The sequence below is a fragment of the Achromobacter animicus genome (genome assembly GCF_040775605.1).
GTDB lineage: Bacteria > Pseudomonadota > Gammaproteobacteria > Burkholderiales > Burkholderiaceae_B > Achromobacter > Achromobacter animicus.
Genome location: NZ_JAYGJK010000001.1, coordinates 2,437,759 through 2,553,101 on the forward strand (window position 1 = coordinate 2,437,759; position 115,343 = coordinate 2,553,101).

Genomic DNA, 115,343 nt, shown 5'->3' on the forward strand with positions numbered 1-115,343 from the left:
ACCGCCAGGAACGTGCGCAGAAATCGGATCGTACTCATAAAAAATTCTTTTATGACGGAACAAAAAATCAAATTGATTTAATTAAAGCACGAGAGTAACTTCGCCCGCTTAACCGTTAAGAGACCCGCCACATGAAAACCTTCGACTGGGCCAACCCGTATCCTTCCGTTCGCATCCCGCTGTTCGCCCGCAACGTGGTCTCCACGTCGCACCCGCTGGCGGCCCAGGCGGGGCTGCGCATGCTGCTCAAGGGCGGCAACGCCGTGGACGCCGCCATCGCGGCCGCAGCCACGATCGTCCTGGTCGAACCGGTCTCGTGCGGCCTGGGCGGCGACTGCTTTGCCATCGTGTGGGACGGCAAGGAGCTGCACGGCCTGAACTCGTCGGGCGTCGCGCCCGCCGCCTGGAACACTGAATACTTCAAGCGCAAATACGGCACCGGCGACAACGGCCTGGCCATCCAGCCCAGGCGGGGCTGGGACTCGGTCACGGTCCCCGGCGTGGTGGCCGGCTGGGCCGCGCTGCATGAAAAGCTGGGCAAGCTGCCGTTCGAACAGCTGTTTGAACCCGCCATCGAGATCGCCGAGCGCGGCTACGCCGTGCCGCCCGTGGTGGCGCACAAGTGGGCTGCCGCCGCCGAAGAACTGAAGTCGCAGCCCGGCTACGCCCAGGCCTTCCTGCCCGAAGGCCGCGCGCCCAAGGTCGGCGAGCACTTCCGTTTCCCCGACGCCGCCAACACGCTGCGCCGCATCGCCGAATCCAAGGGCCGCGACTTCTACGAAGGCGAGCTGGCCGAGCGCATCGCCGCCTTCAGCAAGGAATGCGGCGGCGCAATGACGCTGGAAGACCTGCGCGGCTACCGCCCGGAATGGGTCAAGCCCATCTCCAAGTCGTATCGCGGCTACGAGCTGCACGAAATCCCGCCGAACGGGCAGGGCATCGCCGCGCTGATCGCGCTGGGCATCGTCGAACGCTTTGACATGGCCGATATCCCCGTGGATTCGGTGCAATCGCAGCACATCCAGATCGAAGCCATGAAGCTGGCCTTCGCCGACCTGTACAAGTACGTGGCCGACCCGCGCGCCATGCAGGTCACGCCCGAACAGATGCTGTCGGACGCCTACCTGGACAGCCGCGCCAAGCTGATCCGTCTGGACCAGGCCACCCATTTCGAAGCCGGCCGTCCGCACGCGGGCGGCACCATCTACCTGACCGCCGCCGACGAAAACGGCATGATGATTTCGTTCATCCAGTCCAACTACATGGGCTTCGGATCGGGCGTGGTCGTGCCGGGCACCGGCATCAGCATGCAGAACCGCGGCGTGGGTTTCTCGATGGATCCCAAGTCGGCCAACGTGGTCGAAGGCGGCAAGCGCCCGTTCCACACCATCATCCCGGGCTTCCTCACGCGCGGCGGCAAGCCGGTCATGAGCTTTGGCGTCATGGGCGGCGACATGCAGCCCCAGGGCCACATGCAGACGGTCGTCCGCATGATCGACTACCACCAGAACCCGCAGGCCGCGTGCTGCGCCCCGCGCTGGAAGGTCAACCGCGACTTCACGCTGGATATCGAGACCAATATGAAGGCGTCTACGATTGCAGGTCTGAAGGATCTGGGCCATGCTCTGAAATCCGTTGACGATCCCTACATGGACTTCGGCGCTGGCCAGTTCATCTGGCGCATGGCCGAAAGCGACAACGAACTGGGCTACGTCGCCGCCAGTGACAGCCGTCGCGACGGCCAGGCGGTGGGTTTCTAAAGCGGTTCCTGATACCGGCAAATGCAGCAACAAGGGGAATAAACACAATGAAACGCTTGACCATGACCTTCGGCGCCAGCCTGCTGGCGCTGGCCGCCGGCGCCGCCAGCGCCCAGAACATCCGGATCGGCCTGCAGGAAGATCCCGATGTCCTGGACCCGCACCGCGCCCGCACCTACGTGGGCCGCATCGTGTTCACGTCGCTGTGCGACAAGCTGGTGGACATCGATCCCAAACTGCACTTCGTGCCGCAACTGGCCACCTCGTGGTCGTTCAGCGACGACAACAAGGTGCTGACCTTCAAGCTGCGCGACGACGCGCTGTTCCACGACGGCACCAAGTTCGACGCGGCCGCGGCCAAGGCCAACCTGGACCGCGCCATGAGCCTGCCGGACAGCCTGCGCAAGGGCGAACTGCGCTCGGTGGCCAAGGTCGACGCGCCCGACGCCACCACGCTGGTGCTGACCCTGAAGGAACCGGACGCCACGCTGCTCGCGCAACTGTCCGACCGCGCCGGCATGATGCTGTCGCCCAAGACCTTCTCGGACGACGTCGCCGCCGTGGGCCGCAAGCCCATCTGCTCGGGCCCGTACAAATTCGTCGAACGCATCCAGAACGACCGCATCGTCCTGGAAAAATTCGACCAGTACTACGGCGCCAAGGACTACGCGTTCAAGCGCGTGACCTTCCTGCCCATCCCGGACACCACCGTGCGCCTGTCCAACCTGCGCGCCGGCGACCTGGACATGCTCGAACGCCTGAATCCGTCCGACGCGCCGCAGGTCAAGAACGACGCCAGCCTGACGTTCGCGCCGGTCGCGGGCCTGGGCTTCCAGCAGTTCATGTTCAACGTGGGCAACGGCAAGCGCGCCGAAGACAACCCGTTCAAGAACAAGCTGGTGCGCCAGGCGTTCCAGTACGCCATCGATCGCAACGCCATCAACGAAGTGGCCGGCGGCGGCATCTTCGAACCCGCGCAGCAGCCGTTCCCGCCCGCCAGCCCCTATCACAGCGACAAGTTCCCGGTCACCCAGCGCGACGTGGCCAAGGCCAAGAGCCTGCTCAAGCAGGCGGGCGTGGACCGCGTGAAGGCCGAGCTGGTGTTTGGCAACAACACCACCACCTCGTCCATCGCCGAAATCGTCCAGGCCATGGCTGCCGAGGCGGGCTTTGACCTGTCGCTGCGCCCGACCGAATACGCGGCGCTCCAAAAGGAAGCTTCGGGCGGCAACTTCCAGATCGTGATGCTGGGGTGGTCCGGCCGGGTCGATCCCGACGGCAACATCCACGCTTTCGTTACCTGCAAGGGTGCACTGAACGACGGTCACTACTGCAATCCGGAAGTCGACAAGCTGCTGAACCAGGCTCGCACAGTCCCGGACGAAGCCAAGCGCAAGGCCATTTACGACCAGGCGCAGGCCATCATCCAGGACGAACTGCCCGGCGTGTACAACTACTACCAGCCGTGGCCCTTCGTGATGGGCAAGAAGGTCCAGGGCTTCACGCCCTATCCGGACGGTATGATCCGGCTCAAGGGCGTGACGTTCGCGCAGAAGTAATGTTGGGGCGGCGAATGCCCGCCGCGCCCGCCGGACGCGCCTTGCGCGTCCGGTTGTCGTTTGCGGCGGACGCGCATCGGGCCCTGTCCGGCCGGCGCCGTCCGTCGTTCCTGTCTTACGGTTTCCCACATGCTTAAACTCATCTTGCGCCGCGTGATCGTCGCGATCCCGACACTGATACTGGTGTCGATGATCGTGTTCATGCTGCAGAAAATCCTGCCCGGCGATCCGGTGCTGACCCTGGCCGGCGAAGAGCGCGACCCGGCCGTCCTGGACTACCTGCGCGACAAATACCGCCTGAACGACCCCTTGCCGCTGCAGTACGCGGCCTGGGCCGGGCAGGTGCTGCAAGGCGATCTGGGCAAGTCCCTGCGCACCGACGTGCCCGTCACGACGCTGATCGCGCAAAAGCTGCCCGTCACGCTGCAACTGGCGGCCATGGCGATGTTCTTCGCGCTGCTGGTGGGCATCCCCATGGGCATCATCGCCGCGGTGCGTAAAGGCAAGCCCGTCGAAATGGGCGCCAACATCGCGGCGTTATCCGGCATGTCCATTCCCAACTTCTGGCTGGGCATCATCCTCATCATGGTGGTGTCGGTGCAATGGAAGCTGCTGCCGGCCTCGGGCTATGTGTCGCCGTCTGAAGACTTCTGGCTGTCGATCAAGACGATGCTGATGCCGTCGCTGGTGCTATCCACGGCGATCGCGGCGTATCTGATGCGGCATACGCGGTCTTCCATGCTGGAAGCGCTGTCGGCGGATTACGTGCGCACCGCCCGCGCCAAGGGCGTGTCGCCGCGCAGCGTGGTGCTGCGCCATGCGCTGCGCAATGCGCTGATGCCGATCGTCACGCTGGTGACGCTGCTGTTCGGCGAACTGCTTGCGGGCGCCGTGCTGACCGAGCAGGTCTTCACGATTCCGGGCTTCGGCAAGCTGGTGGTCGATGCGGTGTTCACCCGCGACTACGCGGTGGTGCAGGGCGTGGTGCTCTGCGTGGCGGTGGGCTTCATCCTGATGAACCTGCTGGCCGACATCCTGTACATCCTGGTCAATCCCCGCCTGAGGCACTCATGAGCGCAATTCCTGCAACGGCCGCAGCCGTCACGCCGCCCCGCAGCCGCAATCGCGCGTGGGCCAAGTTCAAACGCAACCGCATCGCGATGCTCGGCCTGGGCATCGTGCTGTTCTTCGTAGTGGTGGCCATCCTGGCCCCGTTCATCGTCAGTCAGGATCCCCTGCAGACCAGCTTCACCACCATCCGCAAGGCGCCGTCCGCGGCGCATTGGCTGGGTACGGACGAGCTGGGCCGCGACATCTACAGCCGCATGGTGTACGGCGCACGCGCCTCGCTGATGGCGGGCCTGGTGTCGGTGCTGATCGCGCTGATCGTGGGCGTGCCGTTCGGCCTGGCCGCGGGCTACTTCGGCGGCTGGACGGACAGCTTCATCTCGCGCGCCACCGAGGCGCTCCTGGCCATTCCCTTCCTGATCCTGGCGATTGCGCTGGCCGCCTTTTTGGGACCCAGCCTGACCAACGCGATGATCGCCATCGGGGTGTCCGCCGCGCCCAAGTTCATCCGGCTGACACGGGGGCAGGTGCTGGCGGTCAAGAACGAGGATTACGTGCAGAGCGCCCGCGCGCTGGGCGCGTCCGACCTGCGCATCATCGGCCGGCACGTGTTCCCCAACGTGATGCCGCCGCTGATCGTGCAGGCCACCATCACGATCGCCACGGCCATCATCGCCGAGGCCAGCCTGTCCTTCCTGGGTCTGGGCCTGCAGCCGCCGACGCCGTCGTGGGGCTCGATGCTGAACACGGCCAAGAACTTCATGACCCAGGCGCCCTGGATGTCGATCTTCCCCGGATCGGCCATTTTCCTGGTGGTGCTGGGCTTCAATCTGCTGGGTGACGGGCTGCGTGACGCGCTCGATCCGCGTCAGGAAAAGTAATCTATATGGCAACCATGGATTCCAACCGTGTCGTACAGGTCAATGACCTGACGGTTCGGTTCAAAACGCCCGAACGCACCGTGGAAGCGGTGCGCAATGTTTCCTTTCACGTGAACCGCGGCGAGACGCTGGCCATCGTGGGCGAGTCGGGCTCCGGCAAGTCGGTGACGTCGCTGGCGCTGATGCGGCTGGTCGAGTATGGCGGCGGGCACATCGCCAATGGCGGAATGCTGCTGCGCCGGCGTAGCGGCGAGGTGCTGGATCTGGTCAGCGCGCCCGATTCGACGCTGCAGCGCGTGCGCGGCGCGGACGTGGCGATGATCTTCCAGGAGCCGATGACGTCGCTGAACCCCAGCTTTACGGCGGGCAATCAGATCGCCGAGGCCCTGCAGCTGCACCAGGGGCTGGACGCGGCGGCGGCGCGGGCGGAAACGCTGCGCATGCTGGAGCGGGTGCGCATCCCGGAGGCGCGCGCCATTCTCGATCGCTATCCGCACCAGTTGTCGGGCGGGATGCGCCAGCGCGTGATGATCGCGATGGCGCTGTCGTGCAAGCCGCAATTGCTGATCGCCGATGAACCGACGACCGCGCTGGATGTCACCATTCAGGCGCAGATCCTGCAACTGATCCGCCAGCTCCAGGAAGAAATGGACATGGGCGTGATCTTCATCACGCACGACATGGGCGTGGTGGCAGAAGTGGCGGACCGGGTGCTGGTGATGTACCGGGGCGACAAGGTGGAAGAGGGCGGTTCGGACGAGATCTTTGCGCGTCCGCAGCATGCCTACACGCGGGCGCTGCTGTCGGCGGTGCCGCGGCTGGGGGCGATGCAGGGCACGGACGAGCCGGCGCCGTTTCCGCTGTTGAAAGTGGACGAGGCGGTGCGGGTGCCGGATCCGGCCAGGCTGGTGGACACGCCGGTGGCGGCGCCGTCTACGGTGCGGCGCGAGAATGGTCCTGTGCTGAAGGTTCGGGATCTGACGACCAGCTTTGACATTACCGGCGGTATTCTGGGCCGGGTGCAGAAGCGGGTGCATGCGGTCGAGAAGGTCAGCTTCGACCTGTATCCGGGCGAGACGCTGTCGCTGGTGGGCGAGTCTGGGTGCGGGAAGACGACGACTGGCCGTTCTTTGCTGCAGCTGGTCAAGAGCAAGAGCGGGTCCATTGAATTCGACGGCAAGAATATCGGGGCGTTGCGGGGCAGTGCGATGCAGACGCTGCGCCAGCATATCCAGTTCATCTTCCAGGATCCGTTTGCGTCGCTGGATCCGCGGATGACGGTGGGCTATTCGATCATGGAGCCGTTGCTGATCCACAAGGTGGCGCGCGGTAAAGAGGCGCAGGACCGGGTGCGCTGGCTGATGGATAAATGCGGATTGCTGCCTGAGATGATCGATCGCTATCCGCATGAGTTCTCGGGCGGGCAGCGGCAGCGGATCTGCATCGCGCGGGCGTTGGCGTTGAATCCGAAGGTGGTGATTGCGGATGAGTCGGTGTCGGCGCTGGATGTGTCGATTCAGGCGCAGATCGTGAATCTGCTGCTGGATTTGCAGCGTGAGTTGGGTGTTTCGTTTTTGTTCATCTCGCATGACATGGCGGTGGTGGAGCGGGTCAGCCATCGGGTCGCGGTGATGTATCTGGGGCAAATCGTGGAGATCGGGCCTCGGCGGGCTATCTTTGAAAATCCGCAGCATCCTTATACGAAGAAGCTGATGGCGGCGGTGCCGATCGCGGATCCGCAGCGGCGGCATCGGGAGCGGTCGCTGCTGGTGGATGAGATTCCCAGTCCGATGCGCAAGATTGGGGATGAGCCGTTGGTGGAGCCGTTGGTTGCCGTGGGGGATGGGCATTTTGTGGCTCGGCATGCGATTGGGGTTTATTGAGGCGGCGGTTTTTGTTGCTGCTGCTGCTGCTGCTGCTGCTGCTGCTGCTGCTGCTGTTATTGCTGTTGCTGCTGCTGCTGTTATTGCTGTTGCTGCTTGCGGCGGTCGGGGTTCTTAGGCCGCGGCCGGCGCCGGGCCGGGTGCGAGCGAGGGGCCACGATTGCGGTCCGGAGCCTTCGCTCCGGACGGCCCCTGCGTCATCCTCGTTGGCGCCCTTCGGCGCCTGCCTTCGGATTCCCTTGGGCGCATCGACGCCCCTCGCTCGCACCCGTCCCGTCACCAGCCGCTCCGTTAGTTGCCGGCGTTGGGTGGCGGGGCGGGTGGAGTTCTTGCGTTTTTGCCTCGGGCGGGGTGGGGCGAAGGTCTTGCGGGGTCGCCAAAATCGGCCGCGCGGGCGGCCTTCTTTGGCGTTTGGGTGTCTTGCGTCGTGGTGATGACGCTGCGCGCTGGTGGTGGGGTGTTTGTCGTTAGACGCCTGTGCGCGCCCGCGCCGCTCTCAGGTGTCTGACACCCCTACGAGATGCGCCGCTCTCAGGTGTCTGACACCCCTACGAGATGGGTGTGGTATTGCAGCTGGCCTTCCCGGGTGTCTGACACCCATCGAAGGGCCAGCGTCGCTTCAAGCCTTTAAATCAGCGCTTTTCCAGCGCCAACCTCAACCCAAACGCAATGAACACCGCCCCGGTCACACGGTCCAGGCCGCGGGTGACTGCGGGGCGGGAAAGCCAGCGCGCCAGAGGCCGGGTGGCGGCTACCAGAAGGACGAACCACAGCATTCCGACGATCGCGTGGACCGTGGCGAGCAGCAGGCTGAAGCGAAGGACGTCGGCGCCGGCGGGGATGAATTGCGGCAGGAACGTGATGTAGAAGACGCCGACCTTGGGGTTCAGCGCGTTGGTAAGGCAGCCGCGCACGAACCAGCCGGTGGCGGATGTGCTGGGGCGGGCGGGGGTGGCCAGGATGCCGGAGGGCGACGCCGTCGCGGCTTTGCGGCGGGAACGCGTGCTCCACAGCAGCTTGACGCCCAGATAGAACAGGTAGATCGCGGCGCAGATGCGCAAGGTGTCGTAAGCCAACGTGGACACGGCCAGCAGCGAGCCGAGGCCGAATGCCGCGATGGCGCCCCATAGCAGGCAGCCGGCGCTGATGCCCAATCCGGCCATGAGCGCGCGGCGGCTGCCTTCGACGGCGGCGGTGCGTAGCACGAGGGCGTTGTCCAGGCCTGGGGTGATGGTCAGGATGGCGGCGGCCAGGGTGAAGGCTAGGAGGGCGGCGGTGGCGGTCATGGCGGGCGGGTCTTGAGGGCGTTGCCGGCTGGGGTTGCGGGCGCCCGGCAAGTGTAACGCCGGTCGCGGCGCCTGACTGCGATGAGGTCGGGGGCATGCGGACTCGGCACAGCCGCCTTGACGCCCGCACCGCCCGGTTATCATGGCGGCCTTCCTGCAATTCGCTTTTGAACGGACTTACGCCATGGCCCTGCGCGCCACCATCTACAAGGCCGACCTGAACGTCGCCGATACTGATCGCCACTATTACGGCAGCCACGGGCTTACCGTGGCGCGTCATCCGTCCGAGACGGACGAGCGCATGATGGTGCGGCTCTTGGCGTTTGCGATGCACGCGCAGGAGGAACTGGCGTTCACGAAGGGGCTGAGCGAGACGGATGAGCCGGATCTTTGGGTGAAGGATCTGACCGGGGAGATCAAGCTGTGGATCGAAGTGGGCCAGCCTGAAGAGCGCCGGATTCTGCGTGCCTGTGGCCGCGCCGATGAGGTGATCGTGTATTGCTATGGCGGGTCGGCCAGCAAGATCTGGTGGGATGGGGTACGCAATAAGCTGGAGCGCACGCGCAATCTGAAGGTGGTGAATCTGCCTTCGGAACAGTCGAAGGCGTTGGGCAAGCTGGCCGAGCGCACGATGCAGCTGAACGCCAATATCTCGGACGGCGTGGTGTATTTCTCGGCGGAAAAGGGCGAAGTGACCATCGAGCCGGAAGCTTGGCGCTGAAAACGCAAAGTGACTGTCGAGCCGTAGACCGGCCGCTGAAACCGCGAAGTGACCATTGGCCCGTAGACGGGGCGCTAAAACGCGACGTGACCATTTCGCCGCAGGGCTGGCGCTAAAAATGGGGTCGGGGCTTGCAAGCTGGAATATTGCGAGCGTAATATGACGATCATCATATTTCGGTGTTGCGATCATGTCCGCCTCCCGCAAGGAACAATCCCACGAACGCATTGTTGATGCAGCTGCCCGCGCGATCCGGCGCGCGGGGTATTCGGGGGTGGGCGTCGCGGACGTCATGAAAGAAGCCGGGCTGACGCACGGTGGCTTCTATGCGCATTTCCCGTCGCGGGATGCGCTGCTGGCGGCGGCGATGGAGCGTGCGGGGCAGGATGGCGCGGCGCGGTTGTCTCAGAGCATGGCGCGGCGCCGCGCCGAGGGCGCCAGTCCGTTGCGCGCCTGGGTGGAAGCCTATCTCAGCGATGCGCATCTGACCGGCTGCGAACGGGGGTGCCCGGTGGCGGCGTTGGCGTCAGAGATTCCCCGCCAGTCGGACGACGTGCGCGAGGCGGCCGCCGGCCGGGTGCAGCGGTTGCTGGAAGCGGTGCAACAGGTGCTGCCGGCTCAGGTGGATGAACACGCGGCGGCGGCGGTGCTCAGTACGCTCGTGGGCGCGTTGCAGCTGGCCCGGGCGTTGGGCGATAACCCGAGCGGTCGCGCAGTCCTGGCGTCTGCCCGTCACGCCGTTCTGGCGCAGTACGACCACGAGGGCGCCGCAGTCTCCCACTGAATGATTTTTCTGGCCGCGTTGCGCGGCCATTTTGCTGTCCTTAAATATGATGGTCATCATATTTAGTCGTGCCGACGCTGGCTCATACCCACACATCACTTTTAGGAATACCGATCATGGAACTCAAGAACGCCGTTGTTTTCATCACCGGGGCCAATCGCGGCCTGGGTCTGACTTTTGCCCGCGAGGCGCTGGCCCGCGGGGCCCGCAAGGTGTACGCCGCCGCGCGTGATCCGTCTTCGATCACGCTGGAAGGCGTGGTGCCGGTCAAGCTGGACGTGACGCGCGCGCAAGACGTGGCGGCTGCGGCGGAGTTGGCGAAGGACGTGACGCTGGTGATCAACAATGCGGGTATCGCGGACTTCGGCGGGTTTCTGGCGCCGGGCAGCGTGGAGTCGGCGCGCCGGCATCTGGACGTGAATCTGTTTGGGCCGCTGCTGGTGTCGCAGGCGTTTGCACCGGCGCTGGCCGCGAATGGCGGCGGGGCGATCCTGAATGTCCTGTCGATCGCGAGCTGGGTGAACAACCCGGTGCTGGGGGTGTACGGGATGAGCAAGTCCGCGGCCTGGGCGCTGACGAACGGGCTGCGCCAGGAGCTGCGGGGTCAGAACACGCAGGTGCTCGGACTGCACATGGGGTTCGTGGACACCGACCTGACCAAGGGCATCGATGCGCCCAAGTCCACGCCGCAGGCCATTCTGAGCCAGGCGTTTGATGCGCTGGAAGCCGGCGAGCAGGAAGTGCTGGCCGACGAGCGGACCCGCCAGGTCAAGCAGGGGCTGACCGCCACCCCGGCGGTCTATCTGTAAGCGCGAGGGCCAGGCCGACATGCGTAACAACTCCACATCAGCCGGCGCTTCCGAAGCAGGCTTGGGCGCTGCATTTAGCGGTCCAACCTCGCGAGCTGACGCCGTTAACGCGGGGGGCGCCGCCGCTACCGGCCCCGCCTCAGGGACCGCGCCCGTGCACGCTCCAGGGACCGCGCCCGGGCACGCCGCCAGCGCCCCGCACGCATCCCCCTGGCCCATTTTCTGGATCGCCAGCATCGCCGTCTTCCTGGTGTCGCTGGACAGCACGATGCTGTTCGCGGCGTTCGGCGCGCTGCGCGAAGGATTCCCGGCGGCCTCGGCCGCGGACATGTCCTGGGTGCTCAATGCCTACACGGTGGTCTTTGCCGCCATGCTGATCCCGTCGGGCGGACTGGCCGACACGCATGGCCGCAAGCGCATGTTCATGGGCGGGGTGTTGCTGTTTCTGGCGGCGTCGGCGGCCTGCGGGCTGGCGGCCACGGAACAGTGGCTGATCGCCGCGCGGGTGCTGCAGGCGGTGGGCGCGGCGCTCTTGACGCCGGCGTCGCTGTCGATCGTGTTGGCAGCCTTTCCGGCGTCGAAGCGGTCGGTCGCGGTCAGCCTGTGGGGCGCGGTGGGCGGATTGGCGGCGGCGGTGGGTCCCAGCCTGGGCGCGTTCGTGGTGGACGTGGCGGGTTGGCCGTGGGCGTTCTACATCAACCTGCCGCTGGGCGCGGTGTCGCTGTGGTTCGGCGCGGGGATGCTGAAGGAGTCGGTGAAACCGGACGCGCGCCGCCGGGTGGACGGCGTGGGCATGGCGCTGCTGATGGTGGGCGTCGGGGCAGTGGCTTTGGCCATCGTGCAATCGGAATCGCCGACGTGGCAGCGCAGCGAACTGGCGATCGCGGCGGCGGTGGGTGTGATGGCGCTGATCGCCTTCGTGGCCTGGGCGCGCGTGACGCCGCATCCGCTTGTGGATCTGGCGCTGTTCAAGCACCGGACCTATCGCTACGTGAACCTGGCGACGCTCAGTTTCGGCATTGCTTTTGCCATGATGTTCTTCGCGTTCTTCTTCTACATGACGGGCGTGTGGCATTACAGCCTGCCGCGCGCCGGGCTGGCGGTAACGCCGGGTCCGCTGCTCGTGATGCCGACGGCGATCATCACCGGTCGGCTGGCGGCGCGGATGGGGCATCGGCCTTTTCTGGTGGGCGGCGCGCTGGTGTACGCGGCAAGCGGGTTGTGGTTTCTGCTGGTGCCGGGCGCGGAGCCCGCCTATCTGACCGAATGGCTGCCGGGTCTGCTGCTGAGCGGCATCGGCGTGGGCATGGTGCTGCCGTCGCTGTCGGGGGCGGCGGTGAACCGGCTGCCGGCGCAGCATTACGCGGTGGGCAGCGCGGTGAACCAGGCGACGCGCCAGGTGGGCGGCGTGCTGGGCGTGGCGATCACGGTGCTGCTGCTGGGGCACGGCGTCGCCAGTCACGCGGATTTCTCGCCGATCTACACCGCGCACGTGGGGCTGGCGCTGTTGACGGCGCTGCTGTGCCTGCCGGTGGATACCCGGCCCAGGCCCGCGTAACGCGCGATGGCGCCAGGCAGGCGCGGCCAGCGTTCCGTGACGGACGCTCCGCGCCTGCGGTTTACAGGCAGGCGTTCCGCGACACGTTCGCGGGGTCCGTGCATGCCCGCCACGTCGCGGCCGACATGGCCGGCACCAGCACCAACCGGCTCATCGGGTCGGTGTACCAGAGAATCCGCCCGGGCTCGTCCTGCATGGCCTTCCAGACCTTCTGCTGCGCGGCGGAATCAAGCGCGCATTGACCCTGGTCGCCGGTCACACCCTCGGCCAGCACCGTCTGGCTGCCCGGATCCCAAGACACCATGTCATCGTCGTCCAAAGCGATGTCTTCCTGAAGGCGCACGATGCGCCATGCGTTGCCGGCCACGTTGGTCGACAGCCGCGACAGCGCGTCGCGCTCGATCACGTGCAGACGGTCCCGCAGGGCCACGGGCTCCGCATACGCCCCGGGGTCGTCGTGGCCATCCGGCGACGTGAATGGAGACTGCCGCCGCACATAGCGCGCGGCGGGCCGGCCTTGTTCATCGTAGGTCTGCACCGCGACGGACTCGCTGGCGGCGGCGTCGATGACACGCAGCAGCCTGCCGGATGCATCGCGTACGTAGCGCCGCCCGGGAGCCGCGTCCATCGCCTCGCCGCAAGACCCGGCGATAAATGCCTGCAGCGCGCCGTGCGCATCGCGCTGCAGGCAGACCTGGCCGACGAGCGTGTAGGCCGCGCCCTGCGTGCGCGTGTACTCGGCCACGCGCAACAGGGACCCGTCAGCGCCGTACTCGAACGCATGGCCGCCGGATACCGTGGGCGTTCCCAAAGCCCGCGGGTCCAGGTGCTGGACCCGGCAAAGCCGGCCGTCGGCGTCGAAAAGCAGTTGCGCGTGGGCCGCACCCTCGCCCTCGCCCACGCGATAGGCGGTCCAGTCCACCTTGTCCATCCAGGTGCGCGGGTGCGGATCGCCGGACGCGGTCAGCCAGACCGGTTGCGGCTGCGTGGCGACGCGTTCGCCCTGGCGGCCCAGCAGGACGCGCGATTGCGTCACATCGACGGAAACGCGAACCGCCGTCAAAGCGCCGGATTCGGAAAACCCCGCGTCCGCAGGACCGCAGGCGGCCAGGGCCGGGTCGGCGAGCATGACCGAGGCCGAGGCCAACGCAGCGCCAAATGCGATGCGGCCAAGACGATCACGCATATTGCAGCGCGTCCATGAATGTCACGAGATCCCAGAATTCCTTGGATACGCCGCCCAGGCGCAGTTTTCCATCGCGTTCCTCGAACAGCAGGAACGGATACGCGTTGCGGGCGAAAACGCCCGGTGCCGGCAGCCGGTAGGGCTTGAAGACCTCGGGGTCGTTGAAGTAGCGTTCCAGACGCCCGCCACCGTCCACATGTACGTACCGTACGCGTAGCGCAGGGTGCTGAAACGCCGGTTGTGTTTCGGGATAGATCCCGCCGTCGCCCGCCACGACGGCGTCGGACAGCGCGGCCAGGAAGACGCGCCGGATGCCCACGAAATGGATTTCGCCGGATGTGCCGCCCGGCTGGGCTGCCGCCAGTTTTTCCAGCAACGCCGCGGCGCGCGAGCCGGGTACGACCGTTCCGGCAAACAGGGCGTCGATTTCCCCCGGCTGCCCGCCTGCGGATGGCCGAAGCCGGCGCAGATCTTCCCGGAAATCGCTCAGCCATTGCTGGTAGCGCACGTTTTCCGCGTGGCGATCTAAGGGCTGCGCAGCCGCGATGACGGACTGGAAAGCCATCAGCGCCGCTGCGGCGGCAAGCCATAGCGGATACGTCAGCGCGGCCTTCCAGCGAGGCCGCCAGCACGGCAACGTTACGGAAATAAGGGGTCTCATAGGCCCGCGATCATATCTGCCGAAATGATGCATTTTTGGTGCGAACCGTGACAGAATGTCAGCCACGTTGCGCCAGGCTGTACCGATGAATGTCGTATTGATCAGGTTCTGACATGCCCGCTACCGGTGATGTGTCCCCAATCCCATCGCCGGTCGATGCCGCCGGCGTCGCGCAGCGCGATCCGGACGGCCCGCTGGACAAGCTGGCGCGCCTGGCCTGCCGGATGTTTGACGTGGATCTGGCCGCCATTGTTTGCACCGATGCGGATGGCGTGTGGCAGGCGGCAGCCGGCCCGGCCTGCGCCGGTGCCCGATGTCCCTGGTCCTTCGAGCTTCCGGTGCGCGCCGCGGATGGCCGCCTCCTCGGCGTCTTTCGTCTCGGGCACGGGCAGGCGCGCGAATTCTCAGATGAAGACCGCAAGTCTTTGCAGGACCTCGCCAGCCTGGCGGCCACGGCCGTCGAAAAGCGCCACGCGCTGGCGTGCGAACGCGCCGACGAAGACACCTGGCGCGATGAGGCCCGCAAGCTGTCGCTGGCTATCGCGGGCAGCGGTACGGGGGTGTGGGACCGCAATGTGGTGACCGGGGAGATCACTTATTCGCCCGGCTGGAAGGCTTTGCTGGGCTATGGCGAATCCGAACTCACCACACGCATCGAGGACGCCTACACCCGCTTGCACCCGGACGACCTGGTCTATGTGCGGGCCGCGATGCAGGATCACTTCGACGGCAAGACCGACAGCTACGAAGTCGAACACCGCATCCGGTGCAAGGATGGCAGCTACAAATGGATCTGCAGCCGCGGCAAGGTGGTCAGCCGCGACGAATCGGGCAGGGCGCTGCGCATGATGGGCACCACGACCGACATCAGCGCCGTGCGCGCCATGTCCGAAAGGCTCCAGCGCACGGCGGACCTTGTCGTCAACCTGACTGACGCGGTGCCCGGTCTGGTCTTCCAATGCCGGCCGTTGCCCGAGGGCGGATCGCGTTTCTCGTACGTTAGCGCGGGCATCTGGGACATGTTCGAACTCACCGCAGACGACGTGCGGGCCAGCACGACCGCCGTCGAACAGCGGATCCATCCGGAAGACTTGCCTGTCTACCGCGCATCCCTGCAGGCCGCGGCGGCGGCGCGAACCCCCTGGCATGTGGAGTTCCGCGTGTGCCTGCCGCTGCAGGGCGTGCGCTGGCGGCAGGGCGACGCGAGCCCAAGGCGGGATGCCGACAGCGGCGTGGTCTGGCACGGCTTCGTCACCGACATCACCGACCGCAAGCGGGCCGAACTCGAACTGCGCGAGTTGGCCGCGACCGACGCGCTGACAACCCTGCCCAACCGCCGCCATTTCATGGCGCGCATCGCCGCGGAGCTGGCGCGGATCAAGGGTCACGGCGGGCTAGGATCGGCCGTACTGATGTGCGACCTGGATCATTTCAAGCACATCAACGACACCTGGGGCCACGCCATCGGCGATGGTGTGCTGCAGCATTTTGCGAGCATGCTGCGCACGCAGTTGCGCGAGATCGACCTGGTGGGGCGCATCGGCGGAGAAGAATTCGCCGTTGTGCTGCCCGATACCGACATCGAACGCGCCCGCGTCTTTGCCCGCAACGTGCAGCGCCGCATCGCCGATACGCCCTATCTGTCGGAAGGGCGGCACATTCCGCTGACCGTCAGCATCGGGATTTCCGCCCTCCACACCAAGGACGACGACGCCGAGCTGGCGCTCAGCCGCAGCGACCGCGCGCTGTATTACGCCAAGCAGCGGGGACGCAATCGGATCGAGTCGGTGTTTTCCCGATAGAACAACCCGTCCAGCCATTTGTTCCATTGACCGTACATTAGGACACCCCTAGAGTTCCCGTCATGGGAACCTCATTACCACTTCCGAAGTACCACCAGATCTATCTCGTCCTGCGGGAGCAATTGCAGGAGGGGCGGTTCGATCAGGACGGCGTGCCCGGAGAGCATGCGCTGGCGGACCAGTTCGACGTGGCGCGCATCACCATTCGCAAGGCGATGGAGATGCTGGTCGCAGACGGGCTGGTGACGCGCCGGCCCGGCCTGGGCACCTGGCCCCTGCGCGGCGCACCCAGCGCCCACGCCGCGGCGGCCCCCAGCGCGCAACAGAAGGCGCACCTGACCGGTCTTCTGGAAAACATCGTCAACATGGGCCTGCGCACGTCCGTGCAAGTGCTGGACAGCACGCTGGTGTTTGCGCCGCCCACGGTGGCCGAGGCGCTGCACATTCCGTCCGGCACGCCCGTGCACAAGAGCTTGCGGGTGCGCAGCACCGACGCGGGGCCGCTGTCCCACATCACCACCTACGTGCCGCAGTCCGTGGCCGATTTCACGCGTGAAGACCTCGAGCGCGAGCCGCTGCTGATGCTGCTGGAAGCGGCCGGCGTGGAGTTCGGCGGCGCCACGCAGACCATTTCTGCTCGCCTGGCAGATGCGCAGGTCGCGCGCCATCTGGACGTGTCGGTGGGCTCTGCCTTGCTGGCGGTGACGCGCCTGGTGCGCGATGTCGGCGACCGGCCCGTGCAATTGCTGCAGGGCCTGTACCGGCCCGACCGCTACCAATATCAGTTGCAGCTATCGCGCGTCGGCAGCATCGACGCCAAGGTCTGGGTCAGCGAAGAGCTGTCGGCCCAATTCCATTGAACCCTTCGGAGATTCGCCCATGAATTCGCGCCGCACTTTCCTCTACCAATCCGCCGCCGCCGCGGCCCTCGTGTCCGCCCCGTGGGTGGCCCGGTCGCAGGGCGCCACGCCCATCAAGGTCGGCGTGCTGCATCCGGTGACCGGTGCGCTGGCGTATTCGGGCCAGCAATGCCGCCTGGGCGCGCTGCTGGCCATCGAGGACATCAACAAGGCGGGCGGCATCAAGTCGCTGGGCGGCGCGCCGCTGCAGGCAGTGCTGGGCGATGCGCAATCGCGTCCCGAGGCAGGTTCGGCCGAAGTGGAAAAGATGAACGAGGCAGGCGTGTCGGCCATCGTGGGCGCGTATGCCTCGGCGATCTGCCTGGCCACGACGCAGACCGCGGCCAAGTACAACCTGCCGCACGTGGTGGACGTTGGCGTGGCCGACCAGATCGTCGAGCGTGGCCTGAAGAACACGTTCCGCTTTGGCCCGGGGTATCGCGCCTGTAGCGAACGCGCCATCCTGGACCTGGCCGCGCTGAACGACGCCGCCGGCAAGCCGGCCAAAACCGTGATGATCGTGCACGAGGACTCGCTGTTCGGCACGGGCACGGCGGCGCTGCTGGCCAAGTCGCTGCCGCAGCACGGTTTCGAGGTCAAGGAGATCGTCAAGCACCCGAACCCCACGCGCGACTTCAACAACATCGTGCTGCGCATGCGGTCGGTGAACCCGGACATCGTGATTCCGGCCAACTACTACAACGAATACGCCTTGCTGCTGCGCGCGATGAAGCAGCAGAAGGTGCAGCCCAAGGCCATCTACTCCGTGCTGGGCGGGGCGGCATCCAGCTACAAGTTCCTGAAGGAATTCCCGGACATTGCCAACGGCATCATCGACTGCAACCACTGGTTCAACCCCAAGGACGCGCGCGTTGCGCCGCTGAAGGCCCGCGTGGAAGAGAAGGGCGCGTACTTCAGCTACGAGGTCTTCATGACCTACACCGCGATGCTGCTGCTGGCCGACGCGCTGGAGCGTGCCAAGTCCGCCGACCGCGCCGCGATCATCGACGCGCTGGCGGCCAGCACCTTCCAGGACAACCTGATGCCCTACGGCCCGACCAAGTTCGTCAACGGCCAGAATACCGGCGCGCAGCCGCTGCTGACGCAGGTGATCGGGGGCGACATCAAGGTGATCTTCCCGGCCGAATACCGCCAGGCCGACGCCGTGTTTCCGCTGAAGGCCTGACCAGACCCATGCTCGATCCCGCCATCCTCTTTTCCTCGGTGCTGAACGGCCTGACGATGGGCGCGGTCTACGCGCTCATCGCGCTGGGCCTGACCCTGATCTACGGGGTGCTGCACATCATCAACTTCGCCCACGGCGCGGCGCTCATGGTGGCGCTGTACGCCGTCTACCTGCTCAAGGACCGGCTGGGCATCGACCCCTACGCCGCCTTGCCGCTGGTGGTGGCCGGCATGTTCGTGCTGGGCTACGCCTTGCAGCGCCTCGTCATCAATCGCGCCAGCCACGGCAAGGACGAGAACATCCTGCTGGTCACGCTGGGCCTGGCGATCGTGCTGGAGAACCTGGCGCTGGTCTGGTTCAAGTCCGACACGCGCAGCATCGACACGGCGTACACGCTGTCCACGGTAGAGATTGGCCCGGCCATGATCGCGCTGCCCAAGGTCATCGCCTTCTGCGGCGCGCTGGCGGTGGCGGCGGTGCTGTTCTGGATCATCCGCAGCACCGACCTGGGCCGCGCGATCCGCGCCGTCGCCCGGGAAAAGCAGGGCGCCAAGCTCATGGGCATCGACGTCGAAAAGGTCTACGCCCTGTCGTTCGGCATCGGCATGGCGTGCCTGGGCGCGGCGGCGTGTTTCCTCTTGCCCGCTTACTACGTCAATCCGCAGGTGGGCAGCGGCTTCGTGCTGGTCGCCTTCACCATCGTGGTGCTGGGCGGCATGGGCAGTTTCGTGGGGGCGCTGGTGGGCGGACTGCTGATCGGCGTGGTGGAGTCCATCGGAGGCCTGTTCCTAGGCGACTCGCTGGGCCAGATGGGCATCTTCGCGATCTTCATCGCGGTGCTGCTGTTTCGCCCGCAGGGGCTGTTCGGGGCGAGGGGCTGACGATGAAACGGGATCTTTGCGCAATCGCGCTGTTCGGGGTGGTGCTGGTGGCCGTGGCCGCGCTGTCCCAATCGGGCGTGCTGCTGACGTTCGTGATGATGTCGCTGTACGCGGCCCTGCTGTCGCAGGCCTGGAACATTCTGGGCGGGTATGGCGGTCAGTTGTCGTTCGGCCATGCGCTGTTCTTCGGTGTCGGTGCGTATGCGCAGGCGCTGGGCCAGCTCAACCTGGGCCTGAATCCGTGGCTGGTGCTGCCCGGGGCCATCGCGCTGGGTGCGCTGGTCGGCGTGGCGGTGGGCGGGCTGACGTTCCGTTACGGGCTGAAGGGCTCGTACTTCGCGCTGGTCACGCTGGCATTCGCTGAAGTCTTCCGCATTCTGGCGCTGTCGGCGTCGTTCACGGGCGGCGGCGTGGGACTGATGGTGCCGCTGCAGGAAGGCGTGGCCAACATGCAGTTCGGTTCGCGCCGCGGCTACATCTATTTGCTGCTCGCCTTCGTGCTGCTGGCGCTGCTGGTGACCGCGTGGCTGCGCCATTCGCGCTTCGGCGCCTACTTGCAGGCCGTGCGCGACAACGAGGACGCGGCGCGCGCCATCGGCGTGAATCCGCTGCGTGTGAAGCTGGGCGGCATCGCGCTGTCGGCCGCTTTCATGAGTGTCGCGGGCGCCTTCTATGTGCAAGTTTTCCAATACATCGATCCGGGCATTGCTTTCGGCTCGGCCGTGTCGGTGGAGGCGCTGGTCGGCGCCATCGTCGGGGGCATGGGCACGCTGTGGGGCCCGTTGCTGGGCGCGGTGACGCTGCATGCGCTGGCCGACCTGACCCGCAACCTGTTCGGCGAGCTGCCGGGCATCAGCATGGTCATCTACGGCGTGGTGCTGATCCTCATCGTGATGTTCATGCCGCGCGGCATCACCGGCGGCGGTCAGTCGCTGGGCCGCCTGTTCAAAACGAAGGAGCGCGCCCGTGTCTGAGATCCTGCTGCAAGCGCGCAACCTCTCCATCACCTTCGGCGGCCTGAAGGCCGTGCAGGACGTCAGTCTGGACGTGCCGCAAGGTTCGCTCACCGCGCTGGTCGGGCCCAACGGCGCGGGCAAGACCACGCTGTTCGGCCTGCTGTCGGGCTTTCTGAAACCCGGTTCCGGTTCCGTGCACTTTGCCGGGCAGGACATCACGGGCCAGGCGCCGCACGAATCCGCGCGGCTTGGTCTGACCCGCACCTTCCAGATCGTGCAGCCGTTCGGCGCGCAGACGGTGCGCCAGAACATTGCCGTGGGCGCGCACCTGCGTCTGGCGGATCGCGACGAGGCGCTGGCCGCGGCCGAGGCCGTGGCCGCGCGCGTCAACCTGCAGGCTTCGCTGGACAAGCCGGCGGCCGACCTGACGGTGGCCGGACGCAAGCGCCTGGAACTGGCGCGCGCGCTGGCCACCCGGCCGCGCCTCTTGCTGCTGGACGAGGTGCTGGCGGGCCTGAATCCCAGTGAGATCGACGAGATGATTCCGGTGGTGAAGAAACTGGTGGACGATGGCGTCACCGTATTGATGATCGAACACGTGATGCGCGCCGTGATGAGCCTGGCCGAGCACGTGTGGGTGCTGGCGCAGGGCCGGTTGATCGCGGCGGGCACACCCGGCGAGGTCACGCGCGATCCCAAGGTGGTCGAGGCCTATCTGGGCCACGGCGCGGCGGCCCGGTTGGCCGCGCAGGGAGCCCCGGCATGAGCGCGCTGCTGGAGGTCAAGGGCCTGCGGGCGGGCTACGGTCGCATGGAGGTGCTGCGCGGCGTGGACCTGGACGTGCAGGCCGGCGAGATCGTGGTGCTGCTGGGCAGCAACGGCGCGGGCAAATCCACGCTGAACAACACGGTATGCGGCCTGTGCAGACCGTGGGGCGGTACGGTGCGCTTCGAAGGCCAGGACCTGACCGGCCGCCACTACCGGCAAGTGGTGCAGGCCGGCCTGATCCAGGTGCCCGAGGGCCGCCGCGTTTTTCCGAACCTGAGCGTGCGCGAAAACCTGGAGCTGGGCTCCTTCACCCGGGCGCGCGAACGCCGCGCGCAGAATCTGGACAAGGTGCTCGACATTTTCCCGCGCCTGCGGGAGCGCCTGGACCAGTTGGCCGGCACGATGTCGGGCGGGGAACAGCAAATGCTGGCAATTGGCCGCGGCCTCATGGCCGAGCCGCGCCTGTTGATCCTCGACGAACCCTCGCTTGGCCTGTCGCCGCTGATGGTCGAGGAATTGTTCGGCCTCATCAAGCGGTTGCACGGCGACGGACTGGCGATCCTGCTGGTCGAGCAGAACGTGGGTCAGTCCCTGGAAACGGGACAGCGGGCCTATGTGCTGGAAAACGGCGCCGTGCGGTACAGCGGCAACTGTCCCGACCTGCTGGCCAGCGACGACGTGCGCCGCGCCTATCTGGGGATGTAATCATGGCCCAGCCTCAAACCCTGGCCCAGAAGCTGATCGCCGCCGCCTGCGGGCGTGAGACGGTGGCCGAGGGCGAAATCGTGACCTGTGCGGTTGATCTGGCGATGTTCCACGATTCCAGCGGTCCGCGGCGCTTAAAGCCCATGCTGGAAGAGCTGGGCGCCACGCTGTGGGACCCGTCGCGGATCGTGCTGGTCATCGACCACTACGTGCCGGAATCCGATGACGAATCGCGCCGTATCGTGCGCATTGCACGCGACTGGGCCGCGGAGCAGCAACTGCCCAACGTGTATGACTCCGTCGGCATCTGCCACGTGGTGGTGCCGCAGCACGGACACATCCGGCCCGGCATGTTCTGCGTGGGCGGCGATTCGCATTCGCCCACCGGCGGCGCGTTCGGGGCCTACATGTTCGGCATCGGCAGCACCGAGATGTTGGGCGTGGCGGTCACCGGCCAGATCTGGGTCAAGGTGCCCAGGACGCTGATGATGCATTGGCGCGGCCAGCTGGCCGCCGGCGTCACGGCCAAGGACATGATGCTGCACATGATCGGCCGCTACGGCATGAACGGCGGGCGCTATCAGGCGGTGGAGTTCTGCGGCGAGGCCGTTCGCGCGCTGTCCATGCAGGAGCGCATGACGCTGTCGAACATGAGCGCGGAACTGGGTTCGCAAGTGGGGCTTATCGCGCCGGACGAGACCACCGCAGCCTGGCTGCGGGAGGCGGGCGTGACCGAGGAACTGGATCTGGCCCGCTGGCAGAGCGATCGCGACGCCGATGCCGAGTGGCATGAGTTCGATGCCGCCGCGCTGGCCCCGCAGGTTGCCGCGCCGCACAGCCCGGCCAACGCGCGCGGCGTGGACACCTATAGCGACGTGCCGGTGCAGGTGGCCTACATCGGCGCATGCACCGGCGCCAAGCTGGAAGACCTGCGCGCCGCAGCCACCGTCCTGCGCGGCCGCCGGCTGGCGGACGGCATGCAACTCATGGTCGCGCCGGCCAGCCGGCAGGATCAGGATCAGGCCGACCGCGAAGGCGTCATGCAGGTGCTGCGCGACGCCGGCGCCCAGGTGCTGGCCACGTCGTGCGGCGCCTGTGCGGGCTATGGCGGGTCCATTCCGGACGGCGCCAGCGTCATCGCCACCACCGCGCGCAATTTCAAGGGCCGCATGGGGTCGGAGACCGCGCAGGTCTACCTGGCCTCGCCGTATACGGTGGCGGCCTCGGCCGTGGCGGGGCGCGTTGCCGACCCCCGGGAGTTCCTGGCATGAATGCAGACACCACGACGCACCGCGTCTGGCGCGTGGGCGCGGACATCGACACCGATGCGCTGGCGCCGGGCGCTTACATGAAATTCGGCATCGACGAAATCGCGCGCCACTGCCTGCAACGCGTCCGTCCGGACTTCGCCGGGCAGGTGCAGCCGGGCGACGTGCTGGTGGCGGGCCCCAACTTCGGCATCGGCTCGTCGCGCGAGCAGGCCGCGGCCGCCCTGGTGCGCCTGGGCGTGGCCGCCGTGATCGCGCCGTCCTTCAACGGGCTGTATTTCCGCAACGCCTTTAACGTGGGCCTCCTGCTGCTGACCTGTAGCCAGGCCGAGACCCTGGTCGAGGGCGAAGGCATCACGTTCGACCCCGTCGCCGGCCGCATCCAACGTCCCGGGGGCACGCCCGCCGAATTGCACTGCGAGACCGTGCCCGGCTTTCTGCTTGACATGGTGCAGGCCGGCGGACTGCTGAATCTGCTGAAACAGCGTCAAACCTCTTAGGAACAACATCATGCTTGACCCCGTTACCCTGGCGGTCCTGAAGGGCCGCCTGGAACAGATCGCCGACGAAATGGACGCGACGCTGTACCGCAGCGCGTTCAACCCCATCATTGCCGAGGCCCATGACGCCTGCCACGGCATGTACGATGCCGCCACCGGCGCCACGCTGATCCAGGGCAAGTCGGGGCTGCCCGTCTTCGTGGGCGCGATGGCGTTCGCGGTGAAGGCGGCGGCCAAGACCGCGGCCGAGCGCGGCGGCATGACGGACGGCGACGTGTGGCTGTTCAACGATCCGTACGAGGGCGGTACGCATGCCAACGACTTCAAGCTGGTCAAGCCGGTGTTTCGCGGCGGCAAGCTGTTCTGCTTTCTGGCGTCCGCGGCCCACTGGCACGACGTGGGCGGCGCGGTGCCCGGCAACTACAACCCGGCCGCCACCGAGTGCTGGCAGGAAGCCGTGCAGATCCCGCCCGTGCGCATCGTGCGCGCCGGCGTGCTGGACCAGGACGTGCTGGCCATCCTGAAGGCGAACACGCGTCTGCCCGACAGCCTGTGGGGCGACCTGAACGGCCAGCTGGCCGCGCTGGAACTGGGCGCGCGCCGTCTGGACGGCCTGCTCGACGAATACGGCGACGCCACGGTGCTGGAGTCCCTGGACACGCTGCGCGAACGCGCGCGCCGCCTGATGCGCGACCACATCGCCCGCCTGCCGGATGGCGAATACGCTTTTGAGGACATGCTGGACAACGACGGCGTGCGCGACGCGCCGCTGCGCATTGCGCTCAAGCTGACCATCGCCGGCGACCGGCTGGGGCTGGACTTCACCGGCACGTCGCCGGCCTGCGCGGGTCCGGTCAATATCTCGCGCGCCACGGCCATCGCGGCCTGCTACGTGGCGCTCAAGCACCTGTTCCCGGACGTGCCGGCCAACGCCGGCGTGCTGGATGCGGTGGACGTAACGCTGCCCGATGGCCTGGTGATCTCGGCCGACCGCCCGCGTCCCGTGGGCGGCTACACCGAAACCATCCTGCGCATGATCGACGTGATCTTCTGCGCCATGGCTCAGGCCGCGCCGGAGCGCGCCATGGCGCAGGCCTACGGCACGATCAATGCGCTGTCGATCGCCGGCTACCGCAGCGACGCCGCCCGCAAGGGCCAGCGCTGGGTGATGTTCAGCTTTTTCGGCGGCGGCCACGGCGGGCATTCGGACGGCGACGGCCTGAGCCACGGCAATGCGCCGATCTCCACCGCCACCATTCCGCCGCTGGAAATTTTGGAAGCTGCGTACCCCGTGCGCTTCACGCAGTGGGCGCTGCGGCCGGACTCGGCGGGCGACGGCGCGCACCGGGGCGGCCTGGGCGCCATCTATGAAATCGAATTGCTGGAAGACAGCGCCGAAGCCTTCATCTTCGGCGAACGCGGCCGCAGCGCGCCCAAGGGCATCGCGGGCGGCGGCCCAGCCGCGCTCAACGTCTTCCGCTATCAGCAGGACGGCCAGTGGCAGTCCCCGCCCATGAGCTCGAAGATGCTGGGCATCCGGTTGCAACGCGGCGACCGCGTGCGCCTGGAAACCCCGGGCGGCGGCGGCTACGGCGAGCCCGCGCGGCGCGATGCCGCGGCGCGCGAGCACGACCGCAAGATGGGCTATGTGAGCGACATTCAGAAGGAGCAGTCGGCATGAGCGCGGCGCAAGGTTTGGTGGTGGGCGTGGACGTGGGCGGCACGTTCACGGATCTGTTCGTGCTGGACGAGGCGGGCGGCAGCGCCCGCGTGGTCAAGGTGCCGTCCACGCGCGGCGAGGAAGCACGCGGCTTCATGAACGGCATTGCGCGGGTGGCGGACGGCGCGGGCGACATCGCGACCATCGTGCACGGCACCACCGTGGGCACCAACGCGCTGCTCGAGCGCAAGGTGGCGCGCACCGGCATCATCACGACCGAAGGTTTTCGCGACGTCCTGGAAATGCGCCGGCGCGACCGGCCGCAAACGTGGGGCCTGCGCGGCAACTATGAACCCGTGGTGCCGCGCGACCTGCGGCTGGAAGTGCGCGAGCGCGTGCTGGCCGACGGCGCGCTGCACACGCCCGTCGATCTGGACCAGGTCGAGGCCGCGGCGCGCGCGCTGCTGGAAGCGGGCTGCGACGCGGTCTGCGTCTTCTTCGTCAATGCCTACGCCAATCCGGTGAATGAGGCCCAGGCCGCCGCTCGCGTGCGGTCCATCTGGCCCAACGGCAACGTCACCGCCGCCACCGAGGTGCTGCCCGAGATCCGCGAATTCGAGCGCTGCTCGACGGCCGTGCTGAACGCGGCGCTGCAGCCCGTGGTGGGCAGCTACCTGACGCGATTGGAATCGGACCTGCAGCAGCACGGCTTCGATGGCGAACTGCTGGTGGTGCAGAGCAATGGCGGCGTCATGTCGCGTCAGACCGCGTGCGACGTGCCCGTGCGCACCGCACTGTCGGGTCCTGCGGCCGGCGTCATCGCCTGCGCGGCCATTGCGCGCGCCGCGGGCTTTCCCAACGTGGTTACGGGCGACATGGGCGGCACCTCGTTCGACGTGTCGCTGGTGGCCGAGGGCGAGGCCTCGCTGTCGGCGCAGACCGCCATCGACTTCGGCATGGTCGTGCGCGCCCCGATGATCCAGATCGAAACCATCGGCGCGGGCGGCGGCTCGATCGCAAGCGTGGACGCCGGCGGCCTGCTGCAGGTCGGCCCGGAATCCGCGGGCAGCATTCCCGGCCCGGCCTGCTACGGCCGCGGCAACACCCGTCCCACCGTCACCGACGCCAACGTACTGCTGGGCCGCATCGCCGCTGAACGCCCGCTGGGCGGCGGCCTTCTGGCCAAGATGGACGTCGAACTGGCGCGCGCCGCCATTGACGAGCACGTCGCGCGCCCGCTGGGCTTGGACGTCCACGCCGCGGCGGAGGCCATCCTGACCGTGGCCAACGCCAAGATGGCGGGCGCGATCCGCGTCGTCTCCATCGAACGCGGCCACGATCCGCGCAAGTTCGCCTACATGCCGTTCGGCGGCGGCGGCGCGCTGCATGTGTGCGCCATGATGAACGAGGTGGACGCCGCCCACGGCATCGTCCCGCGCTATCCGGGCGTGACCTCGGCGCTGGGCTGCGTCATGGCCGACATGCGCCACGACGGCGTCCAGACCCTGAACGTGGCGCTGAACGCGCTGGATGCGGCCGACCTGCTGGCCCGCATCGACGGGCTGGCGCACGCGTGCCAGGCGCGTCTGGATTCGGCGGGCGTGTCCTTCGAGGGCATCCGCGAAAGCATTGAACTGGACATGCTGTACGTAGGCCAGAGCCACACCGTGCGCGTGGAAGTGGGCCGGGCGGACCTCTCCCGCGACGGCATCGCCGCCGCGTTCGACCGCGCCTACCAGGCCGCCTTCGGCCGCAGCCTGACCGGCATTCCGGTCCGCATCCTGAATCTGCGCTATGCCCGCATCGGCCAGCGCCCCAAGTTCGATCTGGCCTTGCTGGCGCCGACCAGCACGGCCATGCCCGATGCGCTGGGCACTCAGCGGGTCTTTCACGCCGGGCAATGGCACGACGCCGTGCGCTACGCGCGCCTGGATCTGCCGGTGGGCGCCGAGGTGGCGGGACCCGCCATCCTCGAGCAGCCGGACACCACCATCTGGATCGAGCCCGGCTTCGCGGGCCGCGTCGATTCCCTGGGCAACATGCTCATCGCCCGCACCGCATCGTAGGAGCCCGCCATGCACGCCTTCGATCCCCGCACGACCGCGCTGGTCATCATCGACCTGCAGAACGACTTCCTGGCGCCGGGCGGCGCCTATGACCGCGGCGGCGCGGTCAGCCCGCAGGCCAGAGCCTTGCCGGCGCGCGTGGCGCCCGTGGCCCGCGCGTTGAAGGGGCAGGGCGGCTTCGTGGCCGCCAGCCAGTTCACGCTGTGGCCCGACGCGCACGGCGAGCCCATGATCTCGCCGCACCTCAAGCAATTGCGCCCGTTCCTGCGCCGCGGCGACTTCGTGGCCGGCTCAACAGGGCAGGCCAACGTGGCCGAGCTGGACGGGCTGGTCGACGTGTCGGTCTGGAAGGTCGCGTATTCGGCGTTCTTCAACACGCAGCTGGACTGGGTGCTGCGGCGCGCGGGCATCTCCAGCGTGGTGGTGGCGGGCATCGTCACCAACGGCGGCGTTGCCAGCACGGTGCGCGACGCCCACATGCGCGACTATCACGTGACAGTGCTGGCCGATGGCTGCGCCGCGCCCACGCCTGCGATGCACGAAGCTGCGCTGGCGGATCTGCGCACGGTGGCCGACGTGGTGACGTGCCAGGACTTGCTGGACAGGCTGAAGTCGTGAGTGCGCCAATCGTCAGCCGGGGCGTCGCGCCCGGCGCAGACGCCATGCACGTGCCGGTCGCCATCATCGGCGCGGGCGCCTGCGGCCTGACCGCCGCGCTGCGCCTGGCCAGCGCCGGCATCGAGACGGTGCTGATCGAACGCGATGCCGTGCCCAGCGGATCCACTGCACTGTCGTCGGGCTTCATTCCCGCGGCCGGTTCTGCCGTGCAACGGGCAGCGGGCATCGAGGATGACGCGGCGCGCTTTGCCGCCGACATCCAGGCCAAGGCGCACGGCACGGCCTCACCTGAATTGGTGGCTGCCTACACCGGTGCGGCTGCCGCGGCCCTGGACGGGCTTGCCGCGCACGGCCTGCGCTTCGAAGTCCTGGACGGGTTCCTGTACCCCGGCCACACCGCGCGTCGCATGCACACGCTGCCCGAGCGCACCGGCGCGGCGCTGATCGCGGCCCTGGAACGCGCCGCCACCGAGGCCGGCGCCTATCTGCTGACCCGCGCGCTGGCGCGCGAGATCTGGACGGACGACGACGGCCGCGTGACAGCCGTCGGCTGCGAACGCCCGGACGGCTCGGTCGACGTGATCGGCTGCGATGTCCTGCTGCTGGCGTGCAACGGCTTTGGCGGCAACGCCGCGATGGTCGGCGAGTACTTGCCCGCCATGCGCGAGGCCGTCTATGGCGGCCACGTCGGCAACGACGGCAGCGCCATCCAGTGGGGCACGCAGCTGGGCGCGCGCCTCGCGGACCTGGGCGGCTACCAGGGCCACGGCTCCTGGGCCACGCCGCAGGGCGCGCTGATTTCCTGGGCGGTGATGATGGACGGCGGCGTGCAGATCAACCGCGAGGGCCGCCGCTTTCACGACGAGACGCACGGTTATTCCGAGGCCGCGGTCCATGTACTGGCGCAGCCGGATTCGGTGGCCTGGAATGTCTTTGACCACCGCACGCTCGCGCTGGCGCGCGGCTTTCCCGACTTCGTGCAGGCCGAGCAAGGCCAGGCATTGAAGACGTGCGGCGACGTGGCGGCGCTGGCCGCGCTGATCGGTTGCGATCCGGACGTGCTGGGCCAGACGCTGGACGCGGTCCGTCCCGGCGCGCCGGACCCGCTGGGACGCCGCTTCGAGCGCACGCTGCAGGCGCCGTACCACGCGATCAAGGTGACGGGCGCGCTCTTTCACACACAAGGCGGATTGGACATCGACGCGCAATGCCGCGTCCTGGACCACGCAGGCCGGGCGCTGCCCAACCTGCTGGCTGCGGGCGGGGCCGCCCGCGGCGTATCGGGCAACGACGTGTCGGGCTATCTGTCCGGCAACGGCTTGCTCAGCGCGGTGGCCGGCGGCCATATCGCCGCGGACACCGCGGCGGCGCTGCTCGGGCGCCGCCTGGATTAGGAAACCCAAGATGCAAACACAGAACCTGAAAGCGCAATTGGCGGCCGGCACGGTGCTGGCCCCCGGCGTCTACGACGCTTTGTCGGCGCTGGTGGCCGAGCAGGCGGGCTTTACCGCGCTGTACCTGTCGGGCGCGTCCATCGCCTACACGCGGCTCGGCCGCTCGGACATCGGTCTGACCACGTACACCGAAGTCGAAGACACGCTGGCCCGCATCGCCGAACGCGTGTCGGCCGCGGTGATCGTGGACGCGGACACGGGCTTCGGCAACGCGCTGAACACCCAGCGCACTGTGCGTGGCTTCGAGCGCGCGGGCGCCGCGATGATCCAGCTTGAGGACCAGACCTTCCCCAAGCGCTGTGGCCACCTGGACGGCAAGAGTGTGATTCCCGCCGCTGAGATGTGCGGCAAGCTGCGCGCCGCCGTCGACGCGCGGGTCAACGCCTCTACGCTGATCCTGGCGCGCACGGACGCGCTGGCCTCCGAAGGCCTGGACGCGGCGCTGGACCGCGCCGAGGCCTATCTTGAAGCCGGCGCGGACGCGCTCTTCATCGAGGCGCTGCGCACGCCGGAACAGATGCGCGCGGCGTGCGACCGCTTCGCAGCGCGTGTGCCGCTGCTGGCGAACATGGTGGAGGGCGGCAAGACCCCGGTGCAGGACGCGGGTGCGCTTGCCGCAGCGGGATTTCGCATCGTCATCTTCCCGGGCGGCACGGCGCGCGCGGTCGCGCACACGCTGCAGGGCTACTACGGCAGCCTGCGCCAGCACGGCACGACGGGGCCGTGGAAGGACAGGATGCTGGATTTCGATGGATTGAATGACGTGATCGGCACGCCGGAACTGCTGGAGCAGGGGCGGCGGTACGAAGGCTGAACCCGCTGGCTGCGGGCAAGGTTCCGGTATCGGATTGGTGCGAGCGGGTGCGGCAGTAGCGGGTCGCCGCGTGGACTGAACGTCTACGCAACGGCCCGAATTCAGCAAGCCCGCCTTAACGCGGCGTGCGCTGGTGCGGCACGAGCGGCGGCACGGGCTGACCGGCGATCAAATCCCAGAAGTCCGGCAGGAAGCACTCGGCCACGAGCAGCGGCTGGCCCTGGCGCCAGAACACCGAGCGCCGCGCCCAGATCCGGCCGGCCTGCAGAGCGCGCGCCTCCGGCGGAAGAACGTCCGAGGCGGTGGCATGGAACGGCACGGGCGAGGCCAGGCGGCGGCACGCGAACGGCGACCGGATGACCGTGCTGTCGTGATACAGCATGTCGGCCAGCGGCCGGGTCAACAGGCGCCGCATCCCTTGCCAGGCGCCGTGCGACGCGGTCAGCGGCGTCAGGCTGCGTGCCGGCACGCTGTCCACGCCGTTCACGGACATCAACACCTCGCGGATCCACACCGGAGAGCCCGGCGCAATGCGCATCGCACGCGCCTCGTCAGCCGGCGCGCCGTCGGCGTACTCGGCCAACACCCGCAGACGCACCTGGCCGACCTGGCGGAGACCAGCGGTAAGCGCGCCCGGCCGGAACAGCCAGTGGCGTTGGGCGGGGGACAGAATGGCCGGGGCTTGCGCCAGCCAGCCAGCGGCGAGAGGGGGGCGATGGGCTGCGGGTTGCTTCGTCATGGCTGCGTATTATGCCAAGCCCTGCCCGAAGGCCGTCTGCGTCGCAATGCCGCAGGGCAGGGGACGCTGGCCGTTCCGCGCTGGACGGCCGCACCGGCCGACTGCACTGGTCCTCTGCACTGGAGATCCGCACCGGCCGACCCGCATACAATACCGCCCATGGAAAAAGTACGTATCTCCAAGCTCATGTCCGAGCGCGGACTCTGTTCCCGCCGCGAGGCGGACAGCTATATCGAGCGCGGCTGGGTCCGCGTCGACGGCGTCGTCGTGTCCGAATTGGGCGCGCGGGCCTATCCCGACCAGGAAATCACGCTGGAGCGCGCCGCGCATGCGCGCCAGACTTCCCGCGTCACCATCCTCATCAACAAGCCCGTGGGCTATGTCTCCGGCCAGGCCGAAAAAGGCTACACGCCGGCCGTCGCCCTGATCGATTCCCGCTCCCGCTTCGCCAACGACCGCGCCCCGCAGCGCTTCGAACGCGCGCACCTCGAAGGCCTGGCCGTCGCTGGCCGCCTGGACATCGATTCGCAAGGACTCCTCGTCCTCACGCAGGACGGCCGCGTCGCCAAGCAGCTGATCGGTGAAGACTCCACGGTCGACAAGGAATATCTGGTCCGCGTTCAGGGCGAGCTGTCCGACAACGGGCTGGCCCTGCTGAACCACGGACTATCGCTGGACGGCAAACCGCTCAAGCGCGCGCAGGTGCGCTGGCAGAACCACGATCAACTGCGTTTCGTGCTGCGCGAAGGCAAAAAACGCCAGATCCGCCGGATGTGCGAACTGGTGGGCCTGAAGGTAATCGGCCTGAAACGCGTACGCATCGGCCGTGTGGCGCTGGGCGATCTGCCGCTGGGCCAATGGCGTTACTTGCGCGACGACGAATCGTTCTGAGCCGGTGTCTGACACCCGCCGTCCACACCATCGTGAGACGGCCTCCAGCGCAGGTGTCTGGCACCCTGGTGAGCGCCCCTTCATCCTGAGTTGCCCTCCAGAGGGTGTCTGACACCGACAGCGAGACACCACTCGCAGCATTGGTCACCTGACTCGACAACACTTGTCGGCTGCCGAAGGATTTTTCAGTCTGTTTCGATCTCAGCGGGATTTCATGAAACCGGGCGTATCCTTCGCTTGCCAGTGGCTGCCCAGGCGCTCCATCAGGAATTCGATGAAGATCCGCGTTTTGGCGGGCAGCAGCCGCGTCTCCGTGACCGCATGCACCGGAAACGGTCCCAACTGCCAATCCGGCAGCACGCGCTGCAACTGGCCTGACTGCTGTTCCGACATCTGACCGCCCACCAGCACCGCAATGCCCGCGCCCAGCATGGCCAGGCGCCGGGCCATGGCGACGCCGTTGACGGAAAACCGGTTGCCCGGCGTGAACTCGATGTGCTGCTCGCCGTTCGTAAGCGGCCAGCGCGTCACGCGGCCGGCGCCTTCCGCGCGGAACTCGATGCACTCGTGCCGGGTCAGGTCGCTGGGATGCTTCGGTTCACCATGCTTTTCCAGGTAATCGCGCGAGGCATACAGGTAGGCAGGCAGCATGCCCAGCAGTCTTGCAATCTGGGTCGAATCAGGCAGGTCGCCGATTTCGATCGACACGTCGCAGGTCTGGAACACGCGAGACGCGTGGTCCGGGTTCGCGAGGTCCAGGAAAAACGTCACATCGGGATAGCGCCGGGAGAACTCCATGAACGACTCAGCCAGGAAATCCGTGCCGAAATCCGCGGGCATGTTGACCCGCAGCGGCCCGGTGGGCGTGTCGACCAGCTTCTGCAATTCTTCATGGGCGATCTGCGCTTCGGCCACGATGCGCTGGCAGCGTTCGAAATACAGTCGCCCGGCATCGGTCAGTTCCACCTTGCGCGTGGTGCGGCTGAGCAGCCGCAGCCCCACGGACCGCTCCAATTCGGCCACCTGGCGAGACAAGGTCGACTTGGGGACGCCCAGCGTTGCCGCAGCGCGGCTAAAACTGTGCGTTTTGGCGACCTCGACGAAGAGTTCCATTCCCTGTAGGCGTTTCATGGCGCGATTTTGTCACAGTGCGGATCGCACGATTGTCCCATAAATGGAATGATGTTTTCTCAACATGCCCCTTTGTTTCTAAAGCGGGATAACTCAGAATGCGAGTTCTGCAATGCAGCAATGCGATAAACGTCCAGCCTTGCGTGTTCTACGCGAATCCACCCAGGTCGAACGCCACGGACCGCGCCAAGACGGTCTGACGGGCTGATGTTCTTCGCAGAATCGCCCCAGGCAAAACGGCCTTTCACGGCTATCAGGCACGCGGCGCATGCGCGGCGTGGGGCTACCTTTATTGAAATCGGGAATGCAATCTATGAATAAGAAAAGCGCTATGTGGCGCGGTGCGGCCGTTGTCGCGCTGACGGCATCGGCCCTCACACTGGCCGCCTGCGGCAAGAAGCAAGAGGCGCCTCAGGGCGGCAAGCCGCAAGTGACGGTCGTCACATTGGCGACGCAGCCCGTTTCCCTGACTACCGAACTGCCCGGCCGCACCTCTGCGTTCCGCGTCGCCGAGGTCCGCCCGCAGGTCAACGGCATCGTCCAGAAGCGCCTCTTTACCGAGGGCGGCGAGGTCAAGGCGGGCGAACAGCTCTATCAGATCGATCCTGCCCTTTACCAAGCCAACGTCGACAGCCAGAAGGCCGCGCTGGCTCGCGCCCAGGCGCAGCAAAAGACCGCCGCCCTGCTGGCCGAGCGCTACAAGCCGCTGGTCGCCACCCGCGCGGTCAGCCAGCAGACCTACGACAACGCCGTCGCCTCGCGCGATCAGGCCGCCGCCGACGTGCTGTCGGCCAAGGCGGCGCTGGACACGGCCCGCATCAATCTCGTCTACACAAAGGTCTTGTCGCCGATCGACGGCATCATCGGCCGCTCGGCCGTGACCGAAGGCGCGCTCGTGACCGCCAACCAGACCAGCGCGCTTGCCGCGGTGCAGCAGATCGACCCCATCTACGTCGACGTCACGCAGTCCAGCGTGCAGCTCCTGCGCCTGCAGGACGCGCTGGCCACCGGCCAGCTCAAGAAGCTGGACGGCGAGCAGGCCGCGCAGGTCACGCTGACGCTGGAAGACGGCTCGCAATACAAAGAGTCCGGCAAGCTGCAGTTCTCCGAAGTGACCGTGGACCCGGGCACCGGCTCGATCACGCTGCGCGCCGTGTTCCCCAACCCCGACCGGCGCCTGTTGCCCGGCATGTTCGTGCGTGCGCGTCTGGCTGACGGCGTTGCCGCCGACGGCCTGCTGGTGCCGCAACGCGGCGTGACGCGCAATCAGCGCGGCCAGCCGACGGCGCTTGTCGTCAACGCCAAGAACCAGGTCGAACTGCGCGACCTGAAGACCGACCGCGCCATCGGCGACAAGTGGCTCGTCACCGACGGCCTGGCCGCCGGCGACCGCGTGATCGTGGAAGGCCTGCAGATGGTCCGCCCCGGCGTTGAAGTGGTTGCCACCGAAGCCGGCGCCAAGGCCCAGCCGCAAGCGGCCAATGCGCAGGGGGCCGCTGCCCCCGCCGCGCCGGCCAAGCAGTAATCAGGAGCCACGCATGGCAAAGTTTTTTATCGACAGGCCGGTTTTTGCCTGGGTGATCGCGATCGTGCTGATGCTGGCCGGCGCGCTGTCCATCCTGCAACTTCCGGTCGCCCAGTACCCCAACATCGCGCCGCCCGCCATTGGCATCGCGGTGACCTACCCGGGCGCGTCCGCGCAGACCGTGCAGGACACCGTGGTGCAGGTGATCGAGCAGCAGATGAACGGTCTTGATGGCCTGCAGTACATCTCGTCGGAAAGCAACTCCGACGGCAGCATGTCCATCACGCTGACCTTCAAGCAGGGCACCAACCCCGACACCGCGCAGGTGCAGGTCCAGAACAAGCTGGCGCTGGCGCAGCCGCTGTTGCCGCAGGAAGTGCAGCAGCAGGGCATCCGCGTCACCAAGGCCACGAAGAACTTCCTGATCGTGGCCGGCTTCGTGTCCACCGACGGCACGATGACCAAGGACGACCTGGCCGATTACGTCGCGTCGTACGTCCAGGATCCCATCAGCCGTACGCAGGGCGTGGGCGACTTCCAGCTCTTCGGCTCGCAGTACGCGATGCGGATCTGGCTGGACCCAGCCAAGCTCGTCAACTACGGGCTGACCACGGTCGACGTCACCACCGCCATCAAGGAACAGAACGTCCAGGTCTCGTCCGGGCAATTGGGCGGCCTGCCGTCCGTGCGCGGCCAGCAGCTCAACGCCACCATCATCGGACCGTCGCGCCTGCAGACGGCCGAGGACTTCGGCCAGATCCTGCTGAAGGTCAACTCCGACGGTTCGCAGGTGCGCCTGCGTGATGTCTCGCGCATCGAACTGGGCGGCCAGACCTACGCCATCGACAGCTTCTACAACGGCAACCCTGCCTCGGGCCTGGCCATCAAGCTGGCGCCGGGCGCCAACGCGCTGGACACGGCGCAGGCGGTGCGCGACACCATCAACAACCTCAAGCCGTATTTCCCGCCGGGCATGGACGTCGTCTATCCGTACGACACGACGCCGTTCGTCAGCCTGTCGATCCATGAAGTGTTCAAGACGCTGGTTGAAGCCATCATCCTGGTGTTCCTGGTGATGTATCTCTTCCTGCAGAACTTCCGCGCCACCATCATTCCCACGCTGGCCGTGCCGGTGGTGCTGTTGGGCACGTTCGGCGTGCTGGCGGCGTTCGGCTATTCCATCAACACCTTGACGATGTTCGGCATGGTGCTGGCCATCGGCCTGCTCGTCGACGACGCCATCGTGGTGGTCGAAAACGTCGAGCGGGTGATGGCCGAAGAGGGGCTCACGCCCAAGCAGGCGACACGCAAATCCATGAGCCAGATCACCGGCGCCCTGATCGGCATCGCGATGGTGCTGGCGGCCGTGTTCGTGCCGATGGCGTTCTTCGGCGGCTCCACGGGCGTGATCTACCGTCAGTTCTCGATCACGATCGTGTCCTCGATGGTGCTGTCCGTGATCGTCGCCATCGTGTTCACGCCGGCGCTTTGCGCGACGCTGCTCAAGCCCATTCCGAAGGGCCATCACGGCGCCAAGAAGGGCTTTTTCGGCTGGTTCAACCGCACGTTCGAGCGCAGCAGCAACGGTTACGCCAATACCGTCGCCCGCGGCCTGAACCGCACTAAGCGCCTGATGGTCGTCTACCTGGCGCTGGTCATCGCGATGGGCTGGATGTTCACCCGCATCCCGACCGCGTTCCTGCCGGCCGAAGACCAGGGCATCCTGTTCGCCCAGATCCAGACGCCGGCCGGCGCCACCGCTGAAGCCACCAAGGCCGTCATCGACGACGCCACCAAGTACCTGCTGACCGAAGAAAAGGACGCCGTCACCTCGGTGTTCGCGGTCAACGGCTTCAACTTCGGCGGCCGCGGCCAGAACGCGTCCATCCTGTTCATCAAGCTGCGGGACTGGGAAGAACGCGGCGATGCCAGCCTGAAGGCGGCCGCCGTGGCGGGACGCGCCAACGCGCACTTCGCCAAGACGGAACGCCGCGCGCAACTGTTCGTCGTGCCGCCGCCTTCCGTCATGGAACTGGGCAACGTCACCGGCTTTGACTTCCAGCTGATGGACCGCGCTGGCGTGGGCCACGAGAAGCTGCTTGCCGCGCGCAACCAGTTGCTGGGCGAGGCCGCTCAAAGCCCGGTGCTGGCGGGCGTGCGTCCCAACGGCATCGAAGACGCGCCGCAGTACCAGCTGGACATCGACCGCGAAAAGGCCCGCGCCCTGGGCGTGGCCGTGTCGGACATCAACAGCACGCTCGCCACCGCATGGGGTTCGTCGTACGTCAACGACTTCATCGACCGCGGCCGCGTGAAGAAGGTGTTTGCGCAGGGCGAGGCATCCTCGCGCATGCTGCCGGAAGACCTGAACAAATGGTACGTGCGCAACAAGGATGGCGACATGGTCCCGTTCTCGGCGTTCTCCAGCGCAACGTGGAGCTTCGGCCCGCAGAAGCTGAACCGCTACAACGGTGTGCCGTCGTACAACATCCAGGGCCAGGCGGCGCCGGGCTACAGCTCGGGCGCAGCCATGGAAGAAATGGAACGCCTGGCGGCCAAGTTGCCGGTCGGCGTCGGTTTCGAATGGACCGGCCTGTCGTTCGAAGAACGCCTGTCCGGCGCCCAGGCGCCCGCGCTGTACGCGATCTCGCTCATCGTGGTGTTCCTGTGCCTGGCGGCGCTCTATGAAAGCTGGACCATTCCGTCCGCGGTCATGCTGGTGGTGCCGCTGGGGATCATCGGCGCGCTGCTGGCGACGCTGCTGCGTGGTCTGTCCAACGACGTGTTCTTCCAGGTGGGTCTCTTGACGACAATCGGGCTGGCGGCCAAAAACGCCATCCTGATCGTGGAGTTCGCCAAGGAGCACTATGAAGCGGGCGCCAGCCTGACCGAGTCGGCCATTCACGCCGCCCGTCAGCGTCTGCGTCCCATCCTGATGACGTCCCTGGCGTTCATCCTGGGCGTGACCCCGCTGGCGATTTCCAGCGGCGCGGGCTCGGGCAGCCAGAACGCCATCGGCACGGGCGTGATCGGCGGCATGCTGACCGGCACGTTCCTGGCCATCTTCTTCGTCCCGGCCTTCTTCGTCATCATGCTGCGCGTGTTCAAGGTCAAGCGCATGAGCGAAAACGTCGACAAGCACGACACCAGCGCCAAGGGGCCGCACGACGTGCCGGCGGAGGGTCAACCGTAATGAAACTCCAGATGAGAACCTTGCTGTCTGTATCTCTGGCGGCGGCCCTGGCGGGCTGCTCGCTGGCCCCCACGTACGAGCGTCCTGACGCGCCCATCGAGGCCGCGTATCCCACGGGCGCCGCCTACAACGCGGCCCAGGCGGCCGCGCCGGGCGGCATGGCCGTGGCCGACATCGGCTGGCGCGACTTCTTCGGCGATCCGCTGCTGCAACAGCTGATCGAGCAGTCGCTCGTCAACAACCGCGACCTGCGGGTGGCGGCGCTGAACGTCGAGGCCGCGCGCGCGCAGTACCGCATCCAGCGCGCCGACCTGGCGCCCAGCATCGGCGTGGCGGGGCAGGGCTCTGCCCAGCGCACGCCGGCCGACCTGTCGCCCAGCGGCCAGGCCACCACCAGCCACAGCTATCAGGTGGGCGCTGCCATGTCCGCCTGGGAACTGGACCTCTTTGGCCGCATCCGCAGCCTGAGCGATCAGGCGCTGGAATCCTACCTGGCGCTGGACGAAACGCGCACGGCGACGCAGCTCACGCTGATCGCCGAGGTGGCGAATGCTTACCTGACGCTGCGCGCGGACCAGGAGCTGCTCAGCCTGACGCGCGACACGCTCAAGAGCCAGGAAGATTCCTACAACCTGACCAAGCAGAGCTACGACCAGGGCCTGTCCACGGCGCTGGACCTGAGCCAGGCCGAAGTCTCGCTGCGCACCGCCCAACGCAACCTGTCGCAATACACGCGCCAGGCCGCGCAGGACCGCAATGCGCTCGTGCTGCTGGTCGGTCAGCCGCTGTCGCCGCAGATGGCTACGGCGCTGGACAACGCAGTCAAACTGGACGACAGCATGCTGCCGACCACGCTGCCCGCCGGCCTGCCGTCCGACCTGCTGACCCGCCGCCCGGACATCCGCGCGGCAGAGCATCAGCTCAAGGGCGCCAACGCCAACATCGGCGCGGCGCGTGCGGCATTCTTCCCGACCATCAGCCTTACGGGTTCGGCCGGCACCGCCAGCGCCAGCCTGGGCGGCCTGTTCGACGGTGGTTCGGGGGCGTGGAGCTTCGTGCCCCAGATCACCGTGCCGATCTTCGCGGGCGGCTCGCTGCTGGCGGGGCTGGACCTGGCCAAGGTGCAGAAGAACATCCAGGTGGCCCAGTACGAGAAGTCGATCCAGACGGGTTTCCGCGAAGTCGCGGATGCGCTGGCCGGCCGCGGCACGCTGGACGAGCAGATCCAGGCCCAACGCCTGCTGGTGGACGCCAATCAGCGCGCGTATGACGCGTCGGAGCAACGTTTCCGGCAGGGCATCGACGACTACCTGAGCGTGCTGGATTCGCAGCGCTCGCTCTATACCTCGCAGCAGGCGCTGGTCGACACGCGCCTGGCGCGTCTGACCAATCTGGTCACGCTGTACAAGGTGCTGGGCGGCGGGTGGACGGAACGCACGGCGGCGGCGCCTGCCGCGCCGGTCACGCCGGCGGGCTGACGCTACCAGGGGCGGCGCGCTGGGCGCCGCTTATGGGCTGCTTAAGGGCCATTCCGGGCGCCTGCAATGCAAAACGGGCCGATCTCGCGATCGGCCCGTTTTTCTTTGCGTGCAGGACGCAGACGTCAGGTGCGCTTCTTGGCGATCAGGCCCACCACGAACAGCACGATGATCGCGCCGACGACGGATCCGATCCAGCCAGCGGGTTCGCCGGGCTGGTACCACCCCAGCGACTGGCCCAGGAAGCCGGCCACGACGGCGCCGATGATGCCCAGAATGGTGGTCATGATGATCCCCATGTTCTGGTCCCCGGGCATGATGGCGCGGGCGATCAGACCCACGATGAACCCGACGATGATCATGATGATGATGCTCATGCGCGTACTCCTTACTAGGGAAAAGGGGGCGAAGTGGATTGATGATACCCACGGATACCCGCACCCCGTACGCCACCGTTGTAACAACTGGTGTGCGGACCGGCGCGCCGCGTCAGGAGGTCAGGTCGATGAGCTGGCGCACGTCCTTGGTCAGCGTCTCGATGCTGTCGGTGTCTGAGGCCAGCAGGCGCGCCTTGCCGTCTCTGTCGAAGATGTACACGCCGCGGCTGTGCGTCACCTCGTACATGTCGGCGTCGTCTCCGGGCCGTGGCTTTTCGATCTGGTAGGCCACGCGATAGCGGCGCGCCAGGTCAGCCACTTGCCGTTCGTTGCCCGTTACGCCAATGGCGTTGTTGTTGAAGGCGTTGACGTAGGCCTGCAGGATGTCCGGCGTGTCGCGGTGCGGGTCCACGCTGACGAACAGGATGCGCACGTCCTTGGCCTTGTCACCCAGGTTCTGCAGCACCGCGGTCAGCTGCGCCATGGTCGTCGGGCAGATGTCCGGGCAACTGGCGTAGCCAAAAAACAGCAGCACCGTCTTGCCCTTCAGGTCGTCGCTGCTGACCGTCTTGCCGCCCGCGCCGGGCAGCGAGAACTTCAGGTCGGGCAGGTGGCCCTTGACGTTGTAAAGCGTCCAGTCCACGTTCCTGTCGCCGCAGGCGGCAAGAAACACACACAAGCTCAACAGCAGTCCGCGAAAGAAGCGGCCGGTAATCAGGTGTCGCATGGGTCCAGTAGCCGGAAGGGGGTAAACCTTTCGGATTCTACCTGCAGGATCTGAGGAGAGTGGCATACGGCCGCCATGCCTTGTGCGCGCGCAAGCCCGGAGCAAAAAAAACGGCCCGCGCGATGGCGGGCCGTTTTGGCAGGTGCGGCGTGCGACAGGCGTCAGGTGTCTGACACCGCCATCAGCTCGCCGTCATCCCGCTATGGCGCAGCAGCGCATCAATACGCGGCGCGCGGCCGCGGAATGCGGCGAACGATTCGGCCGCCGGGCGCGAGCCGCCCACGGCCAGCACTTCGCGGCGGAAGCGCGCACCCGTCTCCGGATCCAGCGTGCCCAGCGCGTTGCCGGCCTGCCTGGCGGCGGCTTCCTCAAAGGCTTCGTAGGCATCCGCCGACAGCACTTCGGCCCACTTGTAGCTGTAATAGCCCGCGCCGTAGCCGCCCGCGAACAGGTGCGAGAAGGCGTGCGGCAGGCGATGCCATTCGGGCGGGAACAGCACGGCAACTTCCTTGCGCACTTCCTGCAACAGCGCCAGCACCTCGGAAATCGACGCGCCCTTGCTGCGATCGTGCATCAGCATGTCGAACAGCGCGAATTCAATCTGGCGCACAGTCTGCATGCCGCTTTGATAATTGCGGGCGGCGACCAGGCGGTCGTAGAGCGCGCGCGGCAGCGGCTCGCCGGTGTCCACGTGCGCCGACAGCTTCTGCACCACGGCCCATTCCCAGCAGAAGTTCTCCATGAACTGCGAGGGCAGTTCGATGGCGTCCCATTCCACGCTGGCAAACGCCGCGGCGCCGGGCTCGTCGACTTCGGACAGCAGCGCGTGCAGCGCGTGGCCGGTTTCGTGGAAGAGGGTGATGACGTCGTCGTGCGTCAGCACGGCCGGACGGTCGCCGTTGGGACGCGAGAAATTGCAGGTCAGGTACGCGATCGGCGTCTGCACCTTGCCGGCCACGACGCGGCGCGTGCGCTCGCTGTCGACCCAGGCGCCGTTCTGCTTGCCGGCGCGCGCGTACAGGTCCAGGTACAGGTGGCCGATCAGCGCGCCTTCGGGGCTTTCGACCCGCACGCCGCGGACGTCGCCGTGCCAGGACGATACGGGCGTTTCGGTCAGGCGTACGCCAAACAACGTCTGGATGACGTCAAACAGGCCCGCCAGCACGCGCGGTTCGGTGAAGTATTGCTTCACCTCGTCTTCGGAATACGCGTAGCGCGATTCACGCAGGCGTTCCGAGGCGTAGGCCACGTCCCAGGGCTGCAGGCTGTCCAGCCCCAGCTCGCCGGTGGCGTAGGCGGTGAGTTCCGCCAGATCCCGCTGCGCGTACGGCTTGGCGCGGGCGGCCAGGTCGCGCAGGAACACGGTGACTTCCTTGGCGTCGCGGGCCATGCGCGTCTGCAGACGCAGCGCAGCGAAGGTGCCCAGACCCAGCAGGCCCGATTCCTCGGCGCGGAGCGCCAGCAGTTCTTCGATCAGCGGGGAGTTGTCGAACTTGGCGTCGCCCTGTTCGGACGCGACCGTGCCGTAGCCGCGATACAGCGCCTCGCGCAGCGAGCGGTCCTTCGCGTACTGCATGACGGGCAGGTAGCAGGGCATCTTCAGCGTGAGCTTCCAGCCGGCCTTGCCGTCTTCCTCGGCCGCGGCGCGGGCGGCGGCAATCACGTCCGCCGGAACGCCGGCCAGGCGGCTTTCGTCTTCAACGATCAGCGACCACGCATCGATGGAATCCAGCACGTTTTCAGAAAACTTCTGCGACGCCTGGGCCTCGCGGTCGGAAATCGCGGCATAGCGTTCGCGGTCGGCGCCTTGCAGTTCGACGCCGCTCAGGCGGAAATCGCGCAAGGCCATTTCGACGATGCGGCGGCGCACCGGCGGCCAGGACGCGAAGTCGGGTGCGGCAGCCAGCCGCTGGTATTGCTTGTACAGGCCTTCGTGCAGGCCGACCCAGGTCGAAAACTCGGTGACCAGCGGCAGGGCGGCGTTATAGGCTTCGCGCAGTTCGGGCGTGTTGACCACGGCATTCAGGTGGCCAGCCACCGACCAGGCGCGCCACAGGCGCTCGGACGCGGTGTCCAGGGGCTCGGCCACGGCTTCCCAGGTGGGCGCGAGCGCGGGGTCGGCGGCGTGGTCGACGGCCTTGCGGGCAATGCCCAGCAGTTCCTCGACGGCGGGCACGATGTGCGCGGGTTTGACGGCCGCGTAATCGACCAGTTCGGACACGGGAGCGAGCAGGGGGTTCTGGGTCATGGTGTTACCGGCTTATGAGTGGCAGGCGGCGCGTCAGGCGCGCCGGCGAAGGCGATAAGGATCAAGTGAGGGCGATCGGCCTGAACGCAAGGCCTGACCAAGGGGATGGCGCCATGCCCGGCGGCGCCGAGGATCGGATGGTGTTCGTCACCAATTCGCGGCAGGTGTCTGACACCCCTGAGGCACCCGTCCAAGCTGAAGTGCATCTCACACGGGTGTCAGACACCGAGGTCTACGCTTTACCCGGCAGCGCGTTCGGCCGCTTCGACCGTATTGACCAGCAGCATGGCGATGGTCATCGGACCCACGCCGCCCGGCACGGGCGTGATCGCGCCGGCCACTTCCTTGGCGGAAGCAAAGTCCACGTCGCCGCACAGCTTGCCGTCGGCGCCGCGGTTGATGCCCACGTCGATGACGACGGCGCCGGGCTTGATCATCGAACCGTCGATCATGCCGGGCTTGCCGGTGGCGACGACCAGCACGTCGGCGCGGCGGGTCTGGGCCGCCAGGTCGCGCGTCTTGGAGTTGCAGATCGTGATGGTGGCGCCGGCCTGCAGCAGCAGCATGGCCATGGGCTTGCCCACGATGTTGCTGGCGCCGACGATGACGGCCTCAGCGCCGCGCAGCGTCACGCCTTCCGATTCCAGCATCTTCATCACGCCGTACGGCGTGCAGGGACGGAACAGCGGCTGCCCGGTCATGAGCAGGCCCGCGTTGCTGATATGGAAGCCGTCAACGTCCTTCTCGGCCGCGATGGCCTCGATGACCTTGTGGGCATCCATGTGCTTGGGCAGGGGCAACTGCACCAGAATGCCGTGGATGCTGGGATCCTGGTTCAGCACGTCGATGCGGGCCAGCAGTTCGGCCTCGGTCATCTCGGCCGGGTATTGCTCTTTCACGGAATGCAGTCCGGCCTTTTCGCAGGCCGCGACCTTGTTGCGCACATACACCTGCGAGGCGGGGTCCGCGCCGACCAGCACGACGGCCAGGCCGGGGCGGGTGCCTTTTTCGGCCAGGGCCGAAACACGCTGGGCGACTTCTTCGCGAATGCGCTGCGAAAGGGCCGCGCCGTCAATAATCCTTGCGGTCATGCGTGTGCCTCGGGTTTGGCCAGGGCCACTTTCATCAAATCTGCAACGGTGGTCACTTCAAGTTTTTCCATAATGTTGGCGCGGTGCGCCTCGACGGTCTTGATGCTGATGCCCAGGTCGTCGGCGATCTGCTTGTTCAAGCGGCCGGCGACGATGCGCTCCAGCACCTGTTGCTCGCGCGCGGTCAGGCGGGCCAGCATGGCTTCGTGGTCCTTCTGGGCCTGGTGCTTGCTCACGCGCTGCGTGGCCTGCTCCAGCATGCGCGCCACGATTTCGCGCAGGTCGGATTCGTTGAACGGTTTTTCCAGGAAGTCGACGGCGCCTTTCTTCATGGTGGACACCGCCATGGGGACGTCGCCGTGGCCCGTGATGAACACGATGGGCAGCGGCGCGTTGCGGATGATGAGCTGTTCCTGCAGCTCCAGGCCGCTCATGCCGGGCATGCGCACGTCGGCGATCAGCACGCCGATCTGGCTGGCGTCGTAGTCTTCCAGGAAGGACTCGCCGCTGGCGTAGGCGCGAACGCGGTATCCATTGGCTTCCAGCAGCCAGCGCAGCGAATCGCGGACCGCTTCGTCGTCATCGACAATGAATACCGTGCTCGACAGGTGGGGCGTGTTCATGCGTGCAACTCCTCGGACTGATCGTTCTGGGCCTGCGTCTGGGTCGCAGCGCAGGGCAGGGTGAAGCGGAAGATAGTACCGCCGGCGGGATTGGGGTCAGCCCACAGGCGGCCGTGATGCGATTCGATAATGGTACGGCAGATGTTCAGCCCCATGCCCAGGCCCTGCGACTTGGTGCTGAAGAACGGTTCGAACAGGCGCTCGGGTTCGGCCAGGCCGTGACCGCGGTCCACCACGGCCACCTCGATATGCTGCTCGTGAAGAATTACGGCAACCTTAAGCTCGTCGGACTCGCTCTTTTCCATGGCTTCCAGTCCGTTCTTGAGCAGGTTCAGCAACACCTGTTCGATCAGGATGGGGTCGGCCAGGACGTCAGGCGCGTTGGACGGCACGAAGCTGTCGATGCGGATACGGCGCTTGCGGGCGTCGATTTCGGCAAAGCCGATGGCGTTGTCGACGATGCGGCCGATGGCGACGCGCTGGCGGCGCGGCTCGCTGCGCTTCACGAATTCGCGGATGCGGCTGATGATCTTGCCGGCGCGCTCGGCTTGGGACGCGGCCTTTTCCAGCGCGGGCAGCAGCATGTTGGGACTGGTGTGGCCGGCCTTGACCAGCGCCACCGCGCCCATGCTGTAGTTGGCGATGGCCGTCAGCGGCTGGTTCAGTTCATGCGCCAGCGACGAGGCCATTTCGCCCATCGTGGTCAGGCGGCTGGTGAGCTGAATCTTTTCCTGCTGCACGCGCGACGCTTCCTCGTGGCCGCGGCGCTCGGTGATGTCGCGCGCCACCTGCATACGCACGCGGCGGCCGTCCGTCCAGGCCAGCATGCGGTGGTGCACTTCAAACCAGCGCTGCACCGACGGCGCAAAGACCTCGACCGATTCGTCGGTGAAGCGGCCGCGGCGGCCGGCCAGCAGTTCGTCGTGGCCACCCGTCTGCGCGCCGAACACGCGGCGGTACGTGCGGTTGGCGAACAGCAGTTCCAGGCCGTCGTGGGTGTCGGCCGTGACCGAGATGGCGTCGTCCAGGCCTTCCAGCACGGTCATGAAGCGCTCGTGCGCGGCGGTCAGGGCCTCGCGGATGCGCTTGGGCTCGGTGATGTCCGTCATGGACGTCATCCAGCCGATCTGGTTGCCGTTGGGGTCCAGCAACGGGGACACATACATGCGCGCCGTAAAGCGCGAGCCGTCGCGCCGCTGCGCCTCGACTTCCAGGCCGCTGCTGGGGGTCTTGCCCGACATCAGCACGTCCAGCGTGTGCTGGTGTTGTTCGTGGCGGCCCGGCACCCAATAGGGGAAAGGCGGGCTGCGGCCGATCAGGTCGGCCTCGTTCCAGCCGATCATCCGGCAGAAGGCGGGGTTCACGTAGGCGATGCGGCCTTCCATGTCGAGCACGCGCATGCCCGTGGACATGGAGTTTTCCATGGCGCGCCGGAAACCTGTTTCGGCAATGAGCGCGGCCTCGGCGGTGGACCGGAAGCGGGTGTAGCGCCACAGCATGAGCAGGCTGATGACGATGACGCAGGACAGCGCCAGCACGACCCAGATCAGGCGTTGCTGACGCAGCTCCTGGTCTATCGTGACAAACATGACGCTGTCGTCATGGATGCGCTGCAGCCAGAAGAACACCGCCATCACACAGATATAGAGGATCAGCACCATGGCGGGCGTGACCCAGTACACCCCGCGCCGCCGGGTGCGGGCGTGGTCGTGGAAAGGCGTGGGTATGTTGGACTTGGGCGCGCTGGACATGGAATTCGGGGCCGGTAGACCGCGCATTTTAGTGCGTGTTGGGAGGGAATTGCCGGGAATCAAGTCCACCATTCGGCCTAGACCGTAAAAAGTATGGCGTTCAGCGATTCAGCTTCCGTTCAACTTTCCGCATTATGAAATGCCGTACCGCAACATGAAATTTTCCTTGCGACCGGTTAATCTTCTTTCTTAGAATGCCGCCTGACAGGAAACCCGCCCCTGGCAGGTCCTTTGAACACCCCGACCCCATGCATTGCATGGTAGCCCGGATGATCCCGGCTACCATGCAATGTCCGCGAGTAGATCAATAAGCGGGTGTGTGGTCACGACGAACCCCAACAGGAGACACACGATGTCCTCTAACGCCCAGGCTGGCGCCGTACAGGCCGCCAACGACGAAGACACCCTTGAAACCCAGGAGTGGCTCGAAGCCCTGGCAGCCGTCCTTGATCGCGAAGGACCGCAGCGCGCCCATTACCTGCTGGAACGCCTGATCGACGAAGCCCGTCGCTCCGGCGCTCACATCCCGTTCTCGCCCAATACCGCTTACGTCAATACGATTCCCCCCGGCCTGGAGCCGGCGCACCCGGGCAACCTGGAACTGGAAACGCGCATCCGCTCGTACGTGCGCTGGAACGCCATGGCCATGGTGGTCAAGGCCAACAAGCACAACCCGCCCGATGGCGGCGACCTGGGCGGCCACATCGCGTCGTTCGCCTCGCTGGCCACCATGATCGGCTGCGGCCAGAACCACTTCTGGCACGCCGAAGACGAAGGCCACGGCGGCGACCTGGTCTACTTCCAGGGCCACACCTCGCCCGGCATGTACGGCCGCGCCTACCTTGAAGGCCGCCTGACCGAAGACCAGCTGAACCACTTCCGCCAGGAAGTGGACGGCAAGGGCCTGTCCTCGTACCCGCATCCGAAGCTGATGCCGGACTTCTGGCAGTTCCCGACGGTGTCGATGGGCCTGGGCCCGCTGATGGCCATCTACCAAGCCCGCTTCCTGAAGTACCTGCACGCCCGCGGCATCGCCGACACCAGCAACCGCAAGGTCTGGGTGTTCTGCGGCGACGGCGAAATGGACGAACCCGAGTCGCTGGGCGCCATCGCTCTCGCGGCCCGCGAAAAGCTCGACAACCTGATCTTCGTCATCAACTGCAACCTGCAGCGCCTGGACGGCCCGGTGCGCGGCAACGGCAAGATCATCCAGGAACTGGAAGGCGACTTCCGCGGTTCGGGCTGGAACGTCATCAAGCTGATCTGGGGCGGCTATTGGGATCCGCTGCTCGCGCACGACAAGGAAGGCATCCTGCGCCAGATCATGGAAGAAACCGTCGACGGCGAGTACCAGGCGTACAAGGCCAACGACGGCAAGTTCGTCCGCGAACATTTCTTTGGCAAGCACCCCAAGCTGCTGGAAGCCGTGTCGCGCATGAGCGACGAGGACATCTGGCGCCTGAACCGTGGCGGCCATGATCCCCACAAGGTGTACGCGGCCTTCAAGTCGGCCACCGACCACACCGGCCAGCCGACCGTCATCCTGGCCAAGACCATCAAGGGCTACGGCATGGGCCACGTCGGCCAGGCCAAGAACCCGACCCACCAGCAAAAGAAGCTGGAACTGGATTCCATCCGCGAATTCCGCGACCGCTTCGGCATCCCGATCCCGGACGACAAGCTGGCCGATCTGCCGTACTTCAAGCCGGCCGAAGATTCGCCCGAAATGAAGTACCTGCACGAGCGCCGCGCCGCGCTGGGCGGCTACCTGCCGCGCCGCCGCGCTAAGGCCGACGAGCAACTGAAGGCCCCCGCGCTGGACGCCTTCAAGGCCGTGCTGGAACCCACCGCGGAAGGCCGCGAAATCTCGACCACCCAAGCCTTCGTGCGCATCCTGAACCAGGTGCTGCGCGACAAGGAACTGGGTCCGCGCGTCGTGCCGATCCTGGCCGACGAATCGCGCACCTTCGGCATGGAAGGCCTGTTCCGCCAGATCGGCATCTACGCGCCGGAAGGCCAGAAGTACACCCCGGTCGACAAGGACCAGGTCATGTACTACAAGGAAGCGGCCGACGGCCAGCTTCTGCAGGAAGGCATCAACGAAGCGGGCGCGATGAGCTCGTGGATTGCGGCGGCCACGTCGTACTCCTCGAACAACCGCATCATGATCCCGTTCTTCATCTACTACTCGATGTTCGGGTTCCAGCGTATCGGCGACCTGGCCTGGGCCGCCGGCGACATGCAGGCGCGCGGCTTCCTGCTGGGCGGCACTGCCGGCCGCACGACGCTGAACGGCGAAGGCCTGCAGCACGAAGACGGCCACAGCCACATCCTGGCCTCGACCATCCCGAACTGCGTGTCGTACGACCCGACGTTCGGCCATGAACTCGCCGTGATCATCCAGCACGGTCTGAAGCGCATGGTGGAAGACCAGGAAAACGTCTACTACTACCTGACGGTGATGAACGAAAACTACCCGCAGCCCGGTCTGACCCAGGGCGACGAGGAAGGCATCATCAAGGGCATGTACAAGCTCAAGTCGCACGGCAAGGGCAAGAACCGCGTGCAGCTCATGGGTTCGGGCACCATCCTGCGCGAAGTCATGGCCGCCCAGGAACTGCTGGCTGCCGACTGGGATGTCGCTTCCGACCTCTGGAGCGTCACCAGCTTCACCGAGCTGCGCCGCAACGGCCTGGACGCCGAACGCCACAACATGCTGCACCCCGACGAGAAGAAGCCGCAGGTCGCTTACGTCACGGAACAGCTGGCCAAGACGGAAGGCCCGATCATCGCGTCGACCGACTACATGAAGCTCTTTGCGGACCAGATCCGTCCGTTCGTGCCCAAGGGCCGCGAATACAAGGTGCTGGGCACCGATGGTTTCGGCCGCTCGGATTTCCGCGCCAAGCTGCGCGAGCACTTCGAAGTGGATCGCCACTTCGTCGTCGTCGCCGCCCTGCGGGCGCTGGCCGACGAAGGCAAGGTGCCGGTTGCCAAGGTGGCCGAAGCCATCAAGAAGTACGGCATCAATCCGAACAAAGCCAACCCGCAATACGCCTGAGGGTAAAGAGACATGAGCAACATCGTGCAAATCAAGGTTCCCGACATCGGCGACTTCAAGGAAGTGGAAGTCATTGAAGTGCTGGTTGCCGTGGGCGACACGATCAAGGCGGAACAAAGCCTGATCACGGTCGAATCCGACAAGGCCTCGATGGAAATCCCCGCGTCGCGAGGCGGCGTGGTCAAGTCCATCGCCGTGAAGGTCGGCGACAAGGTCGCCGAAGGCGCGGTCGTGCTGGAAGTGGAAGCGGCCGACGCTGGCGCCGCCAAGGAAGAGGCCCCCAAGGCTGAATCCAAACCGGCCGCCAAGGAAGAACCCAAGCAGGCCGCCGCCGCCGCGCTCAAGGCCGAGGCCTCGGCGCCCGCGCCGGCTGCCTCCAGCGGCCCGGTCGAGATCGAAGTGCCGGACATCGGCGACTTCAAGGAAGTCGAAGTCATCGAAGTCATGGTCGCGGTCGGCGACACCATCAAGGCCGAGCAAAGCCTGATCACCGTCGAGTCCGACAAGGCCTCGATGGAGATCCCGGCCTCGCAAGGCGGCGTGGTCAAGGAAGTGAAGGTCAAGGTTGGCGACAAGGTCGCCAAGGGCTCGATCGTGGTAGTGGTGGAAGGCGGCGCGCAAGCCGCTGCCGCCCCGGCCGCGAAGTCCGAAGCTGCGCCGGCCCCGGCTGCCAAGCCGGAAGCCAAGGCAGAATCGGCGCCCGCGCAGGCCGCCGCGCCCGCCTCGCGTCCGGCCCCCGCCGCCGCGCTGGAAGACGCCAACCTCAAGCCCGGCCAGCTGCCCCACGCGTCGCCGTCCGTGCGCAAGTTTGCGCGCGAACTGGGCGTGAACCTGTCCAAGGTCAAGGGCACGGGTCCCAAGGAACGCATTACCGCCGACGACGTGCGCGGTTTCGTCAAGCAGGCCCTGTCGGCTGCGCCGGCGGCCGCTGCTGCCGGCGGTTCGGCCGATGGCGCGGCGCTGGGCCTCTTGCCGTGGCCGAAGGTCGACTTCACCAAGTTCGGCCCGATCGAAGCCAAGCCGCTGTCGCGCATCAAGAAGATCTCGGGCGCGAACCTGCACCGCAACTGGGTCATGATCCCGCACGTCACCAACAACGACGAAGCGGACATCACCGACCTGGAAGCGCTGCGCGTCACGCTGAACAAGGAAAACGAGAAGTCGGGCATCAAGGTCACGATGCTGGCCTTCCTGATCAAGGCCGTGGTTGCGGCCCTGAAGAAATTCCCCGAGTTCAACGCCTCGCTGGACGGCGACAACCTGGTGCTCAAGCAGTACTACCACATCGGCTTTGCCGCCGACACGCCCAACGGGCTGGTGGTGCCGGTGATCCGGGATGCCGACAAGAAGGGCATCCTGCAGATCGCCCAGGAAATGACCGACCTGTCCAAGAAGGCGCGCGACGGCAAGATCTCGCCCGCCGAAATGCAGGGCGGCTGCTTCTCGATCTCGTCGCTCGGCGGCATCGGCGGCACCTCGTTCACGCCCATCATCAACGCGCCTGAAGTCGCGATCCTGGGTGTGTCGCGCTCGTCGCACAAGCCTGTGTGGGACGGCAAGCAATTCGTGCCGCGCCTGATCGTGCCGCTGTCGCTGTCCTACGACCACCGCGTCATCGACGGCGCCGCGGCCGCGCGCTTCAACGCCTATCTGGGTGCGCTGCTGGCCGACTTCCGCCGCATCGCGCTGTAAACGGGGAGCCCTATGAGCAATACCGTTCAAATCAAAGTGCCGGACATCGGCGACTTCAAGGAAGTGGAAGTCATCGAAGTGCTGGTTGCGGTGGGCGACACGATCAAGGCGGAACAGAGCCTGATCACCGTTGAATCCGACAAGGCCTCGATGGAAATCCCCGCGTCGCAAGGCGGCGTGGTCAAGTCCATCGCCGTGAAGGTCGGCGACAAGGTTGCTGAAGGCGCGGTCGTGCTGGAAGTGGAAGCTGCCTCGGGTGCTGACGCTGGCGCCGCCAAGGAAGCGGCTCCCAAAGCTGGGTCCAATGCCGATCCCAAGCCGGCTGCCAAGTCTGAAGCGCCCAAGGCCGAAGCGGCCAAGGCCGCCGCGCCTGCCGCCGCCACCTACAGCGGTTCGGCCGATGGCGAATACGACATGCTGGTGCTGGGCGCGGGCCCCGGCGGCTACTCCGCCGCCTTCCGCGCCGCCGACCTGGGCCTGTCCGTGGTCCTGGTCGAACGCTACAGCACGCTGGGCGGCGTCTGCCTGAACGTGGGCTGCATCCCGTCCAAGGCGCTGCTGCACAACGCCGCCATCATCGACGAAGCCCGCGAACTGGCTGCCCACGGCATCAGTTTCGGCGAGCCCAAGATCGACCTGGACAAGCTGCGCGGCTACAAGGACAGCGTGGTCGCCAAGCTGACCGGCGGCCTGGCCGGCATGGCCAAGGCGCGCAAGGTCACTGTGGTGACGGGCGTGGGAGAGTTCGCCGACGCCAACCACCTGACCGTCAAGGGCGCCGACGGCAAGACCCAGACCCTGCGTTTCAAGCAGGCCATCATCGCCGCCGGCAGCCAGTCGGTGAAACTGCCGTTCCTGCCCCAGGACGAGCGCATCGTGGACTCCACCGGCGCCTTGCTGCTGCGTGAAGTGCCCAAGAAGATGCTGATCATTGGCGGCGGCATCATCGGCCTGGAAATGGGCACGGTGTACTCCACGCTGGGCGCGCGCCTGGACGTCGTGGAAATGCTGGACGGCCTGATGCAGGGCGCCGACCGCGATCTGGTCAAGGTGTGGCAGAAGAAGAACGCCTACCGCTTCGACAACATCATGTTGAAGACCAAGACGGTGGGCGCCGAAGCCAAGAAGGACGGCATCTACGTCACCTTCGAAGGCGAGGGCGCACCCAAGGAACCGCAACGCTACGACCTGGTGCTGCAAGCCGTCGGCCGCAGCCCCAACGGCAAGAAGATCGGCGCCGACAAGGCGGGCATCGCCGTGACCGACCGCGGTTTCATCGAGGTCGATCGCCAGATGCGCACCAACGTGCCGCACATCTACGCTATCGGCGACATCGTCGGCCAACCCATGCTCGCCCACAAGGCCGTGCATGAAGGCCACGTCGCCGCCGAAGCCGCCGCCGGCCAGAAGTCCTTCTTCGACGCACGCGTCATCCCGTCGGTGGCCTACACCGATCCGGAAGTGGCGTGGGTCGGCCTGACCGAAGAAGAAGCCAAGAAGCAGGGCATCAAGATCGAGAAGGGCGTGTTCCCGTGGGCAGCCTCGGGCCGCGCCATCGCCAACGGCCGCGACGAGGGCTTCACCAAGCTCATCTTCGACGCCGAAACGCATCGCATCCTGGGCGGCAGCATCGTGGGCACCCATGCCGGCGACCTGATCAGCGAACTGGCGCTGGCCGTGGAAATGGGCGCCGACGTCGTCGACATCGCCAAGACCATCCACCCGCACCCGACGCTGGGTGAATCGGTGGGCATGGCCGCGGAAGTCGCCGAAGGTGTTTGCACCGACTTGCCGCCGATGAAGAAGAAGTAACGCGCCGCGGCTTGCTGCGGTTGCAGTAAAAGCGCCGTCCCTTTTTGAGGGGGCGGCGCTTTTTTATGCGCGGGCGTTGTGGATGTGTGCGCTGTTTGCCCAGGCGTTTCTTATGCGAGGGCTGTCTGTGCAGACGCTGTACGTGCCAGCGCTGTGCGTAGGTTGTTTGCTGGGGCCTTTGTTTGGGCAGTGCAGGGGCGCGTGATCAGGCGTCGATTCGCCGGTACGACGCGGGCGAAAACCGCAGGGCCAGCGCCAGCAGCATGACTGCGCCGCCCAGCATCACGATCCAGGCCTCGGTCAGGCTGGAAAACCGGTCGCGCAGGATGCCCGCCAGCAATGGCATGAAGCTCGCAATCAAGTAGCCGCCGCCTTGCACGAACGCCGCCAGCATGCCCGCTTGTGCCGGATCGTCCAGGTGGTCCATCGCCACGATCAGCGACAACGGAAACAGCGCGCCGATTCCGATGCCGAGCAGCAGGCACGCCAGCAGCGCCAACTTGAGCGGGGCAAGGATCAGGCATGTCAGTCCGCAGATCAGAATGGTCAGCACGGCGGCCAGCGGCTTGCGGCGATCCGGAAAGCGGCCGATCCACGCCGACACGGCCAGACCCGCCATCACCTCGGCAAGCGTCAGGCCGCCCAGCAGAAAACCGGCGGCGGAAGGGTCCCACCCGAGACCGGTGTAGAACGGCGGCAGCCACGCCAGCACCAGCGTGTAGGCGCCGGTGCCGATGCCAAAGAACAGCATCAGCTCCCACGCCCGCAGATTGCGCCAGAAGCTGCGTGGTGCCGTGCGAGCCATGCGGTGCCGGGGCGATGACGCGTCGGCGCGATCTTGCGCTGCGTTGAGCCACAGCGGCAGCGCCAGCAGCGCGGGCACGCTCCAGAACGCCAATGCGGCGGGCCACCCCAAGCTACCCGCAAGCCCCGCAGCGCTGGCCGCCGCGACGGCCGCGCCCGCCATGATGCCGGTGGTGTACAAGCCAAACACGCGTCCCATGTCATGCGCGAAATTGCGCTTGATAAAGGCGGGCAGCAAGGTTTGCACCAGGGCAATGCCGACGCCCGCCAACACCGCCGTCAATAGCAACCCGTAGGTCTGCGTCCCGACATAGCGCGCGGCGCAAGCAAGGGCCACCAGCGCCACGCCCAGTGCAATCCCGGTGCGTTCATTCAGGTATTTGTTGAGGCGCCCGCCCGCGAGCGCGCAGATCCCCATGACGAACACGGGCAACGTCGTCAGCAGGCTGGCCTGCGTATTGGTCGCGCCGGTGGCCCCCTGGATCATGTCCAGCAACGGCCCGATGGCGGCCAGGGCGGGCCGCAGATTCAACGCCACGGCCACGATGGCGACGATGGCAAACAAGGGGCGCAACCTCACGCGCGTCATGGATATCTCGACATCAAGTTATTTGATGTCGAAGTATATAGACCGGGCGGTGGGTTCGGCAACGGGATATCATGGCTGCCAATGTAAATAGCTTCATGTAGAGGCAACCATGAATGACCGTGCACGGCGCGCGCAGGAAGAGTGGCAGCGCGAACGTCCTGACATCGACGCCAACGTGATGGCGCTCGTCGGGCGACTGCTGCAAGCCACGCATCTGCTGGAGCGCAACTGGTTCCTGCCGCTGGCCGCGCAGTTCGAATTGCACCAAGGCGAGTTCGACGTCATCGCCACGTTGAGGCGGTCAGGCAATCCGTACGCCATGACACCCACTGATCTGCACGAGGGCCTGATGCTGTCATCAGGCGCGATGACGAGCCGGCTGGATCGCCTCGAACGCAAAGGCCTCATCGAACGTGTGCCGTCTCCGAACGACCGGCGCAGCACGCTGGTGCGGCTTACGCCAGCGGGCCTGGCGCTCATCGACAAGCTGCTGCCGCTGCATGTGACGAATGAACAGCAGGCCCTGGCTGCATTGACGCAAAAGGAACAGGCGCAACTGGATGGATTGCTGGCGAAGCTGATTGTGGGGTTGGAGCGTAAGCCGGCGGATTGAGCGGGCGGCGGCTCCGGCGCAGGCGTCGCAAGCCATGCAGAGGCCGGCATCCCTCGCGCGGTGCGCGTCGCAGATGTTGTCCTGACCCGACGATCAGCCGTCCAATTGAAAAAGCCGCCCGTGGGCGGCTTATCTGCCTTGATTCCGTTGCGGCCGGTCGCCGCGCGGTTTGAATTCAGGCGTGGGTGTTGATGCGCGAACCCAGCGTGCCGTCGATTGCCAGCACCGGCAGCGATTGCAGCAGCGTGGCGACCGAGTCGGCTTGCGCGTTGATCGCCTTCTTCGTCACCGATGCCTGCACTTCCATCATGAGGTTCGCGTCGCGCAAGGCCAGGGCGGAATTGACGGTGTTGTTGACGGAAGCATCCATGGTCTAGGTGTCCTGGTGATGTGAGGCCGGATTAATGGCGGAAGCAAGTCGCATTATGGGGCACGCCAATCGAATGATGCAAAACATTTCGCAATGATCGTGGACGGCAGTGCATTGTGGCGTGGGTTCGTGGCGGGCATGTGACAGGCGCGGCGTCTTGCGTCGGCGCTGTTCGGCGATGGACACACTCACCGTGAGGCGCACTAGGGCTGCGCGGGACATTCCTTCACTTTGCCCCACCCCTGATTCGGTTCGCAATATTGCTTGCGTGCGGCCCATGCGCATTCGGGGCGCTCAAAGAAACCGAGTTCCGCGCACTGCGCGAGTTCTTCATCGAGCTTGGCGACCCATGCCATCGGATCCGGCGCGGGAATTTCGGTGATGCGCAGCGTTGATTGCGGCGCGGCGGGTTCGTTGGAGGACGCTGCTGGTGTCGAGCGCTCCAGCCCGGTCGAGGAGGCCACCGGTGCAGCGCGAGATGACACGGCAGGGGCGGGCACAGAGGGCGTGGATGTGCCTGGTTCCGTTTCAGCCGTTGCGGGCGATGCGTCGGTCCGATCCGCTCCAATCGGTGTCCCAGACGACGAGCCCGCAGCCGGCGATGCCGATCCAGAACCTGTTGCTTCGTGCCCGCGATCGGAAGATGGCGTGCCCGCCTTGTCCGACTCTGGCGTCACGGAAGGCAGCGGCGTCAACGGCACGCGCACCGGGCTTGCGGATGTCGCGCCCGATGGTGCAATGTTGGGGGAATTCCACGACACCACGAGGAGCACCAGTGCGCCATAGATGGCCAGCGTGTAGATCACGGTCATCGTCGCGCGGCCCACATTGCGGCGCGTTATGGGTTCGCCGTCCTCGCGGCCGAACAGGCTGCGCCAGCCGACCAGCGCCGCGCCCGGCGCCGAGATCAGCCACCAGCACAGGCGCTTGAACCAGCCCGGCTCCTGACGCGGTAGCGACGCCTGTACCTGCGCAGCCAGAAGCTCGCGCAGGGCGCGGTTTTCTTCGCGCAGGCGCAGGGTCTGCGTGTCTCCCGACCCCTGGTCATCTTGATCCGGAGTGCCGTCGTGCTGCGTAGCGAGGGGATCGGGAGGCGTGGCGGTCATGTCGTGAAAGATATAGATACAAAAGCTGCGGACGCAATTATGAGGCATGTCCGCAGGGGCCAACCGGGGAATAGGACCGAAAATCGGCCGCTTGGCCCAAGTTTCCGCCACGCATTCAACCCGCCGCGTCAGTCCCCCGTCGCTTCCCGCCGTCCCAGCAGCTTCATCGGATTGCCGCCCTGTATCGAATACGCCTCGACTTCGCCCCGCACCACGCTGCCGGCCGCGATGACGCAGCCTTCGCGCAGCACCGCACCGTCTAGCAGCACGCAGTTGGCGCCGATCCAGACGTCGTCCTCGATCACGATCCCGCCCTTGCTGGGCCGGAAGCCCTGTTCGCGGATTTGCAAATCGCGGCGGCGGAACTCATGGTTGGCCGGCGCAAAGGTGCAGTTCGCTGCAACCGCCACGCGCGCGCCCATGCGGATGCCATTGCCGGTGTAGAGCACGCAGCCGGAATTGATGACGCAATCCGGTCCGATCTCGACATCGCCCGAGCCCCCCGCGGGTTTGATCTTCACAAACGAGTCGATCACCGCGCGCGGGCCGACCACGATGCGCGTGCCGCGCGTCGAGTCCTCGATGTCTGCCAGCGCTGACACCCGCGCGGTGGAATCGATCTGGATCATGCTGCCGCCCGTACCGCGATCAGGCCTTGCGGCGCAGGAAGCCGTCCGGCGCGGACGTCACGAGCAGGCGGTCTTCGACCGAGCGGTCGATCTCGAACTCGGGGTGCTGCTTGATCCATTCCCACACGGCCGTTTTGGGGTTGTTGCCCTTGCCCCAGTGGCGGCCCGGCCACTCATAGTCGGCCGGCATGTCTTCGACGAAGGTGTCGAAGACGACGCAATAGCTGCCCACGCTGACGAGATCCGCATAGGCGTTCAATTCGGCCAGCACATGGTCGTGCGTGTGGTTGGAGTCCAGGCACACCATGATGTTCTTCTTGCCCTCGGCATGTGCGCGCACCTGCGCGATCGTCGCGGGGTCGATGCTGGAGCCTTCGATCAGATGGATGCGCTTGGCCAGCGGATGGGACTCGATGGCCTTGCGGTTGTGCTCGCGGATTTCGATGTCCACGCCAACCACGTCGCCCGCGCCCAGCAGCTGCAGCATCGAGGCCGACAGCATCAGCGAGCCGCCGTGGGCGATGCCCGTCTCGATGATCAGGTCCGGCTTCACGGCCCAGATCAGTTCCTGCATGGCCATGGCGTCCATGGGCAGCTGGATGAGCGGCCGGCCTGCCCACGAGAAGTTGTTCATGTACTTGCGTTCCAGCGCCATCTGGCGCCAGGCGATGGAGAGCTCGCGGAACTCCTGGTCTTTGGCAAAGCCGGCAATGCGGGCTTCCTTCTCCTGGCGGTATTCCGGATGCGCGTCGGGCGTGGTTTCAAGGTAGGACATTCAGATTCCTTTGTGCAGACGGTACTGCGCTAGAAAATTCGGGAAAAATTCGGAAAACGGCCGCGGGGGCCGGCGGCACAGCGCCTGTGTGCGGGTCACGTCGATGTCGTCGAAGGCCCATTGCGGCGCGTCGGGCGCAACGGTTACGGGATAGCCCAGGGCATCCTGCAGGTTTGCCGCGACCTCGCGGTTCTCGACGCCCGCGCCGTGTGCGACGTTGAAGATGCCGGTAGCGTCGGATAGCGCGATGGCAAGAATCTGCGAGACCGCGTCGTCGATGTGCAGATAGTCCTTGCGGGAGGACAGCGCCGTGCGCAGCGTGATGCGGCCGTCACGTGCGCCTTCCTCCAGCAATTGATCGATGAAGCTGTCCGGCGCGTCGCGCAGGCCCACGATGTTGGACAGGCGCGCCACCTTGGCCGGCCGTCCGCCGTGCAGGCACAGCGATTCGCCCATGAGCTTGGACAGGTTGTACAGGTCGCTCGCGTCGTTCGGATTGACGCGCAGCGTCGCGCTTTCACGCGTGTCGTTCACGCCCGAATAGACGCGCGTGCTGGACAGGTAGGTCAGACTGTCGAAATCGCCTTGGGCGAGCAGGCTGCGCAACAGGCACACGTGCGCCTCGACAGTGTCGAGCGGACGGCTGCGAAAGTCCGAGGTCAGGCCGATCGCGTAGATCACGTGCCCCAGCGGGCGGCGCAACAGGTCCGTGTCCTGGCGCGGCGGGGCGTCACAGGCGATGCCATCGGCGCGCAGGCGCGCGACTAGATGGCGGCCGATGAAGCCCGAGGCGCCCAGAACGGTGACCGGCCGGCCATTCATGCGTGCGGCCCGCTGTCAATGGAAAGCGAAGGGATTGCGGTAACCAGCTTGGCGCCCCATTCATGGCGCGCGTAGGCAAGCTGCTCCGTCACCTCGGTCTTCAGATTCCACGGCAGGATCAGGATGTACTCGGGCCGGTCCTCGCGCAGCCGGGCTTCCGCCACGATCGGAATGTGGCTGCCCGGCAGGTACTTGTCCTGCTTGGCGGGGTTCAGGTCCACCACATACGGCAGCAGGTCCGGACGCACGCCGGCAAAGTTCAGCAGCGTGTTGCCCTTGGCTGCGGCACCGTAAGCGGCGATGCGCTTGCCGCCGCGGCGCAGTTCCACCAGGAACGCCAGCAGGTCATTCTTGACGCGTTCGGCCTGCTGCTGAAAGCGCGCGTAGAAATCAGTTCCGGCGACGCCGGCGCGCTGCTCTTCGTCCAGCGTGCGCGCCACTTCGGCGCCAACTTCATGCTTGCCGGTGTCCAGGCGCTGCGCGAAGACGCGCAGGCTGCCCCCGTGCGTGCCCAGGTGTTCGACATCGAACACCGACAGCCCGTTGGCCGTGAAGATGCGCGAGACCGCTGTAAGCGACAGGTACGAGTAGTGCTCGTGGTACACCGTGTCGAACTGACCTTCCTGCACCATGCGCAGCAGGTGCGGAAACTCGAACGTCGCCACGCCTTGCGGCTTGAGCAGCGCGGCAAAGCCCGAGACAAAATCGTTGACGTCCGGCACGTGTGCCAGCACGTTGTTGGCGGCGATCAGGTCGGCGGCGCGTCCCGTATCGGTCAGCTCGTCGCCCAGTTCCACGCCAAAGAAGCGCTGCACGATGTCGATGCCGCGGTCGCGCGCGGCTTGCGCGGTGCTGGCGGTGGGCTCCACGCCGTAGCAGGGAATGCCGGCGTCCTTGACGTACTGCAGCAGATAACCGTCGTTGGCTGCGATCTCGGCGACCATGCTGTCCTTGCCCAGGCCGAAACGGCCGATCATCGCATCCACGTAGCGGCGCGAATGCGCCAGCCACGACGAGGAGAACGAGCTGAAGTAGGCGTAGTCGTCGGTGAACAGGGCTTCCCGGCCCGCGTGGTCTTCCGTCTGGACCAGCCAGCAGGACTCACACACGAGGATGCGCAGCGGGAACCAGGTCTCAGGACCGCGTAGTGCCGCTTCGGTCAGATAGGCGTTGGACGGCGGGGCATGGCCCAGATCGAGAAAGGGCAGGCGCAGTTCGGCCTGGCAATGGCGGCACTTCACAGTGCAACTCCAGAATAGGCAGCGTCCAGGCGCGGATGTTGCTGATCGCGCTCGGACACCAGGGTAGGGGGGACGGGCCAGGAGATGCCGACGCGCGCCTCCTGGTAATGCAGGCCGGCTTCGGCCTGCGGGGCGTAGGAGGCGGAATGGCAATACAGCATTTCCACGTCGTCCGTCACCGTCTGGAACCCGTGGGCGAAGCCTTCGGGAATCAGCAGCGCGCGGCCGTTGTCCGCCGACAGACGTTCGGCATGCCATTGCAGGAACGTGGGCGAGCCCTGCCGCAGATCGATGGCGACATCCCAGACCACACCGCGGATGCAGCTCACCAGCTTCATTTCCGCAAAGGGCGGTAACTGGTAGTGCATGCCGCGAACCGTGCCGGCTTGCGCCGTATAGGTATGGTTGACCTGCGCGACCGGGCCGGTCCAGCCGCATGCGGCCATTTCGGTAGCATCGAACAGCCGCGCCAGAAAGCCACGCGTGTCGCCGCGCGGATGGCGCTGCACGACCTTCAAGCCAGCGATCGGGGTATCGAGGACGGCGAGGCTCATGCGCGCGTCTCGTAGCGGTCGATGTCGGCATGGCACAGCGCCTGCGCATCTTCGCCGGCGTCGAACCGCCGGTACCAGTGCATGCTGTGCGTCACCGCCTGCGACAGCGCCCAGCGGGGCGCCACGTTCAACACGGCGCGCGCCTTGGACGTATCCAGGGTGAGCAGGCCGGCTTCATGCGGGCCTTCGATCTGTTCGGCATAGGCCACGCGGCCCTTGCCGTAAGCGGACAGGGCCAGGTCCACCACGGTGCGCACGGGCGCCGCTTCGGCCGCATCCGGGCCGAAGTTGTAGGCGTCGGCCAACGCGGGCGCTTCCCACAGCTTTTCGGCCAGGGTCATGTAACCCGCAAGCGGCTCCAGGACGTGCTGCCACGGGCGAACCGACTGCGGGCGCCGCACATGCAGATCGTCGCCGCTCCGCCAGGCGCGCACGGCGTCAGGCAGCAGGCGGTCCGCCGACCAGTCGCCGCCGCCGATCACATTGCCGGCACGCGCGCTGGCGACTGCCAGGCCTTGTTCGCGCAGGAAGGCGTCGCGATAGGATGCGATGACCAGTTCGCTGGCGGCCTTGCTGGCGCTGTAGGGGTCATGCCCGCCCAGCGCGTCGCTCTCACGGTACGGGTAGGGCCATTCGTTGTTGCGGTAGACCTTGTCGGTCGTGACCATGACCGCGACCCGGGCCGACGGCGTGACGCGCAGGGCATCCAGCAGGTGCGCCGTGCCCATGATGTTGGCGGCGAAGGTCTCGACCGGCTGCGCGTAGCTCGACCGCACCAGCGCCTGGGCGGCCAGGTGCAACACGATTTCGGGACGGGCGCTCTGCACCCGTTCGCGCAGCGCGGCAGCGTCGCGGATGTCGCAATAATGGCTGTCGATCAGCGCGCCGACGCGGGCGGCCTGAAACAGACTGGGCTCCGTGCACGGCGGCAGGGCCACGCCCGTCACCTTTGCGCCCAGGCGCTGCAGCCAGATCGCCAGCCAGCCGCCCTTGAAGCCGGTGTGACCGGTAAGGAGGACGCGCTTGCCGCGCCAGAAACCGGCATTCGGCGTTACCAGACTTTCCATGGCGCCTTGCCCGTGCTCCAGAGGGATTCCAGCAGATTCTTTTCGCGCAGCGTGTCCATGGGCTGCCAGAAGCCCAGATGTTCATAGGCGTGGAGCTGGCCGTCGCGGCTCAGCGCTTCCAGCGGTCCGAGTTCCCACGTGCAATCGTCGTCTTCGATCAGCTTGAGTACGCTGGGCGACAGCACGAAGAAGCCGCCGTTGATCAGACCGCCGTCGCCGCGCGGCTTTTCCGCAAAGCCGGTGACCTGATCGCCGTCGCGGCGCAGCGCGCCATAACGGCCCGGGGGTTGCACGGCTGTCACGGTGGCGGCCTTGCCGTGCTTGCGGTGAAAGGCGAGCAGGGCGGTGATGTCGATATCGGCCACGCCGTCGCCATACGTAAAGCAGAACGCCTCGTCTTCCTTCACATAGTCCGCCACGCGCTTCAGGCGCCCGCCGGTCATCGTGTTTTCGCCGGTGTCCACCAGCGTCACGCGCCAGGGTTCGGCCTTGCGCTGATGCACTTCCATGCGGTTGTCGGCCATGTCGAACGTGACGTCGGACATGTGCAGGAAGTAGTTGGCGAAGTACTCCTTGATCATGTAGCCCTTGTATCCGCAGCAAATGACGAAGTCGTTTACGCCGTGGGCGGAATAGGTCTTCATGATGTGCCACAGGATGGGCCGCCCGCCGATTTCGATCATCGGCTTGGGGCGCGTGTGGGTCTCTTCGGAAATCCGGGTGCCGAGGCCGCCGGCCAGGATGATTGCTTTCATGCTTGGGTTTCGCACCAGTTCTTGAACATTTCGCGCAGCGCACCTTCGAACTTGCGCGCAAAGGCGGGTTCGTTCATGAGGGGGCTGGCGTGCATTTCGTCGCGCAGGCCGGCGCGGATCTTGGCGAGGGCGGGGATGTCGCTGGCCAGTGCGACGACCTTGTCGATGTACTCCGATTCCGTCTGCGCAATCCATTCGGGTCGGCCAACGCCGTGGAGAATAGACGACCCGATGCGGCCCACGCTGGGGCGGTCCGCGAGCGTGATGTACGGCACGCCCATGTAAAGCGATTCCACCAACGTGACGCCAGAGTTGTGCGGGAAGCAATCAAGGCCGATATCCATGCTTCGGAGCGTATCCCAGGGGGGGCTGTGGCATCCGATAGCGAGCCGAGTACGATTGACGCCATACTTCTCGAAGCGCGCAATCAAGGCATCTTGCATTGCTTGGTCGCGATAGCTACTGCTATCGACGGTGAGGCGCGCATTGGGCAGCCGGTGCATGATCTGCGCCCATACGCTGACGGTACGGTCATTCATGCGAATGGCGCGCGTCAGGCTGCCTAACGTCACAAATTCATTGGCAATAGCCGGCAGGGGGCCTTCCTGGCCCATGCTGGTTGCCGGTCGATAGATGAAGTTCGTATCAGGGAGCCGCCATGGCGTCTCTGAGAACAGACTCTCGCATCCCTGGGGCGCCATCGCTTCGTCCGTAAGGATATAGTCGATAGCCGTCAACCCAGTGGTGTAGCCGTATCCGAGCCAGGTCATCGACACCGGGGCAGGCTTGCGAGCAAAGGTTGCAAGCCGATTGCCTGCTGTATGTCCGGCAACGTCGATCAGGATATCGATCTGGTCCGCTCGAATCCGCTCCGCGAGTTGAGCATCGGAGAGCGGGGAAGTCGGAACCCAATGATCGAAGTACGTCTTGAACCGCTTGGTCGTATCATCTTCCGTCGCCAACTCCGCATAGGCGGTCAGCTCGAAGGAATCTCGGGAGAGGTGAGCAAGGACGGGTTCAATAAAGTAATTGCCCGAGTGCTGGCGGAAGTCGGGCGACGTAAAGCCTATCTTCAGCTTGCGTTGCACCTGGCGCGAGTTCTTGTGCGGTCTCCACGTACTGCGCAGCGGTTCGCAATAGGTCTGATCGTAGGTCTGGTAGGCCTGAAAGACCTCTTCCGGGCTCACGGTTGGTGCATAGTTCAACGCGAACAAAAGATTGTTGTTCGCGGCGAGCGACTTCGGCGCACGCGCGACGGCGTTTCTTGCTGCCGCAATCGCACCCTCAGCGTCCCCACTGTCGATGAGTATCTTGCTCAGGTTCGCGAGCGCTTTTTGCAGGTTCGGATCTATTTCCAGGGCGCGCACGCAGGATTGTTTGGCTTCCTGATAACGCCTTTCGGCATTTAGCGCATCAGCAAGTGCCGCATGAGCATGGGCATCGCCAGGGGCCAGCTCGACGGCGCGCCGGCCGGCGCTGATCGCCTCGGCAGTCCGCTCCAGCTGGCTGAGGCAGACGGTCAAGGTGATATAGCTTTGAGAGTGGTTGGGCTCGAGTTCGAGCATTTTCAACGTTGCCACCATCGCTTGCGCGGGACGCCGCGTGTTGCACAGCGTGATGGCAAGCGCTTCCCATCCATCGAAGAAGCGCGGGGCAAGCTTGGTGATCGTGCGGGCGAGGGGTTCTGTTTCGCTATAGGCGTTGCGCATCATTGCCTGGTTCAGCCGCTGCGCCTGGGCCACGATGGAAGGCGGAGGCGCCAAGGATCGCTGAGAGGGCAGCCGACCGGTCAGGCCGAGACGCGCAAGCGCGTCCACGTAATGTCCTGCGTAGTGGCCTTCGCCTTCACTATCTATCAGCCCGCTCTCGAGCATCGCGTGCCAGGATTGCGCCGAACCCTCCGCGAGCGCGAAACGCTTGACCAGTGACAGGACCTCGTTCAATTCCGAGGTGCCCACATGGGAGTGAGCTGCGTCCGCGGACACCGCAAGCAATGCCCCGTGCAACGACTGCCCAGAGGAAAGAGCATTTAGCAGCGCGCGTTGCGTCTCATTGAAGACCAGCCGCAGAGGCTCATGCCACAGGTTGAACAATGGCGCATCCGGTCCCGACGCGTCAATGCTTCGAAGAGGTCGAAAGTCGCTCGCGGCATCGTCATAGGGGCCGGGTCCCAGGCTGACATGCGCCAGATCGGCTTCCAAAAGCGTCCGGAGGCACTTATCCAATCCGCTTCGCAAACTTGCATCGTCCTTGGACGTGCCGCGCTTCAATTCATTGAGCAGTGTTGAGTAGGGAAGCGTGCTCGGCCAAGCGCGCCCGAAGATCCTGAGCAGATCGACCATCAGCGGGTCCGTGGTGACCAGTCCGCGCCCGAGGTGCGTAGCGTAGGAAACAACGTTGTCCTGCCCCCTGGCCGCGAGCCTGATCAGCCCGCTGGCCCAATTCAGATCGGTGAGGCGCGTAAGGTCGGGGGCGCTCAGGATTTCCGGCTGGCGGTGTTGCGCAATCAGCAGGCTCTGACGCAATCCTCGTCCGGTCGCAAAGTCGAGGTACTGCTGTCGCATGGCAGCCGGTTGCCCCATGCTCAGTAAGCTGTGGGACAGCGACACATTCTGGCCAAATTGCAGCGGGATTTCGCTTAAGGGATCAGCATCCCCGACGTAGGCCAGTCCCGCCTGGGCCGCCTTGCCCGCAAACTCGACAAAATACGTGGGCGTGCACGCCAATAGACGTGCGGCCTCGTCGGAGTCCAGTCCACGAGAGAATTGATCGACCAGCGTGCCGACGGAGGCGCTCAGGGGATTCGATGGCGCAATGCCTTCTTGGAAAAGCGTCAATGCGGCGCGAGCCGCGCCCTTTACCTCGTCTTCGGTCTTGGCGGAGTGCGTGTGCAGCAATATGGCATCGCGCATCACCTCGAGACTCTTGGCGCCCGGATAGATCCGGTAGTCGACGTAGAGCAGGCCGAAGGGCGAAAGAAGCGCTTGGCCTCGCTCGAGCAGCTCCTGAGCCTGCTCTTCAGGCAGGCTGTCGTAAGAGCCGGTGGCAACGATATAGTCGAACGGCGGCGTATGAGCCGGCAGATCGGAGATGCCGGCGGTGGCCAGATCGACGTTCTTGAGTCCGAGTTGCTCCGCCCGGCCGCGCGCTATTTCAATAAGGTTCGCACGCCTGTCGAGCCCGACTACGACGGCATCCGGGTAGGCCAGAGCGAAAGGAAACAGCCCCTCGGCCGAACCGCATTCCAAGACCAGCACGCGCGCTCGGTGCAGCGGAGCCGTTTCCACACCATATAGATGGGCGACTGCTCGCAGATGCAGCGGTGAGTGGCTGGGAGCCAGAGTCCCTGGGTTGTCTGCCCGCTGGCAGGGTTGCATGGGGGCCGGAATCGACATGGGGCGCGTAACAATTGAGGCTTCGGGATAATGACCCAGATTCTATGAAGCAGACGTTCGGGTCATTTCGCCAAGCAGCGTCCGAATTCGCCTCCAGTTCCGGGGCATCAGGGGTTGCGCCCGTCTTCCGGCATCTTTATGTCCAGGCAGCGCGTGCGATCTTCCAGAAACGAAAAAGCCTCCCTATCGGGAGGCTTGGTACTGCGGCTCTGTGGCCCGGCGCGAAGGACCGGGTCACAGAGCCGGGAGCGGTTGCCCGTTCCCGGTTCTGCTTGTGCTGAGAATTAACGCAGCAGGGACAGAACGGTTTGCGGCACTTGGTTGGCTTGCGCCAGAACCGAGGTACCAGCTTGTTGCAGGATCTGAGCCTTGGACATGTTCGACACTTCCGTGGCGTAGTCGGCGTCTTGAATACGCGAACGAGCGTTGGAGAGGTTGTTGACCACGTTGTTCAGGTTGGCGATCGTCGATTCCAGACGGTTCTGCACAGCACCCAGTTCGCCGGTCAGCTTGTCCAGCTTCGTGAAGGCGGCGTCAAGCGTCTTCATCGGATCGGTGGTCTTCGTACCCTTGCTGGTGTCTTCCGTCGTCAGCTTACCGGTGCTGCTGACCTTGGCTTCGGCGCCGATCTTCGGAGCGTAGTCGCCCGTGCCCGTGCCGCCCTTGACCGTGGTCTTGCCCGTGTTGGGGTCGACGTTGTAGACGGTCGTGTAGTTCAGGGTGCGAGTAACGGTGCCCTTGCCGTCCACGTAGGCGATGTTGGCGCCAGCGGAGGTGTCGCCGGTGAAGGAGACCGTGGCAGCCGTGATGCCGCTGCCCAGGTTCACGGTGTTGCCGCCAGCAGCTGCGTTGGCCTTGAATGCAGCCAGCAGAGCGTCCTTGCTGATGGTGTCGGTGAACGACAGCTGACCTGCCGTGCTGTTCTTGTAGACCTTGCCGCCGATGTCGACAGAGGCGGTGCCAACAGGCGAGCTGGCAGCCGTACGCATGACCAGATCCAGCTTCGCAGCGGTGCCGCTGGCGTTGTTGGTGGTCAGGTTGCCGGAAGCGTCAACGAAAGCAGCTTGGCCGTCGATGGTGATGTCGCCGTTGGCGTCAACGGTGAACTCGGTCGAGCCGGACGTGCCGTTGTTGTACGTGCCAGTGGTGGTGCCCGTGCCCGGCTTGATCGAAGCGGCCAGGTTATTGATGGCGGTCGAGTTCGAAGCGCTGTTGTTCGTGAACGTGAAGTTGTTGTTCGCGGCGTCGTAGGTGTACGTGTTGTCGTTGCCGGCGGCGACGCTGACACGGACGGTGTTGCCGTTTTCCAGGCGACCGAAGATGTCGTCAGCCTTGATCGCAGCGTGCGTCGTGGTCACGGTCCACTCGTTGGCGCCGGTGGTCACGCCGCCAGCAGCTTGCAGATCCGACACGGTGGCCGAACGGTTCTGGGTCACGCCCGAGCCGTTGACGTTGAAGCCGTCCAGACCCAGGGTCTTGACGCTGATTTCGGTCAGGTTCAGGGTGATCGTTTCGCCGTCGTTGGCGCCGACTTGCAGCGTCAGGGGCTTGGCCGAATCCGACAGAACCTTAACGCCGTTGAAGTCGGTTTGTTGCGAGATGCGGTCGATGTCCGACAGACGTTGGTTGATTTCGTCTTGCATCGAGTTCAGCTGTTCTTGCGAGTAGCTGCCGTTCGAAGCTTGCACCGACAGTTCGCGAACGCGTTGCAGGTGGGTGTTGACTTCCGAGGCGGCGCCTTCGGTCGTTTGAGCCAGCGAGATGCCGTCGTTGGCGTTACGAGCGGCTTGGGTCAGGCCCTTGACGTTCGCGGTGAAGCGGTTGGCAATGGCCATACCGGCGGCGTCGTCCTTGGCGCTGTTGATGCGCAGGCCCGACGACAGACGCTCGATGGCGGTGCCCAGGGAGGATTGCGACTTGTTCAGGTTGTTCTGAGCAACGAGCGACAAGTAGTTGGTATTGATGACTGCAGCCATGTTTAGGCTCCCAAGAGAGAAAGGCTTCTTCAAACCGGGCAGCGGGGCCGCCCATCTTTGTAACGGGAAGAATTCTTTGACTTGTGTCTTCGAATTTCTCCGTTGCCAGGATTACGGCAGTCGAAAATCAATCTTTAGGTTTTTTTTTCGACAATCGTGAAATTGGCCGATGGGCGGCAGGTTTCACTGCGGATTGCCTTTGGAGCGGCCGGCGGAGGGGCGGGGGGCAGATCGGCAGACGCGCAATGCGACGCCGTTCAAGTGGTGGAAAATCCAGACGTCTCTGGGGGCCGACTCGGTTCGTGCTCGCCAGCTCGGTCAGGCCCAGCACCACTAGCGAACTGTATGTGGAAAGGAGCGGCACTCGCGAGTTGGCATTCGTCTGATAGGCCAGGAGACTGGCGCGCGTCTGCAAACTGCAAGAAGTAGTAGGGCTTATTGACGGCTACCGGGTACTTGTGACGCAGATAGTGGTCGCGCAGCGCTTGCGCAGAGTGCAGCAATGCAGATTGCAATGATGTTGTCGAACGCATCGAACTCTGAAGTGATAACGGTCAGATTCATCGCGTGCGAGTCGAAATCTCTTGCGTCAGCGGGCGCGGACGCGCGCTGAGCCGAATTGATCGGCTGAGTCGACAACGCGACGTCGACAATTTGTGCGCTGGGATGGGCTGTTGCGAACCGCGAAGATTGGACGAGCTCGCAGCAGACTTCAAGCACTCGTGCCGCATTCAATCTGCATTCGGGTATGCCGGCCTCAATTTCGCAAAGTGCAAACCGGCCGGTCCCAGTACAGCGTCGTCAAATAATCTGCGCGATCTGCCCCTCCTGGGGCAACTCCTGCCAAGCCTGATCCTTCAACCGAGCCCGGATCCGCGCCGTCGCCTGCGACCGCAGCTGGCAAACCCGCGCCTCGGTCACATTCATGATTGCGCCGATTTCCTTCAGATTCAGCCCCTGCTCGTAACACAACGACAGCAGCAGCTTCTCCCGATCGGGCAGGGCGTCAATCGCATGCACCAACGCCTGCCGGAAATCCCCGGCCAAGAGCGAATCCAGCGGATTCCCGCTCGGCGCCCCGTGATTCAACGTCGCAGACCAATCCGCCTGCCCCGACGCCGAATCGGGTTCGGTAGTGAAATCTTCGTAATGAACAATCTGCACGCCTTGCGCGTCGTGCAGCAGCGTCTGGTATTCATCCAGCGGCAGCTCAAGCTGGGCTGCGATCTCCGCCTCAGTCGGCGCGCGCATCAAACGCTGTTCCAGAAACTGGATCGCCTGTTCGATCTTGCGGGCCTTCGTGCGCACGCTGCGCGGCAGCCAGTCCTGGCCGCGAAGCTCGTCGAGCATCGCGCCACGGATACGCGTCGTGGCGTAGGTCTCGAATTGCGCGTCTGCGGTTTCCTGATAGCGGCGGACGGCGTCGAGCAGGCCGATCATGCCGGCTTGTATCAAGTCGTCGAGTTCGACGCTGGCGGGAAGCCGGGCGAGCAATTGCAAAGCCAGCTTCCGAACTAGCGGCGCGTATTCGACCAGGCTGTCATCTGCGTGGGGCATTGCGGGAATTCTGGCGGAGTCCATCGTGAAGCGCGGTCGTGTTGCCAATTTGCGACATTGTCGACAAGCGCGGCTACGGTAAGGCGGGCGAATCTTAAGAGTCGCTAAGTTGGCATTGTCGGCAATGGGGCGCCGTTCATTTCAGGAAGTACGCAACGTTTTGAATGCTTATTTGGCAAATTGGCGAAAATTTGTCACGAACTTGTATGTCAAGGTGTGTCTAGAAAGGCACGTTGCGCAACATCAACAAAGATTTGTCATATAAGTCATAGAAAATGACATCACCTGTGGTAAATTTTACTTAATTTGCGAACAAATGATACATTTCGCATAAAAACAGGATGTAGCAAGCAGTCAGGTAACAATCGTTGCCTGCGCTATGAGTAATCAAGCCCCTCGGGTGGGATAGGGATAGGGAGTACGGCGTGCAACAAGTCGAAAATTCTTTGCTGGCAGACATTCGCGAAGTGAATCTGTCATATCTGTTACTGGCTCAGCGTATGTTGAGGGACGATTTCGCCGCATCGATGTTCCGTCTGGGTTTCAGCAACGAAGTCGCTGACATTCTCATGCGCCTTTCGCCGGCGCAATTGGTGAAACTGGCCAGCTCCAGCTCGCTGCTGTGCCGTTTCCGTTTTGATGATTACAGCCTGCTGTCCGCGCTGACTCACGACGTTCTGGGTGGTGCGCTGCAACAAGCGCATGCAACCATCCTGCTCGCCAAGCAGCCTGTCGAAGAACTGGCCTGACGGCCTCGCGAATTCCACTCGGATACACCTGTAATGGCCTCCAAGAGCGTTTCCCAGGAAGCGGACGACATTCTGCTTGCTAGCTCCATGATTACGCTGGGCGCGCGCCTTCAGGTGCTTGAGGCTGAAACAAGCCTCAGCCATGATCGCCTCGCCCGCCTGTATCGCGAAATCCGCGGCTGCTCGCCACCCAAGGGCATGCTGCCTTTTTCGGTTGACTGGTTCATGACCTGGCTGCCGAATATTCATTCCTCTCTCTTCTATAACGTGTATTCGTTCCTGAATACGCGCACCACCAGCAAGGGCATACGCGCCACCATCGATGCGTATCGCCTGTATCTCGAAAACGCGGGGCAGGAAACCGCGGATGCCGAGCCCGTCCTGAGCTTCACCCGGGCGTGGATGCTGGTGCGATTCTTCGACAGCGGCATGTTGCAGCTCTCTGCGTGCCGGCAATGCGGCGGCCATTTCATCGCCCACGCCCACGATCCGCAGTCCGATTTCGTGTGCGCCATCTGCCGTCCGCCACCTCGCGCCGGCAAGACCCGCGCGGCGGCCAAAGCACGCGCCGGCAGCCGTTCAGCCCCCATTGCGACCGCCGCTCCGACCTGATCGGGCGTCCAAATACATCAAAAGCCCTGGAAAACACCCCCTAACCCGCCTTTTTGGGGCAGGGGGGACAGGGGATCATTGACGCAAGTTATAGACTTCGTTGGCAGGGGCCCGTTGTGTTGATTGTTATCGGTTTTCTTGTGGTGATCGTGTCGGTCGTCGGCAGCTTCATGGCGCTGGGCGGACACATGGGCGCGCTTTACCAGCCCTTCGAGCTGACGCTGATCTTCGGCGCGGCATTCGGGGCGTTTCTGGCGGGCAACAGCAAGAAGTCGCTGATGCTGGTCAAGAAGGCGCTTCCCGACGCGCTCAAGAGCTCGCGCTACGGCAAGGACGTGTATATGGAGCTGATGGCGCTCCTGTATGTGCTGCTGAACAAGGCGCGCCGTGAAGGCCTGATGGCCATCGAATCGCATATCGAGGATCCGGGCTCCAGCCCGATCTTCAGCGAGTATCCCCGGATCGCCAAAGACGAGAAGCTCATGGAGTTCATTACGGACTACCTGCGCATCATGATCAGCGGCAACATGAGCTCGTTCGAAATCGAAACGCTCATGGACGAGGAAATCGAAACCTACCGCCACGAGCGCGAAGTGCCGGCACATGCGCTGCAGCAGATGGCCGACGGCCTGCCTGCTTTCGGTATCGTGGCCGCGGTGCTGGGTGTGATCAAGGCGCTGGCCGCCGTGGATCAGCCGCCCGCCATCCTGGGTGACCTGATCTCCAAGGCGATGGTCGGCACGTTCCTGGGTATTTTGCTGGCGTACGGCTTTGTGGGTCCGCTGGCCTCCCGCGTGGAGCGCCGCACCGATGAAGCCATGAAGGTGCTCGAATGCATCAAGACGACGCTGCTGGCCAGCATGAACGGTTACCCGCCCCAGCTCGCGGTGGAATTCGGCCGCAAGGTGCTGTTCTCGGCGGTCCGGCCCACCTTCGGTGAGCTGGAAGAGCACGTCCGCCAGACCAAGTCGACCGGCAAGGCCTGACGGAGCGGGCCATGAGCACGGTAAATAATCACCGTGTGGTGATCCGCCGCAAGAAGGTCAAGGGCGGCGGGCACCACGGGGGCAGCTGGAAGATCGCGTACGCCGACTTCATCACGGCAATGATGGCGTTCTTCCTGGTGATGTGGCTGGTCAGCATCGTGCCGAAGGAAGAACTGAAGGGCATCGCGGAGTATTTCCGCATGCCGCTGCGCGTCGCCATCACGGGCGGGCCCAGCAGTTCGGCGGAAACGAGCGCCGTGCCTGGCGGCGGGCAGGACCCGCTGCGCAGCGAGGGCGACGTGCGCCGCGGCCAGGGCAACCGGGTCGAGTCCCAGCCGATGGGCGACGCCGAGCGCCGCGAGCAGCATCGCCTCGAAAACCTCAAGAAGCGCCTCGAAAACGTCATCGAGACGAGCCCGGTCCTGAAATCCTTCCGGCCGCAGCTCCTGATCGATCTGACGACCGAAGGCCTGCGCATCCAGATCATCGACAACCAGAACCGCCCGATGTTCGCGACCGGCCGCGCCGAAGTGCAGCCGTACATGCGCGACATCCTGCGCGAGCTGGGACCGGTGCTGAACGAACTGCCCAACAAGGTCAGCATCTCGGGTCATACCGACGCGTCGCAGTATGCCCGCGGCGAACGCGCCTATAGCAACTGGGAGCTGTCGGCCGACCGCGCAAACGCTTCGCGCCAGGAATTGGTGGCGGGCGGCATGAACGAAAGCAAGGTCATGCGCATCCAGGGTCTGTCTTCCAGCATGAGTCTGGTTAAAGATGATCCGTATGCAGCCGTTAATAGACGCATCAGCCTGGTGGTGCTCAACCAAAGCACCCAGAAGCGCATCGAAAGCGAGAACGCCGCAGCCGCGGATTTGAGCGCCAAGGATGCGCGCGAGGTGGGGACGGCCGTGCAGGCGGTGCAAGCCGCCAGCCAGGCCGCAACGGCAACCAAGCAGAGCGAGGCGGAGAACACCCCGCCCGCTGAAGGGGTTCGACAACAATGACGGCAACGATACTCGTGGCGGATGATTCCACGACCATGCGGATGATCGTGCAGGCGACGCTGACCGGCGCAGGCTGGAACGTGTTGACGGCTTGCAACGGCCAGGAAGCGCTGGAAGTGGCGATGGCCAACCCGGTGGATCTGGTCGTCAGCGACTGGAACATGCCGGTGAAGGGCGGTCTGGAGTTGATCCAGGGGTTGCGCGAAGAGGACCGGTACATGGATGTGCCGGTGCTGGTGCTGACCACCGAGGACGACGTGGACAGCAAGATGGCAGCCCGGGATCTGGGTGTTTGCGGCTGGCTTTCCAAGCCGGTGGATCCCGATGTGCTGGTGGAATTGGCGACCGAGCTGCTCGACGAGCAGGCCGGCGCGTAGCAGGTTCATTTAGAAAGGCGTACGGGTCATGAGTTCTGGTTTGGACCTCAGTCAGTTTTACGAGACCTTTTTCGACGAGGCGGACGAGCTGCTCGCGCAAATGGAGCAGCTGTTGCTCGAGCTCGATGTGGGCGCGCCCGACATCGAGCAGCTCAACGCCATTTTCCGCGCGGCGCATTCGATCAAGGGCGGTGCGGCGACGTTCGGCTGTTTCAACCAGCTGGCGGGCACGACCCATCTGCTTGAGAACCTTCTGGACGCGATCCGGCGTGGCGAAATGGCGCTGCGCACGGACATGATTGATATTTTCTTGGAAACGAAAGACGTGCTCAAAAGCCAACTGGATGCCTATCGGGCCTCCGAAGAGCCCGATGATGCCGTGTTTGAGCGTATTTGCGCCGTATTGAGGCAGCTTGCGCTGGAGCATAAGGATCCCGCCGCGGCCGCCGCGCCCGCGCCCGCGCCCGCTGCGCCCGCACCCGCTGCCGCGCCGGTCGCGGCCCCGGCGCCCGCACCCGTGCAGCAGGCGCCCGCGCCCGCCGCGCCGGTCGAAGCCGCCGCGCCGGCCGCAGTCGCCAGCGAGCAAGCCGGCGGCCTGCCGCTGCGTGTGCGCATCACCAAGGTTTCCGATAAGGATGCCGCGTCCCTGCTCGAAGAGATGGGCAACCTGGGCACCGTCAAGGCGAGCGAACGCGCCAATGGCGTGCTGACGGTCTGGGTGGATAGCACCTGCACGCCGGAAGACATCGAGGCCGTGTGCTGCTTCATCGTCGATGGCGACCAACTGAACATCGCCCGCGAGGCAGTGCCGGCAAGCGGCGACGCCGCGCCCGTGGCCGCCGAAGCGGCGCCTGCCGCGCCGGTTGCCGCGCCGGCCGCGGCCCCGGCTGCGCCCGAAGCGCCCGCCGCCGAGGTGGCAGCGGCCGCCGACGCTGGTGCGCCGGCCGCCCGTGCCGCCGCGCGTCCGGCCGCTTCCGCCGCCGCTCATGCAGACAAGGAATCGACCTCGATCCGCGTCGGCGTTGAAAAAGTCGACCAGGTCATCAACCTGGTGGGCGAACTGGTCATCACGCAGGCCATGCTGGCGCAGACCGCCTCCACGCTGGATCCGGTGCTGCACGATCGCCTGCTGAACGGCATGGAGCAGTTGGAGCGCAATGCGCGCGATCTGCAGGAAGCCGTCATGTCGATCCGCATGATGCCGATGGATTACGTGTTCAGCCGCTTCCCGCGCCTGGTGCGCGATATCGCCGGCAAGATGGGCAAGCAGATCGAACTGCAAACGTACGGCCGCGCGACCGAGCTGGACAAGAGCCTGATCGAACGCATCATCGACCCGCTGACCCACCTGGTGCGCAACAGCCTGGACCACGGCATCGAAACGCCCGAAAAGCGTATCGCCGCCGGCAAGGATCCGGTTGGCCAGCTGGTGCTGTCCGCGCAGCACAACGGCGGCAACATCGTCATCGAAGTCAGCGACGACGGTGGTGGCCTGAACCGCGAAAAGATTTTGAAGAAGGCCATGGCGCAAGGCCTCGCCGTCAATGAAAACTCGCCCGACGACGAGATCTGGCAGCTGATTTTCGCGCCCGGTTTCTCCACGGCCGAAAAGGTCACGGACATTTCCGGCCGCGGAGTGGGCATGGACGTCGTGCGCCGGAACATCCAGGACATGGGCGGCCACGTGCAGCTGTCGTGCGAGCCGGGCAACGGCACCACGACCCGCATCGTGCTGCCGCTGACCCTGGCCATTCTGGACGGCATGTCCGTGCGCGTCGGTGAAGAAACCTTCATCCTGCCGCTGAACCACGTCACCGAATCGCTGCAGCCCACCAACGACCAGATCTACTCGGTTGCCGGCAACGAGCGCGTCATGCACGTGCGCGGCGAATACCTGCCGCTGGTCGAGATGCATCGCGTGTTCTCGGTGGGCGAGGCCCAGACCGACCCCACGCAGGCGATCGCCGTCATCATGCAGGCCGAGGACCGGCGCTTTGCGCTGCTGGTCGATCACCTGATCGGACAGCATCAGGTGGTGGTCAAGAATCTGGAATCGAATTACCGCAAGGTCCCGGGCATTTCCGCCGCCACCATTCTTGGCGATGGCAGCGTGGCCCTGATTGTCGACGTATTTGCGCTCGCGCGCGCCAACCGGGAGCGCTGGTCGCAGCCCGAAGCCGTTCTGAATTGATGGAGCACTAAAAAATCATGGCAGCCAAACCGCAAGCGCAAGCCGCGCGCAATGAAGATGTCGGCAGCGAGTTCCTGGTCTTCACGCTGGGCGACGAGGAATACGGGATCGACATCCTGAAGGTGCAGGAAATCCGCGGCTACGACGCCGACACGGTCACCCGCATCGCAAACGTCCCGCCGTTCATCAAGGGCGTGACGAACCTGCGCGGCATCATCGTGCCGATCGTCGACCTGCGCATCAAGTTCAACCTGGGCCGCGTCGACTACAACGAGCAGACCGTCGTCATCATCCTCAACCTCGACCGCCGCGTCGTCGGCATCGTGGTGGACGGCGTGTCGGACGTGCTGATGCTCAACTCGGGCCAGGTTCGTCCGGCGCCCGAGTTTGGCGCCACGCTGTCGACCGAGTACCTGACGGGTCTGGGCACCGTGGATGAGCGCATGCTGATCCTGGTGGACATCGAAAAGCTGATGACCAGCGACGAAATGGCGCTGGTGGAGAAGGTCGCCTCCTGATCGGAGTCTGGCCGGAATGCGGGGTAAAGGCGCCATATTGATCGCGATGTGGCGCTTTCCTTTAACGATTGCAGTCAAGGGATGGTTCTTGTGATGCGCAAGTTTTTCGCGAACATGACGATACGCAGCAGCCTGTTGTGGGTGCTGGCGTTCTTCTCATTCATGTTGGTGATTGGTGCCGCGCTGGGCGTGTTGTCGTTGCGCATCAGCAATGGGACGCTGGCCGAGATCAAGCAATCGCAGGAATTGAACGACGCCGTCAACCGCGTCGTGCTAAGCCACAAGGACACGCTGAACGGCCTGGCCCGTGCCGCGACCCTGAACTATGCGGACATCGTGCGCAGCGTCGGCCAGCCGACCCTGCTGGCGCAAGGTCTGTCCAGCGAGGCCGCCGGCCTGCTGGAACGTGCCAAAGCGTCGCTGAACAAGGGCCAGGCCGAGTTCGATTTCTTCAAGACCCTGCCGCGGCCGGCCGAAGCCGCCGAGGCCCTGAAGGAGATCGACGACTCCTATGCGGCGCTGGTGCAGCAGGGTGTCGCGCCCCTGGTCGCCGCGCTGGAAAAGGCCGACATGCCGGCTTACCAGACGCAGATCCAGAAGGTGCAGGACGCCCTGGAAGGCCGCTTTGCGCGCGCCGTCGAAGGCTTTGATTTCTGGCGCGCCAGCAAGATGACGGACGCGTTCGAAGTGGCGCAAGTGCGCTACCAGTTTGTGCTGATGGCCGTCAGCGCCGGCGGCATCATCGCGGCGCTGCTGGTGTTCGCCACCTACGTCTTCCTGCGCCGCCGCGTGCTGCAGCCGCTGAAGGAAGCCGGCCACCATTTCGACCGCATTGCCGGCGGCGACCTGACGGCGCGCGTGGAAGCCAGCAACACCAATGAGATCGGCCAGCTTTTCGCCGCGCTCAAGCGCATGCAGGAAAGCCTGACCCGCACGGTGGCCTCGGTGCGCCGCGGCGTCGATGAAATCAACGTGGGTTCGCACGAGATCGCGGCCGGCAACACGGACCTGTCCAGCCGTACGGAGCAACAGGCCGCTTCGCTGGAAGAGACCGCCGCCTCGATGGAAGAGCTGGCGTCGACCGTCAAGCAGAACGCGGACAACGCACGCCAGGCCAACCAGTTGGCCGCCAGCGCGTCTGACGTGGCCGAGCGCGGCGGCGCGGCGGTGTCGGAAGTGGTGCACACCATGGAAGGCATCTCGGCCAGCTCGCGCAAGATTTCGGAAATCGTGTCGGTGATCGACGGCATCGCATTCCAGACGAACATCCTGGCGCTGAACGCGGCGGTGGAAGCCGCGCGCGCCGGTGAGCAGGGCAAGGGCTTTGCGGTGGTGGCGGGCGAAGTGCGTTCGCTGGCGCAGCGCAGCGCCCAGGCCGCCAAGGAAATCAAGGGCCTGATCGAAGACTCCGTGACCAAGGTGGGCGCGGGTTCGCAGCAGGTCGAACGCGCCGGCTCCACGATGCAGGAAATCGTGGCCTCGGTGAAGCGCGTGACGGACATCATGGGCGAGATCTCGGCAGCGTCCGAAGAACAATCCAGCGGCATCGACCAGGTGAACCGGGCCGTGTCGCAGATGGACGAAGTGACGCAACAGAACGCGGCGCTGGTGGAAGAGGCGGCTGCCGCCGCAGGCTCGCTGCAGGAACAGGCGCAGCGCCTGGCCGAAGCGGTGGCCGTGTTCAAGATCAACACGGGCGAGGTCATCGAAGTGCCGGCGCATCGGCTGTCATCGGTGCACGCCACCTATGACGACGCCCGCCTGCATGCGCCCGATGCGCCTGCTCTGGGACGCTGAGGATACGCGTGGCAACTTCGGCGAATACGGCCCCGTCCATTTCGGTGGACCGCCAGTTTGATTTCCGTGATGCGGACTTTTCCCGCGTCCGCAAGATGATCCACGCGCGCGCCGGCATTTCGCTGGGCACGCACAAGCGCGAGATGGTCTACAGCCGTCTTGCGCGCCGCCTGCGGGCGCTGGGCGGGCAGGATTTCGGCAGTTATCTGGACAGCCTGGAGAACGAGCCCGACGCCGCGGAGTGGGAAGACTTCATCAACGCGCTCACGACGAACCTGACCGCTTTTTTCCGTGAATCGCATCACTTTCCGATCCTGGCGGACTTCGCGAAGAAGCGCGGGGGACCCGTTTCGGTGTGGTGTTGTGCAGCCTCGACGGGCGAAGAGCCGTACTCGATCGCCATTACGCTGACCGAAGCCCTGGGCCCGCGGGCCGCCGGCTCGACCGTGCTGGCCACCGACATCGACACCAGCGTGCTGAACCGCGCGCGCACGGGCGTCTATCCGAACGAACGCGTCGCGAAGATGGAAAGCGAGCGCCTGCGCCGCTTCTTCCTGAAAGGCCGCGGCGCGAACGAAGGGCATGTGCGGGTGCGGCCCGAGATCGCCGAGATGGTGCGCTACGAGACGCTGAACCTCTTGTCGCCGTCGTGGGGGATCACCGAAAAGTTCGACGTGATCTTCTGCCGCAACATCATGATCTATTTCGACAAGCCGACGCAGGCCAAGATTCTGGAGCGGTTCGTGCCCCTCATGAAGCCGGGCGGCCTGCTGTTTGCCGGCCACTCCGAGAACTTCACGTACATCAGCCGGGATTTCCGTCTGCGCGGGCAGACAGTCTACGAATGCGCAAATAAGGCCTGAACGGGCCAGGGCAGCAAACAAGATGAAGAAAATAAGCGTTTTGTGTGTGGATGACTCCGCGCTTGTGCGCGGCTTGATGACCGAAATCATCAATAGCCAGCCGGATATGGAAGTGGTTGCGACCGCACCCGATCCGCTGGTCGCGCGCGACCTGATCAAGCGTCACAACCCCGACGTGCTGACGCTGGACGTGGAAATGCCCCGCATGGACGGGCTGGATTTCCTGGAAAAGCTGATGCGCCTGCGTCCAATGCCGGTCGTGATGGTGTCGTCGCTGACCGAGCGTGGCGGCGAAATCACGCTGCGTGCGCTGGAACTGGGCGCCATCGACTTCGTGACCAAGCCCAAGCTGGGCATCCGCGACGGCCTGCTCGAATACACGGAACTCATTGCCGACAAGATCCGCGCCGCGTCGCGCGCCAAGCTGCGCGCGCCCACGCCCCATGCGGCGGCAGCCGCGCCGGCGCCCATGCTGCGCCGTCCGCTGTCCAGCTCGGAAAAGCTGGTCATCGTGGGCGCGTCCACCGGCGGCACCGAAGCCATCCGCGAAGTCCTGCAGCCGCTGCCGCCGGACAGCCCCGCGATCCTGATCACGCAGCACATGCCGGCCGGCTTCACGCGGTCGTTCGCGCAGCGCCTGGACGCGCTGTGCGCCGTGACCGTGCGCGAGGCCGTGCACGGCGAGCGCGTGTTGCCGGGCCACGTGTACCTGGCGCCGGGCGGCGAGATGCACATGCGGTTGGGCCGCAGTGGCGCCAACTACGTCATCGAGCTGGAAGCCAGCGAACCGGTCAACCGCCACCGTCCGTCCGTGGACGTGCTGTTCAATTCCGCGGCCGTGGCGGCGGGCAAGAACGCCATCGGCGTAATCCTGACGGGCATGGGCAAGGATGGCGCCACCGGCATGCTGGCCATGCACCGGGCGGGCGCGCACACGATCGCGCAGGACGAAGCAAGCTGCGTGGTCTTTGGCATGCCTCGCGAAGCCATTGCCATCGGGGCTGCAAGTGAAGTGGTGCCGTTGTCGGCGATGAGCGAACGCATTCTGACTCGCCTGGGCGACCGTGGGCACCGCGTTTAACGCGGACTGACGCCACGATCGGTCTCAAGCAAATTTTTTCTGGAGTGAAAGATGGTAGACAAGGGCCTGAAGATTCTGGTGGTGGATGACTTCCCCACCATGCGGCGGATCATCCGCAACCTGCTCAAGGAGCTGGGTTTCGAAAACGTGGATGAGGCCGAGGACGGCGCCATTGGCCTGGAGAAGCTGCGCAACGGCGGCTTCCAGTTCGTGGTGTCCGACTGGAACATGCCCAACCTGGACGGTCTGGAGATGCTCAAGCAGATCCGCGCCGACGCATCGCTGGCCTCGCTGCCGGTGCTGATGGTGACGGCGGAAGCCAAGAAGGAGAACATCGTTGCCGCAGCCCAGGCCGGCGCCAACGGTTACGTGGTCAAGCCTTTCACCGCGGCAACGCTGGAGGAAAAGCTGAACAAGATCTTCGAGAAAATTGGCGGGTGAGGTGTGCGATGAGCTCAACGGAAACAGTTGACCCGGCAGAGTCGCCCGACCTGATCCATCGCATCGCCTCGCTCACCCGCATGCTGCGCGACAGCATGCGCGAACTGGGCCTGGATCAAGCGATCAAGGACGCCGCCAATGCAATCCCCGATGCGCGCGACCGCCTGCGGTACGTGGCGCAGATGACCGAGCAGGCCGCCAACCGGGTGCTCAACGCCACCGAGCAGGCCGGTCCGATCCAGGACAACATGTCGCGTTCGGCCCAGGCGCTGGATAGCCGCTGGCAGCAATGGTATGACCAGCCGCTGGAGATGCCGGAAGCGCGCGAACTGGTGCAGGACACGCGTGCCTTCCTGGCCGACGTGCCCAAGCAGACGCAGCAGACGCAGTCCAAGCTGATGGAAATCATCATGGCGCAGGATTTCCAGGACCTCACGGGCCAGGTCATCATGCGCATGATGGACGTGGTGGGCGCGATCGAACGCGAACTGCTGCAGGTGCTGCTGGACAACGTGCCGCAAGAGCGCCGCGATGAAGCCAACAGCCTGCTCAACGGTCCGCAGATCAACCCGCAAGGCAAGACCGACGTGGTCACCAGCCAGGACCAGGTCGACGACCTGCTGGCCAGCCTGGGCTTCTAAGCCCGGCCCTCGGGCGATGTTCGCTCCCGGACATCGTCCCGGTGTCAGACACCCGCATGGCCCTGGTGTCTGACACCCGCGCGCGGCTGCGTCCTTGCGGCTGCCTGCTGCACTTGACCGTCTTTGCCGCCTCGTCCGCATGACGTATTCCCTAAGAGCGCAAACGCGACCCTCCCGATAGACTCCTGCCAACAATAATCGGGGCCTTGCAGCGCGAGACAAGGCGCGCTTTGCGCGTCAGGCCACGGATGCCCAAAGCAGGCGGTCCGGGCCAGGGAGAGGAGGTTCATCATGGCCAGATCCGTATTCCGCCTGGGCGGCATGTGGGGTTTGTTGCGTCGGCTCAATCGTGGCGACGCGATGCTGTCGGAGCGCGCCCTGTCTTTCAGTCCGGCCGCCTGGCCGCTGTACCGTTTTCTGGCGCAGATCCGCGTGCGGGTGATGACGGTGCGCCAGTCCAGCATCGAGATCGCGCTGAACGCGGCGCGCACGCAGTTCCAGGCGGGGCGCTGTTCGCTGCTGGCGCGCGAGCAGGCCAGGGCCGCCGACGCGCTTGCAGCCAGCGGCGCGCAGATCGCTGACCTGTCGGCATCCACCTCCACGCATGCCCGCGAAATCGCCGCCGTGTCCGGCCAGAACCTGCATGCCGCAGAGCAGGCGCTGGCGGAGCTGACCGAGGTCAAGACGCGCGTCGACCGCATGACGCAAGAGATGGCGGCTTTTACCGAAGTGGTGGGGCAACTGGCCGCCCGCGCGAAATCCGTGGGCGACATCAGCCAGGCAATCAAAGGCATTGCGCTGCAGACCCAGTTGCTCGCGTTGAACGCGGGCGTCGAGGCGGCCAGGGCAGGGGACGCGGGACGGGGCTTTGCGGTGGTGGCCAGCGAGGTCGGCCGGCTGGCCGAACGGGTCAACACCGCCACCGGCGACATCGGCCGCCATACCTCAGAGATGCTGGGCCTGGTCGAATCCACCCAGCGCCAGACCGGCACGCTGCGCGAGGATGTGGACGCGTCGGGCGCGGTGCTGAACCGCACCTGTGACGGATTCGAGCGCTTCGTGCGCGATTTCGACAGCATGAACCGGCAGGTAGGCGAAGTGGTCCAGGCGATTGGCGAGGTCGACGCCACCAATCACGGCATGAGCCAGGAGGTGGGGCGCATCGCTGCACTGAGCGCGGACGTGCTGGAACGGGTGGGCAGCATGTCGGGCGAGATCGACCGCATCCGCCGCCAGACCGAAAGCGTGCAGGAGGTGCTGGCCGACATGCGCGCCGGCGATACCGCGTTCGACAGCCTGTCGGCGTCGCTGGAGGCGTTTGCGGACGCGGCGGCCGGACTGCTGCACGATGCCCGGCGGCGCGGTGTCGACGTGTTCGACCGCCATTACCAGCGCATTCCCGGCAGCGAGCCGCCGCGGTATCACACGGCGTATGACCGGGCCATCGACGAGCCGCTGACGCGCCTGCTCGACAGTGTGCTGCAGGCGGTGCCCGGCGCGATCTACACGATCCTGGTGGACAACCGGGGTTACGCACCCGCGCACAACAGCCGGTTCTCGCTGGCGCCGACCGGCGATCCGAAGGTCGACATCGTCCGGGTGCGCAACAAGCGGATCTTTGACGATCCCGTGGGCGCCCGGCTGGCTGCCAACACGGGCGCGCAGTTGTTCCAGACGTATTCGCGGGATACCGGCGAGATCGTCAACGACATTTCCCTTCCCATTTATCTGGGGCCGGAACACTGGGGCGCCGTGCGCATCGGGCTGGATTACGCGCGGTTCCAGGCGATCGTGGACGGGCAGGGCGCCGGGGGACGGGCGGCGCCGGTGGCGGGTTGACGGGGTGGCGTCACGCGGGCGTTCATGTTGCGGCTTGATGGGGCGGCTTGATGGGGCGGCTTGATGTGGCAAGTTGAAGCGGCGGGCTGAAGGCGCACGCCCAGGGGGGCTGACCGGCAGCCGGCGGCGCATCCGGGAATAGCGCCGCTTTCCCCCCGTTTCTTGGCATATCGCCAACCCCCGGCGCCTCCTAGAATCTCGGCGGGCGGCTTGCATTCCACGTCAGCGAGCCGCAACGATCCCGTAGAGCATGTCCGAAGAAAGCGACCTCGAGAAAACCGAAGCCGCCTCTCCCAGGCGCCTGGAAAAGGCGCGCGAGGAGGGGCAGATTGCGCGTTCCCGGGAACTGGGCACGTTCATGATGCTGGCCGTCGGTGTCGCCGCGATCTGGGCGGGCGGCGGGTCGCTGTACAGGGGCCTGAGCGGCGTGCTGCGCAACGGACTGGCCTTCGATCAGCGCGTCGCGCTGGATCCCGGCGTCATGGTCGAGCAGGCGGTAAGCGGTTTCGGCCATGCGCTGCTGGTGCTGCTGCCGATATTCGGCCTGCTCGCGGTGGTTGCAGTGCTGTCGAGCGTGGTGCTGGGCGGCCTGGTGATTTCGACCAAGCCCCTGACGCCCAATTTTTCGAAGCTCAGCCCGCTGGCCGGCTTGAAGCGCATGTTCTCGTCGCAGACGGTGGTGGAGCTGATCAAGGCGCTGGCCAAGGCGCTGCTGGTCGGCGGCGTAGCGGTCTGGGTCATCTGGCGCTATCACGACGACATGATGGGGCTGATGCACGTGGCGCCGTCGGCCGCGCTGACCAAGGCGCTGACCCTGGTGGCGATGTGCTGCGCCTTCATCGTGGCGTCGCTGCTCATCATCGTCATGCTGGACGTGCCCTGGCAGATCTGGAGCCATCTGAAGAAGCTGCGGATGTCCAAGGAAGACGTGCGCCAGGAGCACAAGGAAAGCGAAGGCGATCCGCATGTGAAGGCGCGCATCCGGCAGCAGCAGCGCCAGGCGGCCCGCCGGCGCATGATGTCCGAGGTGCCGAAGGCCGACGTCGTGGTGACCAACCCGACGCACTATGCGGTGGCGCTGAAGTACGACGAATCGAAGGGCGGCGCGCCGCGCGTGCTGGCCAAGGGCACGGGCCTGATCGCCGCGAAGATCCGCGAGCTGGCCGCCGAAAACAAGATTCCCACATTGGAAGCGCCGCCGTTGGCGCGCGCATTGCATCAACACGTCGAGCTGGGACAAGAAATCCCAGCCGAGCTGTATACCGCGGTGGCGGAAGTGCTGGCATGGGTATTCCAGCTACGATCCTGGCGCTCGGGTTGGGGGCTTGAACCCCCGGCCCCCACGAAGTTGAACGTGCCAGCCGAACTGGACCCGCAGGCAAAAACCGCAGCACAAGGAGTTTAAGGAATGAGCGCTCTGCTCACCATGTTGAAGAATAACGGCGGCACGCATGCGCGGCTGCTGGCGGGTCCCATCCTGATCGTGATGGTGCTGGGCATGATGGTGCTGCCCCTGCCCACGTTCCTGCTGGACTTGCTGTTCACCTTCAACATCGCGTTGTCCGTAATGATCCTGCTGGTGGCCATGTTCACGCGCAAGCCGCTGGACTTTGCCGCGTTCCCGGCCGTCCTGCTGTTCGCGACGCTGCTGCGCCTGTCGCTGAACGTCGCGTCCACCCGGGTGGTGCTGCTGCACGGTCACACGGGGCCGGACGCCGCGGGCAAGGTGATCGAGGCCTTCGGCCACTTCCTGGTGGGCGGCAACTTCGCGGTCGGGATCATCGTCTTCATCATCCTGACCATCATCAACTTCATCGTCATCACCAAGGGTGCGGGCCGTATCGCGGAAGTCGGGGCGCGCTTCACCCTGGACGCCATGCCTGGCAAGCAGATGGCGATCGACGCGGACCTGAACGCCGGCCTGATCGGCGAAGACGAGGCGCGCAAGCGCCGGTCGGAAGTCTCGCAGGAATCGGACTTCTTCGGCTCGATGGACGGCGCCTCCAAGTTCGTGCGCGGCGACGCCATCGCCGGCCTCTTGATCATGGCGATCAACATCATCGGCGGCCTGGTCGTCGGCGTGGCGCAGCACGACATGTCCATGGGCGAAGCCGGCCGCGTCTACACGCTGCTGACCATCGGTGACGGCCTGGTTGCCCAGATCCCCGCGCTGGTGATCTCCACCGCCGCCGGCGTGGTCGTGTCGCGTGTGTCGACCGACCAGGACATCGGCCAGCAGATCATCAGTCAGCTGTTCTCCAACCCGAGCGTGCTGTTCCTGACCGCCGGCATCATCGGCATCATGGGCCTTATCCCCAACATGCCCCACATCGCGTTCCTGACGCTGGCCGCCGCGCTGGGCTGGGGCGGCTGGGCGCTGCTCAAACGCAAGAAGGCCGCCGCCGTGGCCGCCGAGGAGATACCGCCGCAGGCGATCACCCAGGCGCAGGCCGCGGCCGCCGAGGCGAGCTGGGAAGACGTGTCGATGGTGGACCAGCTGGGGCTGGAAGTGGGCTACCGCCTGATTCCTCTGGTGGACCACGCGCAGAACGGCGAGCTGCTTCACCGCATCCGCAGCCTGCGCAAGAAGTTTGCGCAGGACGTAGGGTTTTTGCCGCCGGTCGTGCACATCCGCGACAACCTGGAACTCAAGCCCAACGATTACCGCATCCTGCTGTCCGGCGTGGAAGTGGGCACGGGGGTCGCGATGCCGGGCCAGTGGCTGGCCATCGACCCGGGCGGCGTGACCATGCAGATCAAGGGCACGCCGACGACCGATCCGGCGTTCGGCCTGCCGGCGCTGTGGATCGACAGCTCGCTGCGCGATCAGGCGCAGGTGGCCGGTTACACGGTTGTGGATGCGGGCACGGTGGTGGCCACGCACCTGAATCACCTGATGCATCGCCACGGCTCGAACCTGTTGGGCCGCCAGGAAGTGCAACAGCTGCTGGATCGCATCGGCCGCGACGCGCCGAAGCTGGTCGAGGACCTGGTGCCCAAGACGCTGTCGCTCACCGCGCTGCAGAAGGTGCTGCAGGGTCTGCTGTCCGAAGAGGTGCCGATCCGCGACATGCGCACCATCATCGATACGCTGTCCGAACACGGCCCGCGTCTGGCGGCGATGGCCGCCGGGTCGGGCGGCCAGCCGGATATCAACGAGCTGATCGCACTGACGCGCCGCGCGCTTGGCCGCGCCATCACGCAGCAATGGTTCCCCGGCGAGGGCGAGCTGCGCGTGATCGGCCTGGACGTGAAGCTGGAACGCGTGCTGTCGCAGGCCATGACGACCAGCGGCGGCCTGGAGCCGGGGCTGGCCGACACGCTGCTGCGCGAGGCGCAGGCGGCGGTCGAACGGCAGGAATCGCAGGGCAATGCGCCGGTGCTGCTGGTGTCGCCGGTGCTGCGTGCGCCGCTGTCGCGCTTCCTGCGGCATCATCTGCCGCAGCTTGGCGTGTTGTCGAACACGGAAATTCCCGATGAGCGCATCGTCCGCGTGACGGCGCTGATCGGCGGGAGCAATGGGCAATGAAGATCAGCCGCTTTTACGGGGCAAACACCCGTGACGTGATGCGTCAGGTGCGCGAGGCCTTGGGGCCTGACGCGCTGATCGTGTCGAACCGCAGCGTCGAGGGCGGGATCGAGGTCCTGGCCACCGTTGATGGCGCCTTTGACGACGCGCCGCAGCAGCAGACGCCGCCGCGCGAAGCGCCGGCCTATGCGCCGCCGGCGCAGGAACGTCAGCCCGCGGCGCCGTCGTTCGGCGCACCGGCCGGGATGGCGCGACCGCAGGTTGCGCCGGTTGCCATGCCGCCCGTGCCGCCAGCCGGGTACGCGCCGCCGGCGCGATCCATTGCCGCTTACCAGTCCGCGTATGCGGCGTCGGCGCAGCCGGAGATTGAACCGTCGCCGGCAGAATTCGTACCCGCTGCACCGCAGCCGGTTTCGGTTGCACCGACGGCTGTCGCACCTCAGCCGGTCGCACCTCAGCCGGTCGCACCTCAGCCGGCCGCACCGGTACGCGTCGAGCTGCCGCCGCTTGCGCCGGCAGTCCGCATGACACCGCCGGCTCCCGCCATGCCCGAGCGCATGGCCACCGCCGCGCCCGCAGCCGCCATGGCCGCTGCGCCCGCCACCGCCTATCACGCGCCCCAAGGCTACGCCGCGCCGCCCGCACCCGTGCAGGCGCCCGCCATGCCGCCGGCAGCGCAGCCGCAACCGGCCATGCTGCATGCCGCGCCGCCCATGGGCCGCATGCCCGATGCCCCGGTGCGTCCGCCGCAGGGTTTGCCGCCCGCGAATCTGCCGGCCGATACGGCCGCCGGTCTGCAGGACGCCATCAGCGCCTTGCGCGGCGCGCTGGAAACCCGCATGGACGGGCTGCTGTGGGGCGGCCGCCAGGGTCCGGGCCGCGAGCCCGCGGGCGCCGCGCTGTTCCGCAGCCTGCTGGACGCCGGCTTCAGCACCAAGCTGGTCCGCACGCTGGTCGAGCGCCTGCCGCAAGGTCTCTCCACCGAGGCTGCGCAGAGCTGGGCGCGTAATGAACTGGTGACCCATCTGCCGGTGGTGCGTTCCGAAGACGAATTCCTGGCCGGCGGCGTGTATGCGCTGGTCGGCCCGACCGGCGTGGGCAAGACCACGACGCTGGCCAAGCTGGCCGCCCGTTGTGTGGCCCGCGAAGGCCGGGAGCAGGTCGCCATGCTGACGACCGACCTGTTCCGGATCGGCGCGCTGGAACAATTGCAGATCTACGGCCGCCTGATGGGCGTGCCGGCGCACTCGGTGCGCGATGCCGGCGAGCTGCGCCGCATCCTGGCCGAACTGGGCAACCGCAAGATCGTGCTGATCGACACCACCGGCATCAGCCAGCGCGACCGCCTGGTGGCCGAGCAGGCGTCGATGCTGTGCAACGCCGGCAAGCCCGTTCGCCGGCTGCTGGTGCTCAATGCCGCCAGCCAGGGCGACACGCTGGACGAGGTCGCGCACGCCTATCGCAATGGCGTGGGCGAGGATGTGGCCGGCTGCATCATCACCAAGCTGGACGAAGCCACCCGCCTGGGCGCGGCGCTGGACACCGCCATCCGCCACCGCCTGCCGATCCATTACATGTCCGTCGGCCAGAAGGTGCCCGAGCACATGGAACTGGCCCGCGCGGACGTGCTGATCGACCGCGCGTTCTCGATGGTCGAGCGCGCCCGCGCACTGTACACCCCGAGCGAGGCCGACCTGGCGTCGCTGGTGTCGTCGTCGCGCGAACCGGACGCCGTGGACCCGGCGCGCCGCCGCCAGTTGCTGGCCTCGGCCATCCTGCCGCAGCAGGGCGGTGCGGCGTCGATCGCAGCAGCACAGAACCTGGACGACACCATTTCGTGGCTGGACAGCGACCCGGCGTGCCTGCAATCGCGCACCGCCTGGCGCGAGTACGTCGGCGACGGCGCGGGCGCCAGTCTGGCCGCGCTGGGCGATGAGCCACTGGCGATGGTGCGCCGTGAATTTTCCGCTGCGTGCAGCCGCAACCTGCTCGTGATGCACGGCAAGACCGCCATGAAGGGCGAGGCCTTGCCCGGCGGCGCGCTGATGGGCGCGCTGTTGATGAGCGACCGCGGCGCCGCACTGGCCGCGCCCGCGCAGCAGCTCGCGCTGCCGCACGGCATGTTGAGCTCGTTTGCGCCCGCCGCGCCGGCCCAGCCGGACCCGGCGGCGGCCTTGCAGGCTCGCGTGCAGTGGTTGGGCGAGCGCCTGTCGTCCTTGCCGCTGGTCCACATGCTGGAGGCCGGCACCGTTGCGCTATGGCAGCCGTTGAGCGAGCAGGGCGTGTCCTGGGTAGCGCGTTGCGCAGGTGGCACGCGCGTGATCCAGGACGAATGCCCGACCAACCTGAACGCCGTCGGCAAGAGCGTGGGTTACCTGCCCGTCGGCCAGCCCGGCGACATGCCGGGCCTGCGCCCGGCGCCGGGCGCCAAGACCGCGCCGCTGGCGCTGTGGGCCTCCGGCACCGAAGTCGTGCTGCCGGGCAAGGGGCAGGGCGCCAGCGTCCGCCTCATCTGCGCGCGGCTGATCGACACGGTCTCCGGCGAGGTCGCGGGCCAATTGTTCGGCGCAACGAACCTGCCGGCGTCGCAGGCGGACGCCGCGACGATCGCGCGCTGGCTCGTCCTGCAGGAGGAGGCCAAGGCGGCGTTCCGTTACATGGCCAATGCCTGGCAGGCGCTGCCCGCCGTCGATGGCGCCCATACGCTGGCCCGACAGTCGCTGATGGCCGGGCAGCTTGGCGCGGCATGCTGGCAGCTGGCGCATTCGCCGGCGGCTGACGTCGTGCGTGGTCCGTTGTCGGGCATCGTGGGCACCGAGCGTAAGCTGTCGGGCAAGATGCTGCCGGTGGCGCTGCTGAAGATGTTCGCGCTGCTGGAGATGACGGGCGGGGCGTAAGGCCGCGAACCCGTCTCGCGGAAACAAAAAAACGGCGTGCTATGCACGCCGTTTTTTTATGCCGCAGGAGATCGGAAAAGGCGTCAGCCCGCGACGATCGGCCGGCGGCCCGGGGCGCTGCGGGCGCCGCGGCCTTGCGCGTCGTACGTCGAGGCGCTGCCGACGCCAACATTGCGCAGGGCGTCCAGCGATTGCTGGGTGTAGCGCAGATGCACGTCGATCAGGGCGCCATTGCGCATGTTGATTTCGCTGGCGGAGGCCGACTTGGTCAGCAGGGCCTGCCACACGCCGGACAACTGCGGATACTGCGCGGCGGCCTGTTCGGTGCCGACGTGGCCCGCGGGCAGGCCGATTTCGGACAGCAGGTTGTCGCGCGTCTGGCTGAGGTCGACCAGTTGCTGCGCGATGCCGCGCTTGCGCTCGGTGATCTGGTTCAGCGTCTCGACGCTGCCCTGGCTGACCAGGACCTCGGTTTCTTCCTCAAGGATCGAGGAGAACTCGGAGATCAGGGTGTCTTCCTGCTTCATGCAGGATTGCAGGGAATCGACGAGGCTCATGACAGACGGCTCAATAGAGGGAAGGGACGGGCTATTTCAGCAGGTCTCGGGCGCTGGCGATCAGGCTGTCGGCGATGCGGCCGGTGTCGATCTTGAGCTGCCCGGAGGCGATCGCGGCGCGAATGGCGGCGACACGCTCGACGTTGATGTCGTTCGAGCCGTCCTGCATGGCCAGCATCTTGCGCGACGCCGAGCTCAGCGCGACTTGCGAGCTGCTCGATCCGGTGGCGCTGCCGGCGCCATACGCTTGACTGACCGCGGACTCGGCGCGGGCACCGACGGCGTCGGCCGCGAGGGGCCGGTTGGTGGTCGAATTGATTTTCAAGGTTTTCTCCGCAGGGCGTCCTGGGTCGGTTTGCGACGGATCCGCCTACTTATGTCTCTGTAACGACAAGGGCCGGAGGAACTTTAGGGTATATGCGAGCCAGGCGCAACGCGATTTGTAACAGGTCTATAGCTGAATTTCCACCAGCGTGGCGTTCCGGACGACGCCGCTGACCACCTGGCCGCCCGCGGTGCGCACCTGGACGACGGCGCCGGGGGCCGCGTTGCCCATGGCTTCGCCTTCGCTGCTGACCATGAAACCGTTGCCGCGCGCGTTGATCCGCACGTTCGTGCCGCGCTGCACCGACTGGGCGTTGCGCAGCGACGAGCTGCGGATCGGCTGGCCGGCGTTGATGCGGAAGGCGGCGGTCATGCCGGCGACCGCCTGCGGGTCGGTGATGGCGTTGGGGGGCAGGGTGACCAGATCGCCCTCGCGGGCGTCCAGATCCGCCGGGGTCAGGGCCTGGCCGGCGGCGATCAGGCGCGAGGCCACGTAATAGTGGCCGGCCACGCTGACGGAGGCCTGCACGTAGGCGGTCCAGCCTTTGGCCGAATTGCAGCGCACGCCGACAGTCATGCGGGACCGCAGCTTCATGCCGGACGGCAGGAAGGGGGTCAGGTCATCGCACGGCGTCAGGCGGTCGGTGCGCGGCGGGTCGATGGCGATGGACGCCTCGCCGGGCAGGGAGGCCAGTTGTTCCTGCAGATAGGTCTGCGCCGCAATGATGATCGCTTCCGGGGCCTGGGTGGCCGCGGCCTGTGCCTGGACGGCGCTTGCCGAGGCCAGGAGCAGGGCGGCGATGCCGGCGCGCGCGAGAAGGAGTCTTGCGGAGATTTTCATGATGGATGAATTGTAGAAGTGGGCGGCGTTCGGCAATACGTGAATTGGATGAGAAATGACGGGTTGTTTGGCTGATTGTGTTACAGGTCCGGCCCCTATCATGCCGTCATCCAATGGGATAACGGTGCGTCCGGCGTCCCTCGCTTTATCTGATCTGCAACGAATTCAAGGCGCCACGATGCTCGACAGGCTCAACGAAGATTTCCGGTTCTACCAGCAGGCTTTGGCACTGCGCGCGCAGCGCCAGGAAGTGCTTTCCTCGAACATCGCCAACGCCGACACGCCCAACTACAAGGCGCGCGACATCGACTTCAAGGCCGCGATGCAAAGCGCCATGGAAGGCACGACGCGCCTGCCCGACACGTCGCTCAAGCTGACGTCGGCCCGCCACATTCCGGCCAAGGCCGTGTCGCAGGGCCCGACGGATCTGCTGTACCGCCTGCCGTACCAGCCCAGCATGGACGGCAACACGGTGGACATGGACATCGAGCGCGTGCAGTTCGCCGACAACACCCTGCATTACCAGAGCACGATGCAGCTGATCTCCAACCGTATCCGCGGGCTGCAGACCGCCATCCAGGATTGATCTTTAAAGGGAGCAACAGGCAATGTCCTTGTTGAGCATTTTCGATATCGCCGGTTCGGCGTTGAGCGCGCAGTCGCAGCGCATGAACGTGGCGGCCAGCAACATGGCCAACGCCGACAGTGTGGTCGGCCCGGATGGCCAGCCTTACCGCGCCCGCCAGGTCGTGTTCCAGGTCAACCCGGCCGCAGGCCAGGCGCTGGGCCAGGAGATCGGCGGCGTTCGCGTGGCCGGCGTGGTCCAGGACCAGTCGCCCCTGAAGATGGTCTATGACCCCAAGCACCCCCTGGCTGACGCGCAGGGCTACATCAGCATGCCCAACGTCGATCCGGTGGCCGAAACGGTCAACATGATCGCGGCATCGCGGTCCTACCAGGCCAACGTCGAGGTCCTCAACACCGCCAAGGCGTTGATGCAGAAGACGCTGACCATCGGTCAATCCTAATTTCCAGCCAGAGTCTATCCATGACCACCGTCGACCAAACCACGAGCACCACGGCCATGGGCCTGGCGCAAACCGGCGCCAACAGCGCGAGCACCGCGCAGGGCCTGCAGGACCAGTTCCTGAAGCTGCTGGTCACGCAGCTCAAGAACCAGGATCCGCTGAACCCGATGCAGAACGCGGAGCTGACGTCGCAACTGGCGCAGATCTCCACGGTGGAAGGCATCACCAACCTGAAGAACACCATGCTGGCCATCAGCGGCCAGATCGACGTGTCCCAGTCGATGAACGCCGTGTCGATGATCGGCAAGGGCGTCCTGATCCCGGGCACGAAGGTCAAGGTCGGTGTCGACAGCGCCAACCCCGCGGACCGCGTGGTCACGCCCTACGGTCTGGATCTGCAGGGCGACGCCGCCAAGGTCCAGGTCCGCATCTCGGATTCGAACGGTGCAGTTGTCCGCACCATCGAGCTGGGCGAGCAGAAGAACGGCGTGTACACGCTGGAATGGGATGGCAAGAACGACGCCGGCGTGGCGCTGGAACCGGGCGCGTACAACGTGTCCGTGCTGGCGACCGACGCCGAGGGCGCGAAGGTGAACTCGGAAGTATTGAGCTACGGCAACGTGAAGAGCGTGGCGTACTCCACCAACGGCCTGCGTCTGGATCTGGGCCTGGACGGCCAGACCAGCATGCTAGACGTGCGCAAGGTGATCGGCGCCTGAACGGGCGGATATGAATTGGTGCCGGCGCACGGGCGGCGGCTTTTCCACTAAAGATTAGCGAGAGTAAACATGGGCTTCGGACAAGGATTGAGCGGCTTGAACGCCGCTGCGCAGAACCTGGACGTCATCGGCAACAACATCGCCAACTCGGGCACCGTCGGCTTCAAGTCGGCCACCGCATCGTTTGCTGACGTCTACGCCAGCTCGCGCGTGGGCCTGGGCGTCAAGGTCTCGGCCATCAACCAGCGCTTCACGGTCGGTTCCGTGACGGGCGGCGGCGGCGAATACGACATCGCCATCGACGGCGCGAAGGGCATGTTCCGTGTGACCGACCAGAGCGGCTCGGTCATGTACACGCGCAACGGCGAGTTCCTCGTCGACAAGAACAACTTCATCGTGAACGCGCAGGGCTATCGCCTGACCGGTTACCCGGCCGGCGCCATCGGTGCGAATCCGGTCGAACTGCAACTGCCGACCGCCAACGTCGCGCCGCAGGCGACGACCAGCGCCACCACCGTGGCCAACCTGGATGCCAACGCCAAGGTCATCTATCAGGTCGACACCGTGACGTCGCCGGCCGTTCCCGGCTCGGTCACCCTGGGCGGTACGGCCTATACGTTCACCAAGGCCGCCGGCGGTGCGCTGACGTGGGCGCCGGGCAACCCGCCGGCCAACACGTACGGCACGGCGCCCAACACCGTCACGATCGACGGCACGGGCCAGGTCACTGCCGGCGAGCTGGAAGACATCCCCGGCTTCGTGGACTACACCGCCGCCGTCACCGAGATCGGCAAGCCGTTCGATCCCAAGATCTCCAGCACCTACACGAACGCCTCGCCCATGACGGTGTTCGACTCCCTGGGCAACTCGCACCAGGTGATGCAGTACTTCGTCAAGCGTGAGGCGACGGCAGGCACCAGCGTGTACGACGTGTACTACACGATGGACGGCCAGGCCATGGCGCCCACCACCGAAGCCGGCGGCACCTGGGGTAACCCCACGCAGTTCACGTTCAACAACGCCGGCACGCTGACCAGCGCGCCGATCGTGAACCTGACCTTCGCCCAGCCCGGCGGCACGACTACCCCGGCCGATCCGCTGAACGTCGCCATCAACTACACCGGCACGACCCAGTACGGCAGCAACTACAAGCTGGTTGCCAAGCCCGACGGCTACACGTCCGGTGAGTTCAGCGGCATCAACATCAGCAGCGACGGCAGCCTGGTCGCCAGCTACACCAACGGCGAAACCCAGATCGTGGGCACGCTGGTCCTGGCCGACTTCTCGAACCTGCAGGGCCTGCAGCCCGTGGGCAACAACGCCTGGAAGGAAACGGCGGCTTCCGGCCAGCCGATCCTGGGCCAGCCCGGCACCAACAGCATGTCGACGGTGGTGGGTCAGGCGACCGAAGCGTCCAACGTGGACATGAGCAAGGAACTGGTCAACATGATCATTGCCCAGCGCACCTACCAGGCCAATTCGCAAACCATCAAGACCCAGGACGAAATCATGCAAGTCCTGATGAACCTGAAGTAATGCCCGCTGGGCAAGCGACGACACCGACGGAATAGGCAATGGACAGAATCATCTACACCGCCATGAATGGCGCAGCGCGGATCACGGAGCATCAGGCCGCGCTCTCCAACAATATGGCCAACGTGAACACGGCGGGCTTTCGCGAGCAGATCGCGCTGTACCGCTCGGTTCCCGTGACGGACGGGGTGAGCCTGCCTACGCGTGTTTCGACGGTGGCGTCAACGCCCGGCAACAGCTTCGAGATGGGCACCATGCAGACCACGGGCCGCGGCCTGGACGTGGCGCTGGCCAGCGAGAACGGCTGGATTGCGGTGCAGACGCCGCAAGGCGAGGCCTATACCCGCGCGGGCAGCCTGCAGGTCGGCATCAACGGCCTGCTGCAGACGTCGCTGGGCCAGCCGGTCCTGTCGGACCAGGGCGGTCCCATCGACGTGCCCGACCAGGCCGCGCTGACCATCACGTCGGACGGCACGATCACGGCGCTGGGCGCCGGCGATGCGCCGAACAACATCCTGAACCTGGGCCGCCTGAAGCTGGTCAACCCGGACAACAAGCAGTTGGTGCACGGCGACGACGGCGTCTTCCGCATGGCGCCGGTCAACGGCCAGCCCGCACCGCCGGTGCCCGCCGACCCCGCCCTTCGCCTGTTGTCGGGCGTGCTGGAAGGCAGCAACACCAATCCCATGGCGTCGATGGTGGGCATGATCGAAAACGCCCGCCGCTTCGAGCAGCAGATGCAGGTGATTCAGCAGTCGGACCGCAACGCGGAACGCGCCAACGGCATTCTGTCCGTAAGCGCCTGATTTAAATAACATTTAGTTCGCGGCCAGGCCGCGGCACCGGAGTCTTTCATCATGATGCGTTCGCTGTGGATCGCCAAGACGGGCCTGGAAGGTCAGCAGACCTCCATGGACGTGATTTCCAACAACTTGGCCAACGTCTCCACCAACGGGTTCAAGCGCGGCCGTGCCGTATTCCAGGACCTGATGTACCAGACGCTGCGCCAGCCTGGCGCCCAGGTGGGCGATGCCACGCAACTGCCGTCCGGCCTGCAGCTGGGCACCGGCGCGCGCGTGGCCGCCACCGAGCGCATCCACTCGGACGGCAACCTGAACAACACCGGCAGCGAAATGGACGTGGCGATCAACGGCCGCGGCTTCCTGCCGGTCGAATTGCCCGACGGCACGCAGGCCTACACGCGCGACGGCGCCCTGCAGCGCGACCAGAACGGCCAGCTCGTCACCGTCAGCGGCTACGTCATCCAGCCGCCGATCAACGTGCCGGACAACGCGCTGTCCATCACCATCGGCACCGACGGCATGGTCTCGGTGACGCAACCCGGCGCCGCCGGCATCAACGTGCAGATCGGCCAGTTGCAGATTGCCACGTTCATCAACCCGACCGGCCTGCAAAGCATCGGCGAAAACCTGTACCTGGAAACCGACTCGTCGGGTCCGGCGAACCTGCTGCAGCCCGGTGTGGACGGCGCGGGTTCGATCATGCAGAAGTACGTCGAAACCTCCAACGTCAACGTCGCTGAAGAGCTGGTCAACATGATCACGACGCAGCGCGCCTACGAAATGAACAGCAAGGCCGTCAAGACGTCGGACGAAATGCTGGCCCGCCTGACCCAACTGTGATGCTCATGTCTGTCCTGCGCCTGGTACTTGCGTCTGCGCTGGCTCTGCTGGCGGCTGGTTGCGCCATGATCCCGCCCGAACCCATCGTGACCGGGCCGACGACGGCGGCGCCGCCGCCGCCGCCGATGCCCATGGCGCAGCCCACGGGCTCGATCTACCAGCCCACGACTTACGGCAATTACCCGCTATTCGAAGACCGCCGGCCGCGCAATGTGGGCGACATCGTCACCATCGTGCTGAACGAGCGCACCAACGCGTCCAAGAACGTGGCGACGAACACCAACCGCAGCGGCTCGACCACGCTGGGCATCGCCGCGGCGCCGTCCTTCATGGACAGCTGGGCGAACGCCAACCTGAACACCGAAGCCAATGGCGGGAATGTGTCGCAGGGCAAGGGCGACAGCAGCGCCAACAATGCCTTCACCGGCACCATCACCACCACGGTGGTGGGCGTGATGTCCAACGGCAACCTGCAGGTCGCTGGCGAAAAGCAGATCGCCATCAACCGCGGCAGCGAGTACGTGCGCTTTGCCGGCGTGGTCGATCCGCGCTCCATCACGGGCACGAACACCGTGTCGTCCACGCAAGTGGCCGACGCGCGCATCGAATACCGCAGCAAGGGCGTCATGGACGAAGTCCAGACCATGGGCTGGCTGCAACGCTTCTTCCTGATCGCTTCGCCGTTCTAAATCATGAAACAACAGACTCCGATATCCACCTTGCTGTCCCTGATGGCGCGGGTGTGCGTGGCCGTCGGGCTGGCCGCGGGCGCCGGTGCGGCGCACGCCGAGCGGCTCAAGGATCTGGCCAGCATCCAGGGCGTCCGGGGCAACCAGCTCATCGGCTACGGCCTGGTCGTGGGCCTGGACGGCAGCGGCGACCAGGTGCGCCAAACGCCATTCACGCAGCAGAGCCTGACCAATATGCTGTCGCAGCTGGGCATCACGGTGCCCGCCGGCAGCAACATGCAATTGAAGAACGTGGCCGCCGTCATGGTCACGACGACCTTGCCGGCATTCGCGCGGCCCGGCCAGACGCTGGACGTGGTGGTCTCGTCCATGGGTAACGCCAAGAGCCTGCGCGGCGGCACGCTGCTGATGACGCCGCTCAAGGGCGCGGACAGCCAGGTCTACGCCATTGCCCAGGGCAACATCCTGGTCGGCGGCGCCGGCGCGTCCGCGGGCGGTTCCAGCGTGCAGATCAACCAGTTGAACGGCGGCCGCATCAGCGCGGGCGCCATCGTCGAGCGCGGCGTGCCGACCACGTTTGCCCGCGACGGCTACGTGCATGTCGAACTGAACAATACCGACTTCGGCACCGCGCAGAACGTGGCGACGGCCCTGAACCGCCAGTTCGGACAGGGCACGGCCACGGCGCTGGACGGCCGCGTCATCCAGGTGCGCACGCCCATGGAACAGGGCTCGCAGGCCCGCTTCCTGTCGCAGATGGAAGACCTGCAGGTCACGCGCGCGCCGACGGTCGCCAAGGTCATCATCAACGCCCGCACCGGCTCGGTCGTCATGAACCGCACGGTCATGATCGAAGAGGCCGCCGTGGCGCACGGCAATCTGTCGGTCATCATCAACCGCCAGAACGAGGTCGTCCAGCCGGACACGCCGTTCACGCAGGGCCAGACGGTGGTGGTGCCCAATACCCAGATCGAAGTGCGGCAGGACAACGGCTCGCTGCAGCGCGTGAGCACCAGCGCCAACCTGGCCGACGTGGTCAAGGGCCTGAACGCCCTGGGCGCCACCCCGCAGGACCTGCTGGCCATCCTGCAGGCGATGAAGACCGCGGGCGCCTTGCGCGCCGAACTTGAAATCATCTGACGGCCATGGCTTACACCAACGACGCGGCACGCGGCAGCACCCGGCAGGATTCGGTCTTCGACATGGGCCGCCTGTCGGACCTGAAGCGTGACGTCAAGAAGGATCCCGCCGGCACCGAGCAGCAGAAGCAGGTCGCCAAGCAGTTCGAAGCGCTGTTCCTGCAGATGATGGTCAAGCGCATGCGCGAGGCCACGCCCAAAGAAGGGCTGTTCGATTCCCAGCAGACGCAGATGCTGCAGTCCATGGCGGACGAGCAACTGGCCCTGCACCTGGCCTCGCCCGGCATCGGCCTGTCGCAGGCGATCCTGGCGCAGATGCAGCAGGGCAAACCCGGCGAGATCCCGGACGAAGCGATCAAACGCATCGGGCAGGGCGGCGATCTGGACTTCCAGACCGGCGGCTCGCGTGAGGTGTCGGCGCTATTGAACGTCATGCGCAACAACCGGCCGGCCGACCGCGCGCTGGCCGCTGCCGAAGGCGCACCCGAGCACGTGGTCGACTTCGTGTCCAAGATGTCGCGCGCGGCCAATCTGGCGTCGCAGCAGAGCGGCGTGCCGGCCCGTCTCATCATGGGCCAGGCGGCGCTGGAATCCGGCTGGGGCAAGCGCGAAATCAAGCATGAGGACGGCAGCACCAGCTTCAACCTGTTCGGCATCAAGGCAGGTTCGAGCTGGAAGGGCAAGGTCGTCAACGTGCTGACCACCGAATACGAAGACGGCGTCGCCCGCAAGGTGACGCAGCCGTTCCGGGCCTACGCGTCGTACGAGGAATCGTTTGCCGACTACGCCCGCCTGATCGGCAACAGCCCGCGGTACGAGAGCGTGACGACGGCCCGCAACGAGATCGAGGCGGCCCGCCGGATCCAGGACGCGGGCTACGCGACCGACCCGCGCTATGCCCAGAAGCTCATCGGCATCATGGGGCAGCTGCGGGGCGCGGCATCCAACGTGGAAAATTCACGGCGGATGTTGGAAGGACTCTAAATTTGGGTGATCTCCTGCCGTAAACGGGGTATCCAGAGATAACAGCTGCGGTTACATACGGGGCATTGTCAGCATGAATTTGTACAAAACGGCACTGGGCGGGTTGAACGCGGCGCAAGCCGGCCTGGCAACCACCGGCCACAACATCAACAATGCCACCACGGTCGGCTACAACCGTCAGCGCGTCATGACCTCGACGGCGGGCGCGCAAGCGACCGCCAACGGCTACATCGGCCGCGGCGTCCAGGTCGACACCGTCGTGCGCAGCTACGACAGCTTCCTGTACAAGCAGCTCGTCGGCGCGACCGGCAGCGGCGCCCAGCTCCAGGCTCAGCTTGACCAGGTTTCGCAGATCAACAACCTGTTCTCCGACCGCACGGTTGGCATCGCCCCTGGCCTGACCAACTTCTTCACCAGCATGAACACGGTGGCCAGCAAGCCGGCGGACCCCGCCGCGCGCGCCGACCTGCTCGGCCAGGCCAACAGCCTGACGACGCAGATCCGCTCGGCCTACTCGGAAATGCAGAAGCAGCGTGAAGGCCTGAACACGCAGATCAGCACCACGGTCGACCAGGTCAACAGCTACCTGACCCGCATCGACGACCTGAACCAGCAGATTTCCCTGGCGGCCGGCAAGGCCGGCGGCAGCCCCCCCAACGACCTGCTCGACCAGCGCGATCAGGCCGTCATGGAACTGAACCAGCTCATCGGCGTCACGACGTACGAGCAGGGCGACAAGATCAGCATCTCGCTCACGAAGGGCGGCCAGTCGCTGCTGTCGGGCAACACGATCTACCCGCTGCAAGCCGTGCCGTCCTCCGCGGACGCCGGCCGCACGGTCATTGCCTACACGCTGCCCGCGGGCACCGGCAAGACCATCGCGGTGGAAATGAAGGACACGGAAATCTCCGGCGGCAAGCTGGGCGGCCTGCTGCAGTTCCGCGCCTCGTCGCTGGACGTCATGCAGAATCAGCTCGGCCAGATGGCCGTTGGCCTGGCGCTGTCGTTCAACGAGCAGCACAAGCAGGGCCTGGACCAGGGCGGCAATCCGGGCACGGACTTCTTCGGCATCGGTTCGCCCCAGGGCGTGCCGAACACGACGAACAAGAGCAACGCGCAGATCTCGGGCGAATTCACCAACCTGGCAAACATCAATGCCAAGGACTACGAGATCTCGTTCGACGGCACCAACTACCAGGTGGTGCGCATGCCGGAAGGCTCGCAGGTCTACAACGGCCCGGCCACCGGCACGCCGCCCACGGCCACGCTGAACCTCGAAAGCGAGATGGGTCTGACGCTGACCATCAATGCGCCGCCCCAGGCCGGCGACAAGTGGTCGCTGTCGCCCACGCGCGATGCCGCCCGCGACATCAACGTCCTGATCACGGATCCGGACAAGGTTGCCGCGGCGGACCTGGAAGGCGGCGACGCCAACGGTAAGAACGCCCTGAAGCTGGCGCAGCTGCAGACCAGCAAGGTGCTGGGCCACGGCACGATGAGCATCAACGACATGTTCGCGCAGGTCGTGAACACGGTCGGCGTGCAGACGCAGCAGATCAAGACGGCCGCCACGGCGCAGGTCAACCTGGTCAAGCAGACGACCGCTGCCCAACAGGCAGTGTCGGGCGTGAACCTGAACGAAGAATACGTAAGCCTGTCGCTGTACCAGGAGCAGTACCAGGCCAGCGCCCGCATCATCGATGTGGCAAGCACCATTTTTGACACGCTGTTGGGCCTGCGCGGCTGATCAGAACGTTGACTGTGAATACTAGAAAGCATTACGGAGCTGCACCATGCGTCTGAGCACCACGATGATGTACTCGAACGGACTGAGCGGCGTTCTCGCTCAGGAATCCGACATGAATCGCCTGGTCGAACAGGTTGGCAGCGGCCGCAAGTTCCTGACCCCCGCGGACGATCCGCTGTCGGCTTCCCTGTCGATCGGCGTCGCGCAGACGCAGAGCATGAACACGACGTATGGCCTGAACCGCAACACGGCAAAGACCAACCTCGGCCAGGAAGCCAACGTTCTGGATTCGATCACCACCGCGCTGCAGGACGTGCGCACGCGCGTCGTCCAGGCCGGTAACGGCACGTTCGCCGACAGCGATCGCCAGGCCCTGTCGACGGCGCTCAAGAGCGCCCGCGACGCGCTGCTGGGTCTTGCGAACAGCACCGACGGCAACGGCCAGTACCTGTTTTCGGGTTACGAAGGCGGCGTGGTGCCTTACGCCCAGGACGCCACCGGCAAGATCGTCTACAGCGGCGCCACCGGCGAACGCACCGTGCAGGTCGACCAATCGCGCCAGCTGTCCACCAGCGACCTGGGTAGCGACATCTTCAACCGCGCCAACCCGGGTTCGACCGCGTACGTGAGCACCGCCGCGCCGGCTAACGGCGGCACCGCGCAGTTCGGCACCGTTTCGGTCACGCCGGGCAGCCCCAACATCGGCAAGAACTTCAGCTTGCAGTTCGAAGCGGATCCCGCGACGGGCAACATGGGCTATCGCGTCATCACGACCGACCCGAACGCCAACCCGCCCGTGCCGCCGGTGACCACCCCCGCGCCGCCGGCCGGTCCCACGGAATACAAGGAAGGCGCCAGCATCGACTTCGGCGGCGTCGCCGTCGTGGTCAAGGGCACGCCGCAGAACGGCGACGTCATCAACGTCGAGAGCATCCAGTCGGCCGATGTGGACATGTTCAACACGCTGGACAACCTCATCAAGGTGCTAGATTCGCCCATCGCCGGTGACGAGAAGGCGCTGGCCCGTCTGAACAACGAACTGGCGACGGCGAACAAGAAGCTGGCCACCACGTACGACAACGTGCTGACCGTGGGCGCTTCCGTGGGCGCGCGTCTGAACGAGCTGGAGGCGCTGGACGCCACCGGCACGCAAAAGGGCCTGTCGTATTCGAAGTCGCTGTCGGATCTGGAAGACCTGGACTACTACGCCGGCGCCAGCCAGCTCGCGCTGCGCCAGGTGGCATTGCAGGCGGCCTCGGCCGCGTTCATGACCATCCAGGGTTCCAGCCTGTTCAGCCGCAAGTGATGCGGTAGTTATCTGCGCGGCGCCGTTTGCGCGCGCCGCGGGTGGCGCACTTTTCGGACGCTGCCGGCCCGGGGCCGGGGCGTCCGTAGTGCGTGTAGGGTAGGTTGTGTCGTTTTTCGTTGCTTAACGCTCGGATATTTCATGCTTGGTAATTTAAAAGTTCGCACCTGCATCATCCTGGTGCTGTTGCTCTTCACGGGCGCCATGTTCATTTCGAACGGTGTGGCGTGGATGGGGTTGAATTCCGGCAGCGACAAGCTGGCGCAGGTCAACGAGGCCTATGCCAATCAGGCGACGCAACTGCAGCGTGCCTACAGCACCTTCCTGCGCGGCCGTCTGTTGCTTGCCAATTCGCTGATGGACATGCAGCAGGGCAAGACCGAACAATCGACGTCGCAAGCCAAGCGTGCCGATGCGCTCATGGCTGAAGGCCTCCAGTTGTTCGACGGGTTCCGCAAGGCGCCGCGCATGGCAGGCTCGGAAGATCTTGTGGCCAAGCTGGACGCCGCCTACAAGCAATTCGACGATGTCTACCGCCGCCAGGCCGCCGCGCTGGCGAACCTGGCCATCCAGGACTACCTGGATCTGAACGACGCCGGCGGCGCTGCCAACACCGCGTTCCGCGAGGCCGTCAACAACGTGCTGCAGTTCACGGACACGCGCACCGACGAGCTCATCGCGCAGGCAGAAGCCGATCACAACATTTCGCGCATGGTGACCATTGTGATGCTGGCCATCGCTCTGGTGCTGGCGCTGGGCTGCTGGATCTTCATCAACCGCACCGTGCTGCGTCCGCTGCATGAAGCGGGCGACCACTTCGAGAAGATCTCCGCTGGCGATTTCACCGGCCGTATCGAAGTGCGCAGCACCAACGAAATCGGTCACCTGTTTGGCGCCATCAAGCGCATGCAGGAAAGCCTGACCCGCACGGTGGCCTCGGTGCGCCGTGGCGTGGAAGAAATCAATCTGGGCGCGCGTGAAATTTCCGCGGGCAACACGGACCTGTCCAGCCGCACGGAGCAGCAGGCTGCTTCGCTGGAAGAGACCGCGGCCTCGATGGAAGAGCTGGCCTCGACCGTGAAGCAGAACGCGGACAACGCCCGCCAGGCCAATCAGTTGGCGGCGAGCGCGTCTGACGTGGCCGAGCGCGGTGGTTCGGCCGTGTCGGAAGTGGTCAACACGATGCAGGAGATCTCGGCCAGCTCGCGCAAGATCTCGGAGATCGTGTCTGTCATCGACGGCATTGCGTTCCAGACCAACATTCTTGCGCTGAACGCGGCGGTGGAAGCTGCACGTGCCGGCGAACAGGGCAAGGGCTTTGCCGTGGTGGCAGGCGAAGTGCGCTCACTGGCGCAGCGCAGCGCCCAGGCCGCCAAGGAAATCAAGGGCCTGATCGAGGACTCGGTGTCCAAGGTCGGCGCGGGTTCCCAGCAGGTCGAACGCGCCGGTTCCACGATGCAGGAAATCGTGTCCTCGGTGAAGCGCGTGACGGACATCATGGGCGAGATCTCGGCGGCGTCGGAGGAGCAATCCAGCGGCATCGATCAGGTGAACCGCGCGGTGTCGCAGATGGACGAAGTGACGCAGCAAAACGCGGCGCTGGTGGAAGAGGCTGCGGCCGCCGCCGGCTCGCTGCAGGAGCAGGCGCAGCGCCTGGCCGAAGCGGTGTCGGTGTTCAAGATCAACGCCGGCGAAGTCATTGAAGTGCCCGCGCGCCAGCTGGCGCAGCAACGCAGCGCGCCGCTGGTGTCCGCGCCCAAGCCCGCGCAAGAAGCTGCCGCCGCGCCCGCCGCGCAGCCCGAGCCCGCCGCCAAGGCCGCGCCCGCGCCGGCACCCCGTCTGACCCAGGTTGCCCGGCCCAAGCCGGCGGGCGCGACCGCCGCGCGCCCGCTGCGCCGGCCGGCCACGCGCGCCGCGGATGCGGCGGACGTTGCCGCGGCGGCGCCCAAGCCCGCCTCGCGCCGTCCGCCGCCCTCGGATGACGATTGGGAGTCCTTCTGACGGATCCGTTCCGCCAGTGCATTGAACAGGCAGTAGAGAAAATCCCTTTTACGTGCTGACGGCCAGGAACGCGCCGCCAGCACGATTACCGGAACTACGTAAATGTTTAGCAATCTGAAGGTGCGCACCGGCTTGATGCTGGCCCAATTGGCAGTCGCCTTGGCCGCGCTCGTTGCCATTGTGCTGGGTTGGAACAGCATGCAGTCCAATGCCCGGGCGATCAACACCTTGGATTCCCTGAGCGTCCAGCAGAGCAATCTGATCAAGGACTCGTACACGCAGATGCTGCGCGCCACCGTGCGCGCCGACATCGCCGCCGCTCAGCGCGCCGCGGGCGACGCGAGCGGCGCCGCCGAAAACTCCCGCATCGTCCAGCAGCTGATCGCGGACGCCAAGAAGAAGATGGAGACCTTCAAGGCGATTCCGAAGACGACCGAGATCGGCCGGAAGTCCGAAGGCGACCTGCTGTCCGCTTTCACCGGCTTTGCCGACTCCCTGGAAGGCATGATGGCCGCCCTGGACAAGGGCGACGCCGCGACGTATCTGTCGCTCAAGAATACGAAGGCGGGCGCCGCCAGCGGTCTTTTCTTCAAGCAGCTCACGGACTTTGCCGCCAACATCAACAATTTCAGCGAAGAGATGGTGAAGTCGTCGCGCGCACAGGCCTCGACGATGACCTTCGTCTACATCGGCCTGGCCGTGCTGATTCTGGTGGTGTCGCTGGGCGCGTTCCTGTTCATGAATCGGGTCGTGCTGCGTCCGCTGCGCGCCGTGGGCGAAAGCTTCGACAAGATCGCTGCGGGGGACCTGACCGTACGCGTGGACGTCAACTCCACGAACGAAATCGGCGCCCTGATGGCCGCCGTCAAGCGCATGCAGGAAAGCCTGGCGCGCACCGTGTCGGCGGTGCGCCGCGGCGTGGATGAAATCAACGTCGGTTCGCGTGAAATCTCGGCGGGCAACACGGACCTGTCCAGCCGCACCGAAGAGCAGGCCGCTTCGCTGGAAGAGACCGCCGCGTCGATGGAGCAGCTGGCCTCGACCGTGAAGCAGAATGCGGACAATGCGCGCCAGGCCAATCAGCTGGCGGCCAGTGCGTCGGACGTGGCCGAGCGCGGTGGTTCGGCGGTGTCGGAAGTGGTCAACACCATGGAAGGCATTTCGGCCAGCTCGCGCAAGATCTCGGAAATCGTGTCGGTCATCGACGGCATTGCGTTCCAAACCAACATCCTGGCGCTGAACGCCGCGGTGGAAGCCGCACGTGCGGGCGAGCAGGGCAAGGGCTTTGCGGTGGTGGCGGGTGAAGTGCGCTCGCTGGCGCAGCGCAGCGCCCAGGCCGCCAAGGAAATCAAGAGCCTGATCGAGGATTCGGTGTCCAAGGTCGGCGCCGGTTCGCAGCAGGTCGAACGCGCCGGCGCGACGATGCAGGAGATCGTTGCTTCCGTGAAACGCGTGACGGACATCATGGGCGAGATCTCGGCGGCCTCCGACGAGCAGTCCAGCGGCATCGACCAGGTCAACCGCGCCGTCGCGCAGATGGACGAAGTGACGCAGCAGAACGCGGCGCTGGTGGAAGAGGCTGCGGCCGCGGCGGGCTCGCTGCAGGATCAGGCGCAGCGCCTGGCCGAAGCGGTGGCCGTGTTCAAGATCAATGCAGGCGAAGTCATCGAAGTGCCGGCGCGCCAGTTGGCGCAGCAGCATCGGCCGGCTGCCCGCGTTGCCGCACCGGCGCCCGAGCCCGAGGTGGCGCCGCCACCCGCCGCGCCGGCCGCCAAGCCCGCCGCCGCCGTGCGCCTGACACACACCGCCCGCGCCAAGCCGGAACCGGCCGCCGGCGCCTCGGCAACGCGCCCGCCGCGCAAGCCCGCGGCGGCGCGTCCGGCGCCCGCGGCAAAGGACGTTTCGAAGCCCGCGCCAGCACCGGCTGCAAGCCGGCGGCAGGCGCCTTCGGACGACGATTGGGAATCTTTCTGACGCCGGCGCCGCCGGCAAATAGGCAGGGTATGCGAGGTTATCTACATCTTCTGGCAGCGGCCGCGATTGCGGCCCTTGTCGCTGGCTGTGCGGCAACGGGTCACAACTTCGACCCGAGCAAGCTGTCGACCCTGACGCCCGGGCAGACGACCATGGAAGAGGCCGCGCGCGCGCTGACCGCCCCGCCTGCCCAACAATTCAAACAGAGCGACGGCACAGTGCTGGCGCTCTGGTTCCACAAAATCACCTTTGTCACCGACGGCCTGTACAGCCGTAAGGAAGCGCTGCTGCAGTTCGGCCCCGACGGCCGGCTGATGCGGCTCGTCGACAGCACCAATATTCTGCTGGAACCTTGGGAACGCCAGAAGTTGCTGGGGCCTGCCCCCGCGCCTGCCTTGACGCAGGACTGGGCACAACCTGCGATGGAACCCGAGGTGCAAACGATCTACATTCCGGGCCCGGGTGAACCGGCCGGTCTGGCGCCGCAGGGCAAGTAGCCCTGCAGTTCGGCAGAAGACATCGGGCGTCACATGCCCGGTGTTCGTCGCCCTGAGTGCATCCCCTGTGTAACAGGGCATGTCCACAGGGTGGTTTTTCATTTGGTCAGAGCAGTTCCTGAGGGATGGGGAAATAAATGGAAGCGAGTCTCGAATCCGGTGGTAAAGCCGGCAAGGCCGGCAAGAAAAAAGCCGCGCGCGCACCCAAGGTCAAGCGCAAACTGAGGCTGCGCGATGCGCGCGTTGGCACGATGCTGCTGTGGGTGATGGCGTTTTTCGCGTTGCTGATCGCGGCGGTGGGCGGCCTGGCCGCGTACTTCCTGCAGAGCAACTATGAATCGATCCGCGAGGTCAACGCGCTGACGGCGCGGGCCAAGCAGGTCGAAATCATCAACAGCGACATGCTGCGCGCCCGCGTGAGCCTGATGGTGGCCGCGCGCCACCTGCAGGAATCCGGCTGGGGCAGCGGCGAGAACTCCGCGCGTGACGCGGCCGCTTCGCTCAAGGGCGCGACGGACCTGTTGACGGGTGTGCGCAGCCGCTTCGCCGATTTCCAGAAGAACATGCTCGAGGACGACACTGGCCGCCAGTTGTCGATGAACCTTGTGCGCCGCTATCGCTCGTACATCGACGACGGCGTGGACACGATGGTCGAAGCCCTGCGCAGCGAAGACTATTCGACGTTCTACATGGTGAACAACGAATACGGCACGCCTCGCAGCGCCGCCTTCATCGAGGCGATCAGCCAGTTCGACAAGTACATCGCCGACCAGCAGCGTGAAACGATCGAACAGGCCGAGGCCAATTTCAACCTGGCCATGATCGCCGTCGGCATTGCGGTTGCGCTGGCGCTGCTGCTGATGGTGCTTGCCCGCATCCTGTTCGGCCGCCTGGTGGTGCGCCCCTTGGTCGAAGCCGGTCAGCACTTTGACAAGATTGCCGCAGGCGACCTGACGGGCCGCGTGGAAGTGCGTTCGCACAACGAAATCGGCCAGCTGTTCGCCGCGCTCAAGCGCATGCAGGAAAGCCTGACGCGCACCGTGTCGACGGTGCGCCGTGGCGTGGACGAGATCACCGTCGGTTCGCGTGAAATCTCGGCCGGCAACACGGACCTGTCCAGCCGCACGGAAGAGCAGGCCGCGTCGCTCGAAGAGACCGCTGCCTCGATGGAAGAGCTGGCCTCGACCGTCAAGCAGAACGCGGACAACGCCCGCCAGGCCAACCAGCTGGCGGCCAGCGCGTCGGATGTGGCCGAGCGCGGCGGTTCGGCGGTGTCGGAAGTGGTCAACACCATGGAAGGCATTTCGGCCAGCTCGCGCAAGATCTCGGAAATCGTGTCGGTCATTGACGGCATCGCGTTCCAGACCAACATCCTGGCGCTGAACGCCGCGGTGGAAGCCGCACGTGCGGGCGAGCAGGGCAAGGGCTTTGCGGTGGTGGCGGGCGAAGTGCGCTCGCTGGCGCAGCGCAGCGCCCAGGCCGCCAAGGAGATCAAGGGCCTGATCGAGGATTCAGTGTCCAAGGTCGGCGCGGGTTCGCAGCAGGTGCAACGCGCCGGCGCGACGATGCAGGAGATCGTTGCCTCGGTGAAGCGCGTGACCGACATCATGGGTGAGATCTCGGCGGCGTCCGAGGAGCAGTCCAGCGGTATCGACCAGGTCAACCGCGCCGTGTCGCAGATGGACGAAGTGACGCAGCAGAACGCGGCGCTGGTGGAAGAGGCTGCGGCCGCCGCCGGCTCGCTGCAGGAACAGGCGCAGCGCCTGGCCGAAGCGGTTGCCGTGTTCAAGATCAATGCCGGCGAAGTGATTGAAGTGCCGGCGCATCAACTGGGCGGGTATGCCGCGCCGTCGCTGAACTGATCGACGTTATCCCGGGCCGCGCCCGATCCTGCAGATGCGGGATCGGGCGCGGCTTTTTTGTAGGCCAGCGATCCGCGGATGTGCTTGTTTCATATCGGACGGTTATGCGTGCGTTGATGGAAATCATAAGCACGTTAAGTTTTCCGCTTTATGACCGTAAATAATGTCAACGCCTGAATTTTCAGGACGAAAACAGAGTAATCAACGGTGGCCGGGGGATCGGACGCCAGCTGGAGACAAACCATGCGTGTCAATCTACCCGTCACCAATGTGGAAACCAAGCTGCGCGAGGACCAGTACCTGATCTCGCGCACAGACACCAAGGGCCGCATCGTCTACGCCAACCCGGCCTTCGTCGAGGTCAGCGGCTTCACCCGCGAAGAGCTCATCGGCAAGGCGCACAACATCGTGCGCCATCCCGACATGCCGCCGGAGGCCTACGCGGATCTCTGGGAGACCCTGGAAGCCGGGGAATCCTGGCTCGGCGTGGTCAAGAACCGCCGCAAGGATGGCGGCTACTACTGGGTGCTGGCCAATGCCACGCCCATCGTCGAGAACGGCGAAGTCGTGGCCTATTCGTCCGTGCGCGTGCAGCCGTCGGAAGAACAGATCGAGATGGCCGAAGCGCTGTACGCGCGCATGCGCGAGGGCACGGCCAAGGGCGTGCGCATCCTGCACGGCCGGCCCGTGCGCGCCGGCTGGCGCAGCGGCCTGGACCTGCTGGCGTTCCCGTTTCGGCCTGGCGTGCGCAGCCGCATGCTGCGCCACGCCACGCTGTCGTCGGCCATCGTCGGCGCCGCGGGCGCGTATGGCCTGCATGCCAATTGGGCCGGCCTGAGCCCGTTGGGCGCGGCGCTGGGTTGTGGCGCGATCGGGCTGGGCATCGTCGCCATCTACGCGATGGGCTGGAGCCTCTCGCGTTCGCTGCTGGACCCGATGCGAGACGCGGCGAACATGGCACGGCAGGTCGCTGCGGGCAACCTGACCACGCAGATCGTGCCGGAATCGGATGACGAGGTGGGCAGCCTGAAGTTTTCGCTGGAGGTCATGCGCAAGAGCCTGATCGGCATTGCCCAAGACGTCTATCGCGGCATCGAGGGCACGACGCACGCCGCGGTGGACATCGCCCGGGGCAACCAGGAACTGGCCGGCCGCACGGAAGGGCAGGCGGCGTCGCTGCAGCAGACGGCCGCCAGCATGCAGCAACTGACGTCCACCGTGCGCCAGAACGCCGACAATGCGCGGCAGGCCAACGATCTGGCCGCCAGCAGCATGGACGTGGCGCGGCGCGGCGGCGTGGCCGTCGGACAGGTGGTCAACACCATGCACGGCATCTCGGACAGCTCGCGCAAGATCGCCGACATCGTCACCATCATCGAAGGCATCGCCTTCCAGACCAACATCCTGGCGCTGAACGCCGCGGTGGAAGCCGCCCGGGCCGGCGAGTCCGGCAAGGGCTTCGCGGTGGTCGCGGGCGAAGTGCGCAGCCTGGCGCAAAAGAGCGCCCAGGCCGCCAAGGAAGTGAAGACGCTGATCGAGGACTCGGTGGACCGCGTGACCGAAGGCTCGGCGCAGGCGGAGCAGGCTGGCGCGACCATGCAGGAGATCGTGGATGCCGTTCACCGCGTCACGGACATCATCGGCGAGATCTCGCGCGCCTCGCAGGAACAGTCAACCGGCATCGAACAGGTGGATACCGCGGTCTCGCAAATGGACGTGATGACCGTGCAGAACACGGCACTCGTGCAGGAACTGGGCGGCGCGGTGACGCAGCTGGGCAATCAGTCGGGCGCGCTGCGCGAGACCATCCGCGTCTTCCGCGTGGTGGGACAGCACTGATCGAGTTGCGGGCGGAGGGCGGCGGGGCCGGGGCCCGCGGTCACGCCCGATTGCAGGCCTGCTGGCGGCGGGCGGTTACCGCCCAGCCAGCGCATCCACCACACGGCTCATCGCCGTCAGCCCCGATTCGAACAACGACTCCAGGAACGGCCCGGCGTGGGGCAGCACGATCGCCAGGATCGTCACGCCGACGATGAGCGTGACGGGAAAGCCCACCGCAAACACGGAAAGCTGCTGGGCGGCGCGGTTCAGGATGCCCATGGCCAGGTTGATGGTGAGCAGGGCGCAAATCAGCGGCAGCGCCAGCAACAGCCCAGACACGAAGATCGTCTTGCCCCATTCCACGACTGCGCCCCAGCCGTTCTGGTGCAGCTGGATCATCGCGATGGGCAGGGTGTCGAATGACCGCACAAGCGCCGCCAGCACCAGCAGATGCCCATCCAGCGCCAGGAAGGTCAGCATCGCGACGATGTTGAAAATGCGCGACAGCACGGCGGTGTTGGCGCCCGAGCTGGGGTCGAAGAACGAGGCGAACGACAGGCCCATCTGCAGGCCCACGAATTCACCAGCCGTCTGCACCGCTGCGAATACGATGCGCATGGTGAACCCCATGGCGATGCCGATCAGCACCTGCTGCATCACCATCCAGAGGCCGGCGTAGGAACCGGGTGCGACGGGTGGCATGGGATCCAGGGCCGGGCTGATCGCCACGGCCAGGACGAACGACAGTCCCACCTTGACCTTGACGGGGATCAGCGATTCGGAGAAGAGCGGCGCGGTGCCCACGAGCGCGAGAATACGCACGAACGGCCAGAGGAACTGGCCGACCCAGCCGTTCAGCTGCTCGAGCGTAAAAGAGAACATGGCGTCGTAACCCGTGTCCGGCGGCCGGCGCCGCTCAGGACACCAGCATGGGGATCTGGCCGATGAGCTGCCGGATGTAGTCGACCATGACGCCGATCAGCCAGGGGCCCAGCAGCACCAGCACGCCGCACATGGCCAGCAGCTTCGGAATGAACGACAACGTCATTTCGTTGATCTGCGTGGCGGCCTGGAAGATGCTGATGACCAGACCCACGACCAGCGTGACGAGCAGAAGGGGACCGGCCATCGCCAGGACGATCTTCATCGCCTGGTAGGTCATGGTCATGACGGTTTCAGCGGTCATGGCGATCTCCTTGCGGCGTTACTGGTAAAAGCTCTGGGCCAGCGAGCCCATGAGCAGGTTCCAGCCGTCGGCCAGTACGAACAGCATCAGCTTGAAGGGCAGCGCCACGGTGACGGGCGGCACCATCATCATGCCCAACGCCATCAGGACGCTGGCAACCACCAGGTCGATGATGAGGAAGGGAATGAAGATCGTGAAGCCGATCTGGAAGGCGGTCTTCAGTTCGCTCGTGATGAAGGCCGGCACCAGGATGCGCATCGGCACCTGCGAGGGGTCTTCCAGCGCGGGCTGCTTGGCCAGGTTGGCAAAGAGCGCCAGGTCGTTCTCGCGTGTCTGATGCAGCATGAAGGTGCGCAGCGGATTCGCGGCGCGTTCGACCGCGGCCTCGAACTGGATCGTGCCTTCGGACAAGGGCTTGTAGGCGTCGGTGTAGATCTTGTCAAACACCGGCGACATCGTATAGAAGGTCAGGAACAGCGCCAGGCCGATCAGCACGTGGTTGGGCGGCGACATGGCCGTGCCCATCGCGCTGCGCAACAGGCCCAGCACGATGATGATGCGCGTGAAGCCCGTCATCATCAGCAGCGCCGCCGGCAGGAACGAAAGCGACGTCATCAGCAGCATGGTCTGCATGCTGAGCGAGTAGGTCTGCGAGCCATTCGCGCCCGGCGTGGCCGTCAGCGCGGGCAGCGTGGCCTGCGCCACCACGCCGGCCGGGAAAAAGGCCAGGCCCAGCACCGCGGCGGCGGCCAGCATGGGCAGCGCGCGCTGGGCGGCGCGGGCGGTAGTCGTGCGGGTAGGCAAACTCATGGGTATCGCTTGATTCGCGCCGGGGCGTTGAGCCCTAGCGGCGCTTGAGTGCCTGGCCCAGCTTGGCCGCGAAGGCGGCCGTGGGCAGAGGCGAACCCTCCGGCAACTGGCCGGCGGGCAGGGTATGCAGGGTGGTGAGCTGGTTCGGGCCAACGCCCACCACCAGCCAGGTGTCTTCGATCTCGACGACGACGACGCTTTGGCGCGGACCGACCGGCATGCTGGCAACCTGGCGCAGCACGTTGCCGCCGCCGCGCTGGACCAGTCCGGCGCGCTTGGCAAGCCACGCCGCGGCCAGGATGGCGGCCACCACCAGCACAAGGCCGATGATGACGCGCAGCAGGGCAGGTTCGGTCATGGCGCCAGGGGTCAACGACGGTTGTTCAAGCGGTTGATCCGCTCGGACGGGGTGATGATGTCGGTCAGGCGGATGCCGTACTTTTCTTCGACGACCACCACTTCGCCCTGGGCGATCAGGTAGCCGTTGACGAAGATGTCCATCGGTTCGCCGGCCAGGCCGTCCAGTTCCACCACCGAGCCCTGGCCCAGCTGGAGCAGGTTCTTGATGGTCAGGCGGGTGCGGCCAAGCTCAACCGTCAGCTGGACGGGAACGTCCATGATCAGGTCGATGTCGGTGCCTTGGCCGGACGTGGCGCCGGCCAGCGGCTTGAACACGGACGCGGCGGCCGAGGCCGTGGCGGCCGGCGCCGCGGCGGGAGCCGGGGCCGGGGCAGGAGCGGTAGCGGGCGCCGCAGCAGCGGGCGCAGCGGGCGCGGCAGCCTGTTCGGCCATCGCGGCGGCCCAGTCGTCCTGCGGCTTCAGACCGTCGGCTTGCGTGGGCGGGTTGGCGCGGGATTGTTCGGCGAGCGCGTCGGCCCAGTCGTCGGCCGGGGACGAGCCAGTGCCGGGCTCGTTCTTGTCAGTCATGGTCAGAGGCCTCGTTGGGTTCTGTATCGTGGGTAAACAGGTTTTGTACGCGCAGGGCGTATTGGCCGTTGAAGACGCCGTAGCCGCATTCCATCAGCGGCACGCCGTCGACGTGGGCGATGACGGTTTCAGGCACGTCGACCGGAAGGACGTCGCCGACCTTCAGGCTCATCAGTTCGCGGATCGACGACGGGATGCGGGCAAATTCCGCGACCACGTCGATGTCCGCGCTGCGCACCTGGCGGGAAAGCTGCTGCGACCAGCGCTGATCCACTTCTTCGAGCGTCGTTTCCTGCAGCGGGCGCGTCAGCAGATCGCGCACCGGCTCGATCATGGAGTAGGGCAGGCAGATGTTCAGGTCGCCGCCGGTCGCGCCGAATTCGATGTGGAACGAGGAGACCACCACCACTTCGTTGTTGCCGGTGATGCTGGCGAACTTGGTGTGCATCTCCGAGCGGACGTATTCGAACTCGATCGGGTAGACGGGATCCCAGGACTTGCCGTAGCTTTCCAGGGTCAGGTTGAGCAGGCGCCGGATGATGCGCTGTTCGGTGGTGGTGAAGTCCCGGCCTTCGACGCGCGTGTGGTAGCGGCCATCGCCGCCGAACAGGCTGTCGATGACCAGGAACACCAGGTTCGGGTCGTACGTAAAAAGCGCCGTGCCGCGCAGCGGCTTCATCTGAATCATGTTCAGATTGCTGGGAACCGGCAGGTTGCGTTCGAAGTCCGCGTACTTCTGGATCTTGATCGAGCCGACGGTGATGTCGGCGCTGCGGCGCATGAAGTTCAGCAGCACGTTGCGCATGTTGCGCGCAAACCGCTCGTTGATGAGCTCCAGCGTCTGCATGCGGCGGCGCACGACACGCTCTGGCGAGCTCAGGTCGTAGGCACGCGCACCGCCGTTCTGGCCGTCGGATTCCTTTTTACTATCGCTCTCGCCGGTGACGCCGGCTAGCAGCGCATCGACTTCGTCCTGCGAAAGAAATGCCTCGTAGGCCATGCTTATTGCACCACGAACGCCGTGAACAGCACGTCGGTCACGTACTGGCCGTCAGGCAGGGGCGAGAAGGGGCGGTTCACCGCCTGCTTGATGGCCGTGATCATGTCGGTCTTGCCTTGCTGCGTCTGCACCGCGGTGGGCGATTGCGACGACAGCACCATCAGGATGCGGCTGCGCACTTCGGGCATGTACTTTTCCAGGCGCGTGCGGGTCTGTTCGTCGCTCACGCGCAGGGTCAGGCCGACGTGCATGATGCGTTCCGTGTCCGCGTTCTGCAGCGTGACGGTGAAGGCTTCGATCGGCACGAAGATCGGCGCGGGCACGGCGATCGGGGTGGCAGACGGCGCGACGAAGGTCGTCGGCGTGGCCTGCGGGCCTTGGCCGGGCTGGCCTTGCACGCCGCCGGCCTGGCCGGGCTGACCCGGCTGGCCGGGTTGGCCGCCAGGCACCTGGCCCACGCCAAGCTGCACCGGAGCGCCGCCTTGCGGTTGCTGCAGACGCTGCGTGATGAACCAGGTCGCGCCGGCGCTGGCCGCGGCAACCAGCAGCAGCACCAGGATCGCCAGCAGCGGCCGAAGGATGCGGCCAATGCCGCCGGAGGACTTCGCGTCGCGTGCCGGCGCGGGAATGGGTTTGATTGTCGCCATCTGGAGTTCGATGCGTGTTTGCCGCTGGTGAAAACGGATTCTTAGTGGATGAAAGCATTCTGCCCGAATTCACGCCGCCGCTTGGAGGCGAAAAACAGGGCGAAAGCCGCGTATCTCAAGCTATTGCTGCACTGCCCGCATCCGTTGCCGGACACGGGCCGCCGGATCATTACGCGAACGTGTCGACCAATGCGTTGGCGTTGCGCGACGCCGTCACTGCGGGCTGCGCGGCATCTGCCCCGCTGTCCGCCACGGCGACGCCGCCGCCTTGCTGACGCTGCGAGCCATTGCCGTTCTGTTGCGCGAATTCCTGCTGCGCGGCTTGTTCACCGACGCTGGTCTGGCCCAGCGAGATGCCGGCCTGGGCAAGCGCCTGCTGCAACTGCGGAATGGCGACTTCGATCGCCTGGCGTACCGACGCATGCGCCGACACGAACGAGGCGCTAGCCACGCCGTCCGCCAGGTTCAGGCTGACGCGCAGCGGACCGAGGTCCGGCGGATCCAGCCGCAGTTCGGCGGTCTGCATGCCCTGGCGCACGTTGTTGCTCATCATGACCATCTGCTGGCCAAGTTCGGTGCCCCAGTGCGTGGCGCCGACCGGCGTGGCCACTTGCATGACGACGGGAACGATGGGCTGCGCGATGGCGGCCTGGTTGACGACCGGCAGCGCCTGGCGTTGCGTGGCGGCGGCCAGCGCGTGGGCCAGCGCTTCCTGCGGATTGGCGCCATGCTGCGGCGCCTGGAATTGCGGGGCCGAGCCGGCAAGCAGGTCGGGCTGCTCTTCGTCGGCAACATGGGCGGGCAGCGCCGGAGCGGCGTCCTTTTGGTCGGCAGGCACGTCGCGCGCGACGCGCGGCAGCGGCAGGTCCAGGGCGGCCTTCGGGGCGTCGGCCTCGACCGTTGCCTTGGCGTCGACGGGCGCCTGAGCAACCGGCGCGGAGCCCGGCTTGACGGCGGCAGTGACGACCGGCAGCGCGGCTTCGGCTTCGCGAGCGATCTGCGCGGCGGCGGCCTGCGCCTGACCGGCGGTCGCGGCTGCCGGTGTCTGCTGAGCGGCCTGCGGCGCCAGCGTGTCGGCGGCGTTCAGCGCGGCCGTCAGCACGGCGGCGCCCTGATTCATGGCGCTGGCGGTGGCAGCCGCATTGCCGCGCGCGAGCTGCACCTGCTCGGCGGCCTGGGCCGCAATCTCCAATGCCTGTTGCGGCAGGTCAGAGGCGGCCACCGGCTGTTGTGCGGCGACGGCGAGCGCGCCGGCTTCGGCCTGGGCGGCGGTCTGCACCGCATCATTGATGGCGCCGGCGGCTGCGCCTTCGGCCGTGCTGGCCGGATCGCTGGCTTTGCCGTCCTTGAACGGCGTCTTGCTGTTGCCGTTCGCGGGCCGTGCGTCGGCGGACTGGTTGGGCTGCTGCTGCGCCGGACGCTTTTGCGCCAGCACGTCCGAAAACGAGGGGCCTTTATCTTTCTTGTCCGCGGCAGCCGGTTTGGCGCCGAGCGCGTCGTTGGGCGACGTCGGGGCGGCCGGTGCGAGCAAGGTCAAGGGCAGGGGAGCGGTCATCTGGGGCTTCCTGTGAGGAACTGCTTAATGCATGCCGCTGGCCTGGCGCTGGACCAGGCGGGCGGAGTATTCGTCGTTGGCGCGCTGTTCGCGGCGCGATTCCACGAGGGCCTGGGCGCGCTGCTCGCGCTGCGCCAGGGCATCGTAGGAGTTGAGCTTGCGCTTTTCCTGCTGCCAGTAGAGCTGGCCCTTGGACAGGTTTTCCTCGGCCTGGCGCAGCACGCCTTGCTGCTGGCCGATCGCGTCGTCCAGCGTGCCGATGAAGCGCTGATAGTTGTGGCAGTCGCTGGCCGCCATGCCGCTCGTCATCGCCGTCTGAAGGCGCTCGAGGTAGTCCTGGCGGTAGTCGTGCAGCATGGAAAGCTGGCGCTGCGCATTGCTGCGTTCGGCGGTCAACCGGCCCAGCAGGCGCGCGGCTTCGTCCGTGCTCTCCTTGGCCAGGTTGATCAGCATGTCCAGAGGCAGTTGGCTAGGCATAGGTGTCCCGTGATTCGAAACTGGCTCGCAATTGATTGACGGCGTCTTCGTAGCCGACGTTCTCGCCGATGTCCTGCTGCAGGAAGGCTTCCAGGCGCGGGTAGCGCGCGATGGCGTCGTCCAGTTGCGGGTCGTTGCCGGCGGCGTAAGCGCCGACGGCGATGAGGTCGCGATTGCGCTGGTAGCGCGACAGGCTTTGCTTGAAGCGGCGCACGATCGAGAA

At 65.8% G+C, this 115,343-nt stretch carries 101 protein-coding genes (2 of these 101 only partly in view); 63 read left to right on the forward strand and 38 right to left on the reverse strand.

Annotated elements, in window-relative coordinates:
- A protein-coding gene (locus AB3147_RS10970; protein WP_367351942.1) for a LysR substrate-binding domain-containing protein crosses the window boundary here: on the reverse strand, window positions 1–38 show its beginning. The gene continues 865 nt to the left of window position 1, outside the view; 38 of the gene's 903 nt are visible here — the first part of the coding sequence; it begins with the start codon at window positions 36–38; its stop codon lies beyond the left edge, outside the window.
- 93 nt (window positions 39–131) lie between these two features.
- Between AB3147_RS10970 and ggt the strand changes: the two genes are divergently transcribed.
- The 5 genes from ggt to AB3147_RS10995 all read left to right on the forward strand — a co-directional run bounded on the left by ggt (window position 132) and on the right by AB3147_RS10995 (window position 7,151).
- On the forward strand, window positions 132–1,760 hold the full coding sequence (gene ggt, locus AB3147_RS10975) for a gamma-glutamyltransferase (RefSeq protein WP_367351943.1): 1,629 nt from the start codon (window positions 132–134) through the stop codon (window positions 1,758–1,760).
- Window positions 1,761–1,807: 47 nt separating this feature from the next.
- Window positions 1,808–3,319 carry an ABC transporter substrate-binding protein gene (locus tag AB3147_RS10980; RefSeq protein ID WP_175126130.1) on the forward strand — a complete coding sequence of 504 codons (1,512 nt, stop codon included), beginning with the start codon at window positions 1,808–1,810 and terminating at the stop codon, window positions 3,317–3,319.
- Window positions 3,320–3,448: 129 nt separating this feature from the next.
- Window positions 3,449–4,393, forward strand: a complete 945-nt coding sequence (locus AB3147_RS10985; protein WP_367351944.1) for an ABC transporter permease — start codon at window positions 3,449–3,451, stop codon at window positions 4,391–4,393.
- A complete protein-coding gene (locus AB3147_RS10990) occupies window positions 4,390–5,268 on the forward strand; it encodes an ABC transporter permease (RefSeq protein WP_175138943.1) in 879 nt (292 codons plus the stop codon). Before AB3147_RS10985 ends, AB3147_RS10990 begins: the two co-directional genes overlap by 4 nt.
- A gap of 14 nt (window positions 5,269–5,282) precedes the next feature.
- Window positions 5,283–7,151 (forward strand): dipeptide ABC transporter ATP-binding protein, encoded by a 1,869-nt coding sequence (locus AB3147_RS10995; protein WP_175126140.1) that lies wholly within the window; start codon window positions 5,283–5,285, stop codon window positions 7,149–7,151.
- Window positions 7,152–7,783: 632 nt separating this feature from the next.
- Here AB3147_RS10995 and AB3147_RS11000 read toward each other — a convergent pair.
- Window positions 7,784–8,437 (reverse strand): LysE family translocator, encoded by a 654-nt coding sequence (locus AB3147_RS11000; RefSeq protein ID WP_175126132.1) that lies wholly within the window; start codon window positions 8,435–8,437, stop codon window positions 7,784–7,786.
- Between the two features lie 184 nt (window positions 8,438–8,621).
- On the opposite strand from AB3147_RS11000, the gene AB3147_RS11005 reads away from it, so the two are divergent.
- From AB3147_RS11005 to AB3147_RS11020, 4 genes are all read left to right on the forward strand, one after another.
- A complete protein-coding gene (locus AB3147_RS11005) occupies window positions 8,622–9,158 on the forward strand; it encodes a YaeQ family protein (RefSeq protein ID WP_175126133.1) in 537 nt (178 codons plus the stop codon).
- A 190-nt stretch (window positions 9,159–9,348) separates the two neighbouring features.
- Window positions 9,349–9,942: a TetR/AcrR family transcriptional regulator gene (locus AB3147_RS11010; protein ID WP_175138947.1), complete on the forward strand. Its 594-nt coding sequence runs from the start codon at window positions 9,349–9,351 to the stop codon at window positions 9,940–9,942.
- 116 nt (window positions 9,943–10,058) lie between these two features.
- A complete protein-coding gene (locus tag AB3147_RS11015; RefSeq protein WP_367351945.1) occupies window positions 10,059–10,751 on the forward strand; it encodes an SDR family oxidoreductase in 693 nt (230 codons plus the stop codon).
- Between the two features lie 154 nt (window positions 10,752–10,905).
- Window positions 10,906–12,309, forward strand: coding sequence for a DHA2 family efflux MFS transporter permease subunit (locus AB3147_RS11020; protein ID WP_367351946.1), 1,404 nt, complete (start codon window positions 10,906–10,908; stop codon window positions 12,307–12,309).
- A 61-nt stretch (window positions 12,310–12,370) separates the two neighbouring features.
- Here the strand turns inward: AB3147_RS11020 and AB3147_RS11025 are convergent, their stop codons facing one another.
- Together AB3147_RS11025 and AB3147_RS11030 are read right to left on the reverse strand one after the other, a co-directional pair.
- Entirely contained in the window at window positions 12,371–13,495 is a 1,125-nt protein-coding gene (locus AB3147_RS11025; protein WP_367351947.1) for a hypothetical protein, read from the reverse strand.
- On the reverse strand, window positions 13,488–14,156 hold the full coding sequence (locus AB3147_RS11030; protein ID WP_367351948.1) for a hypothetical protein: 669 nt from the start codon (window positions 14,154–14,156) through the stop codon (window positions 13,488–13,490). The genes AB3147_RS11025 and AB3147_RS11030 overlap by 8 nt, the downstream gene beginning before the upstream one ends.
- Window positions 14,157–14,269: 113 nt before the next feature.
- Here AB3147_RS11030 and AB3147_RS11035 point away from each other — a divergent pair, with 113 nt between their 5' ends.
- The 14 genes from AB3147_RS11035 to AB3147_RS11100 all read left to right on the forward strand — a co-directional run bounded on the left by AB3147_RS11035 (window position 14,270) and on the right by AB3147_RS11100 (window position 29,733).
- Window positions 14,270–15,958 (forward strand): sensor domain-containing diguanylate cyclase, encoded by a 1,689-nt coding sequence (locus AB3147_RS11035; RefSeq protein WP_367351949.1) that lies wholly within the window; start codon window positions 14,270–14,272, stop codon window positions 15,956–15,958.
- Window positions 15,959–16,020: 62 nt separating this feature from the next.
- Entirely contained in the window at window positions 16,021–16,818 is a 798-nt protein-coding gene (locus AB3147_RS11040; RefSeq protein ID WP_175126063.1) for a GntR family transcriptional regulator, read from the forward strand.
- 19 nt (window positions 16,819–16,837) lie between these two features.
- Entirely contained in the window at window positions 16,838–18,043 is a 1,206-nt protein-coding gene (locus AB3147_RS11045) for an ABC transporter substrate-binding protein (RefSeq protein WP_218343504.1), read from the forward strand.
- Between the two features lie 8 nt (window positions 18,044–18,051).
- Window positions 18,052–18,924 (forward strand): branched-chain amino acid ABC transporter permease, encoded by an 873-nt coding sequence (locus AB3147_RS11050; protein WP_367351950.1) that lies wholly within the window; start codon window positions 18,052–18,054, stop codon window positions 18,922–18,924.
- Window positions 18,925–18,926: 2 nt separating this feature from the next.
- A complete protein-coding gene (locus tag AB3147_RS11055; RefSeq protein WP_175138954.1) occupies window positions 18,927–19,898 on the forward strand; it encodes a branched-chain amino acid ABC transporter permease in 972 nt (323 codons plus the stop codon).
- Window positions 19,891–20,646 (forward strand): ABC transporter ATP-binding protein, encoded by a 756-nt coding sequence (locus AB3147_RS11060; protein WP_056570099.1) that lies wholly within the window; start codon window positions 19,891–19,893, stop codon window positions 20,644–20,646. The genes AB3147_RS11055 and AB3147_RS11060 overlap by 8 nt, the downstream gene beginning before the upstream one ends.
- A complete protein-coding gene (locus AB3147_RS11065) occupies window positions 20,643–21,353 on the forward strand; it encodes an ABC transporter ATP-binding protein (RefSeq protein WP_367351951.1) in 711 nt (236 codons plus the stop codon). Before AB3147_RS11060 ends, AB3147_RS11065 begins: the two co-directional genes overlap by 4 nt.
- 2 nt (window positions 21,354–21,355) lie before the next feature.
- Window positions 21,356–22,624 carry a 3-isopropylmalate dehydratase large subunit gene (locus AB3147_RS11070; RefSeq protein WP_367351952.1) on the forward strand — a complete coding sequence of 423 codons (1,269 nt, stop codon included), beginning with the start codon at window positions 21,356–21,358 and terminating at the stop codon, window positions 22,622–22,624.
- Window positions 22,621–23,121, forward strand: coding sequence for a LeuD/DmdB family oxidoreductase small subunit (locus AB3147_RS11075; protein ID WP_367351953.1), 501 nt, complete (start codon window positions 22,621–22,623; stop codon window positions 23,119–23,121). The genes AB3147_RS11070 and AB3147_RS11075 overlap by 4 nt, the downstream gene beginning before the upstream one ends.
- Before the next feature lie 10 nt (window positions 23,122–23,131).
- Window positions 23,132–24,802, forward strand: a complete 1,671-nt coding sequence (locus AB3147_RS11080; protein WP_367351954.1) for a hydantoinase B/oxoprolinase family protein — start codon at window positions 23,132–23,134, stop codon at window positions 24,800–24,802.
- On the forward strand, window positions 24,799–26,847 hold the full coding sequence (locus AB3147_RS11085; protein WP_367351955.1) for a hydantoinase/oxoprolinase family protein: 2,049 nt from the start codon (window positions 24,799–24,801) through the stop codon (window positions 26,845–26,847). The genes AB3147_RS11080 and AB3147_RS11085 overlap by 4 nt, the downstream gene beginning before the upstream one ends.
- 9 nt (window positions 26,848–26,856) lie before the next feature.
- Entirely contained in the window at window positions 26,857–27,465 is a 609-nt protein-coding gene (locus AB3147_RS11090) for a cysteine hydrolase family protein (protein ID WP_367351956.1), read from the forward strand.
- Entirely contained in the window at window positions 27,462–28,859 is a 1,398-nt protein-coding gene (locus tag AB3147_RS11095; protein WP_367351957.1) for an FAD-dependent oxidoreductase, read from the forward strand. Before AB3147_RS11090 ends, AB3147_RS11095 begins: the two co-directional genes overlap by 4 nt.
- Before the next feature lie 10 nt (window positions 28,860–28,869).
- Window positions 28,870–29,733 (forward strand): isocitrate lyase/PEP mutase family protein, encoded by an 864-nt coding sequence (locus AB3147_RS11100; RefSeq protein ID WP_191578151.1) that lies wholly within the window; start codon window positions 28,870–28,872, stop codon window positions 29,731–29,733.
- Window positions 29,734–29,848: 115 nt separating this feature from the next.
- Here AB3147_RS11100 and AB3147_RS11105 read toward each other — a convergent pair whose 3' ends face one another.
- The gene (locus AB3147_RS11105; RefSeq protein ID WP_175138961.1) at window positions 29,849–30,472 is read right to left on the reverse strand and encodes a chorismate--pyruvate lyase family protein; all 624 of its coding nucleotides are present in this window, start codon (window positions 30,470–30,472) and stop codon (window positions 29,849–29,851) included.
- Between the two features lie 159 nt (window positions 30,473–30,631).
- On the opposite strand from AB3147_RS11105, the gene AB3147_RS11110 reads away from it, so the two are divergent.
- On the forward strand, window positions 30,632–31,363 hold the full coding sequence (locus tag AB3147_RS11110) for a pseudouridine synthase (protein ID WP_175126076.1): 732 nt from the start codon (window positions 30,632–30,634) through the stop codon (window positions 31,361–31,363).
- A 201-nt stretch (window positions 31,364–31,564) separates the two neighbouring features.
- Here AB3147_RS11110 and AB3147_RS11115 read toward each other — a convergent pair whose 3' ends face one another.
- Window positions 31,565–32,476 carry a LysR family transcriptional regulator gene (locus AB3147_RS11115; protein ID WP_191578150.1) on the reverse strand — a complete coding sequence of 304 codons (912 nt, stop codon included), beginning with the start codon at window positions 32,474–32,476 and terminating at the stop codon, window positions 31,565–31,567.
- Between the two features lie 349 nt (window positions 32,477–32,825).
- Between AB3147_RS11115 and AB3147_RS11120 the strand changes: the two genes are divergently transcribed.
- From AB3147_RS11120 to adeC, 3 genes are read left to right on the forward strand one after another with little or no spacing between them, the layout of a single operon-like run.
- Window positions 32,826–34,019 carry an efflux RND transporter periplasmic adaptor subunit gene (locus AB3147_RS11120; RefSeq protein WP_175185213.1) on the forward strand — a complete coding sequence of 398 codons (1,194 nt, stop codon included), beginning with the start codon at window positions 32,826–32,828 and terminating at the stop codon, window positions 34,017–34,019.
- Between the two features lie 13 nt (window positions 34,020–34,032).
- Window positions 34,033–37,212, forward strand: a complete 3,180-nt coding sequence (locus tag AB3147_RS11125; RefSeq protein ID WP_175126077.1) for an efflux RND transporter permease subunit — start codon at window positions 34,033–34,035, stop codon at window positions 37,210–37,212.
- Window positions 37,212–38,690 (forward strand): AdeC/AdeK/OprM family multidrug efflux complex outer membrane factor, encoded by a 1,479-nt coding sequence (gene adeC / locus AB3147_RS11130; RefSeq protein WP_367351958.1) that lies wholly within the window; start codon window positions 37,212–37,214, stop codon window positions 38,688–38,690. The genes AB3147_RS11125 and adeC overlap by 1 nt, the downstream gene beginning before the upstream one ends.
- Window positions 38,691–38,815: 125 nt before the next feature.
- Here the strand turns inward: adeC and AB3147_RS11135 are convergent, their stop codons facing one another.
- From AB3147_RS11135 to AB3147_RS11160, 6 genes are all read right to left on the reverse strand, one after another.
- A complete protein-coding gene (locus AB3147_RS11135; RefSeq protein WP_008158223.1) occupies window positions 38,816–39,067 on the reverse strand; it encodes a GlsB/YeaQ/YmgE family stress response membrane protein in 252 nt (83 codons plus the stop codon).
- A 112-nt stretch (window positions 39,068–39,179) separates the two neighbouring features.
- Window positions 39,180–39,794 carry an SCO family protein gene (locus AB3147_RS11140; protein WP_279975105.1) on the reverse strand — a complete coding sequence of 205 codons (615 nt, stop codon included), beginning with the start codon at window positions 39,792–39,794 and terminating at the stop codon, window positions 39,180–39,182.
- A gap of 181 nt (window positions 39,795–39,975) precedes the next feature.
- Window positions 39,976–42,042, reverse strand: coding sequence for a M3 family metallopeptidase (locus AB3147_RS11145; protein ID WP_175126080.1), 2,067 nt, complete (start codon window positions 42,040–42,042; stop codon window positions 39,976–39,978).
- Window positions 42,043–42,281: 239 nt separating this feature from the next.
- Window positions 42,282–43,133 carry a bifunctional methylenetetrahydrofolate dehydrogenase/methenyltetrahydrofolate cyclohydrolase FolD gene (gene folD / locus AB3147_RS11150; RefSeq protein WP_175126081.1) on the reverse strand — a complete coding sequence of 284 codons (852 nt, stop codon included), beginning with the start codon at window positions 43,131–43,133 and terminating at the stop codon, window positions 42,282–42,284.
- Window positions 43,130–43,756 (reverse strand): response regulator transcription factor, encoded by a 627-nt coding sequence (locus tag AB3147_RS11155; protein ID WP_056570132.1) that lies wholly within the window; start codon window positions 43,754–43,756, stop codon window positions 43,130–43,132. The genes folD and AB3147_RS11155 overlap by 4 nt, the downstream gene beginning before the upstream one ends.
- Window positions 43,753–45,507, reverse strand: a complete 1,755-nt coding sequence (locus AB3147_RS11160; RefSeq protein ID WP_105238467.1) for a PAS domain-containing sensor histidine kinase — start codon at window positions 45,505–45,507, stop codon at window positions 43,753–43,755. The genes AB3147_RS11155 and AB3147_RS11160 overlap by 4 nt, the downstream gene beginning before the upstream one ends.
- Window positions 45,508–45,859: 352 nt before the next feature.
- Between AB3147_RS11160 and aceE the strand changes: the two genes are divergently transcribed.
- Genes aceE through lpdA form a run of 3 tightly spaced genes read left to right on the forward strand, consistent with a single transcriptional unit; the run spans window position 45,860 to window position 52,072 of the window.
- On the forward strand, window positions 45,860–48,568 hold the full coding sequence (gene aceE / locus AB3147_RS11165; RefSeq protein ID WP_367351959.1) for a pyruvate dehydrogenase (acetyl-transferring), homodimeric type: 2,709 nt from the start codon (window positions 45,860–45,862) through the stop codon (window positions 48,566–48,568).
- Between the two features lie 12 nt (window positions 48,569–48,580).
- A complete protein-coding gene (gene aceF, locus AB3147_RS11170) occupies window positions 48,581–50,260 on the forward strand; it encodes a dihydrolipoyllysine-residue acetyltransferase (protein ID WP_367351960.1) in 1,680 nt (559 codons plus the stop codon).
- A gap of 12 nt (window positions 50,261–50,272) precedes the next feature.
- On the forward strand, window positions 50,273–52,072 hold the full coding sequence (gene lpdA, locus AB3147_RS11175) for a dihydrolipoyl dehydrogenase (protein WP_367351961.1): 1,800 nt from the start codon (window positions 50,273–50,275) through the stop codon (window positions 52,070–52,072).
- A 205-nt stretch (window positions 52,073–52,277) separates the two neighbouring features.
- On the opposite strand, the gene AB3147_RS11180 is transcribed toward lpdA, so the two are convergent.
- Window positions 52,278–53,465 (reverse strand): MFS transporter, encoded by a 1,188-nt coding sequence (locus AB3147_RS11180; protein ID WP_367351962.1) that lies wholly within the window; start codon window positions 53,463–53,465, stop codon window positions 52,278–52,280.
- Window positions 53,466–53,574: 109 nt separating this feature from the next.
- On the opposite strand from AB3147_RS11180, the gene AB3147_RS11185 reads away from it, so the two are divergent.
- A complete protein-coding gene (locus AB3147_RS11185) occupies window positions 53,575–54,078 on the forward strand; it encodes a MarR family winged helix-turn-helix transcriptional regulator (RefSeq protein WP_367351963.1) in 504 nt (167 codons plus the stop codon).
- Window positions 54,079–54,253: 175 nt separating this feature from the next.
- On the opposite strand, the gene AB3147_RS11190 is transcribed toward AB3147_RS11185, so the two are convergent.
- The 12 genes from AB3147_RS11190 to AB3147_RS11245 form a co-directional block, all read right to left on the reverse strand.
- Window positions 54,254–54,448, reverse strand: a complete 195-nt coding sequence (locus AB3147_RS11190; protein WP_056316520.1) for a putative motility protein — start codon at window positions 54,446–54,448, stop codon at window positions 54,254–54,256.
- 203 nt (window positions 54,449–54,651) lie between these two features.
- Window positions 54,652–55,554 (reverse strand): hypothetical protein, encoded by a 903-nt coding sequence (locus tag AB3147_RS11195; RefSeq protein ID WP_367351964.1) that lies wholly within the window; start codon window positions 55,552–55,554, stop codon window positions 54,652–54,654.
- A 128-nt stretch (window positions 55,555–55,682) separates the two neighbouring features.
- Window positions 55,683–56,183, reverse strand: a complete 501-nt coding sequence (locus AB3147_RS11200; protein WP_218343518.1) for an acyltransferase — start codon at window positions 56,181–56,183, stop codon at window positions 55,683–55,685.
- 19 nt (window positions 56,184–56,202) lie between these two features.
- The gene (locus tag AB3147_RS11205) at window positions 56,203–56,958 is read right to left on the reverse strand and encodes a cephalosporin hydroxylase family protein (protein WP_218343519.1); all 756 of its coding nucleotides are present in this window, start codon (window positions 56,956–56,958) and stop codon (window positions 56,203–56,205) included.
- Complete coding sequence (locus tag AB3147_RS11210; protein ID WP_367351965.1) at window positions 56,959–57,780, reverse strand: NAD-dependent epimerase/dehydratase family protein; 822 nt, start codon at window positions 57,778–57,780, stop codon at window positions 56,959–56,961.
- Window positions 57,777–59,021, reverse strand: a complete 1,245-nt coding sequence (locus AB3147_RS11215; RefSeq protein WP_367351966.1) for a methyltransferase domain-containing protein — start codon at window positions 59,019–59,021, stop codon at window positions 57,777–57,779. The genes AB3147_RS11210 and AB3147_RS11215 overlap by 4 nt, the downstream gene beginning before the upstream one ends.
- Window positions 59,018–59,575 carry a dTDP-4-dehydrorhamnose 3,5-epimerase family protein gene (locus AB3147_RS11220; protein WP_367351967.1) on the reverse strand — a complete coding sequence of 186 codons (558 nt, stop codon included), beginning with the start codon at window positions 59,573–59,575 and terminating at the stop codon, window positions 59,018–59,020. Before AB3147_RS11220 ends, AB3147_RS11215 begins: the two co-directional genes overlap by 4 nt.
- Window positions 59,572–60,642, reverse strand: coding sequence for a CDP-glucose 4,6-dehydratase (gene rfbG / locus AB3147_RS11225; protein ID WP_218343523.1), 1,071 nt, complete (start codon window positions 60,640–60,642; stop codon window positions 59,572–59,574). The genes AB3147_RS11220 and rfbG overlap by 4 nt, the downstream gene beginning before the upstream one ends.
- A complete protein-coding gene (gene rfbF / locus AB3147_RS11230; RefSeq protein WP_218343524.1) occupies window positions 60,627–61,397 on the reverse strand; it encodes a glucose-1-phosphate cytidylyltransferase in 771 nt (256 codons plus the stop codon). The genes rfbG and rfbF overlap by 16 nt, the downstream gene beginning before the upstream one ends.
- Window positions 61,394–64,654 (reverse strand): O-linked N-acetylglucosamine transferase family protein, encoded by a 3,261-nt coding sequence (locus AB3147_RS11235; protein ID WP_367351968.1) that lies wholly within the window; start codon window positions 64,652–64,654, stop codon window positions 61,394–61,396. Before AB3147_RS11235 ends, rfbF begins: the two co-directional genes overlap by 4 nt.
- A 422-nt stretch (window positions 64,655–65,076) precedes the next feature.
- Entirely contained in the window at window positions 65,077–66,768 is a 1,692-nt protein-coding gene (locus tag AB3147_RS11240) for a flagellin N-terminal helical domain-containing protein (RefSeq protein ID WP_218343526.1), read from the reverse strand.
- Window positions 66,769–67,569: 801 nt separating this feature from the next.
- Window positions 67,570–68,325, reverse strand: a complete 756-nt coding sequence (locus tag AB3147_RS11245; RefSeq protein ID WP_312432459.1) for an RNA polymerase sigma factor FliA — start codon at window positions 68,323–68,325, stop codon at window positions 67,570–67,572.
- Between the two features lie 425 nt (window positions 68,326–68,750).
- Here AB3147_RS11245 and flhD point away from each other — a divergent pair, with 425 nt between their 5' ends.
- The 16 genes from flhD to flhF all read left to right on the forward strand — a co-directional run bounded on the left by flhD (window position 68,751) and on the right by flhF (window position 87,853).
- Window positions 68,751–69,074 (forward strand): flagellar transcriptional regulator FlhD, encoded by a 324-nt coding sequence (flhD, locus tag AB3147_RS11250; RefSeq protein WP_046806433.1) that lies wholly within the window; start codon window positions 68,751–68,753, stop codon window positions 69,072–69,074.
- Between the two features lie 33 nt (window positions 69,075–69,107).
- Window positions 69,108–69,686, forward strand: coding sequence for a flagellar transcriptional regulator FlhC (flhC, locus tag AB3147_RS11255; RefSeq protein ID WP_175126091.1), 579 nt, complete (start codon window positions 69,108–69,110; stop codon window positions 69,684–69,686).
- Window positions 69,687–69,802: 116 nt separating this feature from the next.
- Window positions 69,803–70,672 carry a flagellar motor stator protein MotA gene (gene motA / locus AB3147_RS11260; protein WP_056570169.1) on the forward strand — a complete coding sequence of 290 codons (870 nt, stop codon included), beginning with the start codon at window positions 69,803–69,805 and terminating at the stop codon, window positions 70,670–70,672.
- 11 nt (window positions 70,673–70,683) lie between these two features.
- Window positions 70,684–71,679: a flagellar motor protein MotB gene (motB, locus tag AB3147_RS11265; protein ID WP_218343527.1), complete on the forward strand. Its 996-nt coding sequence runs from the start codon at window positions 70,684–70,686 to the stop codon at window positions 71,677–71,679.
- Complete coding sequence (locus AB3147_RS11270) at window positions 71,676–72,056, forward strand: response regulator (protein ID WP_175126093.1); 381 nt, start codon at window positions 71,676–71,678, stop codon at window positions 72,054–72,056. The genes motB and AB3147_RS11270 overlap by 4 nt, the downstream gene beginning before the upstream one ends.
- A gap of 28 nt (window positions 72,057–72,084) precedes the next feature.
- On the forward strand, window positions 72,085–74,247 hold the full coding sequence (gene cheA, locus AB3147_RS11275) for a chemotaxis protein CheA (protein ID WP_367351969.1): 2,163 nt from the start codon (window positions 72,085–72,087) through the stop codon (window positions 74,245–74,247).
- 17 nt (window positions 74,248–74,264) lie between these two features.
- Window positions 74,265–74,765, forward strand: coding sequence for a chemotaxis protein CheW (gene cheW / locus AB3147_RS11280; protein ID WP_129247084.1), 501 nt, complete (start codon window positions 74,265–74,267; stop codon window positions 74,763–74,765).
- A gap of 93 nt (window positions 74,766–74,858) precedes the next feature.
- A complete protein-coding gene (locus tag AB3147_RS11285) occupies window positions 74,859–76,562 on the forward strand; it encodes a methyl-accepting chemotaxis protein (RefSeq protein ID WP_175139608.1) in 1,704 nt (567 codons plus the stop codon).
- Between the two features lie 8 nt (window positions 76,563–76,570).
- Window positions 76,571–77,425, forward strand: coding sequence for a CheR family methyltransferase (locus AB3147_RS11290; RefSeq protein WP_175139609.1), 855 nt, complete (start codon window positions 76,571–76,573; stop codon window positions 77,423–77,425).
- A gap of 22 nt (window positions 77,426–77,447) precedes the next feature.
- Entirely contained in the window at window positions 77,448–78,506 is a 1,059-nt protein-coding gene (locus AB3147_RS11295; RefSeq protein WP_175126221.1) for a protein-glutamate methylesterase/protein-glutamine glutaminase, read from the forward strand.
- A 51-nt stretch (window positions 78,507–78,557) separates the two neighbouring features.
- On the forward strand, window positions 78,558–78,947 hold the full coding sequence (cheY, locus tag AB3147_RS11300; protein WP_056316584.1) for a chemotaxis response regulator CheY: 390 nt from the start codon (window positions 78,558–78,560) through the stop codon (window positions 78,945–78,947).
- Window positions 78,948–78,955: 8 nt separating this feature from the next.
- Window positions 78,956–79,588: a protein phosphatase CheZ gene (cheZ, locus tag AB3147_RS11305; protein WP_056570181.1), complete on the forward strand. Its 633-nt coding sequence runs from the start codon at window positions 78,956–78,958 to the stop codon at window positions 79,586–79,588.
- A 291-nt stretch (window positions 79,589–79,879) separates the two neighbouring features.
- Complete coding sequence (locus AB3147_RS11310; RefSeq protein ID WP_367351970.1) at window positions 79,880–81,427, forward strand: methyl-accepting chemotaxis protein; 1,548 nt, start codon at window positions 79,880–79,882, stop codon at window positions 81,425–81,427.
- A 250-nt stretch (window positions 81,428–81,677) separates the two neighbouring features.
- Complete coding sequence (flhB, locus tag AB3147_RS11315; protein WP_175126220.1) at window positions 81,678–82,832, forward strand: flagellar biosynthesis protein FlhB; 1,155 nt, start codon at window positions 81,678–81,680, stop codon at window positions 82,830–82,832.
- Between the two features lie 3 nt (window positions 82,833–82,835).
- Complete coding sequence (flhA, locus tag AB3147_RS11320; RefSeq protein WP_175126219.1) at window positions 82,836–84,956, forward strand: flagellar biosynthesis protein FlhA; 2,121 nt, start codon at window positions 82,836–82,838, stop codon at window positions 84,954–84,956.
- On the forward strand, window positions 84,953–87,853 hold the full coding sequence (gene flhF, locus AB3147_RS11325) for a flagellar biosynthesis protein FlhF (protein WP_367351971.1): 2,901 nt from the start codon (window positions 84,953–84,955) through the stop codon (window positions 87,851–87,853). The genes flhA and flhF overlap by 4 nt, the downstream gene beginning before the upstream one ends.
- Window positions 87,854–87,936: 83 nt before the next feature.
- Here the strand turns inward: flhF and AB3147_RS11330 are convergent, their stop codons facing one another.
- The 3 genes from AB3147_RS11330 to flgA form a co-directional block, all read right to left on the reverse strand.
- A complete protein-coding gene (locus AB3147_RS11330; protein ID WP_191578104.1) occupies window positions 87,937–88,410 on the reverse strand; it encodes a flagella synthesis protein FlgN in 474 nt (157 codons plus the stop codon).
- 31 nt (window positions 88,411–88,441) lie between these two features.
- The gene (gene flgM, locus AB3147_RS11335) at window positions 88,442–88,735 is read right to left on the reverse strand and encodes a flagellar biosynthesis anti-sigma factor FlgM (RefSeq protein WP_056570190.1); all 294 of its coding nucleotides are present in this window, start codon (window positions 88,733–88,735) and stop codon (window positions 88,442–88,444) included.
- Window positions 88,736–88,861: 126 nt separating this feature from the next.
- Window positions 88,862–89,575, reverse strand: coding sequence for a flagellar basal body P-ring formation chaperone FlgA (flgA, locus tag AB3147_RS11340; RefSeq protein ID WP_175186090.1), 714 nt, complete (start codon window positions 89,573–89,575; stop codon window positions 88,862–88,864).
- 178 nt (window positions 89,576–89,753) lie between these two features.
- On the opposite strand from flgA, the gene flgB reads away from it, so the two are divergent.
- The 16 genes from flgB to AB3147_RS11420 all read left to right on the forward strand — a co-directional run bounded on the left by flgB (window position 89,754) and on the right by AB3147_RS11420 (window position 108,536).
- Window positions 89,754–90,161: a flagellar basal body rod protein FlgB gene (flgB, locus tag AB3147_RS11345; RefSeq protein ID WP_367351972.1), complete on the forward strand. Its 408-nt coding sequence runs from the start codon at window positions 89,754–89,756 to the stop codon at window positions 90,159–90,161.
- 22 nt (window positions 90,162–90,183) lie between these two features.
- A complete protein-coding gene (flgC, locus tag AB3147_RS11350) occupies window positions 90,184–90,603 on the forward strand; it encodes a flagellar basal body rod protein FlgC (RefSeq protein ID WP_105238489.1) in 420 nt (139 codons plus the stop codon).
- A gap of 20 nt (window positions 90,604–90,623) precedes the next feature.
- Window positions 90,624–91,322 carry a flagellar hook capping FlgD N-terminal domain-containing protein gene (locus AB3147_RS11355; protein ID WP_175126214.1) on the forward strand — a complete coding sequence of 233 codons (699 nt, stop codon included), beginning with the start codon at window positions 90,624–90,626 and terminating at the stop codon, window positions 91,320–91,322.
- A 69-nt stretch (window positions 91,323–91,391) separates the two neighbouring features.
- Window positions 91,392–92,858, forward strand: coding sequence for a flagellar hook-basal body complex protein (locus tag AB3147_RS11360; protein ID WP_239213571.1), 1,467 nt, complete (start codon window positions 91,392–91,394; stop codon window positions 92,856–92,858).
- 38 nt (window positions 92,859–92,896) lie between these two features.
- Window positions 92,897–93,661 carry a flagellar basal body rod protein FlgF gene (locus AB3147_RS11365; RefSeq protein ID WP_175126212.1) on the forward strand — a complete coding sequence of 255 codons (765 nt, stop codon included), beginning with the start codon at window positions 92,897–92,899 and terminating at the stop codon, window positions 93,659–93,661.
- Window positions 93,662–93,712: 51 nt separating this feature from the next.
- Entirely contained in the window at window positions 93,713–94,498 is a 786-nt protein-coding gene (flgG, locus tag AB3147_RS11370; protein WP_105238493.1) for a flagellar basal-body rod protein FlgG, read from the forward strand.
- Window positions 94,498–95,187 carry a flagellar basal body L-ring protein FlgH gene (locus AB3147_RS11375; protein WP_175126211.1) on the forward strand — a complete coding sequence of 230 codons (690 nt, stop codon included), beginning with the start codon at window positions 94,498–94,500 and terminating at the stop codon, window positions 95,185–95,187. Before flgG ends, AB3147_RS11375 begins: the two co-directional genes overlap by 1 nt.
- 3 nt (window positions 95,188–95,190) lie before the next feature.
- On the forward strand, window positions 95,191–96,327 hold the full coding sequence (locus AB3147_RS11380; RefSeq protein WP_279975072.1) for a flagellar basal body P-ring protein FlgI: 1,137 nt from the start codon (window positions 95,191–95,193) through the stop codon (window positions 96,325–96,327).
- Between the two features lie 5 nt (window positions 96,328–96,332).
- Window positions 96,333–97,310 (forward strand): flagellar assembly peptidoglycan hydrolase FlgJ, encoded by a 978-nt coding sequence (gene flgJ / locus AB3147_RS11385; protein ID WP_367351973.1) that lies wholly within the window; start codon window positions 96,333–96,335, stop codon window positions 97,308–97,310.
- A gap of 73 nt (window positions 97,311–97,383) precedes the next feature.
- Window positions 97,384–99,057 carry a flagellar hook-associated protein FlgK gene (gene flgK / locus AB3147_RS11390; protein WP_218343534.1) on the forward strand — a complete coding sequence of 558 codons (1,674 nt, stop codon included), beginning with the start codon at window positions 97,384–97,386 and terminating at the stop codon, window positions 99,055–99,057.
- A gap of 46 nt (window positions 99,058–99,103) precedes the next feature.
- Window positions 99,104–100,363, forward strand: coding sequence for a flagellar hook-associated protein FlgL (flgL, locus tag AB3147_RS11395; protein WP_218343535.1), 1,260 nt, complete (start codon window positions 99,104–99,106; stop codon window positions 100,361–100,363).
- A gap of 141 nt (window positions 100,364–100,504) precedes the next feature.
- Window positions 100,505–102,364, forward strand: a complete 1,860-nt coding sequence (locus AB3147_RS11400) for a methyl-accepting chemotaxis protein (protein ID WP_218343536.1) — start codon at window positions 100,505–100,507, stop codon at window positions 102,362–102,364.
- Window positions 102,365–102,466: 102 nt separating this feature from the next.
- The gene (locus AB3147_RS11405; RefSeq protein ID WP_367351974.1) at window positions 102,467–104,338 is read left to right on the forward strand and encodes a methyl-accepting chemotaxis protein; all 1,872 of its coding nucleotides are present in this window, start codon (window positions 102,467–102,469) and stop codon (window positions 104,336–104,338) included.
- A gap of 29 nt (window positions 104,339–104,367) precedes the next feature.
- Window positions 104,368–104,835, forward strand: coding sequence for a hypothetical protein (locus AB3147_RS11410; RefSeq protein WP_175139214.1), 468 nt, complete (start codon window positions 104,368–104,370; stop codon window positions 104,833–104,835).
- 137 nt (window positions 104,836–104,972) lie between these two features.
- A complete protein-coding gene (locus AB3147_RS11415; RefSeq protein ID WP_191578093.1) occupies window positions 104,973–106,697 on the forward strand; it encodes a methyl-accepting chemotaxis protein in 1,725 nt (574 codons plus the stop codon).
- Window positions 106,698–106,940: 243 nt separating this feature from the next.
- Window positions 106,941–108,536, forward strand: coding sequence for a methyl-accepting chemotaxis protein (locus tag AB3147_RS11420; RefSeq protein WP_218343538.1), 1,596 nt, complete (start codon window positions 106,941–106,943; stop codon window positions 108,534–108,536).
- A gap of 75 nt (window positions 108,537–108,611) precedes the next feature.
- Here the strand turns inward: AB3147_RS11420 and fliR are convergent, their stop codons facing one another.
- From fliR to fliI, 10 genes are all read right to left on the reverse strand, one after another.
- Complete coding sequence (fliR, locus tag AB3147_RS11425) at window positions 108,612–109,400, reverse strand: flagellar biosynthetic protein FliR (RefSeq protein WP_175126266.1); 789 nt, start codon at window positions 109,398–109,400, stop codon at window positions 108,612–108,614.
- 34 nt (window positions 109,401–109,434) lie between these two features.
- Complete coding sequence (gene fliQ, locus AB3147_RS11430; RefSeq protein WP_008163193.1) at window positions 109,435–109,704, reverse strand: flagellar biosynthesis protein FliQ; 270 nt, start codon at window positions 109,702–109,704, stop codon at window positions 109,435–109,437.
- An 18-nt stretch (window positions 109,705–109,722) separates the two neighbouring features.
- A complete protein-coding gene (gene fliP, locus AB3147_RS11435) occupies window positions 109,723–110,514 on the reverse strand; it encodes a flagellar type III secretion system pore protein FliP (protein ID WP_370633024.1) in 792 nt (263 codons plus the stop codon).
- Window positions 110,515–110,548: 34 nt separating this feature from the next.
- Window positions 110,549–110,872, reverse strand: a complete 324-nt coding sequence (fliO, locus tag AB3147_RS11440; RefSeq protein ID WP_056570231.1) for a flagellar biosynthetic protein FliO — start codon at window positions 110,870–110,872, stop codon at window positions 110,549–110,551.
- 11 nt (window positions 110,873–110,883) lie between these two features.
- Window positions 110,884–111,441, reverse strand: coding sequence for a flagellar motor switch protein FliN (gene fliN / locus AB3147_RS11445; RefSeq protein WP_367351975.1), 558 nt, complete (start codon window positions 111,439–111,441; stop codon window positions 110,884–110,886).
- Window positions 111,434–112,441 (reverse strand): flagellar motor switch protein FliM, encoded by a 1,008-nt coding sequence (gene fliM, locus AB3147_RS11450; RefSeq protein ID WP_175126262.1) that lies wholly within the window; start codon window positions 112,439–112,441, stop codon window positions 111,434–111,436. Before fliM ends, fliN begins: the two co-directional genes overlap by 8 nt.
- 2 nt (window positions 112,442–112,443) lie before the next feature.
- On the reverse strand, window positions 112,444–113,088 hold the full coding sequence (gene fliL, locus AB3147_RS11455; RefSeq protein WP_175126261.1) for a flagellar basal body-associated protein FliL: 645 nt from the start codon (window positions 113,086–113,088) through the stop codon (window positions 112,444–112,446).
- Between the two features lie 169 nt (window positions 113,089–113,257).
- Window positions 113,258–114,643: a flagellar hook-length control protein FliK gene (locus AB3147_RS11460; protein ID WP_367351976.1), complete on the reverse strand. Its 1,386-nt coding sequence runs from the start codon at window positions 114,641–114,643 to the stop codon at window positions 113,258–113,260.
- 24 nt (window positions 114,644–114,667) lie between these two features.
- Window positions 114,668–115,120, reverse strand: a complete 453-nt coding sequence (gene fliJ, locus AB3147_RS11465; protein ID WP_175126259.1) for a flagellar export protein FliJ — start codon at window positions 115,118–115,120, stop codon at window positions 114,668–114,670.
- On the reverse strand, window positions 115,113–115,343 hold the 3' end of the coding sequence (gene fliI / locus AB3147_RS11470) for a flagellar protein export ATPase FliI (RefSeq protein WP_056318674.1). It continues 1,197 nt past the right edge of the window; the window shows 231 of its 1,428 coding nt (coding positions 1,198–1,428); its start codon lies off the right edge, out of view; it ends in the stop codon at window positions 115,113–115,115. Before fliI ends, fliJ begins: the two co-directional genes overlap by 8 nt.

Bases quoted from the DNA above. Each gene is read 5' to 3' on its own strand.
- flgK (WP_218343534.1), top strand. From the start codon at position 97,384: ATGAATTTGTACAAAACGGCACTGGGCGGGTTGAACGCGGCGCAAGCC.
- flhF (WP_367351971.1), top strand. From the start codon at position 84,953: ATGAAGATCAGCCGCTTTTACGGGGCAAACACCCGTGACGTGATGCGT.
- AB3147_RS11185 (WP_367351963.1), top strand. From the start codon at position 53,575: ATGAATGACCGTGCACGGCGCGCGCAGGAAGAGTGGCAGCGCGAACGT.
- AB3147_RS11050 (WP_367351950.1), top strand. From the start codon at position 18,052: ATGCTCGATCCCGCCATCCTCTTTTCCTCGGTGCTGAACGGCCTGACG.
- AB3147_RS11065 (WP_367351951.1), top strand. From the start codon at position 20,643: ATGAGCGCGCTGCTGGAGGTCAAGGGCCTGCGGGCGGGCTACGGTCGC.
- AB3147_RS10995 (WP_175126140.1), top strand. From the start codon at position 5,283: ATGGATTCCAACCGTGTCGTACAGGTCAATGACCTGACGGTTCGGTTC.
- fliQ (WP_008163193.1), bottom strand. From the start codon at position 109,704: ATGACCGCTGAAACCGTCATGACCATGACCTACCAGGCGATGAAGATC.
- AB3147_RS11405 (WP_367351974.1), top strand. From the start codon at position 102,467: ATGTTTAGCAATCTGAAGGTGCGCACCGGCTTGATGCTGGCCCAATTG.
- AB3147_RS11330 (WP_191578104.1), bottom strand. From the start codon at position 88,410: ATGAGCCTCGTCGATTCCCTGCAATCCTGCATGAAGCAGGAAGACACC.
- AB3147_RS11030 (WP_367351948.1), bottom strand. From the start codon at position 14,156: ATGAGACCCCTTATTTCCGTAACGTTGCCGTGCTGGCGGCCTCGCTGG.
- AB3147_RS10985 (WP_367351944.1), top strand. From the start codon at position 3,449: ATGCTTAAACTCATCTTGCGCCGCGTGATCGTCGCGATCCCGACACTG.
- rfbG (WP_218343523.1), bottom strand. From the start codon at position 60,642: ATGGAAAGTCTGGTAACGCCGAATGCCGGTTTCTGGCGCGGCAAGCGC.
- AB3147_RS11410 (WP_175139214.1), top strand. From the start codon at position 104,368: ATGCGAGGTTATCTACATCTTCTGGCAGCGGCCGCGATTGCGGCCCTT.
- fliO (WP_056570231.1), bottom strand. From the start codon at position 110,872: ATGACCGAACCTGCCCTGCTGCGCGTCATCATCGGCCTTGTGCTGGTG.
- AB3147_RS11025 (WP_367351947.1), bottom strand. From the start codon at position 13,495: ATGCGTGATCGTCTTGGCCGCATCGCATTTGGCGCTGCGTTGGCCTCG.
- AB3147_RS11190 (WP_056316520.1), bottom strand. From the start codon at position 54,448: ATGGATGCTTCCGTCAACAACACCGTCAATTCCGCCCTGGCCTTGCGC.
- AB3147_RS11195 (WP_367351964.1), bottom strand. From the start codon at position 55,554: ATGACCGCCACGCCTCCCGATCCCCTCGCTACGCAGCACGACGGCACT.
- AB3147_RS11180 (WP_367351962.1), bottom strand. From the start codon at position 53,465: ATGACGCGCGTGAGGTTGCGCCCCTTGTTTGCCATCGTCGCCATCGTG.
- fliL (WP_175126261.1), bottom strand. From the start codon at position 113,088: ATGGCGACAATCAAACCCATTCCCGCGCCGGCACGCGACGCGAAGTCC.
- AB3147_RS11360 (WP_239213571.1), top strand. From the start codon at position 91,392: ATGGGCTTCGGACAAGGATTGAGCGGCTTGAACGCCGCTGCGCAGAAC.
- fliJ (WP_175126259.1), bottom strand. From the start codon at position 115,120: ATGCCTAGCCAACTGCCTCTGGACATGCTGATCAACCTGGCCAAGGAG.
- cheA (WP_367351969.1), top strand. From the start codon at position 72,085: ATGAGTTCTGGTTTGGACCTCAGTCAGTTTTACGAGACCTTTTTCGAC.
- AB3147_RS11365 (WP_175126212.1), top strand. From the start codon at position 92,897: ATGGACAGAATCATCTACACCGCCATGAATGGCGCAGCGCGGATCACG.
- AB3147_RS10980 (WP_175126130.1), top strand. From the start codon at position 1,808: ATGAAACGCTTGACCATGACCTTCGGCGCCAGCCTGCTGGCGCTGGCC.
- AB3147_RS11285 (WP_175139608.1), top strand. From the start codon at position 74,859: ATGCGCAAGTTTTTCGCGAACATGACGATACGCAGCAGCCTGTTGTGG.
- AB3147_RS11210 (WP_367351965.1), bottom strand. From the start codon at position 57,780: ATGAATGGCCGGCCGGTCACCGTTCTGGGCGCCTCGGGCTTCATCGGC.
- AB3147_RS11380 (WP_279975072.1), top strand. From the start codon at position 95,191: ATGAAACAACAGACTCCGATATCCACCTTGCTGTCCCTGATGGCGCGG.
- fliM (WP_175126262.1), bottom strand. From the start codon at position 112,441: ATGGCCTACGAGGCATTTCTTTCGCAGGACGAAGTCGATGCGCTGCTA.
- AB3147_RS11145 (WP_175126080.1), bottom strand. From the start codon at position 42,042: ATGACCCAGAACCCCCTGCTCGCTCCCGTGTCCGAACTGGTCGATTAC.
- AB3147_RS11140 (WP_279975105.1), bottom strand. From the start codon at position 39,794: ATGCGACACCTGATTACCGGCCGCTTCTTTCGCGGACTGCTGTTGAGC.
- AB3147_RS11245 (WP_312432459.1), bottom strand. From the start codon at position 68,325: ATGCCCCACGCAGATGACAGCCTGGTCGAATACGCGCCGCTAGTTCGG.
- flgC (WP_105238489.1), top strand. From the start codon at position 90,184: ATGTCCTTGTTGAGCATTTTCGATATCGCCGGTTCGGCGTTGAGCGCG.
- motB (WP_218343527.1), top strand. From the start codon at position 70,684: ATGAGCACGGTAAATAATCACCGTGTGGTGATCCGCCGCAAGAAGGTC.
- AB3147_RS11375 (WP_175126211.1), top strand. From the start codon at position 94,498: ATGCTCATGTCTGTCCTGCGCCTGGTACTTGCGTCTGCGCTGGCTCTG.
- AB3147_RS11000 (WP_175126132.1), bottom strand. From the start codon at position 8,437: ATGACCGCCACCGCCGCCCTCCTAGCCTTCACCCTGGCCGCCGCCATC.
- AB3147_RS11010 (WP_175138947.1), top strand. From the start codon at position 9,349: ATGTCCGCCTCCCGCAAGGAACAATCCCACGAACGCATTGTTGATGCA.
- adeC (WP_367351958.1), top strand. From the start codon at position 37,212: ATGAAACTCCAGATGAGAACCTTGCTGTCTGTATCTCTGGCGGCGGCC.
- AB3147_RS11415 (WP_191578093.1), top strand. From the start codon at position 104,973: ATGGAAGCGAGTCTCGAATCCGGTGGTAAAGCCGGCAAGGCCGGCAAG.
- flgJ (WP_367351973.1), top strand. From the start codon at position 96,333: ATGGCTTACACCAACGACGCGGCACGCGGCAGCACCCGGCAGGATTCG.
- AB3147_RS11045 (WP_218343504.1), top strand. From the start codon at position 16,838: ATGAATTCGCGCCGCACTTTCCTCTACCAATCCGCCGCCGCCGCGGCC.
- cheW (WP_129247084.1), top strand. From the start codon at position 74,265: ATGGCAGCCAAACCGCAAGCGCAAGCCGCGCGCAATGAAGATGTCGGC.
- aceF (WP_367351960.1), top strand. From the start codon at position 48,581: ATGAGCAACATCGTGCAAATCAAGGTTCCCGACATCGGCGACTTCAAG.
- AB3147_RS11040 (WP_175126063.1), top strand. From the start codon at position 16,021: ATGGGAACCTCATTACCACTTCCGAAGTACCACCAGATCTATCTCGTC.
- AB3147_RS11155 (WP_056570132.1), bottom strand. From the start codon at position 43,756: ATGAACACGCCCCACCTGTCGAGCACGGTATTCATTGTCGATGACGAC.
- AB3147_RS11005 (WP_175126133.1), top strand. From the start codon at position 8,622: ATGGCCCTGCGCGCCACCATCTACAAGGCCGACCTGAACGTCGCCGAT.
- AB3147_RS11035 (WP_367351949.1), top strand. From the start codon at position 14,270: ATGCCCGCTACCGGTGATGTGTCCCCAATCCCATCGCCGGTCGATGCC.
- fliR (WP_175126266.1), bottom strand. From the start codon at position 109,400: ATGTTCTCTTTTACGCTCGAGCAGCTGAACGGCTGGGTCGGCCAGTTC.
- AB3147_RS11270 (WP_175126093.1), top strand. From the start codon at position 71,676: ATGACGGCAACGATACTCGTGGCGGATGATTCCACGACCATGCGGATG.
- AB3147_RS11070 (WP_367351952.1), top strand. From the start codon at position 21,356: ATGGCCCAGCCTCAAACCCTGGCCCAGAAGCTGATCGCCGCCGCCTGC.
- AB3147_RS11090 (WP_367351956.1), top strand. From the start codon at position 26,857: ATGCACGCCTTCGATCCCCGCACGACCGCGCTGGTCATCATCGACCTG.
- AB3147_RS11125 (WP_175126077.1), top strand. From the start codon at position 34,033: ATGGCAAAGTTTTTTATCGACAGGCCGGTTTTTGCCTGGGTGATCGCG.
- AB3147_RS11080 (WP_367351954.1), top strand. From the start codon at position 23,132: ATGCTTGACCCCGTTACCCTGGCGGTCCTGAAGGGCCGCCTGGAACAG.
- AB3147_RS11015 (WP_367351945.1), top strand. From the start codon at position 10,059: ATGGAACTCAAGAACGCCGTTGTTTTCATCACCGGGGCCAATCGCGGC.
- AB3147_RS11310 (WP_367351970.1), top strand. From the start codon at position 79,880: ATGGCCAGATCCGTATTCCGCCTGGGCGGCATGTGGGGTTTGTTGCGT.
- AB3147_RS11100 (WP_191578151.1), top strand. From the start codon at position 28,870: ATGCAAACACAGAACCTGAAAGCGCAATTGGCGGCCGGCACGGTGCTG.
- cheZ (WP_056570181.1), top strand. From the start codon at position 78,956: ATGAGCTCAACGGAAACAGTTGACCCGGCAGAGTCGCCCGACCTGATC.
- AB3147_RS11085 (WP_367351955.1), top strand. From the start codon at position 24,799: ATGAGCGCGGCGCAAGGTTTGGTGGTGGGCGTGGACGTGGGCGGCACG.
- AB3147_RS10990 (WP_175138943.1), top strand. From the start codon at position 4,390: ATGAGCGCAATTCCTGCAACGGCCGCAGCCGTCACGCCGCCCCGCAGC.
- flgL (WP_218343535.1), top strand. From the start codon at position 99,104: ATGCGTCTGAGCACCACGATGATGTACTCGAACGGACTGAGCGGCGTT.
- folD (WP_175126081.1), bottom strand. From the start codon at position 43,133: ATGACCGCAAGGATTATTGACGGCGCGGCCCTTTCGCAGCGCATTCGC.
- flgA (WP_175186090.1), bottom strand. From the start codon at position 89,575: ATGAAAATCTCCGCAAGACTCCTTCTCGCGCGCGCCGGCATCGCCGCC.
- AB3147_RS11120 (WP_175185213.1), top strand. From the start codon at position 32,826: ATGTGGCGCGGTGCGGCCGTTGTCGCGCTGACGGCATCGGCCCTCACA.
- fliP (WP_370633024.1), bottom strand. From the start codon at position 110,514: ATGAGTTTGCCTACCCGCACGACTACCGCCCGCGCCGCCCAGCGCGCG.
- rfbF (WP_218343524.1), bottom strand. From the start codon at position 61,397: ATGAAAGCAATCATCCTGGCCGGCGGCCTCGGCACCCGGATTTCCGAA.
- AB3147_RS11115 (WP_191578150.1), bottom strand. From the start codon at position 32,476: ATGGAACTCTTCGTCGAGGTCGCCAAAACGCACAGTTTTAGCCGCGCT.
- AB3147_RS11135 (WP_008158223.1), bottom strand. From the start codon at position 39,067: ATGAGCATCATCATCATGATCATCGTCGGGTTCATCGTGGGTCTGATC.
- AB3147_RS11420 (WP_218343538.1), top strand. From the start codon at position 106,941: ATGCGTGTCAATCTACCCGTCACCAATGTGGAAACCAAGCTGCGCGAG.
- flhC (WP_175126091.1), top strand. From the start codon at position 69,108: ATGGCCTCCAAGAGCGTTTCCCAGGAAGCGGACGACATTCTGCTTGCT.
- AB3147_RS11105 (WP_175138961.1), bottom strand. From the start codon at position 30,472: ATGACGAAGCAACCCGCAGCCCATCGCCCCCCTCTCGCCGCTGGCTGG.
- AB3147_RS11295 (WP_175126221.1), top strand. From the start codon at position 77,448: ATGAAGAAAATAAGCGTTTTGTGTGTGGATGACTCCGCGCTTGTGCGC.
- AB3147_RS11160 (WP_105238467.1), bottom strand. From the start codon at position 45,507: ATGTCCAGCGCGCCCAAGTCCAACATACCCACGCCTTTCCACGACCAC.
- AB3147_RS11110 (WP_175126076.1), top strand. From the start codon at position 30,632: ATGGAAAAAGTACGTATCTCCAAGCTCATGTCCGAGCGCGGACTCTGT.
- cheY (WP_056316584.1), top strand. From the start codon at position 78,558: ATGGTAGACAAGGGCCTGAAGATTCTGGTGGTGGATGACTTCCCCACC.
- AB3147_RS11400 (WP_218343536.1), top strand. From the start codon at position 100,505: ATGCTTGGTAATTTAAAAGTTCGCACCTGCATCATCCTGGTGCTGTTG.
- AB3147_RS11055 (WP_175138954.1), top strand. From the start codon at position 18,927: ATGAAACGGGATCTTTGCGCAATCGCGCTGTTCGGGGTGGTGCTGGTG.
- AB3147_RS11200 (WP_218343518.1), bottom strand. From the start codon at position 56,183: ATGATCCAGATCGATTCCACCGCGCGGGTGTCAGCGCTGGCAGACATC.
- fliN (WP_367351975.1), bottom strand. From the start codon at position 111,441: ATGACTGACAAGAACGAGCCCGGCACTGGCTCGTCCCCGGCCGACGAC.
- aceE (WP_367351959.1), top strand. From the start codon at position 45,860: ATGTCCTCTAACGCCCAGGCTGGCGCCGTACAGGCCGCCAACGACGAA.
- AB3147_RS11460 (WP_367351976.1), bottom strand. From the start codon at position 114,643: ATGACCGCTCCCCTGCCCTTGACCTTGCTCGCACCGGCCGCCCCGACG.
- AB3147_RS11240 (WP_218343526.1), bottom strand. From the start codon at position 66,768: ATGGCTGCAGTCATCAATACCAACTACTTGTCGCTCGTTGCTCAGAAC.
- flhB (WP_175126220.1), top strand. From the start codon at position 81,678: ATGTCCGAAGAAAGCGACCTCGAGAAAACCGAAGCCGCCTCTCCCAGG.
- lpdA (WP_367351961.1), top strand. From the start codon at position 50,273: ATGAGCAATACCGTTCAAATCAAAGTGCCGGACATCGGCGACTTCAAG.
- ggt (WP_367351943.1), top strand. From the start codon at position 132: ATGAAAACCTTCGACTGGGCCAACCCGTATCCTTCCGTTCGCATCCCG.
- flhA (WP_175126219.1), top strand. From the start codon at position 82,836: ATGAGCGCTCTGCTCACCATGTTGAAGAATAACGGCGGCACGCATGCG.
- AB3147_RS11220 (WP_367351967.1), bottom strand. From the start codon at position 59,575: ATGAGCCTCGCCGTCCTCGATACCCCGATCGCTGGCTTGAAGGTCGTG.
- AB3147_RS11355 (WP_175126214.1), top strand. From the start codon at position 90,624: ATGACCACCGTCGACCAAACCACGAGCACCACGGCCATGGGCCTGGCG.
- AB3147_RS11205 (WP_218343519.1), bottom strand. From the start codon at position 56,958: ATGTCCTACCTTGAAACCACGCCCGACGCGCATCCGGAATACCGCCAG.
- flgG (WP_105238493.1), top strand. From the start codon at position 93,713: ATGATGCGTTCGCTGTGGATCGCCAAGACGGGCCTGGAAGGTCAGCAG.
- flgB (WP_367351972.1), top strand. From the start codon at position 89,754: ATGCTCGACAGGCTCAACGAAGATTTCCGGTTCTACCAGCAGGCTTTG.
- AB3147_RS11075 (WP_367351953.1), top strand. From the start codon at position 22,621: ATGAATGCAGACACCACGACGCACCGCGTCTGGCGCGTGGGCGCGGAC.